This is a genomic window from Rossellomorea sp. RS05 (assembly GCF_039822645.1).
GTDB classification, from domain to species: domain Bacteria; phylum Bacillota; class Bacilli; order Bacillales; family Bacillaceae_B; genus Rossellomorea; species Rossellomorea marisflavi_B.
This window is the reverse complement of sequence record NZ_JBDKWY010000002.1, coordinates 113498-224691: the sequence shown is the minus strand read 5'-3', so window position 1 is coordinate 224691 and position 111194 is coordinate 113498. Positions and strand designations below refer to the sequence as shown.

At 49.5% G+C, this 111194-nt stretch carries 127 protein-coding genes and 3 pseudogenes (2 of these 130 running past the window's edge); 50 read left to right on the top strand and 80 right to left on the bottom strand.

Annotated elements, in window-relative coordinates; translation table 11 throughout:
- Together ABJ225_RS08865 and ABJ225_RS08860 are read left to right on the top strand one after the other, a co-directional pair.
- Positions 1–544, top strand: the 3' portion of a protein-coding gene (locus ABJ225_RS08865) for a cation diffusion facilitator family transporter (RefSeq protein WP_056534333.1). Its footprint begins 344 nt before the window's first position; the window shows 544 of its 888 coding nt (coding positions 345–888); the start codon falls outside the window, past its left edge; it ends in the stop codon at positions 542–544.
- A gap of 278 nt (positions 545–822) precedes the next feature.
- Complete coding sequence (locus ABJ225_RS08860; RefSeq protein ID WP_347319670.1) at positions 823–1527, top strand: hypothetical protein; 705 nt, start codon at positions 823–825, stop codon at positions 1525–1527.
- A gap of 73 nt (positions 1528–1600) precedes the next feature.
- Here the strand turns inward: ABJ225_RS08860 and ABJ225_RS08855 are convergent, their stop codons facing one another.
- Positions 1601–1846, bottom strand: coding sequence for a hypothetical protein (locus ABJ225_RS08855; RefSeq protein WP_347319668.1), 246 nt, complete (start codon positions 1844–1846; stop codon positions 1601–1603).
- Between the two features lie 696 nt (positions 1847–2542).
- On the opposite strand from ABJ225_RS08855, the gene ABJ225_RS08850 reads away from it, so the two are divergent.
- Positions 2543–3469 carry a sigma-70 family RNA polymerase sigma factor gene (locus ABJ225_RS08850; RefSeq protein ID WP_347319666.1) on the top strand — a complete coding sequence of 309 codons (927 nt, stop codon included), beginning with the start codon at positions 2543–2545 and terminating at the stop codon, positions 3467–3469.
- Between the two features lie 106 nt (positions 3470–3575).
- Here ABJ225_RS08850 and ABJ225_RS08845 read toward each other — a convergent pair whose 3' ends face one another.
- A complete protein-coding gene (locus ABJ225_RS08845; protein WP_347319664.1) occupies positions 3576–3758 on the bottom strand; it encodes a DUF4083 domain-containing protein in 183 nt (60 codons plus the stop codon).
- A gap of 63 nt (positions 3759–3821) precedes the next feature.
- A complete protein-coding gene (locus ABJ225_RS08840; RefSeq protein ID WP_347319662.1) occupies positions 3822–4271 on the bottom strand; it encodes a GNAT family N-acetyltransferase in 450 nt (149 codons plus the stop codon).
- 203 nt (positions 4272–4474) lie between these two features.
- Between ABJ225_RS08840 and ABJ225_RS08835 the strand changes: the two genes are divergently transcribed.
- On the top strand, positions 4475–4633 hold the full coding sequence (locus ABJ225_RS08835) for a hypothetical protein (protein ID WP_347319660.1): 159 nt from the start codon (positions 4475–4477) through the stop codon (positions 4631–4633).
- Here the strand turns inward: ABJ225_RS08835 and ABJ225_RS08830 are convergent.
- From ABJ225_RS08830 to ABJ225_RS08820, 3 genes are read right to left on the bottom strand one after another with little or no spacing between them, the layout of a single operon-like run.
- The gene (locus tag ABJ225_RS08830) at positions 4602–5057 is read right to left on the bottom strand and encodes an NUDIX hydrolase (RefSeq protein WP_347319658.1); all 456 of its coding nucleotides are present in this window, start codon (positions 5055–5057) and stop codon (positions 4602–4604) included. The genes ABJ225_RS08835 and ABJ225_RS08830 overlap by 32 nt on opposite strands.
- Before the next feature lie 2 nt (positions 5058–5059).
- Positions 5060–5395 (bottom strand): N-acetyltransferase family protein, encoded by a 336-nt coding sequence (locus ABJ225_RS08825; RefSeq protein WP_481900614.1) that lies wholly within the window; start codon positions 5393–5395, stop codon positions 5060–5062.
- Positions 5396–5416: 21 nt separating this feature from the next.
- Complete coding sequence (locus tag ABJ225_RS08820; RefSeq protein WP_347319655.1) at positions 5417–5557, bottom strand: hypothetical protein; 141 nt, start codon at positions 5555–5557, stop codon at positions 5417–5419.
- Positions 5558–5612: 55 nt separating this feature from the next.
- Between ABJ225_RS08820 and ABJ225_RS08815 the strand changes: the two genes are divergently transcribed.
- Positions 5613–5912: a TIGR04104 family putative zinc finger protein gene (locus tag ABJ225_RS08815; RefSeq protein WP_218247019.1), complete on the top strand. Its 300-nt coding sequence runs from the start codon at positions 5613–5615 to the stop codon at positions 5910–5912.
- Positions 5913–5951: 39 nt separating this feature from the next.
- Here the strand turns inward: ABJ225_RS08815 and ABJ225_RS08810 are convergent, their stop codons facing one another.
- From ABJ225_RS08810 to ABJ225_RS08745, 14 genes are all read right to left on the bottom strand, one after another.
- Positions 5952–8021, bottom strand: coding sequence for a DUF4179 domain-containing protein (locus tag ABJ225_RS08810; protein WP_347319653.1), 2070 nt, complete (start codon positions 8019–8021; stop codon positions 5952–5954).
- 63 nt (positions 8022–8084) lie between these two features.
- The gene (locus tag ABJ225_RS08805) at positions 8085–8795 is read right to left on the bottom strand and encodes an alpha/beta fold hydrolase (RefSeq protein ID WP_347319651.1); all 711 of its coding nucleotides are present in this window, start codon (positions 8793–8795) and stop codon (positions 8085–8087) included.
- 186 nt (positions 8796–8981) lie between these two features.
- Positions 8982–10661: a M3 family metallopeptidase gene (locus tag ABJ225_RS08800; protein WP_347319649.1), complete on the bottom strand. Its 1680-nt coding sequence runs from the start codon at positions 10659–10661 to the stop codon at positions 8982–8984.
- Entirely contained in the window at positions 10661–11230 is a 570-nt protein-coding gene (locus ABJ225_RS08795) for a 2'-5' RNA ligase family protein (RefSeq protein WP_347319647.1), read from the bottom strand. Before ABJ225_RS08795 ends, ABJ225_RS08800 begins: the two co-directional genes overlap by 1 nt.
- Positions 11231–11353: 123 nt before the next feature.
- Positions 11354–12562 (bottom strand): ABC transporter permease, encoded by a 1209-nt coding sequence (locus ABJ225_RS08790; RefSeq protein WP_347319645.1) that lies wholly within the window; start codon positions 12560–12562, stop codon positions 11354–11356.
- Positions 12555–13484 carry an ABC transporter ATP-binding protein gene (locus tag ABJ225_RS08785; protein WP_079515235.1) on the bottom strand — a complete coding sequence of 310 codons (930 nt, stop codon included), beginning with the start codon at positions 13482–13484 and terminating at the stop codon, positions 12555–12557. Before ABJ225_RS08785 ends, ABJ225_RS08790 begins: the two co-directional genes overlap by 8 nt.
- The gene (locus ABJ225_RS08780) at positions 13484–14353 is read right to left on the bottom strand and encodes an ATP-binding cassette domain-containing protein (protein WP_347319643.1); all 870 of its coding nucleotides are present in this window, start codon (positions 14351–14353) and stop codon (positions 13484–13486) included. Before ABJ225_RS08780 ends, ABJ225_RS08785 begins: the two co-directional genes overlap by 1 nt.
- Complete coding sequence (locus tag ABJ225_RS08775) at positions 14350–14736, bottom strand: GntR family transcriptional regulator (protein ID WP_347319641.1); 387 nt, start codon at positions 14734–14736, stop codon at positions 14350–14352. Before ABJ225_RS08775 ends, ABJ225_RS08780 begins: the two co-directional genes overlap by 4 nt.
- Positions 14737–14751: 15 nt before the next feature.
- On the bottom strand, positions 14752–15474 hold the full coding sequence (locus ABJ225_RS08770; RefSeq protein ID WP_347319639.1) for an ABC-2 transporter permease: 723 nt from the start codon (positions 15472–15474) through the stop codon (positions 14752–14754).
- Between the two features lie 137 nt (positions 15475–15611).
- Positions 15612–16145, bottom strand: coding sequence for a cysteine hydrolase family protein (locus ABJ225_RS08765; RefSeq protein ID WP_079515231.1), 534 nt, complete (start codon positions 16143–16145; stop codon positions 15612–15614).
- On the bottom strand, positions 16142–16612 hold the full coding sequence (locus ABJ225_RS08760) for a DinB family protein (protein WP_347319637.1): 471 nt from the start codon (positions 16610–16612) through the stop codon (positions 16142–16144). The genes ABJ225_RS08765 and ABJ225_RS08760 overlap by 4 nt, the downstream gene beginning before the upstream one ends.
- Positions 16599–17009, bottom strand: coding sequence for a nucleoside 2-deoxyribosyltransferase (locus tag ABJ225_RS08755; RefSeq protein ID WP_347319635.1), 411 nt, complete (start codon positions 17007–17009; stop codon positions 16599–16601). The genes ABJ225_RS08760 and ABJ225_RS08755 overlap by 14 nt, the downstream gene beginning before the upstream one ends.
- Before the next feature lie 5 nt (positions 17010–17014).
- Complete coding sequence (locus tag ABJ225_RS08750; RefSeq protein ID WP_309300034.1) at positions 17015–17560, bottom strand: GNAT family N-acetyltransferase; 546 nt, start codon at positions 17558–17560, stop codon at positions 17015–17017.
- A 30-nt stretch (positions 17561–17590) separates the two neighbouring features.
- Positions 17591–18199, bottom strand: coding sequence for a VOC family protein (locus ABJ225_RS08745; protein ID WP_347319633.1), 609 nt, complete (start codon positions 18197–18199; stop codon positions 17591–17593).
- A 179-nt stretch (positions 18200–18378) separates the two neighbouring features.
- On the opposite strand from ABJ225_RS08745, the gene ABJ225_RS08740 reads away from it, so the two are divergent.
- Complete coding sequence (locus tag ABJ225_RS08740) at positions 18379–19101, top strand: 3-ketoacyl-ACP reductase (RefSeq protein ID WP_079515229.1); 723 nt, start codon at positions 18379–18381, stop codon at positions 19099–19101.
- Positions 19102–19163: 62 nt separating this feature from the next.
- Positions 19164–19598 carry a GNAT family N-acetyltransferase gene (locus tag ABJ225_RS08735; protein WP_347319631.1) on the top strand — a complete coding sequence of 145 codons (435 nt, stop codon included), beginning with the start codon at positions 19164–19166 and terminating at the stop codon, positions 19596–19598.
- A gap of 29 nt (positions 19599–19627) precedes the next feature.
- Here the strand turns inward: ABJ225_RS08735 and ABJ225_RS08730 are convergent, their stop codons facing one another.
- The 5 genes from ABJ225_RS08730 to ABJ225_RS08710 are packed head-to-tail and all read right to left on the bottom strand — an operon-like array spanning position 19628 to position 22798.
- Positions 19628–20617: a S66 family peptidase gene (locus ABJ225_RS08730; RefSeq protein ID WP_347319629.1), complete on the bottom strand. Its 990-nt coding sequence runs from the start codon at positions 20615–20617 to the stop codon at positions 19628–19630.
- Positions 20614–21141 (bottom strand): DinB family protein, encoded by a 528-nt coding sequence (locus ABJ225_RS08725; protein ID WP_347319627.1) that lies wholly within the window; start codon positions 21139–21141, stop codon positions 20614–20616. The genes ABJ225_RS08730 and ABJ225_RS08725 overlap by 4 nt, the downstream gene beginning before the upstream one ends.
- Positions 21142–21143: 2 nt before the next feature.
- Positions 21144–21764 (bottom strand): class I SAM-dependent methyltransferase, encoded by a 621-nt coding sequence (locus ABJ225_RS08720; RefSeq protein WP_079515225.1) that lies wholly within the window; start codon positions 21762–21764, stop codon positions 21144–21146.
- Positions 21765–21824: 60 nt separating this feature from the next.
- Positions 21825–22376 (bottom strand): ATP-binding protein, encoded by a 552-nt coding sequence (locus ABJ225_RS08715; RefSeq protein WP_347319625.1) that lies wholly within the window; start codon positions 22374–22376, stop codon positions 21825–21827.
- Complete coding sequence (locus ABJ225_RS08710; protein ID WP_347319623.1) at positions 22373–22798, bottom strand: NUDIX hydrolase; 426 nt, start codon at positions 22796–22798, stop codon at positions 22373–22375. The genes ABJ225_RS08715 and ABJ225_RS08710 overlap by 4 nt, the downstream gene beginning before the upstream one ends.
- Before the next feature lie 155 nt (positions 22799–22953).
- Between ABJ225_RS08710 and ABJ225_RS08705 the strand changes: the two genes are divergently transcribed.
- Entirely contained in the window at positions 22954–23370 is a 417-nt protein-coding gene (locus ABJ225_RS08705; protein ID WP_347319621.1) for a VOC family protein, read from the top strand.
- Between the two features lie 103 nt (positions 23371–23473).
- Here the strand turns inward: ABJ225_RS08705 and ABJ225_RS08700 are convergent, their stop codons facing one another.
- Together ABJ225_RS08700 and ABJ225_RS08695 are read right to left on the bottom strand one after the other, a co-directional pair.
- Positions 23474–24085, bottom strand: a complete 612-nt coding sequence (locus ABJ225_RS08700; RefSeq protein WP_347319619.1) for a response regulator — start codon at positions 24083–24085, stop codon at positions 23474–23476.
- Positions 24082–25667: pseudogene (locus ABJ225_RS08695) on the bottom strand (ATP-binding protein). Before ABJ225_RS08695 ends, ABJ225_RS08700 begins: the two are co-directional and overlap by 4 nt.
- A gap of 404 nt (positions 25668–26071) precedes the next feature.
- Here ABJ225_RS08695 and ABJ225_RS08690 point away from each other — a divergent pair.
- From ABJ225_RS08690 to ABJ225_RS08660, 7 genes are all read left to right on the top strand, one after another.
- Positions 26072–27019 (top strand): DUF1672 family protein, encoded by a 948-nt coding sequence (locus ABJ225_RS08690; RefSeq protein WP_347319617.1) that lies wholly within the window; start codon positions 26072–26074, stop codon positions 27017–27019.
- A 12-nt stretch (positions 27020–27031) separates the two neighbouring features.
- Positions 27032–29122 (top strand): SA1320 family protein, encoded by a 2091-nt coding sequence (locus tag ABJ225_RS08685; RefSeq protein WP_148985199.1) that lies wholly within the window; start codon positions 27032–27034, stop codon positions 29120–29122.
- Positions 29123–29483: 361 nt separating this feature from the next.
- The gene (locus ABJ225_RS08680) at positions 29484–30410 is read left to right on the top strand and encodes a DUF1672 family protein (RefSeq protein WP_347319615.1); all 927 of its coding nucleotides are present in this window, start codon (positions 29484–29486) and stop codon (positions 30408–30410) included.
- Between the two features lie 45 nt (positions 30411–30455).
- Positions 30456–31391 (top strand): DUF1672 family protein, encoded by a 936-nt coding sequence (locus tag ABJ225_RS08675; RefSeq protein WP_347319613.1) that lies wholly within the window; start codon positions 30456–30458, stop codon positions 31389–31391.
- A gap of 463 nt (positions 31392–31854) precedes the next feature.
- Positions 31855–32781 carry a transglutaminase domain-containing protein gene (locus ABJ225_RS08670; protein ID WP_347319611.1) on the top strand — a complete coding sequence of 309 codons (927 nt, stop codon included), beginning with the start codon at positions 31855–31857 and terminating at the stop codon, positions 32779–32781.
- A complete protein-coding gene (locus ABJ225_RS08665) occupies positions 32768–32914 on the top strand; it encodes a hypothetical protein (RefSeq protein ID WP_290031222.1) in 147 nt (48 codons plus the stop codon). Before ABJ225_RS08670 ends, ABJ225_RS08665 begins: the two co-directional genes overlap by 14 nt.
- A 5-nt stretch (positions 32915–32919) precedes the next feature.
- Positions 32920–34653 (top strand): S9 family peptidase, encoded by a 1734-nt coding sequence (locus tag ABJ225_RS08660; RefSeq protein WP_347319609.1) that lies wholly within the window; start codon positions 32920–32922, stop codon positions 34651–34653.
- Between the two features lie 5 nt (positions 34654–34658).
- On the opposite strand, the gene ABJ225_RS08655 is transcribed toward ABJ225_RS08660, so the two are convergent.
- From ABJ225_RS08655 to ABJ225_RS08640, 4 genes are all read right to left on the bottom strand, one after another.
- Positions 34659–34955: a hypothetical protein gene (locus ABJ225_RS08655; protein ID WP_048005172.1), complete on the bottom strand. Its 297-nt coding sequence runs from the start codon at positions 34953–34955 to the stop codon at positions 34659–34661.
- 251 nt (positions 34956–35206) lie between these two features.
- Positions 35207–36328 carry an MFS transporter gene (locus ABJ225_RS08650; protein ID WP_347319902.1) on the bottom strand — a complete coding sequence of 374 codons (1122 nt, stop codon included), beginning with the start codon at positions 36326–36328 and terminating at the stop codon, positions 35207–35209.
- A 34-nt stretch (positions 36329–36362) separates the two neighbouring features.
- The gene (locus tag ABJ225_RS08645) at positions 36363–36842 is read right to left on the bottom strand and encodes a MarR family transcriptional regulator (protein ID WP_347319607.1); all 480 of its coding nucleotides are present in this window, start codon (positions 36840–36842) and stop codon (positions 36363–36365) included.
- A 219-nt stretch (positions 36843–37061) separates the two neighbouring features.
- Positions 37062–37550: a DedA family protein gene (locus tag ABJ225_RS08640; RefSeq protein ID WP_347319900.1), complete on the bottom strand. Its 489-nt coding sequence runs from the start codon at positions 37548–37550 to the stop codon at positions 37062–37064.
- A 205-nt stretch (positions 37551–37755) separates the two neighbouring features.
- Between ABJ225_RS08640 and ABJ225_RS08635 the strand changes: the two genes are divergently transcribed.
- Positions 37756–38217, top strand: coding sequence for a hypothetical protein (locus ABJ225_RS08635; protein ID WP_347319605.1), 462 nt, complete (start codon positions 37756–37758; stop codon positions 38215–38217).
- 42 nt (positions 38218–38259) lie between these two features.
- Here the strand turns inward: ABJ225_RS08635 and ABJ225_RS08630 are convergent, their stop codons facing one another.
- Positions 38260–39105, bottom strand: coding sequence for a sulfite exporter TauE/SafE family protein (locus ABJ225_RS08630; RefSeq protein WP_347319603.1), 846 nt, complete (start codon positions 39103–39105; stop codon positions 38260–38262).
- A gap of 101 nt (positions 39106–39206) precedes the next feature.
- Here ABJ225_RS08630 and ABJ225_RS08625 point away from each other — a divergent pair, with 101 nt between their 5' ends.
- Complete coding sequence (locus ABJ225_RS08625; RefSeq protein ID WP_347319601.1) at positions 39207–40046, top strand: LysR family transcriptional regulator; 840 nt, start codon at positions 39207–39209, stop codon at positions 40044–40046.
- Between the two features lie 68 nt (positions 40047–40114).
- Positions 40115–40699, top strand: a complete 585-nt coding sequence (yyaC, locus tag ABJ225_RS08620; RefSeq protein WP_347319599.1) for a spore protease YyaC — start codon at positions 40115–40117, stop codon at positions 40697–40699.
- 17 nt (positions 40700–40716) lie between these two features.
- Here yyaC and ABJ225_RS08615 read toward each other — a convergent pair whose 3' ends face one another.
- Together ABJ225_RS08615 and ABJ225_RS08610 are read right to left on the bottom strand one after the other, a co-directional pair.
- Entirely contained in the window at positions 40717–42027 is a 1311-nt protein-coding gene (locus ABJ225_RS08615; protein ID WP_347319597.1) for a CitMHS family transporter, read from the bottom strand.
- 131 nt (positions 42028–42158) lie between these two features.
- Positions 42159–43034: a LysR family transcriptional regulator gene (locus ABJ225_RS08610; RefSeq protein WP_218247042.1), complete on the bottom strand. Its 876-nt coding sequence runs from the start codon at positions 43032–43034 to the stop codon at positions 42159–42161.
- Between the two features lie 125 nt (positions 43035–43159).
- On the opposite strand from ABJ225_RS08610, the gene ABJ225_RS08605 reads away from it, so the two are divergent.
- Positions 43160–44290 (top strand): 2-methylaconitate cis-trans isomerase PrpF family protein, encoded by a 1131-nt coding sequence (locus tag ABJ225_RS08605; RefSeq protein WP_347319595.1) that lies wholly within the window; start codon positions 43160–43162, stop codon positions 44288–44290.
- A 331-nt stretch (positions 44291–44621) separates the two neighbouring features.
- Here ABJ225_RS08605 and ABJ225_RS08600 read toward each other — a convergent pair whose 3' ends face one another.
- The 12 genes and pseudogenes from ABJ225_RS08600 to ABJ225_RS08545 form a co-directional block, all read right to left on the bottom strand.
- Positions 44622–45092, bottom strand: coding sequence for a GNAT family N-acetyltransferase (locus tag ABJ225_RS08600; RefSeq protein WP_347319899.1), 471 nt, complete (start codon positions 45090–45092; stop codon positions 44622–44624).
- Positions 45072–45428: pseudogene (locus ABJ225_RS08595) on the bottom strand (DinB family protein); the annotation flags it as partial. The pseudogene ABJ225_RS08595 and the gene ABJ225_RS08600, both read right to left, overlap by 21 nt.
- A gap of 57 nt (positions 45429–45485) precedes the next feature.
- Entirely contained in the window at positions 45486–45890 is a 405-nt protein-coding gene (locus tag ABJ225_RS08590) for a hypothetical protein (protein WP_347319593.1), read from the bottom strand.
- Positions 45891–45983: 93 nt separating this feature from the next.
- On the bottom strand, positions 45984–46742 hold the full coding sequence (locus ABJ225_RS08585) for a class I SAM-dependent methyltransferase (protein WP_347319591.1): 759 nt from the start codon (positions 46740–46742) through the stop codon (positions 45984–45986).
- Positions 46743–46852: 110 nt separating this feature from the next.
- Positions 46853–48616, bottom strand: coding sequence for an acid phosphatase (locus tag ABJ225_RS08580; RefSeq protein ID WP_347319589.1), 1764 nt, complete (start codon positions 48614–48616; stop codon positions 46853–46855).
- A gap of 272 nt (positions 48617–48888) precedes the next feature.
- Positions 48889–49344 (bottom strand): GNAT family N-acetyltransferase, encoded by a 456-nt coding sequence (locus ABJ225_RS08575; RefSeq protein WP_347319587.1) that lies wholly within the window; start codon positions 49342–49344, stop codon positions 48889–48891.
- Between the two features lie 98 nt (positions 49345–49442).
- The gene (locus ABJ225_RS08570) at positions 49443–50645 is read right to left on the bottom strand and encodes a Bcr/CflA family efflux MFS transporter (protein WP_347319585.1); all 1203 of its coding nucleotides are present in this window, start codon (positions 50643–50645) and stop codon (positions 49443–49445) included.
- Between the two features lie 169 nt (positions 50646–50814).
- On the bottom strand, positions 50815–51732 hold the full coding sequence (locus tag ABJ225_RS08565) for a cupin domain-containing protein (RefSeq protein ID WP_159129432.1): 918 nt from the start codon (positions 51730–51732) through the stop codon (positions 50815–50817).
- 75 nt (positions 51733–51807) lie between these two features.
- Complete coding sequence (locus ABJ225_RS08560; protein ID WP_347319583.1) at positions 51808–53010, bottom strand: ATP-binding protein; 1203 nt, start codon at positions 53008–53010, stop codon at positions 51808–51810.
- A 212-nt stretch (positions 53011–53222) separates the two neighbouring features.
- Positions 53223–55007, bottom strand: coding sequence for an ABC transporter ATP-binding protein (locus ABJ225_RS08555; protein WP_347319581.1), 1785 nt, complete (start codon positions 55005–55007; stop codon positions 53223–53225).
- Positions 55004–56743: an ABC transporter ATP-binding protein gene (locus ABJ225_RS08550; RefSeq protein WP_218247054.1), complete on the bottom strand. Its 1740-nt coding sequence runs from the start codon at positions 56741–56743 to the stop codon at positions 55004–55006. The genes ABJ225_RS08555 and ABJ225_RS08550 overlap by 4 nt, the downstream gene beginning before the upstream one ends.
- Before the next feature lie 142 nt (positions 56744–56885).
- On the bottom strand, positions 56886–57545 hold the full coding sequence (locus tag ABJ225_RS08545; RefSeq protein ID WP_347319579.1) for a hypothetical protein: 660 nt from the start codon (positions 57543–57545) through the stop codon (positions 56886–56888).
- Between the two features lie 187 nt (positions 57546–57732).
- Here ABJ225_RS08545 and ABJ225_RS08540 point away from each other — a divergent pair, with 187 nt between their 5' ends.
- On the top strand, positions 57733–58149 hold the full coding sequence (locus ABJ225_RS08540) for a hypothetical protein (protein ID WP_347319577.1): 417 nt from the start codon (positions 57733–57735) through the stop codon (positions 58147–58149).
- A 4-nt stretch (positions 58150–58153) separates the two neighbouring features.
- On the opposite strand, the gene ABJ225_RS08535 is transcribed toward ABJ225_RS08540, so the two are convergent.
- The gene (locus ABJ225_RS08535; RefSeq protein WP_347319575.1) at positions 58154–58585 is read right to left on the bottom strand and encodes a GNAT family N-acetyltransferase; all 432 of its coding nucleotides are present in this window, start codon (positions 58583–58585) and stop codon (positions 58154–58156) included.
- Between the two features lie 100 nt (positions 58586–58685).
- On the opposite strand from ABJ225_RS08535, the gene ABJ225_RS08530 reads away from it, so the two are divergent.
- Complete coding sequence (locus ABJ225_RS08530; protein WP_347319573.1) at positions 58686–59684, top strand: GTPase; 999 nt, start codon at positions 58686–58688, stop codon at positions 59682–59684.
- A gap of 144 nt (positions 59685–59828) precedes the next feature.
- On the opposite strand, the gene ABJ225_RS08525 is transcribed toward ABJ225_RS08530, so the two are convergent.
- The 4 genes from ABJ225_RS08525 to ABJ225_RS08510 all read right to left on the bottom strand — a co-directional run bounded on the left by ABJ225_RS08525 (position 59829) and on the right by ABJ225_RS08510 (position 63345).
- Positions 59829–60923: an NADH:flavin oxidoreductase gene (locus ABJ225_RS08525; RefSeq protein ID WP_347319571.1), complete on the bottom strand. Its 1095-nt coding sequence runs from the start codon at positions 60921–60923 to the stop codon at positions 59829–59831.
- A gap of 148 nt (positions 60924–61071) precedes the next feature.
- The gene (locus ABJ225_RS08520) at positions 61072–61302 is read right to left on the bottom strand and encodes a hypothetical protein (RefSeq protein WP_347319569.1); all 231 of its coding nucleotides are present in this window, start codon (positions 61300–61302) and stop codon (positions 61072–61074) included.
- Between the two features lie 85 nt (positions 61303–61387).
- On the bottom strand, positions 61388–62695 hold the full coding sequence (locus ABJ225_RS08515; protein WP_347319567.1) for a hemolysin family protein: 1308 nt from the start codon (positions 62693–62695) through the stop codon (positions 61388–61390).
- Positions 62696–62991: 296 nt separating this feature from the next.
- Positions 62992–63345 (bottom strand): winged helix-turn-helix transcriptional regulator, encoded by a 354-nt coding sequence (locus ABJ225_RS08510; protein WP_048015088.1) that lies wholly within the window; start codon positions 63343–63345, stop codon positions 62992–62994.
- Between the two features lie 156 nt (positions 63346–63501).
- Between ABJ225_RS08510 and hxlA the strand changes: the two genes are divergently transcribed.
- The 4 genes from hxlA (at position 63502) to ABJ225_RS08490 (ending at position 65952) form a co-directional block, all read left to right on the top strand.
- On the top strand, positions 63502–64134 hold the full coding sequence (hxlA, locus tag ABJ225_RS08505) for a 3-hexulose-6-phosphate synthase (protein ID WP_048013614.1): 633 nt from the start codon (positions 63502–63504) through the stop codon (positions 64132–64134).
- A 4-nt stretch (positions 64135–64138) separates the two neighbouring features.
- Positions 64139–64696 carry a 6-phospho-3-hexuloisomerase gene (hxlB, locus tag ABJ225_RS08500; protein WP_218247063.1) on the top strand — a complete coding sequence of 186 codons (558 nt, stop codon included), beginning with the start codon at positions 64139–64141 and terminating at the stop codon, positions 64694–64696.
- A 96-nt stretch (positions 64697–64792) separates the two neighbouring features.
- Positions 64793–65653: an alpha/beta fold hydrolase gene (locus ABJ225_RS08495; protein ID WP_347319564.1), complete on the top strand. Its 861-nt coding sequence runs from the start codon at positions 64793–64795 to the stop codon at positions 65651–65653.
- Complete coding sequence (locus ABJ225_RS08490) at positions 65653–65952, top strand: hypothetical protein (protein WP_347319562.1); 300 nt, start codon at positions 65653–65655, stop codon at positions 65950–65952. The genes ABJ225_RS08495 and ABJ225_RS08490 overlap by 1 nt, the downstream gene beginning before the upstream one ends.
- A 41-nt stretch (positions 65953–65993) precedes the next feature.
- Here ABJ225_RS08490 and ltaS read toward each other — a convergent pair whose 3' ends face one another.
- A complete protein-coding gene (ltaS, locus tag ABJ225_RS08485) occupies positions 65994–67940 on the bottom strand; it encodes a lipoteichoic acid synthase (protein ID WP_347319560.1) in 1947 nt (648 codons plus the stop codon).
- 199 nt (positions 67941–68139) lie between these two features.
- Positions 68140–69168, bottom strand: a complete 1029-nt coding sequence (locus ABJ225_RS08480) for an NUDIX hydrolase (RefSeq protein WP_347319558.1) — start codon at positions 69166–69168, stop codon at positions 68140–68142.
- A gap of 91 nt (positions 69169–69259) precedes the next feature.
- Here ABJ225_RS08480 and ABJ225_RS08475 point away from each other — a divergent pair, with 91 nt between their 5' ends.
- The 4 genes from ABJ225_RS08475 (at position 69260) to ABJ225_RS08460 (ending at position 73055) form a co-directional block, all read left to right on the top strand.
- Positions 69260–69874 (top strand): LysE family translocator, encoded by a 615-nt coding sequence (locus ABJ225_RS08475; protein ID WP_347319556.1) that lies wholly within the window; start codon positions 69260–69262, stop codon positions 69872–69874.
- Between the two features lie 125 nt (positions 69875–69999).
- Entirely contained in the window at positions 70000–70311 is a 312-nt protein-coding gene (locus tag ABJ225_RS08470; RefSeq protein ID WP_056534198.1) for a metal-sensitive transcriptional regulator, read from the top strand.
- 38 nt (positions 70312–70349) lie between these two features.
- Positions 70350–70556, top strand: a complete 207-nt coding sequence (gene copZ, locus ABJ225_RS08465; RefSeq protein ID WP_056534196.1) for a copper chaperone CopZ — start codon at positions 70350–70352, stop codon at positions 70554–70556.
- An 84-nt stretch (positions 70557–70640) separates the two neighbouring features.
- On the top strand, positions 70641–73055 hold the full coding sequence (locus ABJ225_RS08460; RefSeq protein ID WP_347319553.1) for a heavy metal translocating P-type ATPase: 2415 nt from the start codon (positions 70641–70643) through the stop codon (positions 73053–73055).
- Positions 73056–73338: 283 nt separating this feature from the next.
- Here ABJ225_RS08460 and ABJ225_RS08455 read toward each other — a convergent pair whose 3' ends face one another.
- Positions 73339–74133: a class I SAM-dependent methyltransferase gene (locus ABJ225_RS08455; RefSeq protein ID WP_347319551.1), complete on the bottom strand. Its 795-nt coding sequence runs from the start codon at positions 74131–74133 to the stop codon at positions 73339–73341.
- Between the two features lie 180 nt (positions 74134–74313).
- Entirely contained in the window at positions 74314–74490 is a 177-nt protein-coding gene (locus ABJ225_RS08450) for a hypothetical protein (RefSeq protein WP_347319549.1), read from the bottom strand.
- A 202-nt stretch (positions 74491–74692) separates the two neighbouring features.
- Here ABJ225_RS08450 and ABJ225_RS08445 point away from each other — a divergent pair.
- Positions 74693–75097, top strand: a pseudogene (locus tag ABJ225_RS08445) (putative glycolipid-binding domain-containing protein); the annotation flags it as partial.
- Between the two features lie 92 nt (positions 75098–75189).
- On the opposite strand, the gene ABJ225_RS08440 reads toward ABJ225_RS08445, so the two are convergent.
- From ABJ225_RS08440 to ABJ225_RS08405, 8 genes are all read right to left on the bottom strand, one after another.
- Positions 75190–75468 (bottom strand): hypothetical protein, encoded by a 279-nt coding sequence (locus ABJ225_RS08440; protein WP_286188364.1) that lies wholly within the window; start codon positions 75466–75468, stop codon positions 75190–75192.
- A 75-nt stretch (positions 75469–75543) separates the two neighbouring features.
- Positions 75544–78765 carry an FtsX-like permease family protein gene (locus tag ABJ225_RS08435; RefSeq protein ID WP_347319547.1) on the bottom strand — a complete coding sequence of 1074 codons (3222 nt, stop codon included), beginning with the start codon at positions 78763–78765 and terminating at the stop codon, positions 75544–75546.
- Positions 78762–79454, bottom strand: a complete 693-nt coding sequence (locus tag ABJ225_RS08430; protein WP_048013627.1) for an ABC transporter ATP-binding protein — start codon at positions 79452–79454, stop codon at positions 78762–78764. The genes ABJ225_RS08435 and ABJ225_RS08430 overlap by 4 nt, the downstream gene beginning before the upstream one ends.
- A 176-nt stretch (positions 79455–79630) precedes the next feature.
- The gene (locus tag ABJ225_RS08425; protein WP_347319545.1) at positions 79631–80152 is read right to left on the bottom strand and encodes a GNAT family N-acetyltransferase; all 522 of its coding nucleotides are present in this window, start codon (positions 80150–80152) and stop codon (positions 79631–79633) included.
- Between the two features lie 32 nt (positions 80153–80184).
- The gene (locus ABJ225_RS08420) at positions 80185–80553 is read right to left on the bottom strand and encodes a hypothetical protein (RefSeq protein WP_347319543.1); all 369 of its coding nucleotides are present in this window, start codon (positions 80551–80553) and stop codon (positions 80185–80187) included.
- Positions 80554–80943: 390 nt separating this feature from the next.
- Positions 80944–83034, bottom strand: a complete 2091-nt coding sequence (locus ABJ225_RS08415; RefSeq protein ID WP_347319541.1) for a heavy metal translocating P-type ATPase — start codon at positions 83032–83034, stop codon at positions 80944–80946.
- Between the two features lie 18 nt (positions 83035–83052).
- On the bottom strand, positions 83053–83316 hold the full coding sequence (locus ABJ225_RS08410; RefSeq protein ID WP_231578972.1) for an ArsR/SmtB family transcription factor: 264 nt from the start codon (positions 83314–83316) through the stop codon (positions 83053–83055).
- 205 nt (positions 83317–83521) lie between these two features.
- Positions 83522–83698, bottom strand: a complete 177-nt coding sequence (locus tag ABJ225_RS08405; protein ID WP_347319539.1) for a hypothetical protein — start codon at positions 83696–83698, stop codon at positions 83522–83524.
- Positions 83699–83873: 175 nt separating this feature from the next.
- Here ABJ225_RS08405 and ABJ225_RS08400 point away from each other — a divergent pair, with 175 nt between their 5' ends.
- Positions 83874–84338 carry a VOC family protein gene (locus ABJ225_RS08400; protein ID WP_218247078.1) on the top strand — a complete coding sequence of 155 codons (465 nt, stop codon included), beginning with the start codon at positions 83874–83876 and terminating at the stop codon, positions 84336–84338.
- A 194-nt stretch (positions 84339–84532) separates the two neighbouring features.
- Here ABJ225_RS08400 and ABJ225_RS08395 read toward each other — a convergent pair whose 3' ends face one another.
- The 3 genes from ABJ225_RS08395 to ABJ225_RS08385 form a co-directional block, all read right to left on the bottom strand.
- Positions 84533–85672 (bottom strand): mannitol-1-phosphate 5-dehydrogenase, encoded by a 1140-nt coding sequence (locus ABJ225_RS08395; protein ID WP_347319537.1) that lies wholly within the window; start codon positions 85670–85672, stop codon positions 84533–84535.
- A 5-nt stretch (positions 85673–85677) separates the two neighbouring features.
- Entirely contained in the window at positions 85678–87750 is a 2073-nt protein-coding gene (locus ABJ225_RS08390) for a BglG family transcription antiterminator (protein ID WP_347319535.1), read from the bottom strand.
- A gap of 85 nt (positions 87751–87835) precedes the next feature.
- The gene (locus ABJ225_RS08385) at positions 87836–89749 is read right to left on the bottom strand and encodes a PTS mannitol transporter subunit IICBA (protein ID WP_347319533.1); all 1914 of its coding nucleotides are present in this window, start codon (positions 89747–89749) and stop codon (positions 87836–87838) included.
- A gap of 200 nt (positions 89750–89949) precedes the next feature.
- On the opposite strand from ABJ225_RS08385, the gene ABJ225_RS08380 reads away from it, so the two are divergent.
- Complete coding sequence (locus ABJ225_RS08380) at positions 89950–90495, top strand: class I SAM-dependent methyltransferase (protein WP_347319531.1); 546 nt, start codon at positions 89950–89952, stop codon at positions 90493–90495.
- Here the strand turns inward: ABJ225_RS08380 and ABJ225_RS08375 are convergent.
- On the bottom strand, positions 90492–91163 hold the full coding sequence (locus tag ABJ225_RS08375; RefSeq protein WP_347319897.1) for a serine hydrolase: 672 nt from the start codon (positions 91161–91163) through the stop codon (positions 90492–90494). The genes ABJ225_RS08380 and ABJ225_RS08375 overlap by 4 nt on opposite strands.
- A 60-nt stretch (positions 91164–91223) precedes the next feature.
- Positions 91224–92174, bottom strand: coding sequence for an alcohol dehydrogenase catalytic domain-containing protein (locus tag ABJ225_RS08370; protein ID WP_347319529.1), 951 nt, complete (start codon positions 92172–92174; stop codon positions 91224–91226).
- A 116-nt stretch (positions 92175–92290) separates the two neighbouring features.
- Between ABJ225_RS08370 and ABJ225_RS08365 the strand changes: the two genes are divergently transcribed.
- Complete coding sequence (locus ABJ225_RS08365; RefSeq protein WP_347319527.1) at positions 92291–92431, top strand: hypothetical protein; 141 nt, start codon at positions 92291–92293, stop codon at positions 92429–92431.
- A gap of 35 nt (positions 92432–92466) precedes the next feature.
- Here the strand turns inward: ABJ225_RS08365 and ABJ225_RS08360 are convergent, their stop codons facing one another.
- A complete protein-coding gene (locus ABJ225_RS08360) occupies positions 92467–93066 on the bottom strand; it encodes a histidine phosphatase family protein (protein WP_048005221.1) in 600 nt (199 codons plus the stop codon).
- Positions 93067–93163: 97 nt separating this feature from the next.
- Here ABJ225_RS08360 and ABJ225_RS08355 point away from each other — a divergent pair, with 97 nt between their 5' ends.
- The 7 genes from ABJ225_RS08355 (at position 93164) to ABJ225_RS08325 (ending at position 97900) form a co-directional block, all read left to right on the top strand.
- Complete coding sequence (locus ABJ225_RS08355; protein ID WP_347319525.1) at positions 93164–93868, top strand: MBL fold metallo-hydrolase; 705 nt, start codon at positions 93164–93166, stop codon at positions 93866–93868.
- A 6-nt stretch (positions 93869–93874) separates the two neighbouring features.
- A complete protein-coding gene (locus ABJ225_RS08350) occupies positions 93875–94456 on the top strand; it encodes a TetR/AcrR family transcriptional regulator (protein WP_347319523.1) in 582 nt (193 codons plus the stop codon).
- On the top strand, positions 94449–94802 hold the full coding sequence (locus tag ABJ225_RS08345) for a YrdB family protein (protein WP_347319521.1): 354 nt from the start codon (positions 94449–94451) through the stop codon (positions 94800–94802). The genes ABJ225_RS08350 and ABJ225_RS08345 overlap by 8 nt, the downstream gene beginning before the upstream one ends.
- Positions 94803–94819: 17 nt before the next feature.
- The gene (locus ABJ225_RS08340) at positions 94820–95101 is read left to right on the top strand and encodes an RNA polymerase alpha subunit C-terminal domain-containing protein (RefSeq protein ID WP_148985163.1); all 282 of its coding nucleotides are present in this window, start codon (positions 94820–94822) and stop codon (positions 95099–95101) included.
- A 60-nt stretch (positions 95102–95161) separates the two neighbouring features.
- The gene (locus ABJ225_RS08335) at positions 95162–95344 is read left to right on the top strand and encodes a hypothetical protein (RefSeq protein ID WP_347319519.1); all 183 of its coding nucleotides are present in this window, start codon (positions 95162–95164) and stop codon (positions 95342–95344) included.
- 89 nt (positions 95345–95433) lie between these two features.
- Positions 95434–96180 (top strand): class I SAM-dependent methyltransferase, encoded by a 747-nt coding sequence (locus tag ABJ225_RS08330; RefSeq protein WP_218245611.1) that lies wholly within the window; start codon positions 95434–95436, stop codon positions 96178–96180.
- A 412-nt stretch (positions 96181–96592) separates the two neighbouring features.
- Entirely contained in the window at positions 96593–97900 is a 1308-nt protein-coding gene (locus ABJ225_RS08325; RefSeq protein ID WP_286188144.1) for an aldehyde dehydrogenase, read from the top strand.
- A 42-nt stretch (positions 97901–97942) separates the two neighbouring features.
- On the opposite strand, the gene ABJ225_RS08320 is transcribed toward ABJ225_RS08325, so the two are convergent.
- The 4 genes from ABJ225_RS08320 to ABJ225_RS08305 form a co-directional block, all read right to left on the bottom strand.
- Positions 97943–98668 carry an aspartate/glutamate racemase family protein gene (locus ABJ225_RS08320; protein ID WP_347319516.1) on the bottom strand — a complete coding sequence of 242 codons (726 nt, stop codon included), beginning with the start codon at positions 98666–98668 and terminating at the stop codon, positions 97943–97945.
- On the bottom strand, positions 98665–99276 hold the full coding sequence (locus ABJ225_RS08315) for a phosphotransferase family protein (RefSeq protein ID WP_347319895.1): 612 nt from the start codon (positions 99274–99276) through the stop codon (positions 98665–98667). The genes ABJ225_RS08320 and ABJ225_RS08315 overlap by 4 nt, the downstream gene beginning before the upstream one ends.
- 130 nt (positions 99277–99406) lie before the next feature.
- Positions 99407–100036: an HAD family hydrolase gene (locus ABJ225_RS08310; RefSeq protein ID WP_056534109.1), complete on the bottom strand. Its 630-nt coding sequence runs from the start codon at positions 100034–100036 to the stop codon at positions 99407–99409.
- Between the two features lie 60 nt (positions 100037–100096).
- Positions 100097–100477, bottom strand: a complete 381-nt coding sequence (locus ABJ225_RS08305) for a VOC family protein (RefSeq protein ID WP_347319514.1) — start codon at positions 100475–100477, stop codon at positions 100097–100099.
- 158 nt (positions 100478–100635) lie between these two features.
- On the opposite strand from ABJ225_RS08305, the gene ABJ225_RS08300 reads away from it, so the two are divergent.
- The gene (locus tag ABJ225_RS08300; protein WP_347319512.1) at positions 100636–101487 is read left to right on the top strand and encodes a PhzF family phenazine biosynthesis protein; all 852 of its coding nucleotides are present in this window, start codon (positions 100636–100638) and stop codon (positions 101485–101487) included.
- 32 nt (positions 101488–101519) lie between these two features.
- Here the strand turns inward: ABJ225_RS08300 and ABJ225_RS08295 are convergent, their stop codons facing one another.
- On the bottom strand, positions 101520–102143 hold the full coding sequence (locus ABJ225_RS08295; protein ID WP_347319510.1) for a class I SAM-dependent methyltransferase: 624 nt from the start codon (positions 102141–102143) through the stop codon (positions 101520–101522).
- Positions 102144–102322: 179 nt separating this feature from the next.
- On the opposite strand from ABJ225_RS08295, the gene ABJ225_RS08290 reads away from it, so the two are divergent.
- The gene (locus ABJ225_RS08290; protein ID WP_218245604.1) at positions 102323–102766 is read left to right on the top strand and encodes a DUF4362 domain-containing protein; all 444 of its coding nucleotides are present in this window, start codon (positions 102323–102325) and stop codon (positions 102764–102766) included.
- Between the two features lie 65 nt (positions 102767–102831).
- On the opposite strand, the gene ABJ225_RS08285 is transcribed toward ABJ225_RS08290, so the two are convergent.
- On the bottom strand, positions 102832–103668 hold the full coding sequence (locus tag ABJ225_RS08285) for an aldo/keto reductase (RefSeq protein ID WP_218245603.1): 837 nt from the start codon (positions 103666–103668) through the stop codon (positions 102832–102834).
- 183 nt (positions 103669–103851) lie between these two features.
- On the opposite strand from ABJ225_RS08285, the gene ABJ225_RS08280 reads away from it, so the two are divergent.
- Together ABJ225_RS08280 and ABJ225_RS08275 are read left to right on the top strand one after the other, a co-directional pair.
- Complete coding sequence (locus ABJ225_RS08280; protein ID WP_347319508.1) at positions 103852–104505, top strand: DUF3885 domain-containing protein; 654 nt, start codon at positions 103852–103854, stop codon at positions 104503–104505.
- On the top strand, positions 104502–105059 hold the full coding sequence (locus ABJ225_RS08275) for a GNAT family N-acetyltransferase (RefSeq protein ID WP_347319506.1): 558 nt from the start codon (positions 104502–104504) through the stop codon (positions 105057–105059). Before ABJ225_RS08280 ends, ABJ225_RS08275 begins: the two co-directional genes overlap by 4 nt.
- 17 nt (positions 105060–105076) lie before the next feature.
- On the opposite strand, the gene ABJ225_RS08270 is transcribed toward ABJ225_RS08275, so the two are convergent.
- A complete protein-coding gene (locus ABJ225_RS08270) occupies positions 105077–105736 on the bottom strand; it encodes an O-methyltransferase (protein ID WP_347319504.1) in 660 nt (219 codons plus the stop codon).
- A 123-nt stretch (positions 105737–105859) separates the two neighbouring features.
- Between ABJ225_RS08270 and ABJ225_RS08265 the strand changes: the two genes are divergently transcribed.
- Positions 105860–106393, top strand: a complete 534-nt coding sequence (locus tag ABJ225_RS08265) for a P-loop NTPase family protein (protein WP_347319502.1) — start codon at positions 105860–105862, stop codon at positions 106391–106393.
- A complete protein-coding gene (locus ABJ225_RS08260; protein WP_347319500.1) occupies positions 106386–106895 on the top strand; it encodes an NUDIX hydrolase in 510 nt (169 codons plus the stop codon). The genes ABJ225_RS08265 and ABJ225_RS08260 overlap by 8 nt, the downstream gene beginning before the upstream one ends.
- Positions 106896–106931: 36 nt before the next feature.
- Here ABJ225_RS08260 and ABJ225_RS08255 read toward each other — a convergent pair whose 3' ends face one another.
- Positions 106932–107840 carry an alpha/beta fold hydrolase gene (locus ABJ225_RS08255; RefSeq protein ID WP_347319498.1) on the bottom strand — a complete coding sequence of 303 codons (909 nt, stop codon included), beginning with the start codon at positions 107838–107840 and terminating at the stop codon, positions 106932–106934.
- A 135-nt stretch (positions 107841–107975) separates the two neighbouring features.
- Between ABJ225_RS08255 and ABJ225_RS08250 the strand changes: the two genes are divergently transcribed.
- The 4 genes from ABJ225_RS08250 to ABJ225_RS08235 all read left to right on the top strand — a co-directional run bounded on the left by ABJ225_RS08250 (position 107976) and on the right by ABJ225_RS08235 (position 109366).
- Entirely contained in the window at positions 107976–108377 is a 402-nt protein-coding gene (locus ABJ225_RS08250; protein ID WP_347319496.1) for a YybH family protein, read from the top strand.
- A gap of 86 nt (positions 108378–108463) precedes the next feature.
- Positions 108464–108628, top strand: a complete 165-nt coding sequence (locus ABJ225_RS08245; protein ID WP_347319494.1) for a hypothetical protein — start codon at positions 108464–108466, stop codon at positions 108626–108628.
- Positions 108629–108727: 99 nt separating this feature from the next.
- Positions 108728–109069, top strand: coding sequence for a hypothetical protein (locus tag ABJ225_RS08240; protein WP_347319492.1), 342 nt, complete (start codon positions 108728–108730; stop codon positions 109067–109069).
- A gap of 39 nt (positions 109070–109108) precedes the next feature.
- The gene (locus ABJ225_RS08235; protein WP_347319490.1) at positions 109109–109366 is read left to right on the top strand and encodes a hypothetical protein; all 258 of its coding nucleotides are present in this window, start codon (positions 109109–109111) and stop codon (positions 109364–109366) included.
- Between the two features lie 60 nt (positions 109367–109426).
- Here the strand turns inward: ABJ225_RS08235 and ABJ225_RS08230 are convergent, their stop codons facing one another.
- The 3 genes from ABJ225_RS08230 to ABJ225_RS08220 all read right to left on the bottom strand — a co-directional run.
- Positions 109427–109837 carry a YjdF family protein gene (locus ABJ225_RS08230; protein WP_218245595.1) on the bottom strand — a complete coding sequence of 137 codons (411 nt, stop codon included), beginning with the start codon at positions 109835–109837 and terminating at the stop codon, positions 109427–109429.
- A 514-nt stretch (positions 109838–110351) separates the two neighbouring features.
- Positions 110352–111155, bottom strand: coding sequence for a metallophosphoesterase (locus ABJ225_RS08225; protein ID WP_347319488.1), 804 nt, complete (start codon positions 111153–111155; stop codon positions 110352–110354).
- On the bottom strand, positions 111152–111194 hold the end of the coding sequence (locus ABJ225_RS08220; RefSeq protein WP_347319487.1) for a YunG family protein. It continues 296 nt past the right edge of the window; the window shows 43 of its 339 coding nt (coding positions 297–339); its start codon lies beyond the right edge, outside the window — the gene reads right to left on this strand; it ends in the stop codon at positions 111152–111154. The genes ABJ225_RS08225 and ABJ225_RS08220 overlap by 4 nt, the downstream gene beginning before the upstream one ends.

Here is a 111194-nt window from a genome sequence, read left to right as displayed (position 1 = left end):
CATGGTCCTCGGCGCTCTCATCAACTTCATCGTCTCCAGGATTGTGAACCGTGAAGCCAAGAGGGTGAATTCCGTTGCCATGAAATCGAATGCACTCCACCTGCTTACAGATGTATTCACTTCCCTCGGAGTCGCAGCGAGCCTACTCCTCGTCACCGTCACGGGATGGACGTTCCTGGATCCCTTGATTGGGATCGGGCTTGCCATTTATATCATGATTGAAGCAACGAAACTCATGAAAGAAGCCTTCCCACCCCTCATCGATGCCCGTCTATCCGATGAAGAGGAGCAGGTGATCCTGGATGTGATCGATTCATTTCAGGATGAATACATCCAGGTCCACGACTTCCGTACGCGGCGTGCAGGGGCCATCGAATACATCGACTTCCACATGGTCGTGCCGTCCAAAGAAAGCATTGAAAACGTCCATAAGCTATGCGATCGCATTGAAGACCGGATCAGGCAGGAATTCAAGAAAGCCGTCATCTTTATTCACCCTGAACCCGAGACTCATGTCGAGAATGCCAGTGGACTTGAGAGATAAACGAACGCAGGATGCACTCCTGCGTTTTTTTGTTCTGCAATGTTTCTGACTTGGCTACACACCGTGATGTTTTCGTTGCCCTCCTCTTCCTTCACCATGTTTCCAAACAGGAACAGCTACGTCATTCCCATGATTCGAATAGAACCCTCTATTTTCATAGGTAGAATGAATAGCTGGAAAGCATGATACACTTATTAGCAACGTAAATTTCAAACGGTGGTGTGTTCATGAAAAAGTGAAAAATCGGCCTGTCCCTTATACTCCTGCTTGCCGGAACGATGGTTTTCCTACTCAACTATCAGACGGATGAAAAGAAGGTTGCCCTTTATGTCAAAGAAAAATATGGAGAGGATAGTAGAATCATTGAGAGCAGATGTGATGATTGCAAAAAACAGAAACACAATCGCATCTACACCGTACAACTAACCGATCAACCCTTTGAAGTGTTCGAAGTATGGACAGATAAAAAAATGATCCGATTGGAAGTTGAAGGTGACAATTTTGCCATGGGGGAGCCGCTCAAATCGTTCAATTCGGATCTTTCTCATTCCAAGGAAGCGGATGAGCTCAAGCTATATGGGTTTAATAAGACCCACGTTACAAGGTTTTATGATGCCGACGATTCCGGAGTGCTTGAAGAACCTTTTGTCCATGATGGGAATGTGGCATTGTTTATGTATGATGAAAATCAAGGAGATCCAGGAGAAAAGCTTCTGGCATCCGTTCCCCTCATCAACGCGGTCAATCAAGAGCTATCACCCACGGGAGATACGCTGGCATGTTTGTACGTCATCGGGCAATCTGATTATCAGACAGTCCATCACAATGATATGGATGGCTATAAGGATGCCATGAAGCATGCAAAACGTGTGGATATCAAAAACTTATTGAAAGCTGAGGATGAAGAAGATATCAGGGAAAGCATCGTAGATGGAATAGGAATTAGATCGTCCGATGAAGGGTCGCTGATGAGGAAAGACTGATGCTTCATTAACCCCTGCCTGCAACATCAGGATTTCATGCTCAGCGGCCCCTCAGCCCAACAGAGGCGCATGGCTACCGCTTCTTCTCATACCTTCTCTTCGTGAACTTCCAGGACAAATATCCGTACACCACCCCAAAGGAAAGGGCAGATAGGAACGTCTGAAACAGATCAATATCCGAACCACGGACATAAGCCAATAAAACGGACAAGCCGAAGAACGCTCCTCCACCCGCCAGGATGCCCATTAAGAGTAAATAATTCACCTTTCCCATCTTCTCTGCTCTTTTCCATGCTTTTTCTTCTGAGTAATTCCCCATGAAAATCCCCTTCCTTCCGTGTGCCTTTATATCCCAAGCTTACCACAAAAAACAGAAAAAAAGAGCAGGACCCCCGTAGGGCCCCACTCTTATGATACCTGACTATTCGTTTCTTCTCCATCACCGCTAGACTATGGGGATGCGAACTGTTAGGAGAACTCGCGTTCCCTCTCTTCAACGCAAGGAGCGCCGCGATTTTCCAACAGGCAGCATCGAGGGAACGACTGGCACAGCTCAGTGCCGTCCGGCTCCTCATGCTAACCGATGGAGCCGCAGCGTGAAAAGGCACGGAGGGATCCCCTCCGTGCCTTTTGTTAGAAGCTGGCGACCGCCAGGATGGAAATGGCATTCAAGAGGCCAACTCTCAGTCCCCACCTGACCAAGAGGAAGCGATTTACGAAACCTGGATAGAAGTCTCTTCATAAGCTCCCTAAACCTCTGACTCCCCATTTGTTTATCTCTTTTAATCTTGGTCCCTTTATCCCACTCGTTATCTTATGAAAACTTCATATATATTTCAGGAAAATATTCAATCCTAGGACCACTGCCTGCTATGATAGTGACTATACAAAGGTACTCGTCGTTGAACTAAGCAGGGAAACGTTCAACATTTTTCATATACCCCGTATAATCTCCGAGCGTTGATACGTTATATTGATGAGTAGATGAAGAGGAAGAGGAAGAGGAGGAGAAACTATGAAGCAGGATATCGCGCAGAATATGATAGAAGAAACAAGGATGGCACGGGATGCTTTTTCCACCATGGTAGGGACGTTTTCAAGCGACCTGTGGTCATATTGCACCTATATCGCGGGATCCCCATGGGACGGTGAAGATCTGTATCAGGAAACATTACTTAAAGCATTCGGGATGCTTCCAGAACGCTGGAGTGATGTGACGGATCAGAAATCGTATATATTCCGGATAGCCACGAATGCGTGGTTTGATCAGTGCAGGAAGCGGAAACATGGAGTGGGAATCCTTCTTGAAGATGATATCAGCGATGTGCCTCCAATGGACCGTCTAGAATTGGAAGAAGCCCTTATGAGGGTCCACACATCCCTCACCCCGAAGCAGGCGGCGGCCTTTCTTCTTGTGGATGTGTTCCGATTCAGCGCAGACGAAGCGGCTGGTATCGTCCATACGACAAGAGGCGGTATCTATGCCGCCCTCCAGCGTGCCAGGCAAAACCTCAAGGAAAATCGATCAGGGGAAGTGAAACCCGTGATGACTATGGACAACGAAACGAAACAGACCGTGGACATTTATCTTGAAGCCTTCAATACCGGGAATCTCGATAAGCTCCTCAGCCTCTTCAGTTCAACCGCCCACAATGAAGCATTCCTCGGTTTCCAGGAATACTCCAAAGCAGAGATGAAGAAAGGATCCATGCGGTTCGGGCTGCCGGGACACACTGCAAAACGGATGACGCTTTGGGGAAGGCACGTCATCGTGGTCATCACCGACGAAGGAGAGCTACACGATATCCAGGTGCAGGAAGTGGAAAACCATCAGATTGTGGCGCATGAAAGTTATTTCTTCAGGAAGGAGTTCATGTTTGCTGCAGGGGAAGAGCTTGGGGTAGTCGTTCAGTTGAACAAGCCGCCTGTTGATTGGCGATGATACGGGGGAAAGCTTCCGAGATATTTCTGACTCGATGATTGATTTGCCATTTCATTTGATCTTCTCTATATAAAACCAAAAGCGGGTCAGCAGCACTGACCCGCTTTTACTTATTCGGCTTTTCCAGATGATCCAGGATCCGATCAAGCTTCGCCTCCACCTCATCGATCCGCTCATTCCTCGCCATCGACCGATACACCATACGCCGGATGAACAGCGTGAAGGAGACGAAAAAAAGGACAATCAAACCGAATAATAAAACAAGAAACAACCAATGTATGAATTCCATTATCATTCCTCCCTTCTTCATAAAACAGAAAACGCCAGGATCAAGACCCTGACGTTTTCTGTTTTATGAAGTCACCTGGTAGATGACAGCCATTTCCTTCCCGAACCGATTCCCTTCATCTATAAAGCCAAGGCTTTCATAAAGACGATGGGCACCCCTATTATCCGGATGGTAACCGACGACGATGCGCTCGCACCCTGGAAGCTCCGACATGATGGCGAGCATTTCTTCCGTTGCCCGCTTCCCGAAGCCCTTTCCTTGATGCCTGTGATCGACCATGATCCGGTATACCCAGTAGCCGTCGAGTTCTTCCCGTTCCGTGTTGAACATAAGGAAGCCGACTATCTGTTCCTTTTCATAGATGGCAAATGGTTTAAGACTGGGCTCAAATTTGGACTGTGCAATGGAGACGGCATTGGACTCCATATAGGAGGATTGTTCCTCCGTAAGCTCCAGTTGACAGCACTCATACCAATTTTCTTCATTCACTTCGACCAATTTGACTGATTTCAATGCAAGTTCCCCTTTCAGATGAGGGAAAGCGCACGGGGCGTTTTCCCATGAGTGTAAATCGATTTCATCATGAACGCCTCCTTTATCATTAGGGCTATGCTTTTGCATGCAAGAAAATTATACCATACAACCCACAATCATTTACATAATAGTTAAAATAATCAGGGGTGGGTACATGGGACCTCCACCAACAGGGAATACTCATGGACGGGAAAGCAACGGAGAACCTCATCCCACCACACAGTGAACAATTGCAATCTATTTGCAGGGACAGGGGGATTTCCTTGATTGACATCAACTATGCCGTTGTCACAAGCAGCGGGAACATCTTTATCGATGAGCATCGTGATGGACTCCGCTGAAGCGAGAGCGATATACCGCCTCACACTGTTGGATATTATGAATGAGAAAATCGGGGATTCCTGGATGCGCCAGGATTTCTTCCGTTGTCATCCATTTCACCTCATCGACTTCGTCGGGACTCTTGGGATAGGCTTCTCCTTCTTGAAGCGTGCATATGTAGACGACATCAATCACATCAATGCCAGATGCCGTTTGGAAAATCGAACTGTTTACATAGTGGAGGTCGGTAACGTTGACACCCACTTCTTCATAGATTTCCCGTTGTAGCGTTCGCTCAAGAATATCAGCGGATGCTTCTTCCCGTTCACATTTTCCTCCCACGAAGGAGAGCGCGCCCGGAGCATGCTCTTCTTTATCGCTCCTTTTTATCATAAGCCAGCGATCACCACGGCGGATTGCTCCTTCCACATTGACTACAAACATATTCAAGCCTCCAATAGCTGTGCCATATAATATTCATCATGATACTGCCCGTCGATGTATAATGACTGACGTTTTGTCCCCTCGATCTCGAACCCCATCTTCCGGTAAAGGGCGATGGCCGGTTCATTATCGGTGACGACCGTCAATTCAAGCCTGGTGAGGGATCGTTCCTTTGCCCACTCTATCCCTTCCCTTATCAGTGATTTCCCCAGCCCTTTGCCGCGCCAGTCTTTCCGGATACCGATCACCATATATGCCCGGTGGGACGTTTTCCTCGTTGACTCGGCCATGATCATGATGTAGCCGACAAACTCACCGGATGCTTCCGCAGACAGTATGGTGGAAGAGTTACCGATCCGCTACAGAAATGTCTTGAACTGCTCGGGCGTCGTCTTCCTCTCTCCTCCCTCCATCATCATATACGGAGAAGTCTTCTCTACTTCCTTCATCAGTCTAACGATCTTCTCTGCATCGTCAGGATAGACTTTCCGAAAATCCACACAACCGCCTCCATATTATGGTAAAATAAAACTATCTTTCGAAAGGAGTGATCTCATGCCCGTCTGTCAACACTGCAACACGGAATGGACATGGCAACAAACCTTCAAGAAGATCTTCACCTTCAAGCATTCCATCACTTGTCCGGAATGTGGAGCAACTCAGTATCTGTCGCGGCGCTCGCGCAACCACATGAGCGTCCTTGCCATGATCCCGCTGGTGATCGGCTTGCCGCTTGTCGGATTATCCCTGCCTGCGTCGATCATCGTATCGATCCAGCTCGTTACGTTTGCTGCGGTCCTCACGTGGATGCCAACATTCTACACCCTTACAAGTGAAGAAGAAGCCATGTGGTGAAAAAAGAGGGCCCCGGGAGGCCTTCTTTTTCAATAGCGTTCACTTTTTTTTCAGCTCCAGGGGAATTGAGTTATCCAGGAAAACGTCTTTATCATATCCGTCGATTTCAAATTCAGTAGGCCTGAGCTCAGTATCCGGCTCCCCTTGTTTCGTCAATTTGAACGTTTGCTTCACTGAAAGTGAACGTGGGTAATTCCCTTCCCTAATCTCCTTAAAGTCCCACTCTCCTTCTTCAACCTCTTTTCCATCCCTATCAACGTAGATGGTCTTTATTTCGCCATCATTCCATATATCCCCGCCACCTTCGGATTCTTCTCTAGACTGGATGTAGATTGAATCAAAGTCCCTCTTATCCGTCACTGGCATGTTCATAGATACTTCCCATGGACGATCTTTTGGCGGTTCTTCCACTACGATGGTTCCACCTCCATATTCATGGACTTGAGGGAACGATTTGGCGGGATCAACCTTGAACTCAAATCTTTCAGGCACATGCACCTGAAGACTTGAGAGCACAAGTTCAGGCTCTTCCAACTCATCAAAATAAAGCGAAGTGAAATTCTGCTGGTAAGAGCCCCAAGAATCATTGTCATTCTCGAGGTACACCGGCCAGCTATACCAGTTCACCAAAGCGGCCCCTTCTCTCGTCTTGATAGAATTAAAGAGCAGCTGGAAAGTGGGCAACGCGGGTTCTTCCTCTTCTCCTTCAGGGATACTATACTTAAGAGCAGTCGTTGTAGGCGCGATGATCAGCTCATCAAGCCTGACAGGCAGCCCCTCAACCTCAATTCCCTGCTTGAGCTTCATGACCTTGGATTCATGCTTTTCAACAGGAATGTCAAATGACCAATCTCCACTGGTCATCTCAAGTCCTTCACTATTGAGTTCATATATATCAAAAGGAGTGCTCATATCCGGAGGTACGGATATAAGCTGGTTGAGGTTGAGTTTTATGAAGGCATCCTTTGTGTCATCCACGATCGGAGGAAGTGAGAAGGTCCCTTCGTAGACATTCGTTTTTCCACCATTTCCTTCCTCATTTTTCCCCTCTTCCATAAAGATGCCCCTTCCTTCGCCATTCAGGAAGTCAATTTGATTTTCAATAGTAAACCCATTTTCCGTATCCACCATCAACCGCCTGTCGTTCTCCATATCCTCAATTTCATAATAAATCAGCGTCTGGATTTCATCGGCGATGGCGGTCTTGATTGTGATTTTCACACCATTATCTTCTGCTATAAGGTTCAGGCGTTCACCGATTCCAGATTGATAGAACTCCCGAAGCAGAGGATCTTCGTCATTCTTCCAGTCTGCATATGTATAGTAGATCGAGGCGAATCCATCTGTCACAAAACCAGTAAATAGTAATAGAAAAGCCGCGACCAAGGCAATGATGCCCGTGCGCTTACGCTTTTTGTTCTTTTTCTTTCGTTTCTCCAGCTCCGTGTCGATCAGCCCATCAAGCTTCAGCCGGAACCCTTCCGGAACATGGCTCTGCTCAAAGAATTCCCGTAATTCCAGGAGCGTCTCCTGAAACGTGGCAAGGTCTTCCTGACACCCAGGGCACTGGTGAATATGCATTTCAAATGCGACCTTCTCCGTGCGCTCGATGCTGCGTTCAAGATAGTCCACGTACAGGCGATGGTACTCAGGACATCCTTCCACATCGGGGTGTTTACGAATGAAGCGGATCCCCCTGAGGAGGTCTTCCTTCACTTCATCCTCCGGCTTCTTCATGACCGAAGAAATATCTCCTATTGAAAGACCTATGCCATATACAAGTAAAACCGCTTCACGTTCACTCTCATTCATCCTGCTGATTACCGAAGGGAACTCATCCCCCTCCACTGGCCTGACAATCCCCCTGCATTCTTTCATGAACAGAGCAATGAGCGCAGTTCGGTCCTTTTCCCCGCCATGCTTCTTCTTTTGATCGTGAAGCGTAAAGATGCAGTTAAAAAGGATACGTGCAATCTCCTCGTCCCCACAACCATAGGAACGGCCGATGGTATAAAGGAGAGGCTCCATCTGCTGGAAGATCATGAGGGTCTTAGTCAATTCCTGAACCTCCATCCCCATCTCATGCCGGGACGCAGTGGGCATTTCCATAGTCAGCACTCCCTGTCTAAAAAATCAGTCTATTTATCCTATTCTACCATATGCTTCCTGTCCTTACAGCCCGTCTGCGCGAGAAAGGAATTGTTCTAGGGTCAGGGAATACAGGTGCGGCTGCTCACTGTGGACAAGATGGGAGGCAAACGGAATGACCGCGATCCTCACTTGTTCTTCAGCATAATAGAGTGCTCCTTTTCTTTCTGCCGGCTGTCCTTCTCCTACCATATACAGGATGGGTGCACCGATGCCTTTGAAACTCTTTGTTTCATGGAAGGGATACCAGTCCTCATCCCAACCGAGTTGAATCAGCTTCCTCCAATCTGATCGGTGAAGCCTATCGAAATATTGGCACGCCTCCTGATTTTCCAACAGCCCTTTTTGCATGTCCATATCTTGACGATGAAGATCCGACCAATTGGTTGGTTTCTCAGGCGTGATCCCTGATAAGGTGACACTTTTGATCAAATGGGGATAGTGCTTTGCGAAGAACAGCGCCACTAGCCCCCCAAGGGAGCAACCGACAAGATGTACGGGGCCCACCTCCAGATGCTCAATCGTCTCGGCAAGATCCGTCGCCGAGTCTTCAAAGAAATTCTCATACTCATCAGATACGGATGAACCGTGCCCTCTCAGATCGGGGCGGATGATCTGGTACGCCCCCTTGAAGAAGTCAGCCTGTTGTTCAAAATCGGTCAATCCCGTTTGTAAGCCTGTGTGAAGGAATACAAGGGGTGCTCCTTGTCCTGTCACATCTGTATGTAAAATCATTTTTCTCCCTCTCCTTCTCAGCGGATGAATAACCTTGCGAAAACCTCGGGCTACATCATATCAACGATGACCGTGCAGCTCTTCTCCGGCTTTCTTTCTCCGGAAAAGATGTCGCGCTCGCTCCTCACCTTCCTTCCCATACAACCACTTCCTTTATTTAGCAGTATAGGAGTAAGTACGTTTGAATCATTGATTTGGTTTCAGCTGGCGGGAAGAAAGTGCGATGAATGTCTCTATATTTTCCTCAATTTGATCCAGGGCGGATTCCCATACGCATCCGCTGATCAGATGTTTCTGCATAAACTCCTCGACCGTCAGTGATGCAGTGTCCTTCAACATCGCCATTAAGCGTTGCTCCTTATCTTCTGCCTCTTTTAACTGATGATAGATCCCCGTACTGAGCAGGTGGGCCACCGTATATGGGAAGTGGCCGAACGGTTTCCGTGTGATATAAAAATGGCGAAGTGATGCCCAGAAGGTCGGATCAAGAGTCTTCATATCCGGTCCAAAAACGTGGTTTTGTACATCGGCCATCCACGTGTTCATCCTGCGTGCATCGACTTCACCCATTCGGCGGTTTTCGTACAGCTTTTCCTCGAAACGATGGCGGACATAGCTATTGAGGATGGTGCCTATGTCCCGGCTGATCTGCTGATCAAGAAGATGCATTTTTCCCATGGGAGAAGCAGATTTAATGGCTTCCTCAATAAGAATCGATTCGAACAAAGTCGAGGCAATTTCCGTGAATGCTTGTGGACAATCCTGCAGAAACATGGGATGGTCCTCTAGAAGATGATAATGGTAGGCGTGGCCAAGCTCATGGGCTAACACACTCACACTCTGAAGGTCGCCTTCATAGCTCATCATGACCCTCGTCTGCCGCGCATTGGGAAAGTGTGCGCAAAAAGCACTGACTACCTTGTGACGGGACGGCGCTGCATCGACCCACTTGTGGTTGAACCCATGCTGGACAAACCGACCGGCATCCTCCGAAAAAGCTCCTATCAGATTTCCGATCAAGATCTTAGCTTCCTCATAAGGGATGGTCCCAAATTCCGTCTGCAAAGGGAGAGGGGCGAATTGATCCGTCCAGTGCAAATCTTTCTCACCTTGAAGAACCAATTTATGCTGGAGGAAGTCGTTGAACATCCCCTTCCGCTCGAGGACAGAGGCCCACATGTCATTGACGGACTGTTGCGTGATCCGGTTTGTTTCATAGGCCGACTGAACAGGATCCTCGCCCCTGCTGATCCGGAATCCTGAGATGTGATTCAATGCCTTGGCACACCAATGACTGACTTTCTCCCACTCCTTTGTCCATTCCTTAAAGAACTCGATCCTCGATGGACGATCGTTCGAATAATAGACAAGCCTAACTGCTTCACCGAGGGGAACCTCTTTGCCTTTCCATCTGGGTTTCACTTGGTCCGAAGCCATTCCGTATAGCTCAGCCCATGCATGGAGACCGTCCGCTTCGAGCTCATGGCTCCCAGGAGAGGCCAAACGCCAGGTGGACAGTACGGGCCTGAGGGAAACCAATTCCTCGGAATCGGCCAGTCGATTCCACTCGTCATCCGTTAACTGACGACATTCCCGCTTCACCTCTGACTCGATCTGTTTATAGCGCCCCATCAGCTCTTCTGCCTTACCGGCCAACTGTTTACCCATCGGATCTTTCTTATCTTTCCAGGTGATGCACACTGCAAGTTCAAGATATTCATAGCACCTCGAATAGATTTCTTGAAGGGTCAAAATTTTTTCTGACAAAACTCCATTCATCGTAACGCTCTCTAACTCAGATGTTATCCGTGCAATATCCAAGTCAACATCATCGGGTATCAGTGGGTGGAGGGTCCATTCATCCATCATCCGTTCATCACCCCACTCTTGGATAACCTCTTTGTATAAATCACAGGAGCCACGAGCTTCCCATTTTCTTCACCGACTTTCTCAATTATGGCAATGCGATCAATGGTTCCGGAGATCGGCTCTACATGCTTCTGGCAATAACCGAACACGTCGGACAGGTTTCCTGTAACAGGCTGGTTGGCCAATGTGCAATGGGGAATCCACTGTTCAGGCTCGTATAGCTCGTTGGAAGCCTCTTTGTAGTCGGCAAACACATGGTGATAGGCCCCATGCAGCTTCAATAGATCGGTGGTGATGACCGGAGAGAGGAAGACCGTGTCGTGATTCAGGAACGAGCCCACGGTATTAAAGGTGAGGGCTACCTCTTCCTTCCCTTCACAGTAGGCTTCAAGCTCTGTCATGAACGTCTCCTTGTCCAATTGCTCATAACTTGCTAGAGTCAGATGGGGCTTCCCATCCTTGACTTTATTCACATAATACGAGATGGATTGATCACAGAGCTCCTGCCAGATATCCATCACCTTTTGTTCTGTCTCTTCATCAAATAACGCCACAACCCAATACATGCAAGTACCCCTTCCTCTTTTCCATACATCCCCATTATTTCAAATAATCTGACGTTTGACAATGCAGCATGGGGACGGTTCCTGTGCGTCATTTTTTTGACGCATCGGAACCGTCCCCATGTATCATGATTTAACCCATTTGATGATTTCTCCGATGCTGGCGTTCTTCCCATAGAGGAGGATGCCGACTTCGAAGATTTTGCCGGCAATCTTGATCATCACCCAGATGCTCAGGATGAGGACGGCGATGGCACCGATGATTTCGAGCCACGGCCATTGATCGAGTAAGGAAAGCCTCAGGATCAGGATAGCCGGTGAGGTGAACGGCACATAGCTGGCAATCGTCGCGATCAATCCATTTGGATCAGAAAGAACCGGTGAAATCAGGATGAACGGGAAGAATGGCAGCATGAGGATCATGCCTTGGAAGTTGCTTGTCGAGCTCATATCCTCCATCGTCGCACCGAGTCCGACAAAGAGAGCTGCGAATAATAGATAGCCAAGGAGCGCAATGAAGACGAGGAGCAACAGCTCAGGAACGAGCAGATAGTCCATGACCGGAAACTCATCGAAGCGAATCGCAATCGCAGGAAGAGCGACAGCAATCCAAAAACCGACCTGCAGGATCCCAAGGAAGAAATATCCGATGATCTTCCCTTGCATCAGCTCACTTGGGGTAAGGGACGACAGGATGATCTCCGACACCTTCTCCTTTTTTTCCTGAGAAGCGCTTTGCACGATCATCATCCCCGTCATGATGATGGAAAACAGGACGAGCCCTGCCGCTGCTCCAGGCACTGCTTTCCGCAGGAAGTCACCTGAACCGTCTTCACCAGCAAGTTCCTGCGCTGTGAACGAGATATCGGTGGAGACCGCCTGAAGCTGCTCATCTGTGAGTCCTGCCTCCGTCAGCCTAAGCTGCTGGAGGGGCTGCGCCAGGATCTGCACGTCCGATGCAAACGAATCAGGGATCTCTTCTGTAGTCAGATAGGTGATCTGACCCTTTTCCACAGCCTCTTTGGTCAAGGGGATATACGCCATATCCTCCTCATCGCGGAAATCCTTCTCCATTTCCTTTTGATCTTTATCCGTCAGTGTCACGCTCCATTCCAGATCCGCCTGCTTCAAAAGCGGTGCCACTTCATCCTTCCAGATCCCCGTATCATCCTTTACATACACATGGACGGGCGTGTCCCCTCCCCCTGCGAATAGGGACGGCAGGACGGCAAAGATAATCGCAATCAACGGTGTGAGGACCAGTGAAATCAGGAAGGATTTGTTCTTGACGTTCCTCTTAAACTCCCATTTGGCTACTTTTAAACTATTACGCACTTTTTTCACGTTCCTTTCCTTGCTTATCGGTGGCGATATCGATGAAGATCTCATGCAGTGTGATGCGGTCGATCTTCAGTTCATTGATTGAAATCCCTTCAGGAAGCGTGCGAATCCAGGATGGAATGTGCACCTCTGAGTCGAGGTAGAGCGTCGATACCTGCTCAGACTGTTCCACCCGTGTGACCTGTGGAATCGCCTCCAGCATTTCTACGCGATTGGAGCCTTGTATCGTGCATTTGAAGTTCGCGTATTTCTCCTTCACTTCATCCATCGTGCCGCTGATCACTTCCCTGCCCTTGTGGATCATGATGAGGCGGTCGGCCATTTCTTCCACAAGGTTCATCTGGTGAGCGGACAGGAGGACAGCCGTACCACTGCGCGCCAATTCACGGATTTCGTCTTTGAACACTTCCTGACTGACAGGATCGAGTCCGGAGAACGGTTCATCGAGTATAAGCAGCTTCGGTTCATGGATGATGGAAGCGATGAACTGCACCTTCTGCCCCATCCCCTTGGATAGCTCTTCGATCGATACCTTGTCTTTCCCTTCAAGTCCGAATTTCTTCAAGTAATGAAGGGCACGCTCCTTGGCTTTTTTGATCGGGTAATCCTTCAGTTCCGCGAAATACAAGAGGATATCCATGATCTTCACATTTTTATAGAGTCCGCGTTCTTCAGGAAGATAACCGATGGCATGCTTCGGGATGACTCCCTGTTCTTCGCCGCTGAATTGGATGAGCCCTTCATCCGGGAACAGGATCCCCATGATACTCCGGATTGTGGTGGACTTACCAGCCCCGTTAGGTCCAAGTAGAGCCGTGATTTCCCCTTCCTTCACGTCAAAGGACACGCCGTGCAGTACCTGCTGTTTTTTGAACGTCTTCTGGACGTTGCTGACCTTAAGAATGGTTTTTGGCATCATGCTTCTCTCCTTTTATTTAATAATTCAGTAACGACCGTTTCCAAATCCGGCACCTGCTCTTCCACGATGGAGATGGCGTGATGACGGAGGGCATCTCTGGTTTGATCTGGATCGTTTGTCAGAATGACCTTCCCGTAGGTCCGTTTCAGCTCACCAGGCAATGGTTCGTCGAAAGGGACAGATTGATCTAGCCATAAAAGTCGGTGAGAGGCGACCAACTCATCCTTCTCAACCGGCTCCCCTACTTCATCTCCATCAAAGAAAATCAAGTAGTCTGCGAGCTTCTTCAGATCATCCACATGATGCGTGGCCAATAGGATTGTCTTCTCCCCCGTCTCCATGATCTCGGCAAGCAGATCGATCACGAGCTTACGGGACGGAATGTCCATGGAAGCCGTCGGTTCATCCAGCAGCATCACTGGCGCATTGCACCCCAAGGTGAGGGCGATGCTGAGCTTCGCCTGCATTCCCGGGCTGAGTTTCTTTCCTTTTTTATTCAGCGGGATATCCAAGGTGGAAACGACCCGCTGAAATGACGATTCGTCCCAGTCCGGATAGTAGCGGGACATCAGCTGTCGGAGATCTTCACCTGTAAGGAAATCCACCCCATCCATCTGCTGAGACTGATAGGATAGGTGGGATTTCCAGTCCTCATCGTCACCATTTACAGGCTTGCCGAAGATTGAGATAGTCCCTTTGTTCGGCTTTACCAGATTCATGATCATCTTGAAGAGCGTGCTCTTCCCCGCTCCGTTCGTTCCTACGAGAGCGCAAATCGTCCCAACCGGGATGTTCAGGTCGGGAATAGAGAACGTAATCCCCCCGATGGTTTTCTCTACATTGCGTATGGTAATCGGGTCGTTCATTCCTCTTCCTCCTTTAAAATGGATTCCATCAGTTCACTGATTTCGCTATTGCTTAATTCATGCTGCCTCGCGATTGTGACGGCTTTTTTCAACGCATCATGGACGGCTTGCGATGCAACCGACTCCCTCTTGCCGGCGTCGATTTCCGCAACGAAGGTCCCCTTCCCCTGCGAGGTGCGGATAAAGCCTTCGTATTCCAGGTTCTGATAGGCCCGCCGGATCGTAATCGAGCTGATTTCGAGATCCTTCGCCAGCACCCGGATCGACGGCAGGGGAGATCCGGCCGCAAGCTGACCGCTTGCAATGAGGGCTTTCAGCTGATGCTCGATCTGATGATAGATCGGTTCCCGCGAATCCTTTGATAATCGGATCGGTATATTCATTGTTTTTCCCCCTGCTTACATATAATCCATTTTGTTCATTTGTTTCAGCGCATGGCGGTATGCCCACCACGTGCTTAGTGTCGGTATGACGATGGCCAAGATCAGCATAATAAAGGGGTGATCGGAGGTGAAAAAAACAGACCATTTTAATATGCCAGTTTTGAATACATCTTTCATAAGTAGAAAAAGAGCACCACCAATTAATATTAACCAAATAAAGCTTGTGACCATCCTCAACTTGGTAATACGCTCACCGGTCTCCATTGTGGCATACGCGCTGCAAGATGCGAGTGCGATCCCGGTCCAAAATATTGTCAGGACGACAATTCCTCCTGTTGACAATGCATCTTTAAAAGCATCTGACCAGATGTATGTCAATACCAAAGCGACCACAGTTCCAACAACGACCGGAATGTAGAGACTGATGAAACGACTGAAGATGATTACCTTCCTTTTTATTGGCAACTGGTTAAATAGCAAGAAGGTCGGTGCAGCGTACAGGTCACCATCAATTTTCTGAATTTGGCTTTCTTTCGACCTTGTCCATGAGGGCATGAAGAAGATATACATGAGGAAGAACAAGTCGAAAACAGGTTGAATTTTTCCCAGGTAGCCCTCCATCAAATCTGAGAAAAAGTATGCATACAGAACCGCCATCATCAAGAGGGCTAGAATATGCCTTACAACATGCCTAAAATCAAAACGTGCCAGCCAAATGCTTTCTTTCATTGTATTCATATCCGAGTACCTCCATGTTCGAGTGTTATACTGTGTATATGTATATGCACAGTATAAAAGAAGATACCTTACAAAACAAGATGTTTTTGGAAAATAAAACAATTAAAATCCAATTGAATAAAAAAAAGAAGCCCCATTCAGCTTCTTTCACTCTCCCATTTTTCGATTATATCCTTTGATCGTGTTACGTCGGCAAACCATCGGAGGACTCCATTGTGATGACGGATGATGTCTTCTGCTTTCAGGACTCCTGAATCCCAGGTACTATGGGCATCGGAGACGAGCGTCACCTTATACCCCATGCTGAAGGCACGCCTGCACGTCGTATCTACGCACACTTCTGATTGGATACCGGTAAGAAAAAGTTCCTCCACTCCCCGTGTCTGAAGCTGCTCGTGAAGATCCGTCTGATGAAAGGAATCAGGGGTCATTTTATGGATGACCGTTCCTCCTATCACCCGTGGATGGATCTCCCATCCTGTTGTCCCGCGTTCCAATGGCTTTCCTTCAAGCGCCTCATGCTGGATCAGAAAAACTGGGATGTTCATTGACTCTGCTTTTGCTTTCAGGGTAGTGATTGCCTGCAATAATGCATTCGCATTGTGCACTTGTTCCCCTTCATTGAACATGGCTTGTTGTACGTCTATGATAAGGAGCGCCCGCTTACTCAATCCCAGATTCTCACACGATTGACCCCCGCCGTGCGCAGATAATCGAGAAGTTGACCAGTATGTACAGCCTCATGGTAAGGAATACGGAGAAGCATATCACCCAAGTCCCGAACATACCCTGATTCACTTCGATCGATGCTGATTTCCTTGAGATCCTTTTCCGTATAAGAACGGATGGTCTCCAGGAATGCCTCGTGGTACCCGGCAGCAAAGGCAAGCTCATCCTCTACATTGGTGTACGGCCGGCTTTCAAACGGCGAATCGAACGCGTCAAGACTTCCTTTGTTCTTAATGGCCAGGTGGTAGTAATGTTCACTTTCCAGTACATGCCTGATCATTTCAAGCATGCTCATCGCTTCTGCATCCGGTCTCCAATGTAGCTTATCCTCTGGAATGCTCCTCCACACGTTGGTGCTCCTTCTTCTTACTTCCTCGATGTTAAAGATGATCCACTCAATGCTGCTCATATGATGCCTCCTGATATCTGTAATGGTTGTTTATCAATAGTAGAAACTCGTCCAATTCTCCTGTGATGTGCCGGATTTCCGGCAGATGATAGAACGTGGTGCTCTCATTCAAAGACAATGGCACTTCCGAATAAAGGTATATGCTTTTTTCCCACGCAAGTGCGAGGCCAAGCTCTACATGAGTGCCTTTTCCTCCAGGAAGCAAGACGATCACCACATCCGCCTCCAAGATCGCCCTTTTCTCCTCTTGACCTATGCGTTCAAGGTCTTTCGCCGTGCTCGCCCGCTCATTTTGCGTCCAATCATACGTCAGTCGGTGTCCCGCTGCACGGAGAGACTCGGTCACGTCCCTCACCATGGGAATGTTTTTAAAGCTCGACGCCACATAAAATTTCATGGCATTCAATGTCTTTCTTCAAACGTTTTGCGGAAACCGTAGAATGGGCGATAGGATTGTTGCTCGTAAAAGGTCTTTGACGTGGAACTGGCCAGCATCTCCACCCGGGTGCTCGGGTAGAGGGTGTGAACATAGTCCAGGAGTCTCGCTCCAATTCCACATCCCCTGAAATTCTGGTCAATCAATAGTTCACAGATGAAAAGGGTGATATGTTGATCCGTCAGCCCGCGGATATACCCGATGATCTCACCCTCCGATTCAGCCACATAGGCGATCCCGGAATCGAGCCAGGCCTCCTTGGTCAGCTCCCTCTTACTCACAAGATTATTCCACTCTTCCTTTTCATTGAGGCTGTGGATTGCCGGAAAATCTTCTTCCTTGAACTTTCTGAATGTGACTTCACGATTATTTTTCAGTGTTAGTTGCATGGTTTTATTCACTCTTCCTGATTTTATTGTTGGAGCCGCTTGAAGACTTGCTTTCTTTTTATCGAAATGCATCAATACCTTTTTGACTGCACCGTCATGCCGGTCCTCAATTCCTGCAATCACCTTTCCAGCTCAATATGCTCCCTTAATAGCCTACCCTGTCAGCAGGACCTCACCTCCGCCCCTTTCCACCAAGGAGGTGAGGTGAAACTGTTTCTCTCCTCGATCAATCTGACGCAATACGTCATCCAGACCGTAATCATGCCCATAGGGTTCAATGCTTTCAAGACCCGCCTTCGCCCAGTATCCTGTAAATGATTTGGAGAAAAATGCCCGGATTCCTTCACTTCTTTTCGAAGCATATCCTTTTGACCACTCCAAAAAATAGTCCTCTACAACTTGAATGACCGGGTGCTGATCCTGATGATCCTCAAACAGGCCGATCTTGTTTCCTTCAGGATCTTCAAATGTACACCAAGATGCCGGCACCCCGTCTCTTCGCTGTATCGGTTCAATCTCCAGATCAAGTTCAGTCATTAGCCTCCCGCGCTCCTTCTCAATAGACCTCACCCCCAGTCGCATCGGACCTCCTCCAGGCTCTCCTTCTGCCAGCTGGAACCAGGAACCCGGGACCAATTCCCATTCGGCAAATCCTTCATGAGGAACGAAGTCCGGTTTACGATTGAACAGTATTTCATACCATGCAAGGCCATCCGAAAAATCCTTTATCCTCATTTGAATGGTCACACTCGAATACGCCATTCAACCACTCCTCCTTTTTAATCTTCAACATGCTGCGTATCGAAACAGAAAACGTCATACCTTGGCATGGAGATTCGCTGAGTCTGTCACCAACGCTTCCATTTCAATGGTGATTCCTTGCAACCCCCTCCCGGACCCCGTACACTGTCCATAAGAACCTATTGAAAGGGGAATCACTCATGGCACAATCAATCGAAGGAAAGATCGCGTATATTACCGGGGCCGGCCGCGGCATCGGGAAGGCAACCGCACTTGAACTTGCCAAAGCCGGTGTCCATCTCGGCCTGATGGCACGAACGGAGTCCGCCCTGGAGGAAACGGCCGAAGAAGCCAGAACCTATGGGGTGAAGGCCGTTACGGCACCTGTTGATATTGCAGACCTCTCAAGCGTCGAAGCAGCTGTTTCTTCGCTTCAATCCGCACTCGGTGATGCGGACATCCTGATCAACAATGCTGGAATCGGTGTATACGGAGAGTTCCTTGAACTCGAACCTGCAGAGTGGAAGCGTGCCTTCGAGGTCAATGTTTTCGGCACCTACCACGTGACCCGCACCGTCCTTCCTCAGCTTATCGAGAAAAACGGCGGGGACATCATCATGATCTCATCCAGCAGCGGACTGAAAGGAACAGCGAAAAGCTCTGCTTACTGCGGTTCTAAGTTCGCCCTTCAGGGATTCTCTGAATCTCTCATGCAGGAAGTGCGACCGCATAATATCCGCGTCATGACCTTGAACCCGAGTTTAGTAGCCACAGACCTTACGTTTGGTGATAAGCTCGAAGAAACCGACACGAGTAAGTACATGCAGCCCGAAGATCTGGCCGAGCACATGGTATCGCTTCTAAAGCTGGACCGCCGCATCTTCATCAAGCAATCCCTTCAGTGGGCGACGAATCCTTTCTGAGTATACAAGCCTTCGCTATTCCGCTATACTCTTAATCATTAGCTCTGAAAGGACTGAAGCCAGTGAACATCAAGAGAATCGTAACAGAAGACGAATTGAAAGAAGCCTTCGCCATCCGCAAAGAAGTCTTCATCGACGAACAGGGTACCCCTGATGATGAAGAATACGATGCTTTCGACAACCTCGAAGCCGATTGCACCCACATCCTTATCTATCAGGACGGGAAGGCGGTTGGTACGGGTCGCATCCGCACAGTGGAAGGAACCGGGAAACTCGAGCGCATCTGCATCCGTGAACCATTCAGGAAAGGCGGTGTCGGGCGCCATATCATCCAGGAGCTTGAGGACATCGCATCGGAGCAGGGCCTGAGCCGCGTAAAGCTGCATGGTCAAACCCATGCCGAAGGGTTCTATCATAAGCTTGGATATGTATCCGAGCATGAGATCTTCTATGAAGCAGACATCCCCCATAAACTGATGAAAAAAGAATTAAAGTGATAAAGGCGCCCACTGGGTGCCTTTTCTTCTTATATCCACTCCTCTACGCACGTCACCGTCTTTTCTCCCGCGTCAAGCTTTACCCGTTTTCCGATTGCCAGTGGATGCATCGGGTGCGTATGACACGTATCCAACTCCGCAAGGACCGGCAGTTCTCTTCCATCGAGCTGCTCCAAGAGGAAATCAAGTGGCTTCTTTCCCGTTCCCCCATCATCGAACTGTTCATGCTTCCCAAGAATGATTCCCGCCGCCCGATCGAACAGTCCATGAACCTTCAGCATGGCAAAATTCTTCTCCACGACAGAGGCATGCTTGCCGCAGTCCTCAATCAGGAGAATGTCCCCTTTTTTCACTTCGGGGAAATACTCTGAGCCGATAAAGCCATACATGGTGCTGACATTGCCGCCCATAAGTCTTCCTTCTGCGCTACCAGGATTTCCTGTCACCCATTCATTCCGGTAGAGCTTCTTATCCGTCGTCTTCTCCGCCCAGTTCACGGGTTCATCCGACCAGAAAGGCGGCATCGGGACTTCATACGGTACGACCGTGTTGTTCATGAAATAGTCTTCAAAAAAGCGATAGGTATCATCGACCAAGGGAGGAAACTCTCCAAACGATGGCACTAGGGATGGTCCGTAATAGGTGGTGATCCCTGTTTTCGCATAAATGCCCAACAGGATTGCCGTCGCATCCGAGTAGCCCACCAGAAGCTTCGGATTCTCCTTGAAAGCCTCATAATCGATATACGGGAGCATACTGTTGGAATTCGTCCCTCCGATCACCGACATAATCATGGCAAGGTCAGTTCGTCGGAACAACTCATTCAGTTCATCTGCCCGCTCCTTCGGGGTCCCTGATCGATAATGATCCTGCTTACCCGTCAAGGCACCTCCCACTATGGTAAAGCCCTTCTCTTCCAAAAAGGCCTTTGCCCGCTCAAACCTCATCTTTGAATGCGCCGAAGCAGGCGAGGATGGAGAAAAAATACCGATCTTATCTCCTTGTTTCAATCTGTTCATGCTTCTCTCTTCCTTTCTAGTTGCAGGGCTTTCCGCATGAGCCGGATCTGCCCTCTATGGTTGATTTCATCCTCCATTACATGGAACCAGATGAAGTAGTGATTCGAGGGGTGACCGTCCCAACGGCACTCCTCATAGAGCCACTCATCCGGTTTATCGGCAAAGACTGTGAGGGTCTTCTGCCGGACACGATGCAATCTTTCGATATAAAAGGAAAGGGGGTGTCCAAGAATTTCCTTGCAGCGACGGGCTCCCAGCCCGTAGGCAGCTCCCCATTCCTCCATTTCTACTTCATTCGGCTTCCGTCCATCGAAGAATTCAATCTGGAATCCTTTCTCTACGGCGGCCATATGAAGGAGCAATGCCCCGATGGTGTTACCATCTGACGAAAGAAGGCCATCCAGTTCTTCCTGTGTGCACCCTTCGATAGAATCAAGCGTCGTCTTCCGTGCATAGTCCATCTGGGATACCAAATGCCCGATCTGCGGGGCGTACCCTTTTTGTTCCTTTATGTAGATGCCCATGATTACCGTGATCTCCGAAGGATGATTCCTTGAAAATCGAGATCCCTGCCCAGCTCTTCTTTTGCCAGGCACCGAAACGATTCGATCTTAAAATGCCGTTCAAGGATATCTCTCAATCGTTCATTCGTGTAGAGGGCAAAGAATCGTTTAGGCTCATAGAAATCCCCTTCCCATATCCCCTCTGAATCCTTGCCTCCATAGACACCCATGAAAAAGACCCCGCCTGGCTTCAGTACCCTTTTGATCCCTTCAAGTACGCCGGGCAGATCATCCTTCGGGCAGTGTAGCAGGCAGTTCATCGCCCATACGGCATCGAACGCTCCATCGGGGAACGTTAACGAATCAAAGCTCATGACCTCTGCCTTAAGCCCTTTCTCTTTGCACAGCCGGATTGCTTCCGGTGACAGATCGGTGCTGAACGTGTTCAGACCTGCTTCTTTGAAGAATACGCTATCCTGCCCTGACCCGGCTCCAATCTCAAGGAGTCTGGTCTTGTTTTCCTTGATCAGGAGTGACAGGAAGTGGCTGCGCACTTCCGCCTTCCAATCCTCCTTGAGCTCGCGATCCCTGGAGATGGCAGCAGCATTATATGAATCGGTTAATTGATCTTTGATTATCTGCATGTGTACCTCCTTGCTTTAGAACATATGTTCTTAATTCTACAGAGATACTTCCGATTCCTTCTATTCTTCTATACTTTTTATCTTTTTTATCGCATCGATTACGCGGATCACCTCCTCTTCACTCCTGATGGTAAGGAGATGATCAGCTTCTCCTTCAGAGGGGCCGTTTCCGTGATAGCCGTTCTGTCTCTGCAACACTTCTTCATATGAAGTGGTGGACGTCCTAAAGATCGTCGTGCTGCGGCCCGATTCACCGATCCGCTTGAAAAGGACGGAATCGGGGATTTGAAAGTCGACCAGGATCGTCTTGAAGCCTTTCTGTTCAATGCTTGAGAGCAGGTCACGCCTCCCATCCCGGTCCAGATTGGAGTTGCTCAGGATGATATGATGTCCGGTATGCTCGACCGCATGGTTTAAAATGGTCTGTGAAAGGGCCATTTTGAAGGTATTTGGGCCCTTCTCAGGGACAAGCTTCCGGTAGTGGGTGTTGATGAACTCTGCCTGAAGATCCTGATCGAGGACGATAGAATCAGGCAGCTCCCTTTCCAGCGTCCGGGCAAAGGTGGTTTTGCCGCTGTGGGTCTTCCCTACGGTAAGGACGGCCAGCCTCACTGATTAAACTCCACGTGGATGGGATGACGGGTGTGCTCCAGCGAATCTTCAATCCGTTGGCGGAAGTTGGAGTGGGTCACCATGCTCAGAGCCACATCCACCGGAAAGAACCCCACTTCCATGCTCTCCGCGGATGTCGTCGGCTCACCGCCGATGACCTTACCGAGGAAGAGGGTCTTGCAGATTGAGCGCTTCACATTCTGATAGATTCCACAAAATTTCACGATTTCGATATCAATCCCCGACTCTTCCTTCGTCTCCCGGATGGCAGCGTCCGTCAGTGATTCGCCTTCCTCCATCTGCCCACCCGGCATCTCCCATCCCCTTTGCGGCCCCTTGATCAAAAGGATTTCCCCTTTTTCATTCAGCACGGTCACGGCCGCAGAAACAATATGCTTGGGTGGTGTGTATGTCATTGTCATGATCGATCCCCTTTTCATAAATTATCCAATTCTATTATTTCAGAAAAATATAGCATACTCAATGCTTTTCAGCCTGAAACCTTTGTTGAAGGGATTTCCGGACTCATAGCGAATAGATGATAGAAAGATCTTTTCCAATTAAAGGAGGTGTCAGGATGTTTCGAGTAGGATCCATCTTTATTCCTGTGACGGATATGGAGCGTTCAAGCGTGTGGTATGTGGAGCATCTCGGGGTGAAGAAAATCGACGAGTGGGAAGACGGTGTCGGGTATTTCCTACCTGACGGGCTCACCCAGCTTGCCCTGGTGAAGGTGGAGTCACGTCAGGAAACCGAGTTCACAATTAGAAGCGACAGAAAGAATGTGTATTTCAATTTCCTCACGGATAATATTGAAGCCGTTCATGAAGGATTCAGAAGGCACGGTGTCACGGTCACAGCGATTGAAGATTTCGGGGGTATGAAAGCCTTCGATTTCAACGATCCCGACGGGAACCCTTTCTCCATCGTGGATGAAGTAACCGGATCACCTTTTCACAGCGATGAAGTACGGAAACTTCAAGGGAAAAGCTAGAACAATAAGAAGGAAGCTCTTCCCGTGGAGAGCTTCCTTCTTATTTGGCCATGAAATACTTCCGCTCCGGCCTGCCTACGATTCCGTATTCAAGCTCCGCCGTTCATTCCCCCGTTGAGACCATGTACTCCAGATACCGCCTCGCCGTTGCACGGGATGCACCCATCTTGGAGCCCATTTCCTCAGCTGAGATTCCTTTGCCCGTATCCTCCACGATCGCCTTCACCTTGCTCAAGGTGAGTGAATCGATCCCCTTCGGCATGCCGCTTCCATTCAGCGGCGTTTGATGCAGACCGAGCAACCGGTCGATGGTGGCCTGGCTGATCTCTTCCTTCTCCTTCAGCATCTCCCTTCTCTTCTGGTACTGCTGCAGGGTGGAGATGAACCGCTTCAAGGATACGGGCTTGATGATGTAATCAAGAACCCCGTTCCTGAGGGCCGTCGCCACAAGCTCCCGGTCGTTCGCCGCAGTGATCATGATCACATCGACATGGGGGAACCGGGTGCGAATCGCCGGCAGGAGATCCGTCCCGAGCTGATCCTGCATGTAGATGTCGAGAAGCAATAGATCCGCTTCCTCTTCTCCCAGCAGGCGGAGGGTTTCCTCCCCGTTCAGGGCCTTCTCGGCAACGCTGACCCCTTCGATCTTCTGGAGGAATCGCTCATGGATGGACGCCACCCTGAAATCATCCTCCGCTATGATCACTTTGATCATCCTTCTTCTCCCCTTTTCTCTTCTTTTGGAATGAACACGGTAAAGACCGTCCCTCCGCTTTTCGGTACATGAAGCTCAATCGTTCCGCCAAGCCTTGTGACCGTCTCCTTCACCAGCGTCAATCCCACTCCCCGGTTCCTCCCCTGTTTCGAAGAGATCCCACGCTGGAATACATCCACATCGTCAGGGATCCCGGCTCCGGTATCGGCGACTTCGAACACAATATCCCTCCCGATATCGGTGGTAAAGAAAGTGACTTCCCTCGTCTCCTTGTGAGCAACGGCGTCAAAGGCATTATCCATGATGTTTCCCAGTATGGTGATGAGGTCACTCATGGCAACTCTTTTTGGTAACGGTTTCAAAAAGCTGGTTGGATCGATGCTGAACGTCACTTTATATTCAGATGCCTTCCCGATCTTCCCTAACAGGATGGCCTGAACTTTGCGATCATGGATCTGTTCAAATACGATCCGGTTCTGGCTTCCATGCACGTCGGCCTCTGAGTGGATGAGATCGATGGCCTCCTCATATTCCTCCAGCTGCAAAAGGCCCGAGATGGCATACAGCTTATTGGTGAACTCATGGGTCTAGGCACGAAGATCTTCAGAATACTGCCGGACCTCTGAAAGGGTATTGATCATTTCCGTCACTTCCGTCTTCTCCCGGAAGCTTGCCACCGCCCCGACAATCCCGTTCTTATCCATGATCGGTGTCCGGTTGACGATCACGACTTTCCCGTTCAGGAGCATTTCCAGAGCGTTTTCATAAATGTCGTTCCGCTGGATATCATACATTTCCATATTCGGGATCACTTCCTGTACCGGCACCTGGGTCTTCCGCCCACTCACACCTAGAAGCTTCCGCGCAGAGTTATTCATCATCGTGATCAACCCCTTCTCATCCACAGCGATGATCCCTTCTTTTATGGAAAGGAGGATGGCATTACGCTCCCGGTAGAGTGACGCAATTTCCTTCGGCTCGAGTCCGAGGGTATCACGGCGGATATTCTTCGCAAGGAGGATGGCCCCCAAGGCTCCTCCAATAAATACGAGAATCGAAACGATGCCATAGTTCCGCAACTTGTTAATAAAACGGCTGTGAATATCTTTCTCTAGGAAACCGACGGACACCAGTCCGATGATTTTCCCGTTATCATCAAAAATCGGTGCCTTTCCACGAAGGGATGGACCCATGGAGCTTACTGCCTTTGACGTATAATACTCACCTTTCATGAGGGCTCGGTCGTTATCCCCTCCCACCATCCGCTTCCCGATCTTCTCTTCCTGCGTGTGGGAATACCGAATGCTGTCCGTATTCCCCACTACGATGAACTCCGCCCCCACCTGCTCCTTCATCTGGATCGTCATGGGCTGGATGATCTTCGCCGGATCCTCAGTCTGAAAGGCTTCACGGATACCTGGGATGAGAGAAACCGTCGTCGCCACCTGCAGAGCCAGCTGACCTACACCCTTTCAGTATCTTCGGACTCGATATACGCGAGCGTCTCACTCAACAAAAGGATGACCGATAACAACAACGTCAAGATCAGGACCAAGAGCTTGGTCTGCAGCGATACATTCATCCCTCTGACCTCCCCGGTCTCATTTCTTTCATTTTAGAAGTACGTCCGCCGTTTGGTATGAATCTAAATGGAATACCTTTCTTCTCATCAAAATACGGCCCCCCTCTATATCCCTGTTATTAAGGATCGTACATGAATGAATCAACAAACAAATAAATCTTTCCAACATGAGGGTTAAATCCATAAACTGGAGGGTAATGGTATTTCAGGTGACAAAAGACTCAAACACCTCGGGATCGTCACAAATCCGAATGACAAAAGATTCATGGAAAGACAATCCTTCCAGGTGACGAATTTCCTGTTTTTGAATTAATGGGTACATTCACCTGTTAATACTTTACAGTTTCTTTTACAATAAAGAAGTTCTTTTACGTACATCATCCCATTAGGAGGATTGTTAACACATGAAACATAAATGGAAACTGTTCGTATGTGGTATAAGCATCTCATTATTATTAGGAGGTTGTTTTGGAGTGGAAAATGGCGGAAAATCGGATGTTAAAAAAAGTCTTACAAAGCAAGATGAGAATGCTCGGTCTGAAGATGTATACGAGAGTGTTTTGACATATACAGGAGAAGGCTATGACCTGCCAGGGGGAGAAGAAACGGAGAAAATTGCAAAAGATCAAAAGGATGAAGTTGTAAAAGCAACTAAAGACTATTTGAAGAAAGAATACAACACTGATATAGAAGTTCATAATATGGTGGGAAACGAAGATGGGGTCACTGTTTTTTATGAATCTACCGGAAACTTACATTTCTACGGTACAGCAATTGTTCCGATTGATGTAAAAAACAAGACAGTCTTATCCGATCAAGTATGGACTTTAGAAGGGGTTGTGGAACGTGGAATTAGAGGTGCCTTATACGCTTTTATTTTTGAAGATAAATTTAAAAAACTAGATAGCGTGCTAGCTGATTTAGAGAAAAATGAAAATATAGTTGGACGAAAAGTAGAAGCAATTGAAAATGTGGGCGGAATTGGTTATATGACTCCTTATTACTTCTTAGCTAACGATAATGATGATCAAGCAATCGAACCTGTATATGACTATTACATGAAAAACCCTAATGCAAGTAAGGAAGAACTTTTAAATGAATATAAACAAGATTTGTTTATCCCGGAAGATTTCTTGTTCTCCATTCAATTTTATATGAAAGACCAAAAGAAATCTCCAGAGGAAGAAATCTTAAAAACAATTGTAAAGACAATAGAAGATAATGATGGTATTCCTTCTGGAGCATATGCAATTAATTTACATGATAATTATGTAATAAGGGAAGCTGCAGAAGGCGCAAAGAAAAATTCCATAAGCAAAAAGTTTCCAAACGGAGAAATAATAAAAAAATAGGGTGATCTAATAATGACAATTACAACACAAATTGAAACAACTGATGCAGACTTAGTAGAACTTTCTGGATATCATGTTTATCAGAATCCTCCTGAGGACTCTAAGTTAGATGTCAATGGGAAAAAATTTAGAGTTGTGAACACTAATTATGATCATCCTACTGGTTTAGATGCTATGACCGTCCTAAACCAAAAGACTGGAGAAATATCTATAATTTATCAGGGAACTCAGGCAGATGCGAAATATGGTAAACTTGACCTCTTAACGGATGCCCAATTGTTAAGCGACCTTGATGTAAGACAGGTAGAGGCAGCTGACGAATACTATTTAGAAATGAAAAAATTATTCGAAAATGAAGGTGGAGTTTCATCGGTTGCAGGTAACTCACTCGGAGGCCCATTAGCCTCAGGAGTAGTCGTAGAACATCCTGATGATAATATACGTTGTGTCACGCTGGACCCAGCATTATTACCTAAAGGTAAAATGGATCCTAATAGGGATTACGACAATATAGTAAACTATTTTGGGGATAACGATGTATTAACAAAAGGCCTTATCGCTTTAGGTTTAGAAGACCGAATCCCTGGTGAAAGAAGAGATATTTCTTTTGGCGTTCCATATGCTGGAGCAGATCTAGAACATATTGGTTCATCTCATACAGGCTTCAAAAAGGACATGGCACCACACGTAGTCGCTGGTGAAAATATTAATGTGTCAGCAGATGATCATATAATCACCAGTATCTGGACGGGAGAACCGTTGTACAGCGGAAATACTGAACGCATCGATATTACCCCTGAGGCTCTTGACAAACTCTCAAAGGCTTTAATTGGGGATGATTTGTCAGTTCACGGTAAGTATACAAGTATAGATAGTTATATGAATAAGTCACAATCACTAGTAGAACAAGAAGGAGAAAGGTTCACTGCACGATTGAATGAACTTCAAGATAAAATTGAAGAAATTACTGAGTCACATTTCAGTCATCCCTTGTTCAAAGGCATGAGTACCTTAGCTGCTCCTATCCTATTGGAGTTGGACATTTGGATTGCCCTATTGGGTAAAGCAGAATCCTTTGTCAGGTCCATAAATAAGGTACTGGACTCTCCCCCGCTTGAGCTAGTAGAGCATATTGTCAACATTGACCTAAATGTAGCTAATATATTTGAACCCCCACGTGAGTTGCTCTCTCAATTTAAAGAGAATATAGTAGATCTACTACAAGGTTTCAAGCAATTGAGCGAGCACTTAATACCCACACTTTTAAGCGGTGGGAAACAGGTTGTAGAAGATGTGTTTGTAAATGATTTAAACGCACATTACAAAATCGTCAACCTAAATATTGAGAAAGTGTCAAAGCATATTGAACTGTTTAACTTTAAAACAAATTTCGTAAGGGCAGAGATGGTCATGCGTGATAAAAATTTGGCTGACTCAATCACAAATAAGGGCTCATTACTTGCAGTCGCTCCTTCGATGCTGAATAGTTCCGGGGAACCGTTAACGGAATCAGACCATATGCTAGTTGGTATGAAATTAGGTGATCTGATTCTCGATGAAAGCATCGCAATTCTCACTGCTTTTGGAAATAACGTTATCCAAGCAGTAGTAGGAACCCTAATAGGAATTGTTTCAGCACTAGAAGGGTCCCTTGAAGCAACAATCCTGCAAATTAAGTCAAAAGCTAAAATAGACTCAGTCGCCATTCCTATGGATTTCTTGGGGCTATACTCGAATCTTGCAAATAAAGTGAATGCTATAGCTGAGTCAGCAATCGCCCCGCTTGAGGAGATTACTGGAACACTGGGTGGAGTTAGAGATGGACTAACTAGAGTATTCTTTGGTTTCCCTAACATTGTGAATGAATTTAAACCCTTCCTTCAAAATGCAATTTTGGATCAATTTAAACTAGCTGAGATCAACATTTTAAACGGCGTATCTTCTTCCCTACATGGAGAATTAGAATTGCTCTTCGAAGATATAATCTATCAACTTAGTGAACATAAGGGCAATTCCATCACTGCACTTCACGATACTTCCCAAAAGGTAAAAGCCGATCTAGAAACCGTTCGCGAACAAATTGAACGGATTACATTCAGTTAGTTCGAATATGGTTTCTTACGACTATTTAATGTAATTAAATTGCATAAATGTATTTATAATGAAACGGAAGAAGGGATATCTATTCTAATGATATCCTTTCTTTTTTAACTGATTTGATAAAATTACACTTTCCCCTGAAGAGCTTCCTTTTTAACTTTCATATTAGTGGATATTTTTTGTTATGAAATGAATATCTAAAGTGTTCAACTATACTACTAGAAAAGATAAGAGGATCTAAACACTAATGTAAGTGACACTATCCCATCAAGCAAATGCCACTTATTATTTTTCCAAAAAACGCTAATTTCGAGTAGTTTTCAGTAATGAAAGATAAACACCTTAACAAATGGAGGGTTATCCGTTGAAGACATACAAAAAACATGCATTGCTAATTGTTTTAATCCCTCTCCTTCTAAATGGTTGTATTCCAATCTCGACTACAACACCCAAGGAAATCGAAGATCATAAAAAGAAAATAGAGAAAGAAAGAAAAGAACGAAACGAGGACGTATTAACGTACACTGCGGAAGATTACAAAGCGTATGATGCACAGGAAACGGAAGACATCACAGAAGAATTACGAGATGAAATCATTCAAGCAACAAAGGATTATATGAAGAAAAATTTCCACTTAGACATCCAAGTACACAATATTCTTACTAACATTGACGGGGTGACCGTTTACTTTGAAACAAAGGATCATATCCATTTCTTCTCAGAAGTCAGGATACCGATCGATCTGATTAACAAGAGAGTTCTGGGAGATAAAGTGAAATATTATGATGATCTTCTGGATAACGCTATGAAGGCATCACTATACGCTTATATGCATGAAGAACAATTCAGTGAGTTGGATGGACTTTTGGGTGAGGTAGCTGAAGAAAATGATGTGGTGGGAATCAGGAAGGAATTGATCCAAAACATAGGTAGACAGGGATACATGACTCCTTATTACTACACGAATTATTTAAATTCAGATGAAGCACTTATCCCCGTTTATCAAAAATATTTAGATGCTCCTTCCTCCACTAAAGCAGAACTGTTAGAGGTATTTAAATCAGAGGACTTCGATCCTGAGTATATCGAGATTCACATTCAGTTGTTCATGAAAGAACCAGATACTGAACCTGACGAAAAGACTTTCCGTCTAATAATGGATAAGATTAAAACCGGAAATCAACTGCCGAAAGGACATTACATCATCACCCTTAATGATAATCAAAAAGAAAAGGGAACAATCGATAACAGAAGCCTTGGCTCCAAGCAGGAAGAGATTATCATAGAATGATATGCACTCCTAATAATCCTAAATTAATTGGAGGAATTCAACACAATGATACGTAAATGGATCATGCTGTTATGCCTTGCCCCCACCCTATTTTTAGGTGGATGCCTCAATCTTCTATCAAATAATTCACCACAGGCTGAAAATGAAGATGGTGTAAAGGGCCGGCCCAGCGATATTTATGAAAGTGTCCTAACATACACGGGAGACGGATATTTTCTTCCAAATGGAGGAAAATCTGAAAAAGCCGAAGAACAATACAAGGATGAAGTAGTAAATGCAACCAAAGAATATATAAAAAAAGAATATAATACGGACATAGAGGTTCACAATTTGGTAGGTAACCAAGACGGATATACAGTATTCTTCGAAACAACAGGCCGACTACATTTTTATTCCACAGCAATCGTCCCTATCGATTTTAGTGAAGAAAAAGTCCTGACAGAAAATATTGGGACCTTGGACGATGAAGTAGAAAAGGGCTTAAGAACAGCATTGTATGCCTATATTAAGGAAGATGAATTCAAAATACTGGATGACCAGATTCAGGACATCATAGACCAAAGTGGTGAAATAGTCGGAACTACTGTCGAATCAATTCAAAATGCAGGAGGAAATGCCTACGAGACTCCCTATTATTTTGTCCAGTCAGTATCTGATGACGAAGCCATTAAGCCAATCTATGATCTATATATGAAAAATCCCGACGCTTCAAAAGAAGAATTGACTGACGCCTATCAAGAAGAGCTGTTTGACCCTGATGATTTATGGTTTTCCATCAACTTATATATGAAGGATCCCAAGAAAGAGCCGGTACAAGAGGTATACAATCCTATCATGATTGCTTTTGAAGAAAACGATGATCTACCGAAAGGCCACTATTTCATTAACTTGCACGATCATTATGTGATCAAGAAGGCAGGTTCCGGCAACAAAGAAAATTCACTAAGTCAGGATGGAATACACGGGATTTACAAAGAATAAAGCATGCAAGAGTTAGCACATACACCTTAGCTTATGTAAAAACCTCCTATTTCTGAATGTCAGTAAGTTACATGATAGATACATGTTCTGAATAAAATCAAAGCACAGGAACGGTCCCTCTTCCTCCATGAAGAGTAGGAACGACCCCTGTGCTTTTTACTTGTATCCTCCGGGAAGACCACGAAAATCAATCTATAGATTTTTAATGATCTTCACCGATTTGCTGTAGTACGTTCCTGTTTTATACTGCTCGGTCTCATCCTTTAAGCTACAGCGACGAGGCATCACACCAATCAACCTCACTCTAAATTCCATAAAACCCATTTATATACACCCCCATTCATGGTACCCTTTTCTATAAAGCAACCAGCTTGCGTGGAATGAATCCCCGTTATGGGAGGATTCTAGCTCCTCCCTCTTCTTTTACAAGGGTGATGCATCCAATAGGAAAGTGGCCACTATAATGAAGAAAATCAAAATCATCGAATCAACCAATCTACATCTCAACGAAATGACCCATCATCATCTTGATCTCTTAGATCCTGAAGAACGAAAAAAATTACGTGAGTATGTGATGGGGAGCAAAGACTTCCACATTAGTCATGAACTGACCTTTTTCTATGAGGCGATGGACTGGGTTCACAGGCAGTGGGATCACCATGGAATCAATCAGGCGCCTGCTGGCAGCTCCTCTCTTGATATCCTGAAGCGTGCTGCATCCGGGGAGCGCTTTCGGTGCGTGGAATATGCATCGGTTACCAGGGACGTGTTAATTGCTTTCGGCCATCCTGCTAGAAGTGTGAATATCCTTAGTGCCGATGCAGACTACGGCGGGGCCGGAAAGGGGCATATGGGAACAGAGGTGTGGTCAGATCACTTGGGTAAGTGGGTGTTCCTGGATCCACAGTTTAATTGCTATGCGATGAAGGACGGCATCCCCCTCCATTTCACAGAACTTGTCGAGCACTATGATCACGTCCAGTTTCACTCTCCTTCAAAGGAAACCTTGAGCGTGTATCCTTCCTTTGTTTCCGATTACTTTGGATACATACGCACCAATCGGAAGGAACATGGGCACACCATATGGATGACCCTTCCTTTGCAAGGATGTGAGCAGCAACTTGCATTCGAAGCCATGGAACTTGATCATGCCAGTTACACCATCAATAAAGATGACTTCTACCCTGCTCTGAATCATACAATGATCCTTATTGAATACAAGGAAAAGAAAGACCTATCAAAACTGATTCAGGACTATAACATCCAAACAGAAGAGGAATACGAAGCCTTCCTTCCCCTCCTTTCTGCCAAGCCTGACTACCGGCTCACCTTCATCCATACGGCGGAAGCCTTCAGCCATTATGAAGTTTCCATCGATGGATGGAGGTGACGCCATTGTTCTTTATGACAATGAGTTGGACTGGAGCCTAGTGGAAGGAAAGAACAGGATCACCGTTTGTACCGTGAATGACTGCGGGGTGAAGGGTGTCCCCGTTACCATGACGATCAATTATGGAGAGTGATGACATTGATAGCCATTCAAGACCTGTATCAAACGACCGCCATCGCCTGTTTCACGGTTGATGACGAAAGAAGGCGCATCCTGTTCAGTACGAACCACGGAGGTTCCTATGATGTGTGGGAACTCTGCCTCGACTCCCTTGAGACCAACCGTTTCACGTTTTCTAATCAGCACAGTTCCAGTCTCTTCACCTATGATGGGAGTGTGTTTGCAACATTCGATCGCGATGGAGATGAGCACTACCAGTGGCATCGAGTGATGGATGATGGGCAAATCATTCCTTTATCCGAGGAGGAAAACGGGGCGACGGCCTACTTTGCCAGCTTCACTTCACAAGGGCATATTTACTATTCCACCAATCATTTGAATCCGCTCATTAACGTTATGCGTTATGATGCTGTCCTTGGAACAAAGACCCTTGTGCAAAAAGGGGAGGCGGCTCCCATCGTGTGTGCAGCCGTTGCGCCGGATGAATCGTCTTATGTGTACACGGAATCCTATTCCAATACCCATGTGCCGGCCTACTGCATGGTGGGTGGAGTCAGTCAGCCCATGATTCCGGATGCTGTAGGTCCATACAGCACCCAGGATGTCCTATACGACGGCGGCGACCGGATCTACTTCCTGACAGACTATGGTGAGGATTTTCACTACCTTGCTTCGTATAAACCTTCTACCGGTTTGTTTACAAAGGAACTCTCGATTGAGGGCGAGAACATGAAGGGGCTCTGCAAGGCGGAGGATGAGTTGTTTCTGTCAACTGAGAAAGGGGTACGGGATCATTTGCACCGTTACTTCCCTGAGGAAGGAAACTGCACGAGAATCGACACTCCCTGCGATACCTTCAATCAACTGAAGGCAGCATCGGACGGCACCCTTCTCCTTCTGGGAAGCTCTGCCCATGCCTCCGACGCCATCTATCGATTGAGTCTGGACGGACGCTGGGAGTGCCTGACTCCCTATAGGGTGAAAAACAAGCGGGTCAAACCGGTGGCTGTCGAGTACCCCTCCTTCGACGGACTGACGATTGAAGGAATCCTGTACCGCCCGGATGAGCCAAACGGGGTGACGATTCTATGGCCGCACGGTGGACCGCAGAAATCGGAGCGGTTGAAGGATCGCCCCCTCCTGCAGTACTTGGCGCTGAATGGGTACACGATCTTCGCCCCCAATTTCCGCGGGAGCATCGGGTATGGGGCTTCGTTCATGAAACGGGTGGAAGGTGATTGGGGCGTCGGGCCGAGGCTTGACTGCGTAGCGGGGATGGATTGGCTGATTGCCGAGGGGCTTGCGGAGAAAGGCAGGATCGCAGTCATGGGCGGGAGCTATGGTGGTTACATGAGTCTTCTTCTGTCTGGCAGACACCCGGAGTATTTCTGTGGGACCGTTGATATCTTCGGGATATCGGATTTGATTTCCTACGTGGAGGCAGCTCCGGAGACACTAAAGCCCCTGATCGTCAATCTGGTGGGTGATCCCGTCGGGCAGCGCGAAAAGCTTGTTGCTGAGTCCCCGATCACGTATGTAGAGGATATGGCGGGTCCTATGCTCATCATACATGGCAAGAATGATGCGAGAGTGCGCCCTGAGGAATCGGAGCGGATCGTCGGACGACTACGGGAGCGCGGCATCCCCGTCCAGTATATCCTGTTGGAAGACGAGGGCCACAGCTTCTCGAAGCATGACAATGAAGTGATGGTGTACCAGGAGATCAAGCACTTCCTGGATACCCTTTTATAAAGCGATCACGGCTCGGATATCCCGTTGGCAATGAGCAGCAGATAGATCATGAAGCTGGTCACGATGATGAAAACGCCATTTGCCAGAATGCTGAACAGCTTCACGAAGCGTTGTGGTGACCTCATCCCCATGAAGAGAGCCAAGATGAAGCCCGCATCGATCAAGGCAAACAGGGTGATGGGCAGCCACAGATCGGCTTTCACAAGCTTCCCGATCGGGAACACGAGAATGGAGGCAACCAGCAGGACGGCTGTGAGGGAGACTGCCTGCAGCGAACGTTTATCGAGTTTTTCATTTTCCATTTTAAGTACCTCCCAAAAATAATTGATTGGAGTGCTTATGTATCATTAGCTTAGTCATTCTTACCTTGATCCTTGGTTTCGGATTCATGATTTCAGCAATCAGGGACCATTCAAAACGTGTCCAGGAAAAACAGGACCGGCAGATTGAATTACTTCAGGAAATCACTCAATTACTTGACGACAACGAAAAAGATCGCTAACCCGCTTTTCCATAATCCCAGAAGTAAAGGGGCATGGCAGGCACCTCCCCTTTAGATGGGGTATTTCTTCTTACTAGAGGAGATGACTGAATAAAAGGAAAAGCTCAAGGCAAGCAAAAGTGCCGATAGGATCAGGAATGTTCCTTTCTCCCCCATCTCCCTGTAGAAAAGGCTGAATACGACCGGCCCTGCCCCCATGCCGATATAGCGAGTTACATTATACAGCGCCATGATGCTGCCTTTTCCTTCCTTGTAACGGGATGTCAGTAATGTGGCAAAGAGAGGGGTTGCTGCTCCCAGGCCCATTCCAAACAATATAAGAAGGAAAAGGGTGAGAGGCAGCAACCATTGATCCATTAGCGCGAAAAGGATCAAGCTCACAGAGACAGCGCCCATAACATGGGAAAAGTTCAATTTCACCTTTTTAAAAAGGTAGCTTCCTGCTACTATGCTTCCCGTTACCGGCACATAAAGAAACCCAATCCACTTCAATCCGATATGAAAACGGTCGGCGAGGAGCTCCGGGAGAAATACAAGGATCGCCATATAAACTAGGAAAACCACTAGACTGAGCGAAAGGATCACAAATACGACCGGATCCCGCATTAAATCCAAATACCTTAGGGATTGGTGGAATTTTTCTTTTTTCACGGTCGTATTCCTTCGTCGTACGTTCAGGAATAAAAATAAGAGGCTTAGCCCTGCCAGGAACCAGAACACACCGTGGAACTCATATCTGGCACCGATGATTCCTCCGAGAACCGGTGCAGCCGCCGGTGCTATGGAGAGGAACATTTGATAAGTCCCCATCGCCTCCCCCTGTTTTCCTTCAGGAGTTTCACCCATGATGGTAATCACCGCGATCAACGGCAAAGATGCGGCACCAATGGCTTGTAGGCACCGAAAAAAAAGAAAAGCATAAAAACCTTGGGACAAGGCGCAGCCGAGACTCGCCAAGGCGACGAGCACGAGACTTCCTACAAGTATATGTCCTGTCTTTGTACGGTCCAAATACGGTGCCATGATCAGTTGTATAATGGCTGTAAGAATGATGAAGAGCGATACTGTGCTATTTACAGCCAGACCGTTAATGTGAAAATATTCCTTTATCGAGGGAATCAATGGGGTGTAAATATTTTGGTTAAGCGAAGCAAAGAAAGCTACTAGGGACATGAGATACAAAATTGATTGATTGCGTGAACGAGTCTTAGAGTTGGTCATGTTCATGTCTTATGCTCTCGGTCATTTTTTCCAGAAACGATGCAATGGTCCGTTGTTCCTCCACTGAAAATGCTTCGATCATATTCATGAACGCCCTTTTTTTCTCGTTGTGAACCTTCATGTGCATGTCGTGGACTTTCCTGCCTTCGGGTGTCAGCTTATAGTAGACTTCTTTTTTGTTATCATTCAGTTTCACCGTCCTAATCAGCCGATCTTCTTGCAGTTTGCGGGTAACCTTTGTGATGTTAGCCTTGGAAATCATCATCGTTCGGGAAATCCCCTTATGATTGATGGGTTCATGGTCACCGATGCACTGAATGACGTGGATGCTCGTCATGTTACCAGGTAAAAGATCAAGTGGTTCATCTTTGTTAAGGTAGATGCCGAATAAAGATTGAATTGAATCGGCTTTCTGCTCATTCAGGTGAAGTAATTCTAGATACGATTCATAAATGATTTGTTTCATGCAACAAACTCCTTTATGTTTACTAGCGAACAAAAACAGAATAACACGGTCACAATCCATTTGCAAATGTTAGTTTACCTGTGAACTATTATACTAATCTCCATCATCTCACTAATCCTTAAGCTCACACTGTTGGCCCTTACTTCATAAAAACCATAACATCATCAAAAAATTGAACGAGAAAAGCCAACGAGACCAGTCCCGTTGGCTTTTACAATTTTATAGTGTAATGACACCCGCCATCCTCCCGATGGTGATGAAGACCGACGTCCAAAGAAGGGATCCGATGGCGACGAACAGGAAGTACTGTTTAAGATCCATGCGGGCAATCCCTGAGAAATAGCAGGTGATATGCCGTACTCCAGGAATGAAATAGCCGATGATCAAGGAATACGATCCGTACTTCTCCATCCATTGTTCGACCTTTCGCATGCGCTTTTCTTTGAGTCCGACCCATTTCCCGTATTTATCAAGGAACGGTCGACCTGCTTTGTAACCGATGAAGTAACTGATGGTCATCCCGACAAGGGCGCCTCCAAAACTGAACAATACGGCCAGTTCATAGTTGAGGGTCCCGACATTTGTTAAATACCCGACCAGCATCATCAGGACCTCATCCGGTACAGGCAGACCGACAATCCCAAGTGTCAGTAATAAAAAGACGGCTATATAGCCATAATTGGTGATGATTTGTTCAACTGATTCCAAGCTCATACAGCATTAAACTCCCTACGTGAATTCCAAGCAATGATGTTCCATATTCTTATACGGTTCAACACCGGCCAGAGTTTCAGTTCATGGATATTCTTTCAAAACACTCCTTCTATCATACCATAGGGAGCAGGTTTTCTGTAGATTTTTCCAGAAAACCCATGTATTATTATACAAGAATAATTAATACGGAGTGATATGTATGATCCTTGTTTTATCCCTGCTTTTAGGTGCGCTGTCTTATTATAGTGTCATATCATTTTTAGAAGTAAAAGAAGACATTGTCCGCAAACCCGCTTTGGTGCAGCTGAATATTCTCATGGTTATCCCGATTGTGGCGATAGCGATCTTATCATTTGTCGTATACCATCTTCACACCCATCTCGAGGATCGCATTTCTCATGCACTACTCGTCCTCAGCTTATGGCTGCTGTGCACCACTGCCCTGTTTATTATCCGGAATGCCGGTAATCGCAGACTTTCTGTGATCATCCTAGCCTTAATCAGTATGGTCGCAGCCATTGCTATGACCCCGATCGACTTTTATAATACCGTGTTTGAGGGACCCCATTATGGGCTTCCCTTAGGGATCAGTATCTTTTTCATCATCCTGGTTTATATAAACTGGTTTCGCATGGCCCGTTCCATCACCGCTACAACATAAAAACGAAGCCCGCGTCAGATGACGCGGGCTTCTTCTCTGTACCTAAGCTGATGCACTCGGCTCATTTCTTTGCTTGTTGATCAAGACGGCGAAAAAAGCTACCATGGCTGCACCGATCAGAATCAGGGACAGGCTCGGGATCTTAAGCAGCTTGAGGATGACGCTTGCTGCTACGATGATATACAGGAAAGCGAGCATGCGTTTCACCTTATCCGTCGCAAAGTTCTTCAGCTGGGTTGAACCGATCGGGGTTCCGATCAGGGCGCCTGCAATCAGGAGGACGCCGTGGCGATAGTCCAGGGTTTCACCCGCTGCCATATAGGAACCGATTCCGGACAGGACGATGATCGAAGCCGCCGTGATGCTCGTTCCGATCGCTTTCTTCAGGTCCAGCCTGATCCATTTTGACAGGAGCGGCGTCATGACGAATCCGCCGCTGACACCCATCAGGGATGAAATGACCCCAGTGATGAACCCGATCACCGGAACGGCACCCTTGCCTTTTGGTTTCGCATCGGACTTCCCATCCTTGAAGAATTGGTATGAGAACCAGCCAAGGATTGCGATATAGGCGATGGAGATGACGAGGGATGCACCATTTGATGCTTCAAGCCATTTCACGAACGGAGCCGTGACCGTTGAACCGATCACACCTGCAATCCCGAGGATGATGGCAAGGCGTCCGTTCACATTACTCAACCGTATATGAGAAATCGTGCCGGTCACCGTGGATCCGAGGGTCAGCATCAAGGAGAGGATGATGGCCTGACTCGGGTCATAGCCGAGGACCAGGAGCGTCGGAGTCAAAACGATTCCTCCACCTATCCCGAAAAACCCTGACAGGATCCCGATGAACGCACCACCAATGATAAAATAAATCCATTCCATTTCTGTTCACTTCCTTCCCTTTCATTATACAGCGGGGAAGTTTATAATAGAAATGAATAATGCGAATAGTATTTATTACGTTTCGTAATGGAGGTACCCTTATGCAAATCGATTGGATCCGGACGTTCGTCACCCTTGCGCAGCTTCAGCATTTCACGAAGACGAGTGAATTCCTGAATCTGTCCCAGCCGACAGTGAGCGTCCATATTAAGAAGCTCGAGCAGGCACTCGGCGTTCCCCTCATCAGCCGCTCATCCAATTCACCGGCTTTCCGATTGACGCCTGCTGGACAAAGAGTATATGAACAAGGAAAGAAGATGCTTGAGATCGCCCGCTCCATGGAACATATCCAGGAAGAAAAGGAAGAATTCCACCTGCGGATCGGGTCCACCCATACGGTAAGCGATGTCCTGCTCCCTGACTTTGTGAAACAGCTGAAGCTGATGTACCCCCATGCCCATCTACAGCTCAGAATCAACAATCATGAAACGATCGTGGAGGAACTGAATCACGGCGAAATCGATTTTGCCCTTGTGGAAGGGACGAAGGGACTCGAGCCCTTCCATGTAGAAGTAATCGCCCGGGATGAAATCCGCTTTTTCGCAAGCAATCGCATGAGCCTCGACTCCTCCCCTATCATTCTGAGGGAGCTGGGTTCCGGAACGCGTGAATATGCGGATGATCTTTTGCGGTCAGAGAGGATTCAACCTGTGGAAATCCTCGAGGCGAGTAGCCACTCCCTCATCAAGCAGCTCGCCATCCGGGGTCTCGGCATTGCCTTTCTTTCCACTTCCATGGTGAAAGAGGAGCTCAGACAGGGGAAACTTGTCCCCATCGATCCTTTTGTTGTCTACCGTCCCTTTTATTTCGTACACGCTGGAAAGTCCGGAGAGGGAAGCGTCGTGGACAACCTGATCCAACTTGTTAAAGGTTTGTCATGATGTGGAAATCCTTTTACACCGGCTGCATGTATAATGGAAGTACGACCACATGGAAAGGAGCTTGAGAGATGTGTTCATTCGATAGAAGCCAGCCCGATCTGCCAGTGTGGATCTCGGCACAGTCCAGGGAATACGAAAAGGAGACCCTCCTCCAACTGCTTCAATCGATGCTGACCGATATGGAGGAAAGTGGACGCACCCCCGTCATTCTTTGTATTGGATCTGATCGGTATGTAGGAGATTCATTGGGACCACTCGTCGGAACGATGCTCACCCGGTTTTCGATTCCTTCACCTATCTATGGAACCCTTGAAACGCCCATTCACGCTTTTAATCTTAAACCAACGTTGAAAGCCATCCAGAAAACGCACCGTGACCCATTCATCGTGACGGTGGACGCGGCACTCGGGAAACAAGATGCGGTCGGTTCCATCCTGTTCAACACCGGCCCCCTCACCCCGGGGAAGGCACTCGAGAAGATGCTTCCTGAAGTCGGGGACTGTCACTTCCAGGGGATTGTGAATTCCGCCGATCTCCTTCCCTCTTCCCAGTTCCTGAATGACACCCGCCTGTACACCGTGATGACGATCGCTGAGCGAATATCCGCCATCATCCAAGAAGCCCATATACTTAAAGAAGCAGGGACCCTTTGAGGTCCCTGCTTCTTTTATTAGAGAATGGCTCCTGTGATGAAACCAACGATGATAATGATGACGGAACAGAATAGCGCCCATTTGATGGCATATTTCTGAAGATCACCAATATCGGTTTTCACCATCCCTACCAGCAACAGCGTGGATGCCACAAGCGGACTCAGGAAATGGACCGGTTGCCCGAGGACAGACGCCCGTGCGATTTCAAGCGGATTCACCCCATATGCCGCTCCTGCTTCTGCAAGGATTGGAAGCACCCCGAAGTAATATGCATCGTTTGATAACACAAAAGTGAACGGCATGCTCGTGATGGCCACGACGAGAGGGAAGAATTTCCCCACGGACTCCGGGATGATCGAGACGAGGGAATTCGAAATGGCATTGACCATTTCCGTACCCGAGAAGATTCCGGAGAAGATCCCTGCTGCGAATACAAGAAGAACGACGGTCATGGCATTCCCCGCATGGGAGAGGATCCGCTCCTTCTGTTCTTCAAGATTCGGATAGTTGATGACGGTGGCCAAGACGAAGCCGAGAAGGAAAAGCACCGGGATCGGCATGAGGCCCATGACCAGGATGGTCATGACCGTCACGACGAGTATCAGGTTGATCCAGCGGAGTTTTGGGCGCTTGCAGCTCTCTTCCAGGGCAAATGATGCTGCGGCCTCGTTTTGGCTCAATTCCTCTGTACTATGTTCATCAAGGGAGATGACGCCGATCCGCTCCCGTTCTTTCTTCCCAAGGAAGTATGACATCAGGAGGATCGCACCCATCCCTGACAACATCGTCGGGATCATCGGGATAAAGAATTCATTCGCATCGAGTCCCAAAGCGGCAATGGCCCGGGTCGCCGGTCCTCCCCAGGGCGTCATGCCGCTCATGATGCTGACAGACATGAGCGAAATCGTGGCGAGGATCAGCGGGTTCATCCCGATGCGCAGGTACAGAGCAAGCATCGCGGAGATCGTGATCATGTGGGTAGTCGTCCCGTCCCCATCAAGGGCGACCGTCATGGCAATCACGGCCGTCCCGATGGCGATCTTGAGTGGGTCACCTTTGACGATCTTCATCATCTTCTGGATGAGGGGATCAAACAGCCCCGCATCGATCATGATCCCAAAGAACAGGATGGCGAATAATAAGAGGGCCGCTGAAGGCGCAACGGTCTTCAATCCTTCGAGCATCATATCCCCCAGTTGCAGTCCGAACCCTCCTATGATGCCGAATATGACAGGCACGAGTACAAGGGAAGCCACCGGCGAAAGTTTTTTCGACATAATCAAATACGTGAAGACAACCACCATGGAAATACCTAAAAATGTAAGCATCATTTCATCCTCCTTATAGAAAACGCTTTCAATTACCGATCTGTTTTTTTCAGAAAATTGATACTATAAGAATATGGGACGCTTACAAATAAGTAAAATATAGAATTTTTACTTATACTTATAAGTATTTTTTATAATCCAACAGAGATATCGACGTGCTGATTCAAAAAGTCCACAAAGTGCTTCACCGTCGCAAGCTGAAGGGAAGATTCATTATACATGAGCCATGTATCCCTTTGGACAGGCGTCCCGTCTTCGTAGGTCAATCCATACGTATACAGGTTGTCGGAAGGTCGCAGACAGATCTCAGGCAGGATGGCGACACCGAGGTCATGCTTGACCATTTCCTTGCACGTTCCCTGGCGATCCGTATCCATCGTCGTTGAGGGCGGTTCATTGAAGCGGTCATTCCACCAGCCCGTCATCAGGTTTTTCAAAGAGGAGTCGGTGTTGTATTGAATGAACGGGAGCTCCGGCAGACGTTCGATATCGACTTCGTTCTTCGATATGAGAAAAAGCCTTTCTTTATGAAGGAGCTTCTTCTTCCCGTTCCATTGATAATCGCCCCGCATGATGCCAAGCTGGACGCTTGATGAATCGAGCAGCCCCTTGATGACCGTACTCCACCCCGTCTTCACGCTGAACTGGACGTTCGGATAGAGAGTGGAGAATTCTTTCAGGATCTTCGGAAGCTTGTACTGGGCAAAGTTGCTTGATACACCGAGTCGCAATGTGCCACGCACATCATCTTGCATGTTGAGCATATAGTCCTTCGTCTTTTGAAGCTTCTCCTGCATTTCTTCAGCGTACTGGGCCAGATACAATCCTTCACTCGTCCACTCGATCCCCCCTTTGATCTTATAGAACAGATTGATCCCAAACTCCTTCTCCAGGTTTTTGAGGCGGTATGTCAATGCCGGCTGGGAGATGTAAAGCCGCTCTGAAGCCCTGCTGATGTTCTTCTCTTCCAGCAGGACGCTGAGAGCGGTCCAATCCTTTTCATCCATGCAAATCACTCCTGATTATAAGTATTTTTTTGATGTTTACGACTAAATTATCTATTTTACTTATAGCTATTCTTATCATACTATAGGGAGCAACAACAGTGGATTCCTGAAAGGTGGTTTTTTCTATGAAAGTTCCAGTTGTGATCATGCGCGGAGGTACGAGTAAAGGAGTGTTCCTGAATAAAAAGGATATGCCCGGGGACCGTTCCCTTTGGGAGGAATTTCTCCTGGATATCATGGGGAGCCCCGATCAGCGTCAGATCGATGGTCTCGGAGGGGCGAATTCCCTGACCAGCAAGGCTGCCATCATCCAGGCTTCCTCTATTGAGGGGATCGATATCGAGTATACCTTCGCCCAGGTGAGCATCGGAAATCAGATGGTGGACTTCAGCGGAAACTGCGGTAACATCTCGTCAGCAGTGGGACCGTATGCCATTGAGCAGGGGCTGGTAAAGGTGAAGGAGCCACTCACTGCCGTCAGGATCCTTAATACGAATACAAATAAGGTCATCACGGCAGAGGTGGAAGTCGAAGACGGCAGGGTGAAAACCGAAGGGACTACGACCATTCCTGGTGTACCCGGATCCGGTTCGCCAATCTACCTTTCGTTCTCAAATGCTGAAGGGGCCGTGACGGGACGGGTCTACCCTACTGGAAATCCTGTTGATTCGATGAATACGGGAAGCGGGAGCACCATCCCTGTATCCATCGTCGATGCCGCCAACCCCCTTGTGTTCGTGCATGCAAGGGACGTCGGACTGGAGGGAACCGAGCTTCCCGAGGATTTCTCTGCTGAAAAGCTTGCGGAACTGGAAGATATCCGTTCCCAGGCAGCTGAACTATGCGGTTTTGCATCCAAAGAAGACGCGACCCGTCTGTCACCGGCCATCCCGAAGATGACCATCATCGCACCTCCGAAAGACTATGTGGATGTGGTCGGGACCACCCACCACGCTTCCGACATCGACTGCCTGATCCGCATGATGAGCATGCAGAAGCCCCATCAGGCACTCGCCATCACCGGAGCCATCTGTACGACGACCGCTGCCTTCCTGAATGATACGATTTTATCGGATATCCTTGAAGTGAAAGGGGATATTGTCAGACTTGGACATCCCGGGGGTATCATGCAGACCAAGGTGGACCTCGTTGCCGGACATATCAGTGCCATCAAAGTCGTGAGGACCGCCCGGACGATCCTTGAGGGATCCGTCCATACGAAGAAAGAGTACACCTCTGCCGTCCAGTCGGCATGACGAGCAAAGAACCGGATCGCCTACTCTGGCCATCCGGTTCACTCTTTTCCCCACTTTTCTGCAAATCGGCGATCCTACTCGGTCCACTCCGATTGGGTAAAATTCCACGTAGCGCCCCTCCTTCACCCCTACATCAACATAGAAATAGCTTTCCAGTTTCCCAATAGGATGCAGATCATAGGCGAGTCCGGTGAAGAGATGTTCTTTACCGTCGTGATCGATATAGATGATCCCCTGCCCATAAGGCCCTCCATAATTCGAGCTGGGTCTCAAATTCCACCCCATGCCTCAAACATATTCCTTGGTGAGCAGTTCTTTCATGTTGTCCTCCTTATAGATCCTTTTTCATATAAAAATGGGAATGGTCCCTGCCGACGTTTTCAAGGGTGCCGAACACGTCATAGCCATGCTTCTCGTAGAATCCCCTCGCCTGAAAGCTGAGGGTGTCTAGTTTGATGAAGTCGCAGCCCCGTAAAGTTGCAATCCGTTCAGCTTCTTGGAGGAGACTGCTCCCATGGCCTCCTCCCCTCAGACTTTCATCCACCATGAGGATCTTGACCTCCAGCCAATTCCAACAGATTTCTCCCACAAGGCCTCCCCTGATTTCACCCGTTGCGTCACTGAGTGTCAGTGTGATTTCCTCATATCGCCCCTTCAGATCTTCGGGGAAGTGCCTGAGGTTGAAGGAATAGAGCTTTTCTGAAATGCTTTTAGCCGCTTCGTCACCCTCCGTCCGCTGAATGGTGAAACCATCTGAAAGGAATGCGTCGATTTGCGCTTTATGATGAAGATCATGCTCCATCAGTCCAAGGAAATAACGACCGATGGTGATGTCTTTTTCACCAATGGTCATGGTGTAATCAGCGTTCAATTCCTTGATTTCTTCAATAATCCTCATCTTTGTTTCGGTAAATTGCCGGATCAGCTCCGTTTTTGATGCCTTCTCCATCCGTGTGACTGCCTCATGATTGAATGCATCCACTTCCGGGGCAGGGGACATGCTCTCTCCTGATCCGATTTCCCTCAGCCGATGATCCAGGAGGAATTCATCCCACGCGATGAGGTGGGCAAGGATTTCTCCTGTGTTCCATTTCCCTGGTTTGAGTGGGGTTTGCCACAGGGTATCGTCAATCTCCATTAGGGATGCTCCCCATTCGACCATTGTATGTTGATGTTGGATGATGGTTTTCATTTCTCAACTCTCCTCCAGCCAGGTGTGGACTTTTTTCTTCATGTCTTGATCAAGACCCGCGGCCGATCCTTCATCTTTCATGGCTTTCTTCGCCAACTTCTTAGGGAACATACTTTCAAGGGAAGATTGATGAGTGCTTCCGTCATCGGGTTCTTCGTACTTCACTACGGTGTATTGATTTCCTTCTTCCTTTAATTGAATATGAGCAGGGAGAGAGGTACCTGCTTGTATGTCGTCACCGGTTGCCAAGTCATACCCTTCGTATAGGGTGTAAAGATATACATCGATGGTACCGTCCCCTTCCCCTTCTTTCGTACCATAAATCTTATGTACCTCAAATTGTTTGTCCGTCTTTTCGAACTTAGGTTCATTATGTTCGATGATGGCGGTAGAGATCACGTTAGCCATTTCCGGTGTGACCTCCTTGTCCCCTTTCAACGCCTTGATTGCAGGCAGCAAGCAATGGGATCATGACCAGTGCCGGTAACCAGTTCCTTTTTCTCATCTACCATGACTCCCTTCGAATGATCCGATGGTCACTTCTGTTTCATATGGAATGGTCAGGCTTCCCTCTTGGCAATGCTCCCGGAAAAGCGTTCCCAGCGCATTAACAAATGGCTGATAATCGGGATGATCGGCCGAAGGCGTGTAGGACAGCGACAGACCATGATGAATCAATTCCTCTTCATCAAGGGTATGGGCATTCTCCATCTGTACGAGTTTGATGTCTGATCCGAAAAATTCCCGTTTCGCTTTAAGGTGATCACCGCTTGCATTCCCTGCCGTCTGCTTGATGGTGAAGTCCTGCAGCACATTGGAATACGCCTCAACGAACGGATCATCCCCCTTCATCAAATTCCAGATGAGGAGCACCCTCCCACCCGGTTTCAGGATGCGCTGGAACTCCGTGCGGCACCGGTCTTTATCCAACCAGTGGAATGCCTGGGCAACAGTGATGAAATCAACGCTCCCCCTCTCCAGACGGGTTTCTTCTGCCGGTGCTTCCATATAGGTAACGCGTGGGAGCTCATGGCAGGTGTGACGGCATTCCTCCAGCATGTCAGCACTTGGTTCAACGGCCGTAACAAAAGCATCGAGCTCTCCCAGCATGCGTGTCAGTCGCCCAGTTCCTGCTCCGATGTCTGCAATCCGTGATTGGTCATCAGCTCCGAGGCTTCGCATAAGTTCAAGGATGCCTTTTGGGTAAGGCGGTCTTCCTTTTGTATAAGAAGAAGCCCTTCCAGTAAATTCTGTTTTCATCTCTATCCCCCCTTCCACATTTGGTATTACCATCCATTTTACGCTTTTTAAAGATGTTTACAATAAAAAAATCAAGCCGCTTCCTGTGTAGGAGCGGCTTGATCCCTTTATTATTTCATCAGCTTCAGTTCCAGACTGTGGGCCTTGTAGACCGTCTTTACTTTGGTCCCTTTTGGAAGCCCGGTCGTTTCGATATGATTGAACACTTTATGGCGGTCCAGTTTCCCGTAGGTCATGACGGTGACGGATTTGCCGGGGCGATGATCGCTTGGGAAGTGTACCTTGAGTGTGCCGCCGAGCTCCGCTTCCCCTTTGATGACGAGCACATCTTCGCGGCTGTCTACATCCACCTCAAGAACGGATTTCTTCGATTGGCTGTAATCGCCATTGATGACGAGTTTCCCTTCATGTTCTTTTTGAAGGGTTCCTCCATCCACGTCCACATCCCCTTGTCCGAGAGCCGTTTCCGATGCAGCAACAAGGATGCCTTTCTCCACTATCGTGTCGCCGCCATATGAGTTATCCCCCGACAGTGTCAGTTCGCCTGTTCCTTTCTTCGTCAGGGATCCTTTCCCTGAAATATCATTTGCCCATGTATCTTCTGCATGGAATCCACCTTTGGAGGCGTCCATCTTCACCTTGACATCTGTTTCAAATGAACCGAATCCATCTGCAGCCGCATATAGATTCAATCGTCCCCATCCTTCCAGATCATCAAGAAGCGGGTAGCCGGATGAGAGTCCCGTTGTGGAAAGTACACGGCGGCGATCCTCGTCGCTCAGGTATGGAAGACGGGTTTCGAGGAGCACCTCAGCTCCCTTCGGCACGACCATGGGCTTCTTGGTGGAACCGGTCGGTTTGAAGCCATAGGTGAGCCTCTCCAGGTAGGCCTGTTTATTGGCCTCCTTATCGGCAAATCGGTCCGGTGCATTCCCAGACTGCGTCAGTAGCTTGGTGTGAGCTTCCTCATAGGCGCCTTCCTTCAACGCTTCATTATCGGGAGCTGCGAGGATGGAAGCAGCAAGCGCCGTGGCCATCGTGCGGCCGCCCATCACATCGAGAGGTGAATGAACCCCGGCAACGAGGCGGTTATCCCCGAGCTCCGACGCGCGCGTCAGCATTTCCTGATACCGTTCGGGAACCGCATAGGCAATGGCGAGTGCCGTCAGATAGGCGGCGTTCGTATGGCCGCTCGGGAACCCTCCGTCATTGGTCGGGTCCTCCTTCAGCGTCGGACGCAGTTCCGGGACGACGATGGATGGATCGGTCCATCGGAAAGGACGCTTGTACGAGTAATAATCTTTGGCCGAGCTGGTTGACGAGTACTCGCCCCTGAGGGTTTCCACAAGTCCGACCATCTGTCCGAGCTCAGAGTCAGTGGTGCCCGCGCCTGTTCCTTCATCGGTGTATTTCTTCGTCAGTGCATCCTGTGGGATCCCCGTGATGGTGGTGGTGGCGTTGGCATCCCTCCGGTAGATATCCGTGAGGGACCCGAGGCCATCAAGGGCACTGTAACTCTGGCTCACGCGGTCATCCAGATAGGCGGCATCCGCTTGAGCCTTTGAGCGGGAGGACGTCTTGTCCAACACGGTTTGAATATTATGTTCATGGACCGATTGATCCAGTACCACACCTGAATCCCAGGTTTCCCCCGGTTCCCAGATTCTTTTGTACTGTGAGAGGACGCTGATGGTCGGATTGCTCTCTGTCTTATTGCCCGACACATTATTTTTATATGTATCGATGAAGTAGCCTGACGGCGGTTCCGGTACCGGATCCACCCCTTGTTTCGCCCCTACCTGGACCCCTCCAAGAGCGCTTTGTGAAATCACAAGTGATAGTAGGACGGCCGAAATCGGCTTTATTGCCTTCATTTTCTCCCATCCCTTCTGTCCGCATTGAGCCGTGGGTGACACCACTCTTTGCGCTGATCTCCGATTAGGGTAAGCGCTTTCTCTTTTACCTAAAAAAAATCGACTTCCCTCTCGGATTCAAACTGATTATAAAGTAAGTAGACTGAAAATTCAATCTTACTAATATAAAACAGGTCCTACTTCCCATGATGGGGGTTGGGACCTGTTTATATCAGCGTTTATGGAAAAGGAGATGAAAGTCCATATCTTTAAATCATCCTCATGGCTCATTGCTATCGCCTTCTCTCCTTTTCAAAGAATACCAGAGTCAGAATATCATTGATTGTGAGGGTTCGGACCTTCTCATACCCTGATTTTTCATAAAACCTGATGGCGGGCAGATTCTTCTCTGCTGTCGCCACTTTGTAGAGAGAATGGGGATGAGACCGTTCCAATTCCTGCAGAAGCCTCCCGGCAATGCCTTTGCGGAAGTGCGCTGGATCTACGATGAGACGGTGGATGTCCACCTCGTTTTCTTCTTTTTTATAGGCAATCGCCCCGCATAGTTCACCGTCTTCAAACCAGCCAAGAAATGTTTCTCCGCATTGTTGCAAGTCTTCGGTGGTTTCCTTCAATGGCGGAATATCGTCCGTTCCAATCAGCCCTGCTTCTACCTTGTATGATCGGAGCTGCATGGATAAGACGGTTTGTGCCTGGAACCGATCGTTTATATCGATCGTTGCAATCATGATGAACCCTCCTTCTCCTTGCATCATATCACTGACCATCCCATCTTGAGAATATTTTTCCATTTTCTGATATCAAAAAAGAAGCATAAGGGAGACCCTTATGCTTCTTGTACCTCTTTGGTAAACGTGAAGAATGCGATGGCCCCGAGGAGGGCGGTGGTGAACAGGATGGCGCCCATGGGAACCGGTGAAGCTTCGTTGATCCCGACGAGGGGAGAAACGATGGCGCCGACGACGAGGGGCAGCATCCCGAGGAGGGCACTTGCACTTCCTGCCCTGTGGCCCTGTTTTTCCATGGCCAGGGTAAAGGTACTCGTCAAGATCATTCCGATCGAGATCATATACAGGAAGATCGGGATGACGATGGTGGCCAGCGGTCCTTGGATAAAGGTCGCGACCAGTAGGATGGCAGTCGCGCTTACAGAGACGAACACGGCCGTCTTTAATAGGTTGCGTTCTCCTACATACTCACTGAAGCGCCCGATGATGAAGCTTCCCGAGATGATGGCCAGCCCGTTGATGCCGAAGAGGATGCTGAATGCCTGCTCTGACACGCCATAGATCCCCTGGTAGACAAATGGGGTCCCGGATACATAAGCAAAGCTTCCTCCGTGGATGAGTCCGATCGTCAGGACATACCCGATGAAGGAGCGGTCCACCATGAGGCTTCCCATCGTGCGCACGGATGAGCCGAGCGTACTCGGGATCCGCCTCTCGGGCGGAAGGGTTTCCTTGAGCTTCAGGAAGATCATGAGGACAATGATAAATCCGATCAGGCACAGGGCATAGAAGATCGTATGCCAGCTGGCGAACGGCAACAAGAGGATCGCCCCACCTGTGATGGGCGCGATCATCGGTGCCGTGGCGTTGATGACCATGAGGAGCGCGAAGAATTTGGTCAGCTCACGCCCTGTGAAGACATCCCGCACGACGGCACGGGACAGGACGATTCCAGCAGAAGCCGTGAAGCCCTGAAGGAATCTCGCTCCGATGAGGACGGTAATATTCGGTGCAAGGGCACAGAACAGGGAGGCGATGGCAAAGAGGAAGATCGAGATGAGAAGCGGTTTCCTCCTCCCCTGTGCATCACTGATGGGGCCTACGATGACCTGTCCGATGGCTAGACCGATGAGGCAGGCCGTCAGACTGAGCTGGACCATCGAGGCACTTGCTCCGAGGTCTTTGGCGATCCCTGGAAAACTGGGTAGATACATATCGATATTAAGAGGTCCCAGTATACCGAGCATACTGAGAAGGAACGCAAGGGCGATCCGCTCTTTTCCTTGTGGTTGTTGATTCATGGACTGAACACCTTTCTACTACGTTGAAATTCTTGTTGATTTTAGCAGAGCCCCCTCCCATTTACAATACATTTGTTTCAATTTCCGGAAGAGAACGTTTTCAATACTTGTGACTGAATCTATATCTACAAATACAAGAAAAAACAGCCCCCATTGGGAGCTGCCCTTCTTACCACCAGACCCCGTTGGAATATGGAAGTCTCGGCTGGTTTTCCGCCGCCTCGGCATCGGCTTTGGTTTTGTGCACCGTTCCCCTCGCATGGTGCGGAGGGGCATAGATGGAGTAGAGCTTGATCGGGGTGTTCCCCGTGTTGATCACGTTATGCCACGTTCCTGCAGGCACCATGATCGCAGATGCATCCTTGACGGGCTGCTGGTAATAGAGATTCTCCGGACGGTCCCCCATCTGTACGATCCCCTGCCCTCCTTCAAGACGCAGGAATTGATCGGTGTCTGGATGGATCTCAAGGCCGATATCCTCTCCCGGCTTAATGCTCATGAGGGTGACCTGCAGATGATTCCCCGTCCACAGGGCCGTGCGGAACGTATTGTTCTCGAGTGTCGCTTCCTCGATATTGACGGAGAATGGACTCGGACCATAATCCTTGAGGACGACACGCTGACTCCGGCCTGCCCCGATGGCGCAAAGGCGCTTCGCGTGCTCCCATCCGCCCTGATTGGCATTCAGCAGCACTCCATATACTTGGGAATGTTGACCTGAACCTCCCACTCTCGAAAATTCTTCGTATCTGTTCAGTTCCCGATCATAAGCGATCTGAAGTCCTTCATCGTACGAACTGAAAGGAATGGATTCGACATGGTACACCGGTGCCGTCCCCGTCATGGACATATACCAGTTCGTCAGCTGCCAGCACATCCGCTGTTCATTCTCCATCAGTTCAAGGAGGGTATCCTGGGCATCCCGGTCATGGGTTTCATTCACCAATCGACTGTAAAGATCCACGGAAGAAGCCTTATGGCTGATTCCCGCTGCTAAATCCGCTATTTCATCGTACTGCACGGTTTCCCTCATCACTCCGGTCTCGACGCCCGGCTCCACATAGCAGTATGACTGATTAAAAGGCATGCATCTCAACATCACTCAATCCCTTCACATGAATATCCACGATATCATATGCTTCCAGGGCGGATGTGTGTATGCCTATCGTTGCATCAGCGGGAACCGTACAGTGACCGTCGTACCTTGACCTGGTTCGCTTTCAAAATGAATATGACCCTTGTAGCGCTCGACGATGTTGTAGCAGATCATGAGACCAAGACCGGTCCCTTTGCTCTTCAGTGAGTAAAACGGCGTCCCGAGATGATCCACCTGCTCCTTCGTCATCCCCCTGCCGCGGTCGGTCATCGTGATGAACACATCCCGACCGATCCTTGCCGCCTTCACCGACACCGATTCCCCGGAATCAGACGCTTCGATGGCATTTTTCAACAGGTTGACGAAAAGCTGCTTCACTTCCATGGGGTTGGCCGCGATCAGGCACTGTTCATCCACCTCAAGCTCGATGCTGTTGTCATGAAGGATCCCGTACATGGACAGAAGCTCTGTCACATCCCTCAGGATCTGTTCCATGTCGACACGGTCGACCTCTTCTGTCTGTTCCGGTTTCGAGATGGACAGGAACTGCGAAATCACGTGCTCCGCCGTGTCCAGTTCATTCAACATGAGGCTGAAGTTTTGCTTATAATCCTTCGGCAGATTCTCATCCTGTGAATAATACTGCAGAAACCCCTTCACCACAGTCAGTGGGTTCCGGATCTCATGAGCGACGGCTGCTGCAAGCTGGCCCGTTGTTTTCATCCGTTCTGCCTGCTGAACCTCTTCGTAATACAGCCGCTGCTTCTTAATGCGTCCGTTCGTCAGATAAAAGATAAAGTAAAGCATAATCTGGCTGGCTACGAAGTTGACCAGATTGCCGGGAATATCCGAATAAAAGAAGGAATAGGTCTTACCTTTATCCACCCAGCCGATGTACATTGCCATGCATGCCACAAAGAATATGTTCAACGAAAGTGATGAGTAGAAAAGCTTTTTATCGAAAAACAGGATCGAAAGCGCCGGAACGAAACAAAGAAGGACAAACGCTGACCACGTGCCCGGGTACATATAAAACAACGCATAGAAATAAACTGCTACTGTCAGTACCGTGATGGACCGGAGCCATCTCCTTTCATGCCTCGGGTATAAGAGGAGACAAATAGAAATGATCACTACCATAACCCCGTGGACCGCTACACCAGGCCCAGCAGGATTATCCACGATCACTCCGATGATCATTAGGATAATGGAGATAACTGCTACAGTGTAATAATTTCTTTTATCAAATCGTTCGCGAAATTCTCTCATAACGTACTCCTCAATGAAAAATAAGAAAAGATACCTGTAGACGAGGTATCTTCTTCCGATTTTAACATTGTACCATTATATGGATTGGTTTTGTTCGATTTTTTCTCTGGAAGTTTTTCCACAGCTGGGAGCTCTTGCTTCCCGGCTCGCACCTGAGGATCAGGATCTTGGCTATATTAAAACCGGTCCGGATATTCCGGACCGGTACTCTGTTACATACCTCCGACGGTCGCACCGCCGATTTCCGCTTCTCGACCGAACAGTCTGGCGTACACGCCATCCCGATGGAGAAGAAGGTCTCCGTGCGTCCCTTCTTCCACGATCCGCCCGTTCTCGAGGACGACGATCTTATCGGCAGCAAGCACGGTGGAAAGCCGGTGGGAGACGATGATGATGGTCTGATTTTTCCCGGCGCGGAGCACGGCTTCATTGATCTTTGTTTCCGTGATTGGATCAAGAGCCGAGCTCGCTTCATCGAGTACCATGATCGGCGCATCCTTTAAGATGGCGCGGGCTAGGGATAGGCGCTGCTTCTGACCGCCCGACAGGAGACTTCCCCTTTCCCCGACGAGGGTGTCGAGGCCGTCGGGAAGCGTGGTGATCAGATCCCCGAGACCGCTCGCTTCAAGGGCTTGCATGAGCTCTTCATCTGTGGCATCCCGCTTACCGATCCGCAAGTTTTCAGCAAGGGACCCACTCCGCATCATCACGTCCTGGGTGACGATGGCCATCTGGGACCTGAGCCAGTCCGTGTCCCATTCCGTCACGTCTCGACCGTCCACCTTGATGCTGCCTTTCCCTGCATCATAAAACTTGAAGAGAAGGTCGACGATGGTAGATTTCCCCGATCCACTCGGACCGACAAGGGCACATGTCTCGCCCGGTCTGATCGTGAAGGAGACGCCTTTGAGCACATCTTCTTCCTTACCAGGATAGGTGAATGTCACATCTTCTAGCTGGATATCCCCCATAGCACGCTTACCACGTATCCCTTTGCTGGATTCTGCATGGGATGCTTCTTCAGCAAGGAGGATCTCCGAACGGTCAAGGGCCGGACCCGTCCGTCTGACTGACAACCAGTTCCGCAGGAGGCGCTGCATTTCATTCGCCGCGATGGTGACAAGGCCGCCCGCTGTCAGCATCTGACCGCTCGTCAATCCCTTATCCCAGATCAACAATGTGGAAATTAGGTAAACCAGGGCCAGAGCGAATCCATTGTAGCTTGATACGACAACGACGGACTGCATGCGGGCCTTCAGCTCTTTGATGGAGTGCTTGACGAATGTATCCCTGATGGCGACGACGCTCTCCACTTCACTGTCGGATACGCCCGAGACCCGTGAAAGGTGGATCCCCGTCACCGACTCGCGCAGCCGTTCAAGGTAGCGCGACGCTTCTTTCCGTGCATCGGCTGATGCCGCACGGGTCCTTGCCCCGACCATATTGGACGTCCAGTAGAAGAGGACGCCGAATACAACGCTCGCAATCATGAGGTACGGATGGATAAAGAACAGGACAATGCTGTAGATGAATACACCTTGTGCACTTGCCATGAACGTGGAGCCTTCCCACGCGAGGAAGTTATGTAGTGTGTCCGGATCATCCGACACCCTCGCAAGCATTTCTCCGGTGGAATTATGATGATAGAACGAATACGGCAGGACCTGTAGATGCCTGAACAGCCGCAGCTTCTGCCAGTTCGTCACGGTCTTCGCGGTCTGATGGCAGAAGTATTCATCGATGACCATCATGACAAGGTCGAGGACTGCCGAAAGGATCAATAGCCACATCAAGCCCCAGAGCAACTTGGAGTTCTCCCCTGGAAGGATCGTATCCACGAGCCAGCTCAAGGCCAATGTCGGAATCAGGGCGGAGAACACCTGAGAGATGGCGATGACCACGGAATCCGCGATCACCCATTTTTTATAGGGACGGAGGAAGGACAGGACCCTCCTGCCGTCACGGCTTTTCTTTGGTGAAACCGTACCGGCGCTCATCCGATCAGCTCCCTTTCCAGTTCGCTGTACTGAGCTTTGTACAGTTCATAGTATTTACCCCTCTGCATGAGGAGTTCTTCATGTGTTCCTTTTTCCGCGATGACCCCTTGATCGAGGAGGATGATGACATCCGCCTTCCGTACCGTGACGAGGCGGTGGGCGATCGTAATGGTCGTCCGTCCAGGGATCAGTTCTTCAAGGGAAGCCTGGACCCGTTCTTCGGTCTCGCCGTCCAATGAAGACGTGGCTTCATCAAAGATCAGGACGGGTGGCTGCCTCAGGATGGCACGGGCCATGGCGACGCGCTGGCGCTGCCCGCCTGAGAGCTTCAATCCACGCTCCCCGACGATGGTGTCGTACTGCTCATCGAGGGACTCGATCAATTCCTTGAGCCCTGCGGCATCCACGGCCTGCTCGAGTTCTTCCTGTGTGGCATCGGGCTTTCCATAAAGCAGGTTTTGACGCAGGGTGCTGTTCAAGAGGAATGTTTCCTGTGATACGACCCCGACCTGCTGGCGGAAGCTGTTCCGATTGTACTCATATAAATTCTTGCCGTCGATTTCGACAGAGCCCTGATCCGGCTCATACAGACCGAGGAGGAGCTGGACAAGGGTACTCTTCCCTCCCCCGCTCGTGCCGACGATCCCGATATGGCTTCCGGGATTCAAGGAGACCGATACGCCCTTCAACACCTGCTTATCACTGCCAGGATACGAGAACCATAGATTCGTAAGATCGATTTTCCCAACGACGTCCCCGAAGGAAGGAAGGTTCTCATCATGTTCTTCCGGCAGATCGAAATATTCATAGATCCGCTGAAGGGCCGGGATTGCCTGCTGGATCGTCAGGGCATGCTCCGCCATGGAACGCACGGGCTGGAACATGATGGGGATGAACGTCAGGCAGGCGACAAGGGTCCCGACCGTGATGCTTCCCTTCCAGATGGCAAGTCCGCCGACCAGCATGACGACACCCGGTGCCGCGATATTGAACAGATTTCCGAGACGCCAGTTCACCTTTCCGATCAGGGCTGCACGGATGGAGAACGTCTTCCAATCGGAGAGCTTCTTCTCCTGCGCCCCCGTTTCCTGATCCTGCGTCTGATACGTCCGGACGAGCCGGACGCTTTCGATGCTTTCCTGCAGGTGATTATACATGTCAGCGCTCATATCGCGCTGAATGGCACTCATCTTCCTCATCTTCGTCCCAAGAGTGAAGGACGGGATGATGTAGATGGCGAAGACACAGAACATGACGATCGCCGCCGGCCAGAAGAGCACGAAGACGGCCGAGAATGCCGCCACCGCTCCGACCACCTGCTGGAGGATCCGCGGAACAACCGTGTTATTCAGGTTCTGGATCGACTCGACATCATGGGTGAGCCTGAAGAGCATATCGCCCCTCGGGGTTCTCGAGAAGAATGACATCGGTGCGCGGTGAAGCTTCCGGAAGGCCCGAATCTGCATATCGGTGATCACGTCGAGGCCGATCTTCACCTGGACGAACTCCTGCATCGTCTCGAATAGGGACTTCCCCAGGTAGGCACCGAGGACCCCGCCCGCCACCCACAGAAGAAGGGTAAGATCGCCGCCCACGATCACGTCGTCCACGAGCTTCTTCACAAGGACGGGCGGTGCGATGGTAAAAAGACCACCGATAATAGAAAAGATAAGAGCAACTAAAAGCATGCGCCAATAAGGCTTAAAATGATTCACTGTCGTGCGTACTAGATTCATGGTGCTTCCTCCTCACAAAATACTATTTTATTACAATCGATGGGAATATTCACTATAAACTGAATCTTTTTATGATTAAAAATCATCTGAAGCGTTTTCATGAGGAGAGGAGTAACAGAACCATCAAACACTTTGTTACGCTTTAAACTGAAGCGGTGTCTTCTTCTCGCCACCCCGAGACGACCTTTACACTGACGGGATCGATGGATGTTGATGCAAAACCGATGATGTCGACCTGCTTCATTTTCGTTGATTCGCCATTTATGAACTGCAGGTCAAAGGTAGGATGTCGAAGGGTATCTCCCTTTACTGTCATATTTGCTCCCAGTACCTCTGCCAAATCGGACAGGTTTGTAAAATCATTTATCTCGATCGTCATCTTGTGGACAGACGGTAATGTATCTTGTTCAACAGCGTCCGATCTTCTCTGCAATTCCACCCGGAATCTCCATGGAGTAGCTAAGAAAGTCCTTCGTTCACCTTTCCGGATTTCCCACCCCACTCTTACAGCCTGGCCGATCACTCTATCATACTCTTCGTCACTCACCAGAAAGCCGATGTGATCAAATTGGTCCCTCTTTCCCTGACCAAAGGTTACATTCACCTGCCCTTTTACCATCTCAATGATCCGGAAACGGATTCCTTCATTCCTAAACTCTTCCCACGTCAGCGGGGGATTGAATTCCTCCATCTCGCCTCGATGTCTCCCTATCCTAAGCTTGGTTTGAAAACCCGCATGTGTATACCATTGTTCCATTTCTTCAATTTTGTCAGTCCACCAGTGATAATGAAAAAGTTTCATGGATGTACACTCCTTTACTCTCTTCAGCATACGCCTCACAGTCTTCAGAAACTTCAGAAACGTGAATGAACTGCGTATACGACTTTTGATGGAAAAACAAAACAGCCACAAAGCTGACTATGGCTGTTTTTTCTTCATGTGAGGTTAGCTTGGTGTAAACTAGATTCATAGACTGGAGGCGAACATGATGGAACAAGGTATACTAATCAGCATCCACCCTCCATACTGCGAATTGATTGCAGACGGTGCAAAGGTGCATGAATTCCGGAGCGTGAAACCGAAACGGCCGACGGATTTCCTGTGGATCTATGAATCGGCCCCATCATCTGCCCTCACCTACATAGCCAGGACCGCTACACCCGTTGAATTCCCGGATCAAGTGGAGGTTCAAGGGGATGGCGATGCGCGGTTCAACGAAGGCGGTACCAAGTACCGGTTCGCCTTCCCCATCTTGGAGCTCTGGCGTCTGGAAAAACCGATCCCTTTCACCTACCTGAAGGAGCACTTCGGATTCCACGCTCCCCAAAGCTATGCCTATCTCGATCGCTACCCAGCCCTCGTCGATCTGGTACGCAGGGAATCAACCCTCGTGAAAATACGGTGAGGCATCAGCGTCGCCATTCGTATAGAAGATCAGGCAGCTGCTCTTCATTCTCATGTCCCCGGCCGATGATGCGGAAGCCGTGCTTTTCGTAAAATCGCCTGGCCCCCTCATTCACTTCGAAGGTATAAAGGGTCAGGATGCCGGATGACGCTTCCTTGGCACGTGTCAAAAGTGCCGTCCCGACGCCATTCCCGTGATGGTCCTTATGGATATAAAGCTGACTGATCTCAGTTCTGTTGTAAGCAATGATCCCGATCACCGATTCGTTTAGAAGGGCGATTTCTACATCATGGGTTGCGGGCAGGATTTCATTCAAGAAATAGAGATGGTCCTCGAAGGAATGGATGTCCTTTTGGCCGATGGCTGCTTCCTTGCTTGTCCTCCACATCCTGACGGTTTCCGGACCGAATCCAGATTGATAAGGTATGATCTTCATGACTGTTCCCCTTCTTCCTTTTTTCCATCATTATACTACGTGGATAGAGGTCCGCGCTTCCGGCTTTCACCACATTCTGCTACTATTAGGATAAGGAGTGATGAACGTGTTTTCTTTTCATGATAAGGAATTCGAACAGGCCTACGACCAAGAAGTAAATGAAATCAACGCTCAGCTTGATAAGGAGATCGTCTTCGCCATGATCGGGGATGTGAACGCCGGTAAATCGTCAACGATCAATATGCTCATGGGCGATGAAGTGGCAAAGGTCGGTGCACAGCCCGGCGAGACCTCCCTGATCGAGAAGTACGCCTATACCGATAAGATCATTTTTGCCGATACACCCGGACTTGATGACATCAATCAGAAAAATTCCGCCGAAACGATGAAGTTCTATAAGGAAGCCGATGTGATCCTCTTCTTCCTCAATGCGGCCGGAACCGTGTTCTCTGAAGGAGAGCGGAAGACATTCGAAGAGGTCCGCAAGATCAACCGGAACATCATCTTCGTGTTGAACAAGATCGATGCGGCAGAAGATATTCCAGGATTGGTGAAGTACATCCAAGATCATACCAATTACCGCTACAAAGTGACCCCGATCTCTTCCAAGACAGGCGAGAATATGGAGATGCTCCGCGGTGCGATCCTCGATATCCTCCAAGAGAAAAAAAAAGATATCCTTTTCGCTAAACACCTGAAGGAAAAATCATCGACGGCGAATAAATGGATCATCGCAGCAGCAGGATCCTCCACGGCCATCGGTGCTTCTCCGATCCCGGGCTCCGACATGGTGCCCCTCACAGCCATACAGGTCGGCATGATGGTCAAGCTCGCCACCCTTTACGGTAAGCCCCTGACAAAGGACCGGGCAAAGGAGCTCACCATTGCCACCCTCACCGGCAACGTCGGAAAGACCCTGTTCCGCCAGGTCGTCAAACTCGTCCCGGGAGCAGGAATGGCCGCAGGAGCCAGCATCGCAGGCGGCATGACCCTCGCCCTCGGGTACGCCATCAAATACGCGTACGAGAACGATATCGACCTGGACCCCAAAAGTTTAGGCAAGTTGTATGAGATGTTTTCTAAGAAGAAAGAAGTGTAACGCAAAAGTTTAGGCAAGTTGTATGAGATGTTTTCTAAGAAGAAAGAAGTGTAACGCAAAAGCAGCACGGGCCATGGCCCGTGCTGCTTTTGCGTTTGTGTTATGTGTACGCATGAGAACCGTCCCCATGCGTCATTTTGGCACTCAATATAATGTTTGCAGCGATTCTTTGCTGAATGCGCGGATTTCGTCGGTGCGTCCTTCTTTGATTTTCTTGACCCATTCGGGGTCCTGGAGGACGGCGCGCCCGATGGCGATAAGGTCGAATTCGTCGTCTCCGAGGCGTTCGGTCAGCTCATGGATGTCGGTGGCTTCGGCTTCCGAGAAGCTGGTGAATTCACCGTTCAGGCCGACGGATCCGACGGAGATGACGGGTTTTCCGGTGAGCTTCTTCGTCCAGCCCGCGAGATTCAGGGGTGATCCCTCAAATTCAGGTTCCCAGAAACGGCGCGTCGAGCAGTGGAAAATATCCACCCCTGCTTTCACGAGTGGGTGCAGGAATTGCTCAAGCTCCTCCGGTGTTTTAGCGAGCTTCGCACCATAGTCGGTCATCTTCCACTGTGAAAAACGGAAGATGATCGGGAAGTCCGGTCCGACTTCGCGCCTGCATGCCTCGATGACTTCGACGGCAAATTGCGTGCGTCCTACAAGATCGCCGCCAAAGCGGTCGGTCCGCTTATTCGTTTTCTCCCAAAAGAATTGATCGATGAGGTATCCGTGGGCACCGTGAAGCTCGATGCCGTCGAATCCGATTCGTTTTGCATCAGCAGCGGCCTGGGCATAGGCTGCGACGAGCTGCTCCACTTCTTCCGTTGTCGGCGGCTCAGTCACCTGTTCCCCGGTAAGGGTCAAGCCTGACGGTCCGACGGGCAATGCTTCGGCATTCGGAAGCTCGCCTTTCTTGCGGGTCATCCCCACATGCCAGAGCTGGGGAACGATCTTCCCTCCTGCTTCGTGGACGGCCTCGACCACTTCTGCCCAGCCTTCAAGGGCCTTTTCCCCGTGGAATAGGGGAATGCTGTCACCTGATACGGATGCCGGATGATTGATGCCGGTGCCCTCCGTGACAATCAGTCCCACTTCATTTTCTGCGCGTCGGCGATAATAGTCGACGACGGGCTGACCCGGTACGCCCCCGGGCGAAAACCCGCGCGTCATCGGTGCCATCACCATGCGGTTCGGCAGGGATAGGGTTCCATATTGAAAAGGTTGAAATAACGGATTCACAGATTGACTCATGAAACAATTCCTCCTTATGATGATCTATATATCATTATTCCAAATTGGAATGGAGAAAGAAAGCAATCTGTTTCCCATTACACCATCCACATGAGTAAGACAAAACCCGACCATACTGAAACGGCTCCTCCGATGCTGATTGAAACCGTCATCCAGATCGAAAACCTTTTTTCTTCCACACTTCCTTTCCACCCACGATCAATCTGATCACGGAGAACACAAAGAGCCCGATGCTGAGGATCGTCAGAATCATCAAATAGTGAATAGTGTCCAACAATCCGGAAGCAGTGTGAAGCCCATAGGCAAGGTCTTGGGCTGTGATTCCGATATACATCGCCGTCACCAGCAGAATGAAACTCCACCAATTCCCCTTTTTCATTTGTTGCACCCCCACTCTTTTTCTATATATCACCATAAAAAGGCCACCGGGGAGAATTCTCTCCGGTGGCCTTGCAAGGTTCCCATCATGAAACGAGGGACTCTGGCTTTTTCACTTCCAGGTACTGAATGTGATACCCATCCTTTTTGTGCACTTTGAAGACATACCCGTGAGACTCGAGCTCTGCTTCGCTTTCGATGGTGTTCGAGAGGAACCAGCCTCCGATCGTATCAACGTCTTCATTTTCCATTTCGATTCCGAGCACTTCATTGGCTTCTTCAATTAAAAGCTTCGCATCGATGATGAAATGGTGGTCTTTGAGCTTCCTGACCGGCGCCACTTCATCCTGGTCGAACTCATCGCGGATCTCTCCGACGATTTCCTCGAGGATATCTTCGAAGCTCACGATGCCCGAGGTGCCGCCATACTCATCGACCAGGATGGCGATGTGGGTGCGGAGCTTCTGCATCTTGAGGAGCACATCATGGATAGGTGCTGTTTCAACGACACGGATAATGGGGGTGATATGGGATTTGAGGGAGAAATCGTCCCCCGTCCTCTTCCCTTGTCTCAATCGTTCAGTGAGGAGCTCCTTGACGTTGATGAATCCGACGACGTGGTCTTTATCCCCATCGATCACCGGGTAGCGGGTGAATCTCTCGGATTTGATCAGATCCATGATTTCATCGAATCCCTGGTCGACGGAAACGGTCACCATCTCTGTTCTCGGGACCATGATTTCCTTCGCCAGTCGTTCGTCGAAGGTAAAGATATTATTCATGTAGGTCAGTTCGTTCTGATTGATCTCCCCGCTCTCATAGCTTTCAGACATAAGGATCCTGAGCTCTTCCTCGGAGTGGGCCGCATCGTGCTCGGAGGCGGGCTTCATGCCGAATGCCCTGACGAGGAGACGTGCGGATCCGTTGAGGAACCAGATGAACGGGAAAAGGATCCGGTAGAACAGGATGATGGGTCCGGCTGTCAGGAGCGTGATCGTCTCAGCCTTCTGGATCGCCAGCGTTTTCGGAGCAAGCTCCCCGATGACGACGTGCATGAAGGTCGCGATCATGAAGGCGATGGCAATGATAAGGACGCTTGAAAGGGACTCACCAATATTCAGGAAATCGAAAATCGGCTCGAGGATGACGGCGAAGGTGGACTCCCCCACCCATCCGATTCCGAGGGCGGTCACCGTGATGCCCAGCTGACAAGCTGACAGATACTCATCCAGATGACTGACGACCTTTTTGGCCGAAGCCGCTCCCCTTTTCCCTTCGAATACGAGTTGATCAATCTTGGTGGACCGCACCTTCACCATCGCAAATTCCGTTGCGACAAAAAAGGCTGTGAGGGCGATCAAAATGGCAAAAATCGTTAAGTTTATGGCTGTCAATACATCGTCTTACCCGAAGGAAGACTTCCACCTCCAAAAGAATAGTTCAAGCTACATGGTCCTCCAAAGACCAAACGATAACGTGATGGTTACTAGAATTATACAGGAGAACCATCCTTCCTCCGTAAAACAATATGACAATTGTGTGGAGAATGGGCTGCTTCACCGGTAGTTCCTGGTTGGCCTTAAATGATTTCCCAAGTGAATGATAGCGGATTCAACTCACCATCTCCATAAAAAGACTGAATCCGTTTTAGCCTAGTCCTTATGAGGATTCAGTTTTTTCGAATTGTGATTTATGCTTCTATTTTGCTTGGTTCCTTCAACGTTGTCATATACGTTTTACCCCATTCGTACATGGATTCGAGTATGGGCATGAGTGTTTGACCTTGTGATGTGAGGGAATACTCTACTTTGGGAGGGACGACGGGATAGACCTCACGGTGGACGATCTGGTCTTCTTCAAGCTCCCTGAGCTGGTTGACGAGCATGCGCTGGGTGATTCCAGGCATGAGGGCTTTGAGCTCTCCGAATCGTTTGGTCCCTTCTTTTCCAAGATGCCAAAGGATGAGCATCTTCCATTTACCGCCGATGACGGAGAGGGTCAGTTCTTTTTCACATTGGAATGTTTTATCTTCTAAGCGTGACATAAGGCCACCTCCTGATTGGATTCTATCCTTTAGTATACTTTTTGACACTATGTAAGTAAAATGTGCGTACTTACATGGATTCACCTCATGCGTTATAGTGAAATGGCTGAAGGGGTGACCCGCGCAGCACAAATTTTCTCAAGGAGTGAAGGATCTATGAAATTACAACTTGCACTGGACTTAGTCAACATTCCCGAAGCGAAGGAAGTCGTCAAGGAAGTAGAAGAATACATCGACATCGTGGAAATCGGAACTCCTGTCGTGATCAATGAAGGACTGAAGGCTGTCAAGGAAATCAAGGAAGCATTCCCTTCCCTATCTGTTCTTGCCGACCTTAAAATCATGGATGCTGCAGGCTATGAAGTGATGAAAGCTTCAGAAGCAGGCGCTGATATCGTGACGATCCTCGGTGTGGCGGAAGATGCTTCCATCCAAGGTGCCGTCGAAGAAGCGAAGAAACAAGGCAAAGAACTCCTCGTCGATATGATCGGAGTGAAAGATATAGAAAAACGCGCGAAGGAATTGGATCAGTTCGGAGCAGATTACATCTGTGTCCACACTGGATATGACCTTCAGGCTGAAGGCAAAAACTCGTTTGAAGACCTTCATACCATCAAGAGCGTCGTGAAAAATGCCAAAACGGCCATCGCAGGCGGAATCAAGCTTGAAACCCTACCAGAAGTGATCAAGGAAAATCCTGATCTCATCATCGTAGGCGGCGGCATCACGTCCCAAGATGATAAAGCAGCGACTGCAGCGAAAATCCGCGAACTTATCAACCAAGGGTAATCCCATGCAGACGACAGGCTATATGAACGAAATCCTGAAGGAGCTTTCAAAGGCACCCGACTTGATCGGGGACCGGTCAGCGGAACAGCTGACCAATCGCATCATGGAAGCCGGTAAGATCTTCACGGCAGGTGCCGGGCGCTCCGGGCTCATGGCAAAGGCTTTCACGATGCGCATGATGCATATGGGACTCGATGCATACGTGGTCGGGGAAACGGTCACGCCGAACCTTGAAGAAGGGGACCTCCTCATCATCAGCACCGGTTCAGGCGAGACGAAGAGCCTCATACCCATGGCAGAAAAAGCGAAGGAGCTCGGAGCGACCGTGGCGGCCGTTACGATCAAACCCGACTCCACCATCGGGAAATTGGCCGATATCGTCGTGGAGCTTCCCGGTTCACCGAAGCATGAATCAGGAGAAGAGCGTGCCACCATCCAACCGATGGGCTCCCTCTTCGAACAGACGCTCCTCCTGTTCTACGATGCGGTCATCCTCCGCTATATGGATAAAAAAGGACTCACATCCGACACCATGTTCGGCAGGCATGCCAATCTGGAATAGGAACACATAAACGCCCGCGAATCTTTCGCGGGCGTTTTGTTATGCAGGAAATCCCCTCCTCACTGCCGTATATAAAAGGGAAAGGACGTGAAACGGATGACTTGGAAACAGGAACTACTCGATACGAAGCGGGGATGCTTTGAAGTCTTTCGTAAAGGAAGCGGTGATCCTTTATGCGTGACCCATCACTACTCGGCATTCAATGCTTCAGGAGACCATTATGCTGATGCCTTCACCGAAACACATGAGGTGTTCCTTGTGAATATGCGGGAAGCAGGGCACTCGGAACGTGCACATGAACCGTACCAGCTCGGATTTCTCGAAACGGTATTTGATCTCGAGGCGGTGCGTGAGTCCCTTGGGATCAAGAAATGGACGTTCGCCGGTCATTCAACCGGCGGGATGATCGGGACCGTGTACGGCATTTACTTTTCCCAAAGCCTGAATTCCCTTGTGCTCGTCGGTTCGGCAGCAAGGGAATTCATGTCGGAATCATCTCAGTGCATCTACCATGAAGATCACCCTGACTACGTGCGGATGCAGGAGCTGAACATCACCTTGAAAGGATCCAGCCTTCCGGAAGGCGAGAGAAAAGCATTGACCCATGAGCGGATTTCGTTTTCTTTATACAAGCCGGAGCGGTTTCCATCACTCTTCCCTCCCCATGTCACGAAGCGGATCAGCGCCACGCGCATGGACTTCTTCAACCGGGAGATCCAGCTTTTCGACGTGACCCGGAAGCTGCACCTCATTGATACGCCGACCTTGATTGTCTGCGGCCGCCATGATGTCCAGTGTCCTCTTCTTTACTCGGAGGAAATGTGGGACGGCATTCCGGGCGCAGAGCTCGTGGTATTCGATGAGAGCAATCATTATCCGTTCCTCGAGGAGAAGGAGCGCTTTCGGACGGTGATGAAATGCTTTTTTAGAAAAGCTCAAAAAGTGAGTGAATCATAATGCTTAGTACCAGTACCTTTATATTTATAGCAGTGATCAGCTCCTGTCTTTCGAGCGCGGTCTCGCTCCCTTTTTATGTAAGGACCGGACGAAAGTGGTTTACACTCTTCATCGCTTTTGCCCTGCATGCAATCGTAATGGCAAGTGTGATCCTTACACTCCATTCCGACTCCTCCAAACAGATTGAATCGTTCCTTGACACAGCCTTTCTTCTCGCCTCCTTCCCCTTTGCCCTCACCTACGTCAATTACGTGTTGATTGAAATAGCAGGCAAGAGGTCATTCAATCTTCCTAACTAGCAAACAGCCCCCGCCAATTCAAGGCGAGGGCTGTTTTGTGTTTACTGATTATTCACATCTGCTTCTTTGTCATAAATGTAGTTGTAGTCATCACGATCGATCGGCTTGTATCCTTCAGGTTTGTAGAAACGGAGCAGGTCTTTGTTGACGATGCTATCGGAGATGGAAAGCTCAGTCTTCGCCTGCTTGTTGAGCTCGGCAAAGCCGTCACCCTTGATCTCTTGTCCGTCTTCATTGCTGTAGTATTTGCCGTTCACCGATGTGATGGTCGGTGTGATGAAATCTCCGTTACGGAACGGGATGACTTCACGATGATTCTTGCTCAGGAGGTCAGATCCGATCTGTAGGTAGTCCTTCGTATCGACACCGAGGAGATGGAGCACGGTCGGCATGACGTCGACGGCTCCGCCGTACGTATCTTTGGCACCGCCTTTGACACCAGGTGCATGAATGAATAATGGTACCCGTTGGAGCTGGGCGTATTCATAATCATCGATGTCTTTCCCCATGATTTCTTTCATGGCTTGGTTATGGTTCTCGGAGATTCCGTAGTGATCTCCGTACATAACGACGATCGTGTTGTCATAGAGACCCGATTCCTTCAGCTGGTCGAAGAACTGTTTCAGTGCTTCATCCATATAGTGTGCTGACTGGAAGTATTGATTGACAACTTTATCATCCGTATCGGCAGCAGGGAAGTCGGTATCTCCCTCATCCATCTTGAACGGGAAATGGTTGGACAGAAGGATGTACTTGCTGTAGAACGGCTGCTCGAGGCTTTCAAGGAGCGGCTGGGATTCTTCCACGAATGGTTTATCCTTCATGCCGTAGTTCTTGATGTTATCCTCTGACATATCGTAGTATTCGGCATCGAAGAATTTATCATAGCCGAGTGACTTGTACATTACATTCCGATTCCAGAATGTTTTGTAGTTACCGTGGAATACCGCGGAAACATAGTCATCCTTCTTCAGGATGGCCGGAGCCGAGTGGAATGTGTTCTGCGCCTTGCTCACATAGACCGATCCTTGTGCCATCGGGTACAGGGAGTTGTCCATCATGAACTCTGCATCGGACGTTTTCCCTTGCCCGGTCTGATGGAAATAATTCTTGAAGTAGAAAGTTTCATTATCATGAGCCAGTGAATTCAGGAACGGTGTCACTTCCTGCCCATCGATCTCATAGTCGATGATGAAGGACTGCAGTGATTCCAGGGAAAGGTACACCACATTCATGCCTTTCGCCTTGCCGAAATAGGCAAGGTTCGGCTCTGCATAATTGGCTTTGATATAGTTTTCTACACTGGTGATGTCACTGCTGTCCGCCATGGCGCGCTGTCTCGCGGTCTGGACGTTCTGGACGATATCATAGATCATGAAGTTGTATGATCCCAGGTATTTCACCAAGTAGTTGCGGTCGAACGTACGGGTCAAAAGCTCTGGACGATCCTTTTCCGCAAGATGGAGATTGACGGAAAATACGATGGCTGCCATGGCAATGACAAGACCGGCTGATTTCCATTTCCGCTTGGCTGCAGGTTTTGAGACCTTGAAGGCCAATAGGACGATCAAAAGGATCGTATCGGCGAAATAGAAGATATCCCATGGAGTCATCAGGGAGAAGGCACTGTCACCTAGCTGCCCTGCATTGGTCTTTGTCTGCATCAAGACCGGGACTGTGATGAAATCGTTGAAGAAACGATAGTAGACGACATTGGCATAGAGCAGGAATGATAGAACGAACTGGATGACAATCAACAGGGTCGATTGCAGCTTCCCTTTAAAGAACAGGGCAATTCCCAAGAATAATAGACTTGAGCTTAACGGGTTTAAGAATAGTAGAAATTTCTGCATGCTGTTATCGATCCCAAGATTGAATTCAATCTGATAGGCAGCATACGTTTTCATCCATAGGAGCACGACGGCTAACACAAAAATGGCTATGGGTCCTCTGAAAACATTCTTAGTTGATGTTGAAACTTCTTGCATGGTACGCACCTCATAATTGTAATGGCTTAGTGAACATGGATCTGATGCAGGCCTCCGGGAGCACGGTCGGGGGTATCTCCCAGCAATCTTCAGGCATGCTTCACATGTCCAATAAACGATTTATTACCCCGAACGAAAAGTAATGTTAAAACTTTACCATTCTACCTGAATTTCAGCAAGATTACAACTGGAGATCGGCCTATCTTCGGAACTCCACCTGCAAGCCTGGAGCAGGCTCCGAATATTGCTTCATGACTTCACGCGTATCAGAACGGATCCAATACCATTGGGTCGTGGTACCGAACTCGACCCTTACTTTGAAGGAGCCGCTGGCTTGTTCATCCGCATGGATCTCGATGAGCTGCTCCTCTTCTTTAAGGACATTGAACGCATGGAAGGACCGGACATAGCCCCCTTCGAGAGGCAGCGTGCGGAGGAGGAGCTCAACCGAAAACGTATCCACAGGAACATGATGAAGAGAAATACGCCTCTCTCCGCCTTCCCTCTCGATGATCACATGGTCTCCGGCATACACGGCCCTCATGCCACCACCTGAATCCTCAACGGAAAGGGGACGATTCGTGGAGGCCATCAATCGGGTCACGGTCCTTCGATCCCCGATTTCTTCGGATGTGAGGGTCTGTTCCCTCACCAGGACTGCGCCGTCCTCTTCGAATGAAATCCGTTCACGCGTCTCTCCAATGATCCTCTCCATACCTTCTTCTATCATATACACCTGTTTGAAGTCTTCGGATGCCTCTAGACACCTCAGGCCATCTTCCGGTCTCTCTTCCAGCACATCAGCCAAATAGTCCCCATGCCCCCTCGCCAACGGAATATCCCCCGGTGAGGAAATCCAGAACAGGGTGAACTGCAGTCCCTCTTCTTCTCCACCGCCAGAGGGCTCATGCTGCCATTGATCAGGAGCATCCCCCTGATCCAGGCGATAAAAATGCCGATGATGAATGCTTCCATCGTCCGCTCGCCACCTGTCGTCGGCAAGGAATACAGGTTTCCCCCATTCTGTCAGGCCGGTCTCCTCGATCATTTCACGGACGACGGCCGCTTCAGGATCTTCTCCGTCCTGCACCGTCCCTTTGGGGATCTGGACACCCGCTTCAAGGATCGGATGCTGGAACACCAATACCTGTGGTCTTCCATTGTGGTTTCTTGTTATGTATCCGTACGCTTTTTTGATCGGTTCCACTCTTCCCTTCTCCCTTCCCATAAAAGACTCATTTCTTCCATTTAAATCCTTCTTTCATTCTACCGGATTTTTCTCTATACTAAAATGAAACTTCTGAGGAGATTATGAACATATGGACATCATTTTTCTATTAAAAGGCCTGCTCATCGGCTTCACTGTGGCAGCACCCGTCGGCCCGATCGGGATCCTCTGCATCAACCGCACCCTTTCAAAAGGACGTTTGACGGGATTCGTATCAGGACTGGGGGCCGCATCAGCCGATGCCATCTACGGATGCATCGCCGCATTCGGCCTGACATTCATCACGAGCTTTTTGATCAGCCAAAAGCTGTGGCTTCAGCTGATCGGCGGACTCTTCCTTTGTTATCTCGGCATCCAGACGTACCGCTCCAGACCTGCGGATCATTCCGCTTCTGCACGGGGTGGCGGACTGCTGAAATCCTATACCTCCGTCTTCTTCTTGACGGTGACAAACCCCATGACCATCCTGTTCTTCATCGGGATCTTCTCCGGGATCGGTCTCGGAAAGTCCAGCTTCGACCTCATGTCGGCCCTTCTCATGGTAACGGGTGTGTTCGTTGGATCAGCCGCGTGGTGGCTTTCCCTGAGCTTCGGCGTGAGCCTCTTCAGGAAAAAGTTCTCCAATGACAGCCTCTCCTGGATCAACCGTCTTTCGGGGATCATCGTCTTCGGTTTTGGAGTGTTCGCCCTGCTCCGATTGCTTTGATGCACCTTTTATGGAAGGTGCTTTTTTTATGTGTAAGCACTCCTCTTGACATACCCCCTACAGGTACACTAAACTGGACTCAAATGAGAAAAACAGGAAGCACTTTGCTTCCGGGAGGTGATCGGATGGAAGATGGATTGAAGGACGGCATCTCCTGCCGCAAGAGTCATCACCCTGAAGAGGTGAAACGGAATCTCACCAGCCGGCTGAATCGCGTCGAAGGGCAGATTCGCGGCATCAAAGGCATGATTGAAAAGGACGTGTACTGTGACGATGTGATCACACAACTTTCAGCCACCCAGTCTGCCCTTAACAGCGTTGCAAAGATCCTCCTCGAGGGTCATTTGAAGGGCTGCGTGGTGGACCGTCTCAATGAAGGCGACGATTCGGTCCTCGATGAATTTGTCGTCACGATTCAAAAGCTGATGAAAAAATAACTCATACCGGAAATACCCAACCAAAAGGAGCGATTATCATGGAACATATTACATTGAATGTACAAGGAATGTCTTGCAACCATTGCGTCAATGCCATCGAGAAGAATGTAGGCGGACTAGACGGTGTTAAAAAGGTCAACGTAAGCCTCGCGGATGCCAAGGTCGAAGTGGACTACGACAATGCCGTCGTCAGCCTAGATGAAATCAAGGAAACCATCGACGATCAAGGTTATGACGTTGTGTAAGGAATCAAACGGGAGTGCAGATCATGCACTCTTTCTTTTTCACATCAACATACCCTTACCAGGTATAAAGGAGGCTAGCCGCTCATGAGTGCAAACAAGAAGGAAACCACCCTGCACATCTCAGGCATGACGTGTGCCGCCTGTGCGAACCGGATTGAAAAGGGACTGAATAAATTGGACGGTGTCGAAAAGGCCACCGTGAACCTCCCCCTTGAGAAAGCTTCCATCTCCTATGACCCTGCCAAACTAGGTGAAAAGGACTTCGAAGAGAAGATCGACGCTCTCGGGTATGGGGTCGTCCATGAAAAAGCCGAGCTTGAGATCACCGGGATGACATGTGCCGCCTGCTCGGCTCGTATTGAAAAGGGATTGAAAAAACTCGATGGCGTCACATCTGCAAGCGTCAATCTTGCCCTTGAGAAGGCGGTCATCTCCTATCACCCTTCTCAGACCTCTGTCAGCGACATGATTGCAAAGGTCGAAAAGCTCGGGTACGGTGCCCACCAGCCATCAACTAAAGATGCGAACGATCACCGGGAGGAAGCCATCAAGGTCCAGAAGCGGAATTTCATCCTTTCGGCCATTCTCTCCCTTCCGCTCCTTTGGACGATGGTTGGCCATTTTTCGTTTACTTCCTTTCTGTACGTACCCGATTTCCTTTCGAACCCGTGGGTCCAGCTGATCCTGGCCACGCCTGTGCAGTTCATCATCGGGGCACAGTTCTACATCGGAGCTTACAAGGCACTGCGGAATGGCAGTGCGAATATGGATGTCTTGGTCGCCATGGGGACAACCGCCGCTTACTTCTATAGTCTGTACCAGGCATTCGTTACGGCCGGCAGCCATCACGGGCCCCATCTGTATTTTGAAACAAGCGCGGTCCTGATCACCTTGATCCTCCTCGGCAAGCTGTTCGAAGCTCGAGCAAAGGGACGTTCTTCCGAGGCGATCAAGACGCTCATGAGTTTGCAGGCGAAAACGGCCCGAGTCTACAGGAACGGGAAGGAAATCGACACCCCTGTCGAAGAGGTGATGATCGGAGACATCGTCATCGTCAAGCCTGGCGAAAAGATCCCCGTCGATGGAGAAGTGACGGAAGGTTCTACATCCATCGATGAATCCATGCTGACGGGTGAAAGTCTACCCGTCGACAAGGAAAAGGGGGATCCGGTATTCGGTTCAACGGTGAATCAGAACGGTTCCATCCGGATGAAAGCCCAGAAGGTCGGACGCGATACGGCACTCGCCCGGATCATCAAGGTCGTCGAGGATGCCCAGGGCTCAAAGGCACCGATCCAGCGGCTGGCGGACAGGATATCAGGCATCTTCGTTCCCATCGTGGTGGGGATTGCCCTCCTTACGTTCCTCCTATGGATCATCTGGATTGAGCCGGGTGACTTCACCCAGGCCCTTGAAGTGTTCATCGCCGTTCTTGTCATCGCATGTCCCTGCGCCCTCGGCCTTGCCACACCGACTTCGATCATGGCCGGTTCCGGACGGGCGGCGGAATTCGGAATCTTGTTCAAAGGTGGGGAGCATCTGGAACAGACCCAGCTCATCGACACCGTGGTGCTGGATAAAACCGGGACCGTCACAAATGGAGCACCCGTCCTGACCGATCACCTCATGGCTGATTGGGTGGAAAAGGCAGATTTTCTGCGCCTCGTCGCTTCCACAGAACAGCAATCCGAACATCCCCTGGCACAGGCCATCGTCCAAGGTCTCAAGGATAAAGGGGCCCACCCTTCTCCCACCTCATCATTCGAGGCCATTCCCGGCAAAGGCGTCCGAGCCACAGTCGATGGACGGCATGTGCAGATCGGCACCAGGGCGTTCATGGATGAGAACGGGGTGGAAACCGCCTTTATCGCCGAAGATAAAGCAGAGCTTGAATCGCATGGAAAAACGGCCATGCTGGTCGCCATCGATGGACGATACGCCGGACTCCTGGCTGTTGCGGATACGGTAAAAGAAACCTCAAAGGCTGCCATCGAACGGCTCCAGAACATGGATATCACCGTCATCATGATGACGGGTGACAACACGCGCACAGCGAAAGCGATCGCCTCTCAGGTGGGTATTCAAGAGGTGATCGCAGAGGTCCTCCCCGAAGGAAAGGCCTCTGCAATCAAACATCTGCAGGAATCCGGTAGAAATGTGGCCATGGTCGGTGACGGCATCAACGATGCCCCTGCCCTCGCTACGGCCAATGTGGGGATGGCCATCGGCACCGGGACCGATGTAGCCATGGAGGCCGCTGATATCACCCTGATCCGTGGCGATCTTCACAGCATTGCCGATGCGATCCTGATGAGCGGCAAGACCATGCGCAACATCAAACAGAACCTCTTCTGGGCATTTGCCTATAATACAATCGGCATCCCCATAGCCGCAGCCGGGCTCCTTGCCCCGTGGGTGGCAGGGGCCGCCATGGCCTTCAGTTCGGTGTCGGTCGTATTGAATGCATTGAGACTGCAACGCGTGAAAAAATGGAGTTGAGCGAAAAGCCCGCCGGGATACGGCGGGCTTTCTTCTTTTAAAGTAGTTACTTCAGCTTGAATGAAACCGTCTTCAAACAGTTCCTTCGCTTCGGCATTTTGAAGATGGGCCATCTCCATTTCAAACGATTTATCCTTCCAGATCTTTTCGTATTTCGCCTTATCCAATACAAAGATCTGCAGAAGTTCGTCGGATTCACCAGGTTCAATCACATCATCATACGCGTAACCTGTGAGCATCGGTTGGTTGAAGGTATAACGCAAGTTCTTTGCGAGAATACAGTTTACAGCCCAGGACACCAGCTTATGCCCCTTTTCCCCTTCCTCAGCTTGAATACGAGGAAATTCGGGTGGATCAGGTCTTCCCTGTACTCAGAATCCTCCCTCACGAGTTCATCCGACGGCCTCGGTTCGACCATTTCATCCATCTCGAAACCTACTTCCCTGATGGCAGTCATGTACGTGGTCAGGCTCCTATGGTAAAAAACCACTTTGTTCTCGGCCTCTTCGGGAAACGCCTGTTCATAGACCCCTTCAAGGAAGTATCCGGATACTCGCCACGATTCCTTTTTACCCTGTCCATCCCGGATCCATCCACTTCCGGGTGTAATGAAGCACGGGTGGAGGATCGAAAAGACGAGGGTCCCGCCATCTCTCAGAAGACGGAAGCATTCCCTCAGAGCCGCAGTGTGATCTTCAAGATCTTGAATGACCATATTGGACACGATCGTATCAAACATCCGATCATCCAGGAAATTCAGATTCTCGCAGTTTCCGTGGTGGTAGCGGATCCCGGATGATTCCGGTGCCTTCGCTTTGGCAAGCTTGAGCATTTCCATCGAATAATCCACGGCCGTCACATGAGCCCCCTTCCGTTCGAGGAGCCGGCTCAAATACCCTTCTCCGCAGCCTGCATCGAGGATCTCCGTCCCTCCCACATTCCCGAGAAGGGAGAAGATCGCGGGATTCAAGAGGATTCGCCTGCTCCGGTCCCCTTCCTCCGTGTAGCCTGCCGTGAATGCCTCCGCGTGCTCATTCCATCGCTCGATCGCTTCGTCTGTTGATAGATTCTTTTTCAATGTACGCCCTCTTTTCGTCAGAAAGTCGTAACGTTACGCTCCTTGTGCACTTCTTTATTTTCACATTGAATCAAAAAAATAAATAGACTTATATTCCGTTTTTTTGTATCATGTAGATAGAGTCATACCTATAAAAACAAGCCGGAGATTTCCATACGAAATCTCCGGCTTTTCTTGTATCTACTTCCTCTTCCCGAGGTGAAGGATGATCAGGATGATGGCGAGGATTCCCATCGCAATGAACAGGAATGATTCCACGCCCCAGCCCGACTTCAGGATCACCCAGGAATCATAGAGGGCAAAGAAGCTGACGATGGCCAGGGTGAAGTAGATGAAGAGCAGAAGTTGCTGTTTCATAGTCGTTTTCCTCCCGGCCTTATTTTGGCATAGAACGGATGCGCCGGCAAGGACCGACTCGCATTTCATAAAGGAGGACAAGAAAATGATCCGCTGGAAAAATCAACGTGAAGAAACAGAAGAACTCTCCCTCGCTGAAAAGGACGGGTGCATCACGATCCAGAGCACGGTGCATCATTCATAAGAGGAAGTCCACTACACCCTTGAACTGGATCAATCCTGGACGTTCAGGAAAGGTTCTCTCTGCATCGGTGACCGGTCCTTGACCCTTCATGCCGACGGATCTGGAAGCTGGTCCGTCGGGGAACACGGGCCCATCGAGGAGCTGACCGGAGCCATCGATATCGACATCTCCTGCACGCCTTTCACCAACTCCCTCCCCATCAATCGAATGGAGTGGGTGCAGGGCCGAACCGTGAGCATGGACGTCGTCTATCTTTCAGTGCCAGATCTCACATTCCGGAAGGTCAACCAGCACTACACCCTTCTCCGGGATTCAAACGGTATCAGGGAATTCCGTTATCAAAGCCCCACCTATGAATCCAGTATCTTTGTAGACAGGAAAGGGCTGGTGGTGGACTATCCCGGTTTGTTCCTGAGAATCTAGTTTTCTGTGTAATGAGAGAGCGGAGCCGGATCAAACAGAAAAAACGCCCGGCAGCATCTGGGTCCCTTGCTGCCGGGTGTTTTGTGAAACCATCACTTCACTTCCATGATTTCCTGAAAAAAGAGAGGCTTGTATAGGGCGGCGTGGGCAAGGATATGCCCCAGGCTCCCTTCTCCCGCATCGTGCATCTGATCGGTGAAGTCGACATCCAGTGGAGACCAATAGAGTTCATTCTCTTCTCCGTGCACCTCGACATCATGCGTGCATCTTCCCGCATAGACTTCCAGGTCGAATCCCGAGAGATGATAGGTAAAGTCCATGAGGTGGAACAGGGAGACATCTTCCCCGGTCAGTCCCGATTCCTCCTGCACAGAAGGACCCTATCCATTTTCTCAATAAAGATGACAATCAGATTATATCGTTTCATGGCCGGATCCTTTCTGTTGTCAGAGTCCCTTGTCTATGTGCTTGATCACGACATCTCCCGGCTGGGAGGAACGAGACATGATGAAATTGAAGTTTTCCTTGTTTTTCGGTACTTCGAACGCCAAGGAGACAATCGCTTCCCCTCCCGGCTTCATCCGGATCCCGTTCCAGTTCTTGCGGGAAATGACCTCGGTGACGACAGGCTGGTATTCTTTCCCGTCCTGATCCTTTAAGAACTGTCCTGTGATCTTATAGTCATCCCACTCATCTTCCGTCGTCAGGTTCTGGATCCGTGCTTTGATGACGATGGATTTCGTGTTTGCCTTGGCTTTCTTAGGTTCATCCAGCCTGAACGTATACTGAAGGGGATCGGCATTCCACGGCTTTTCGAATTCGATTACTTTCCAGAATTCGCGGTCCAGCGCCACCTCTTCGCCTTCCGGTTTAGCTTCAGGTTTAGCATCCGGTTTTGTTTCGTTTTTTGAAGGAGCGGTGGATGTTTGGATCGCTCCATCCGTCCCCTTCACATCTTTGGTATCAGCGGTGGTGACAGCCGGGTTGGCGTCAGGAATCGCTTGAGATAAGATGGTGACAAGGCCGATGAAGAGGATCGCTGTCGCCACTCCCAGGGTGACCTTCACCCGCTTCTCCGTTTTCCCGGAATGCTCCGCTGTGCCGCCAAGCGCTTGATAAGGCTGGACTTTCACTGCTTTGTGTGCCGGGAAAAGTGCTCCCGCCATCCCCGTCAGGATCGGGATGACAATGGCCAGGGCAAAGAATGGCGCATGCTCCAGAGGCGGTTCCCCGTAGATTTTCCAAACAAATACAAAGGCGATGAGGATGCCGATGACACCGGCGAACAGTCCGCTGAATGCCCCTTCAAAGAGGACCAGGGAACGGATGGAACGATTCTTCCACCCGATGGATTTCAGCAGGGCGATCTCGGGCTGACGCTCCGAAATGTTTTGCCACATGATCTCCGTTGTGGTGAGGATGGCGATCAATAAGGCGACGCCCATGGCAATGTAATGCATCGAGCTTACTTCCATGGCCACGTACTCCCCGAGCCAAGTTGCGAACATGACCCCCTTCAACCGGTAGGTGATGAAGAGGAACACCACGAACAGGCTGGTCGGAAGGGCAATGGAGACCACCGACAGGCAGCTCCGCTTCCATCTCGACAGGAAGGAGTTTAGGCTCATGGACCAGATCGCAGCGGATGGGATCAGCCTCCTCCCGATATGGGAGATCTCTCCTGCCTTCATGGATTCATACGGTTTGATCTTCCCGACGAGATACGCAGGGATCATCGTTCCGAGCAGATAGATCAGGATGCCGAACAGCCCCATGAGAAGGAATCTGAACGGCGACGTCTCCACCGTGGAGGTGACGGTGAAGTATCCGAGGATGATCCAGCTCACAACCGACACGAAGGTCCCGAGGATCAGGGCTTCCGTGAAGAGCATACGCGATAGCTGGACCGGTCTCCAACCGATGGATAATAAGACGGCGAACTCCTTCTTCCTCGTGTACATCATGATGAGGTTCGATGAGAACACGTAGATGATGGCCACCAGGATGACGCTTGCAATCACCCCGCTCAAGCCCACTTTTGCTTCCTTGAAGATTGTCATGGATGAACCGATCTTGATCCACGGCTGTTCCACCCAGCCGATGGACTCTTCCCCCTTGATACCCGGGATATGGGTCAAGGCCGGCTGAGGCGATGACCCGAGGGTGATATCGGTGATGAGTCCGGTTTCGTCCTCGATTCGCTTGGCCACTTCCTGAAGCGTCTTTTCACTTTCATCGGTCATGGCTTCCACGCCTGTGACCTTGATCCGGATCGACGAAATCGGCTTCTCTCCCATCAATTCCGCTGCCGCATCAAGGGTCGTCAGCATCATCGGCGGCTTTGTCAGGAACCCGTACGGATTGTTCAGGGGCCTCATTTCCTGAGGGGGGTTCACAGGCTCACCGTTTTGATTGAGCACGAGATTCGACTTCGAAGGAAAGTAGGTTTCCATAGGAAGCTCTGTCAACGGATCCTTTGAGATGTTGAGCTTCGCAGGGTCAAAGATCCCCTTTACATCGATCTTCACCCGCTTCCAATCTTGGAAACTCCCATCCCCGAACATCTTGACGGGACGATAGGCGTCGGTTTCAGCGAGAGGTACCCCTTCAGGGATCTCGTAAGGCTCCACCTCATAGGCAAACGGCCATCGCTCGGAAAACGGACTGCTTACCGGGCGGTAGTTGACCGGGGTTGCTTGAAAGGCGATGAAATTCTCCTTGGCGGTGCTCAACTCAGGATCAGGATGCATCGCCTGATCGAGGATCTTTTTATGGGCCTCCTCGGTCATATACGTGTAGGACTTTACCTCTTCACCCGACTGTTTCTCCAGGTAGTCTTGCCCTCCGTTATCCTTTACCTTCTCCATCGTTTTCGCCTGTTCATCAGTGGAAAACGGAAGATCCAGTTTCTCGAGCGTATAGGTGACCTTGCTCTCTACGTACTCCCGGTTGCTGAGGAGGACGGGAATCCTGGTCTGGGTGAAGTTTTCTTCTTCATACTCCACCACTTCCGCCTGGTCGTCCGGTTTAAAATATCGGCTCCCCCCTTCATCGAGGACAGACTGATCAAGTCCGACAAGGGCGCTTTCCGCTTCCGGGTCCACCCCGGCGATCATGACTTCAGAACCCATCTCGAGGGACTGTTCACCCATGAAGGGCGAAGCCCCGTACTCCTTCCCGAGACCCTCCGGTTGCCAGTTCCCTACAGTGAAGTACGTATTGCCCCCATCTTTCCGGGTGCCAGCACCTGTGTCCGTTTCATCGGTGATCTTCAGGCGGTACACCCCGGGCTGGGATACGGTCAATGAATTCATTTCTATGGAGTTGTTCATGAAGCCAATCATGGCGATGGGTGCTGCTACATCAATGTCTTCCATCGTTTTGATTTTTTCATATTGTTCCATCGTGATGCCGCCGGACAGCCCGCTTTGATAATTGGGCTCGAGGAGCTTCAGCTCTTCTGTGACACTTCTCGTATCAGGCGGACGCACGACGATATGGTACGAAGATTCCCACCTGTTCTGCAGCTCTTCGACGATCGTCCCGTTGTTTGACTGGGTGACCCCGACCAGGTAGCTGAGGCCCGTACTGACGATGAGTGCCCCAACGAGGAGCAGGATAAAGCGCCCTTTATTGCGCCACCAGTTATTCCATATGAATCGGATCATACCCGGGCCAGCTCCTTATCCGAGAGGATCTTCCCGTCTTTCATCTCGATCATCCGGTCTGCCTTGGCAGCGAGGGCCGGATCATGGGTCACGAAAATCACCCCGCAGCCCTTCTCGCGATTCAGTTCGGTCAGAAGGGAAAAGATGATATCCCCAGTCTCCGTATCAAGGTTCCCTGTCGGCTCATCGGCAAGGAGCCAGTGGGGCTCATGCACAATGGCCCTGGCGATCGCCACCCTCTGCTGCTGCCCGCCTGAAAGCTGGGACGGCAGGGAGTTCATTTTATCCTTCAGCCCCACCCGCTCGAGGACGGCTTCTGCCCGTTCTTTTTTGTTATATGATACATTCCTTGAGAAAAGGGGCGCCATGACGTTTTCCAGTGATGTAAGGGTCGGAAGCAGATGAAACTGCTGGAAGATGAAGCCGATATGATTGAACCTGAAATCGGCTAGCCCGTTTTTGTTATAGGTTTTAATGTCTTCGTTGTTATAGAGGATGCTCCCGGAAGTGGGACTGTCCAATGTGCCGAGTATACTCAGGAGGGTAGATTTCCCCGATCCCGATGTCCCGACGATGGACACGAACTCACCCTTCTTGAATGTGGCATTCACTTCGTCCAGGGCGCGCGTCTTGATGCCGTCCCCCTGGAATTCCTTCCTCAACCCTTTACATACGATGGAAAAGTCCATGTGTAGATCCCCCTATTTTTATCTGATTATTTCAAATATAGCAAAATCAGGATTGTTTTCCTATAACTTTTACAAATATATCTAATGGGTGGTACGGGAGAGGGGGTTTCGGTTACGCGTGGCCTTGAACCGGTTGTGCTATTTGCGAGGATTGCAGGGGATGGTGAACAGGCCTTTCATTGCGGAGTTTGAATCCTTCCCATGATCAGGGTGTCATGGTAGGTTCCATCGCTCAACCGTTTGTCATCCACCAAGATGCCTTCGGTTTTAAAGCCATACTGTTCGTAGAGCTTGATGGCTTTATGGTTGTCGGCGAGGACGGTGAGGGTGACCTTTCTGATTTGCTGGGCGTCTGCCCACTGCAGCGACCGTTCAAGGAGCTTGCGGCCGACCCCGTTTCCCCAGTGGGCCTTCAGGAGGCAGACGCCGAATTCAACCCTATGGGCGGAACGTTTCAGTGAACTTCCTTCGCACCGGGAGAATCCTACAATCTCACCGTCCGTTTCCGCTACGAGGAAAAGATGATTGGGCGTTTCTTCATCCGTTTGGATGATCGTGCGGAATCCTTCAGGCGTGATGAAGGCCTCCCCCTTTTCCCGATCCATGAATTCGGTCTCGCCATCGATGATGGGACGGATGGCGGATAGTCGGGGTGCATCTTGTAGCTGTGCATGGCGTATCGTATAGTGGTTGGTCATTGAATCAGTCACGTCCATTTCGTTTGAGGTCTTTAGTCGAATGTGATGGGGATGGTTTGTTTCCTGTCTCCCTTTGTAAAGATGACGGTCGCATGTTCATCATCTTCCCAGTGGATCTTGATCTCATCAGGTATCTTCGTTTTCGTTATAACCTGATCACCGTATCGGATGTCGACGACAGGATCAGGGAATTCATCGACTTTCACGACTTCGATGGTGTGAACGTCATGGGGGGAAGAACTGATTTCAAGGGTGGTTTCACCGGTCCTGAAAAAGAGCCATCCGATGATGAATGGGAGAAGGAGGATGGGGAGGACAACCGCAAGGAGGCACCCTATCCGGGTCAGGTTCTTCGTTTGTTCTATTTCTATTTCATCTTCGCGGTCTGTTCGTGGATTCATGCTTGGACCTCCCTTCTATTTTCAGACTATCATATGGGAGGGGATTAGGTGGTGAATTTTTTATGGGGGCTTTCAAGAATCAGCGTGCTGCATGACATCCTATTCCCATGATTTCTTTAACAATGGGCCTTTTGGGGCGACACGGATGCTGTGGTATTACCGACTATTTGATTTTTTTTACCGACAATCGGATTTTTTCTACCGACATTGAGAAATTTGTTATCAACTCTCTGATTCTCTACAAAGCCTATTACCAACTTCATAGTCTTCTTTCCAACTTGATTACGGTATGACCAGGTTCTTCCGTTTATTCCTTACCTCCCCCTATATGACCAACTCCCCTCTCATGCCTCAGCAAAAAAGAAGCAGGCGCGGTTGGCCTGCTTCCTCCTATAATGAACTCTGTTTCTTTTCTCCAAGCATGACCGTCAGACTGATGAGCGTGACGAGGATCGTGGCACCCATGTCGGACAGGATGGCGATCCAGAGCGTCAGCAGTCCCGGGATCGTAAGGAGCAGGGCGATGAGCTTGAGCCCCAGGGCCAGGGTGATGTTAATTTTGATGATGCGGTTCACCCGTTTGGCGATCTTGATGGCCGTTGGGAGCTTGCCGAGATGGTCCTGCATGAGGACGAGGTCGGCGGTTTCGATGGCGCTGTCGGTCCCTTTCCCCATGGCAATCCCGAGGTCGGCCGTGGCGAGGGCTGGAGCGTCATTGATGCCGTCGCCCACCATGGCTACGCGGCCGCTCTTCGTGAGTTCCTTGACCTTGGCGACCTTTTCGTCCGGCAAAAGGCTCGCATAATAGTCGGTCAGACCGACTTTTCTTGCGACTTTCTCGGCAGTGCGGTCGTGGTCGCCCGTGAGCATGACCGTCCGCTTGATCCCTGCTGCGTGGAGGCGTTCGATGATGTCATGGCTCTCTTCCCGGATCTCATCGGTGATACCGAAGAGGCCGAGGACCTGCTCTTCATCAGAGACGATGACCAGGGTATAGCCTTCCCGTTTGAGCTGTTGGATTTCACCGTTCATTTCTTCAGGCAGTCGGAAAGAGATACTGTTCTCATTCCCTACCTTATACGTCCGGCCGTTCAGAATGGCCGCGACCCCTTGCCCGGTGATCGTGTTGATCTCGTCGGGTTCGATGAATGTGAGGTCCTCTCCTGCCAGCCGCTCCATGACGGCTTTGGCGATGGGATGGGAGGACGATTTCTCGATGGATCCGGCGATGGAGAAGAACCGCTCGTCGTAGATCTTCACCTGCTCCACATGGGGTTCCCCTTTTGTGAGCGTGCCGGTCTTATCAAAGGCAATGGTGTCGATTTTGCCGAGCTGCTCTAGGAATACCCCGCCTTTGACGAGGATCCCGTTCTTCGCGTTACGGGCGATCCCTGAGACGATGGCGATGGGAGACGACAGGATCAAGGCGCATGGGCAGCCGACGATGAGGACGGCAAGCCCTTGGTAGAACCATGCTCCCCACTCCCCGTTCAGGAACAGGGGCGGGATGACGATGACAAGGACCGCAATGATCATGATGAGCGGCGTGTAATACTTAGCAAATTTATTGATGAACTGCTCGGTCGGGGTCTTCGTCTCCTGTGCCTCCTCCACCAGATGGAGGATCTTGGCGAGGGATGAATCATGGTATTCCTTCTGGATGGATACCTTCAGGACCCCTTCGTTGTTGATGCTTCCTCCGAATACGGCTTCTCCTGGCTGTTTTTCAACCGGCATCGCTTCCCCGGTGATGGCGGCTTCGTTCACGGAGCTTTTACCTGATTCCACGATTCCGTCGGACGGGATCTTCTGCCCTGACTTCACGAGGACGATGTCGCCCACCTTAAGACTCGCGATCGGCACGACTCTCTCTTCCCCACCTTTCAATAAGATGGCTTCCTTCGGTGCGACTTTCAACAGCTCTTCCATGGAGCGACGAGCTTTCTCCATGCCCATGCCTTCCAGGAGCTCATTGACGCCGAACAAGATGGCCACAAGCGTGCCTTCCTTCCATTCACCGATGGAGAAGGCACCGATGAAGGCGATGGTCATGAGCGTATCAATGTTGAACTTCAGGCGGAACAGGTTCTTTGCTCCCTTGATGAACGTCGGATATCCACTGATGGCGGCGGCGGAAAGATACAGGGCAATCGATGCAGGATGATTGATAACCGAGTCAACAAAAATCGCCAGGAGGAAAATGACCGCTGATACACCAAGGAGCATCTTCATCCGGCTGCTGCTTGTGTGGGAATGGTCATGGCCGTGAGCCCCGTGGTCATGATCATCCTTCTGGATTGCTGCTCCATCCGCGTGCAAAATCTTCTCCACACGTCCCAAGTCGACCCCGTCGGCGAGCACCATCTTGCTGCTGTTGTAAAGTATCCTGGATCCTTCCCCGTTATCAAGCTTATTGATCTCCTCTTCCATTTCCCGCGCGCAGTTGCTACAGGATAGACCCTGGAGTTTGTATTCTTTCATTATGTGTTCCCCCAGTCGTTAATGGTGCCGTGCGTGGTGGATCGTTTGCTGCAAAAGATTCATCACATGGTCGTCATCTGCTGAATAAAATAGGGTCGTTCCCTGTCGGCGATACTTGACGAGACGGAGATTCTTCAGGAATCTAAGCTGATGTGAAACCGTCGTCTGCAGGAGTGAAAGCTTCTCGGCAATTTCATTGACTGAATGCTCTTTTTGCGCCAACAAGTGCAGGATCCTCACCCGGGTCGGCTCGGATAAGGCCTTGAATGTCTGTGTGACCATGAAGAGGGTTTCTTCATCAATGGCATCACATGTGCAGAGATGGCTTTCTTCTTCTATTTTTTCTGGCTCGATTGCTTCATTCTTGTTCTTTCCCATTTTCAAACTCCTATTCTATTTGAGTATATGACAATGTGTTCATATATGATATGTTCATCATAAGAAAAAGGTGCACCCAAGTCAAGGCGTGCACCAAAATTCGTATCCTTTATTCAGATTTTTCTTTCCTTACTTTATCCACGGTCACCCATATGTAGTAAAGGATCCAAAAGAAGATGATGATCAGACTCCCAAACAAGAGCTGATGATACGGGATGAAAAGGAAGACAAGGATGACCAATAACAGGAAGGACGGCAATAGTAAAAAGTATTTTTTCCAGTCCACGTCGGCACCTCCTCCTTCCACCTTTCTTCCAACACCATACCACGTTTTCGCCTTATGGAAACATTAGGAATCTCTGCGACCTATGGCGTATGAAACAATCATCCTTTTACACGGTGGCACCTCCCCCCGATGCCGGTACACTAACTTTAACAATTTTTTTAAGGGAGGAAACATCATGATCAAAGGATTATACGAAGCCCATTTACCCGTCAGCGACCTTGAGCGCTCGGTTGCATTTTATGAAGGGCTGGGACTGAAGCTCGCGAAGAAATACAAGAAGACCGCCTTCATCTGGATCGTGGAGAATGAAAGCTGGATCGGGCTGTGGGAAGGCGAGCAGGCAAACATCCCCTATCACGCGTCGATCAGGCACATCGCCTTCCGGGTTGAACTGGAAGACCTGCGCACGGCGAAGGAGTGGCTGAAGGAGCGCGGCATTGCCATGAGGGAAGAATTCGGATTCCAACCTGTGGAGCCCATCGTCATGCCCGATCAGGCGCACGCCATGGTCTATTTCCATGACCCGGATGGGAATTCCCTTGAGTTCATCTGCAGGCTGGAAAATGAACCGGAAGAAAAACCGGATATGTATCTGAGTGAGTGGGAGGCGTATTTAAAGAATAAAGACCTAATGGCATAATAAAACATATACCATCCGCAGAGTGCCTCGCAGCGGAGGAGGACCGACTCCTGCGGTAAAGGCGGGCAGGTGAGACCCTGGAGGCGCAGCCGAAGCGGCTCACCGCACGCCCCGCGGAAAGCGGTCCTCCGGAGCGGAGAGGCACGGACCCTATACAAAAAAGGAAGCACGGGACCCCCATGCTTCCTTTTCCTCTATGCTTTCAACGCGTCGTATTGGGCGATGATTTCTTTGGTGATGGCACTGTCTGGATCGAGTGAGCTGATCTCCTTCAGTGCACCTGCTACGCCGTGTTCTTTGATGATGGACTGGACTTCGACGGCTTCCGGATCTTGCGGGTTGTCGAAGAGCAGGGCAGCGGCGATGGCTTTTGCGAGATTCGTGTAGCCGAGGCCAGCTTTGGCTGCTTGCGTGGTCGGGCGGATCAAGCGATCTTCCGGTCCGAGCTTACGAATCGGCGCGCGGCCAACCCTGGTGACGCCGTCGTTCAGGTAAGCGTTTTGGAATCGGGAGATGATCTTCTCGATGTAAGCGAGGTGATCCTCTTCATTCAAGCCGTATTCCTTCACGAGGTAGGCTCCTGTTTCTTTCAGCGTCTCGCGCACTTGAGTGGCAATGGCTTCATCGGCTAGGGTCTGATCGATGGTTTCCTTCCCTTGCAGGTAGCCGAGGTAGGCGATGACGGCATGGCCAGTGTTGACGGTGAAGAGTTTGCGCTCGATGAACGGGGCAAGCTCGTCCACGATCGTCATTCCGTTGACTGGTGGGATGGTTTCAGTTGTTTCCACTACCCACTCATAGTATGGCTCAACAAGAACGTCTAGTGAATCCTGATCTTGGATCGGCACGATGCGGTCGACGGCGGAGTTGAAGAAGTGGACGTTCCCTTCCATCTTGCTGACGGTTGCCTCTGACAGGTGCTCAAGGATGTATCCTTTCAACAGGTCGGTTGCACTGATCTGGTTTTCACATGCGATCACATAGAGCGGCTCAGATGTTTTCTCCAGGCGCGCTTCGATTCCCTTGGCGATGAGGGGGGCGATGCGCGGCAGGATATTCGGTCCGATGGCCGTTGTAAGGTAGGTCGCTTCTGCGATGCCTGCGACGACTTCTTCTTCCTGGTGGAGGTTATTCAACCCTGAGACGTTGGTGATGGTTTCAGACTCGTTTGATTCCGTTGCCAGCTTCACCTGATAGGTGCCTTCTTCGTTCAGCTTGTTGATGATGGTGTCGGCAATATCAACGAAGGTGACGTGATAGCCTGATTGGGCGAATAGGGCTCCGATAAAGCCCCTGCCGATGTTTCCTGCTCCAAAGTGGATCGTTTTATTCATCATAATCATTCCTTTATAAGGTTTTGTTGAACATAGTCTAAGAAGAGTTCTTCAAGTTTTCGATAGATCATGGCCTCGTTGGTGGAGGAATAGATCATCATGGACGCTTGGTTTTCGATGAGGCTCGTGGAGATGAGGCTGAGGATTTCATTCTCCCTCTCACTCAACCCTTCCGGAGCGAGCATGAGGAGAAGGCTCTTCATCTCCATGGGCTTCCCGTTCATCCCTTTTATGAGGAACGGCTGGTCGAGATGCGCCACCTGGAACACGAGCTGGGTGACGTGGGGGTCGAGGCAGTGGAATAGCCCCATATTCGTTCCTGGGATCCCAAGTCCGCCCCGCTGCTCCCTTTCCATCAGCTTGTCCATGACCTTTCCTTCATCTGTCACGAGACCATCGAGCTTCGCCTGTTGGACCATTTCGTTAATGACGGTAAAATGATCCGTCACCGATTGCTTCCGGTACACGCGGAAGTGATCCAAGATCGATTCGATGCTTGTGTGGACGTCTTTGATTTCCTGGAGAAGTCCGCGGATCTCCGTCGGCTTCTTCTCTATCTTTACCGGTTTCACCGGCTTCAGGTACTTCCTGCTTGTGATCCGTTCGATGTTGTTCTGGACGTACGTCTGAATAATCGCGATATCCTCTTCGCTCAAAAGCGGACTGACAAGGATATAATCCAGATTGGTGAACGGAAGGCGCACGGTGGATATGACGATATCATAGTCGTCGGGATCGGCGTCCCTGAAGTCATTGAGGGATAAGATGCCGACGGGATTGATGATCTTCAGTTCCTTCTTGATCCTGCTTGCGAGCATCTTGGATGCCCCGATGCCTGTGGGACAAACGATGACGGCATCGACCTTCACCTTCTCTTCGTTCATGAGAAGGGCCGATCCGAAATGGAGGACGATATAAGCAACCTCAGCATCGGGGAACCGCATATCGGGAAACTCCAGCTCCAGACTGTCCTTCACGGCGAGGAACAGGACCGGGTACTTCTTCTTGATCTCATCCGTCAGGGGGTTGAAGAGCTCCATCTTCTGTTGAAGGCGGAAGATCGACGGTCCCATATGCGCCATGAGCCCCTGATACAGGGAGAAATCATCCGTCAGATCGACGGTGAGCTTGGCCGAAACATCGCTCACGAGTTTCTTCACGAGATGACCGAGGAACACACTATCATAGTAGGTGGCTCCCGGTTCCTGCAGCTTCGATCCCCGGAGTATGACCGACCAAAAAGCGACATCGGCCTCTGTGATCGTCACGGAGAGCCTTTCCCTGAGTATGTCTTCGACAGACTTCATGAGGCTGTATTCCCTTGATTCGTCGGGGGTTCCTGCGCTCTGAAGGACATGACCCCTCCGCACCCGCTGGATGGAGAGGCAGATGTGGACGACAAGGCCGACGAAATCACTGTCGACCAGGTTCACACCTTCCTGATCCAATACGATTCCGAGCGTTTCATAGGTCGCAAGGAGAAGCTCAGGTTCATAAAACCCGAGAACAGGCAGGACGCTATCCTGCCCTTTTTGCAGGGAATAGAGGCTGTCGATGATTTCCTCATAGAAGTACACGATGGAGAAGCTTGCCAAGGCATGGCGGCGGCTTCCTTCATCGGCTGCTACTTCCACCCCCACTCCCCGCTTCCGGGTGAGCGTCACGTTGAACTTGGCTAGCCAGTCCGCGACTTCATCAAGGATGGTCGTCAGGCTTGAGATGCTGATGCCCAGCTCATTGGCCAGAACGCTCATCTTGAAAGAGGAGCCTCCCTCGAGAAGGGTGACGAGGAGCCGCAGCTTCCTCTCTTCAGGTGTTTCATCTGTCGGTTCGGATTCAGCCAGCTGTTGGATGAGCCTGTAGATGTTTTCATTTTTCCCGCTGATGAAAAGACCATCGGCAGGTGTCCGCATGAGCTCGAGCTGATGCTGCTTCAGCACGCCCTCAATGGACTTCAGATTTCGCTGGATCGTCCGTCCGCTTACGTTCAAATACGCAGAAAGGGAGTGGACGGTATGTTTACCCGAGGTTTTCACAATCAATTCGATGATCGCTTTTTCCCTGGATGTGATGAACATACGTCTCCCCCCTTTCTTTATCTACACTAGTATAAGAACATCCAAATCGGAAAAGCAAGTGTGCGCCTCTCCGATTTGGATTCCATTAGTTGCTATTGATGATGTCTTTGATTTCTTTTGCAGAAGAGGCGAGGACCATTTTGTCGACGTTCTCCTGCTCGGAGCAGATGACGGCGATGCTTGAGAGGATCTCAAGATGCGTGCCGTCCTTACCGGCGATACCGAAGATCAGCTTCGCTTTCTCTCCGTTGAAGTCGACACCGTCTGGAACCTGGATGATGGTGAATCCGGATTTCAGGACTGCCCGCTTCGCTTCTTCCGTACCATGCGGGATGGCTACGTTATTACCCATGTAAGTCGTCGTGATGCCTTCACGGTCGATCATGGCGTCTACATAGCTGTCTTCCACGTATCCGGCTTTGGCCAATGCTTCACCGGCAAAGCGGATGGCTTCTTCCTTCGTTGCGAACGATTGATTCAAGAAGATGTTCTCTTCTAGTAGAAGATCGTCATCTCCTGAGTCAGGAGCGTCAACAGGTGCTTCCGCTTCTTCCACGAGCTCTTCTTGAGCTGGTGTCACGTCAGCCTGAAGGCTTCCGATCAGCTTGTCATACTCGGGACTGGATAGGAAGTTATCCACTGAGATGTGGTACGCACTTGGAAGCTTGCTTTTAGCACGCGGCGTCAGCTCTTCCTGTGTGATGACCACTTGGGCATCCGCCGGCAGATTGCTGATGGCCGTGTTGGTGACGGTCACGCCTTCAATGCCTGCTTCCTTCACTTTCTTACGAAGGAGTGAAGCACCCATGGCACTGGACCCCATTCCGGCATCGCAGGCGAAGATGATTTTGTTTACATTCTCAGGAAGCTGTCCGTTTGATTGCTGGTTGAAGTGACCGGCAACGGAGCTTTTCTTCCCTTTCATATCTTCCATTTTCTTTGTTGCGTCTTCAATGTTTCCATCGTCTTTTTTGCTTGATTTCAAGATGATGGCAGACACGAGGAAGGATACGACTGCGGCCACGATGATCGCCGCGAAGTTCGCGATGTATGCTCCAACGTCTCCAGTCGGTGTCACCAATCCGATGGCGATGACACTACCTGGTGAAGCAGGTGATGCAAGACCTCCGCCAAGAAGGACAAGGGTCAGCACTCCACTCATACCACCAAGGATGACTGAAAGGAGCAGTGCCGGTTTCATCAGCACATACGGGAAGTAGATCTCGTGGATCCCCCCGAAGAAATGGATGATGGCGGCACCCGGTGCGGATTGCTTCGCTGTTCCTCTTGAGAAGAACATATACGCAAGCAGGACACCAAGACCCGGTCCAGGGTTTGCTTCCAATAGGAAGAGGACCGATTTTCCTGTTTGTTGAACCTGCTCGAGACCGATCGGGGAAAGGATCCCGTGATTGATCGCGTTATTCAGGAACAAGATTTTGGCCGGTTCGATCAAGATGCTTGTCAGCGGCAAAAGATGCGCTGCGATGAGCCAGTCGACACCGTGGACAAGGACTTGGGTGAATGCGTTCACCGCAGGACCGATTCCGAGGAACGCAAGGATGGCGAGGATTCCTCCCAGGATCCCTGCTGAGAAGTTGTTGACGAGCATTTCAAATCCTGAACGGATCTTCCCGTCAACCAATTGGTCAAATTTCTTGATGACATACGCACCAAGGGGACCCATGATCATGGCGCCGAGGAACATCGGCGTACCAGGCGCACCGACGATGACACCCATCGTCGCGATGGCACCGACGACTCCTCCCCGCTGATCGTGAATCAATTTACCACCTGTATACCCGATCAAGAGTGGTAACAGATACGTCACCATCGGGCTCACTAATTTGTTAAGGCTTTCATTTGGGATGAGGCCGTCTGGAATGAAAAGCGCAGTAATTAATCCCCACGCGATAAAAGCACCGATATTCGGCAGTACCATGGAACTCAGGAAGTTACCGAACTTCTGAATCTTTACTTTAACAGTAGACTGTGCCATGTAATTTCTCCCCTTCTATAGTAGGATTTATGACATAACATCACATCTATATAATATGTCACCTTAGAAACGTCATACAACCTTCTTGAAAACTGACTTTGTCGCGACACCCGTGACAAATGTAATGTATCTGTCTTGACAGTTCAAAATAAAGGAAAATCATCGGATCTGGTCGAATGCATAAGTTGAGGTGAACGATCATGGAAGAATTGAAAGTGGTGATAGGCGCGGGACCCTACCATAATAACCCCGGCTGGATCCATACCGATGAGCTGGAGCTCGACCTTCTTATAGAAGAAACATGGAAAAGGACATATAAAGAAAGCAGCATTTCGGCCATTCTCGCCGAGCACGTGTGGGAGCATCTCACTGCAGAAGAAGGGCTTGAAGCCGCCAAACGCTGTTACCGCTATTTGAGAAAAGAAGGCTACGTCCGCTGCGCCGTACCCGATGGGTTTTTCCCGGATGAGGAGTATCAGCACATCGTTCAGGTAGGCGGACCTGGACCGGCGGATCATGCTGCAGCCAGCCATAAAATCGTCCATACATACAAAAGCCTGACTGAGATGTTTTCACAGGCAGGCTTTGAAGTCAAATTGTTGGAGTATTGCGATGAAAACGGACAGTTTCACGCTTCCGAGTGGGATGAAGCAAAAGGCGTGATTTTCCGTTCCAAGAAGGTGGATCCCCGGAATCGGGAGGTCTTGACGTTCCCTTCTTTGATGGTGGATGCGGTGAAGATTTAACCCAGTGAACGGTGTAGGAGACGCAGGGACTCTGCCAGGCAGGCATCGGTCCCTTGCGATTCTCTCCGGTCAGGAACACCTGCCGCCCCTATGACAAACAAACATCGTTCTTTCCCAAACTCCCCGATCACACCCATGTCGATCGCCATATCCGGCAGTCCTCCCGTCATGTGGTTGAGTTCATGAGGCGGTATGCCTTCCACGACTTCCTGCTGGCGGACAAGTCCATTCATGATCGGCATCCACACATCGGGACGACAGTCATATCCTTCCACCACTTCAATCAGCATCTGCATCAACTCCTGAAGCATCCCTTTATTTTCAGGTGAGCGGGGATCAGAAGTGACGCACATATGATCAAAACGCCTTTGAATCATTCTATTCACATGGTCCCATCCCCCTGCCAAAGTCATCACCTGTTCAGCAACGACACTGTCATGGCATGCAATCATGACTTCCACGGCCTCCCCAAGCATGAGTGACTGCCTGTTTTGAAAATGTGGATACAATTCACGACTATCTTCATCAGGGTTAAAGCATATAGGTTGGATGACCTCATCCCATTTCATTTCTCCACTCTCCACCATACCTGCGACTGCAAATCCAATCGCTACTTTTCCTGCCGAAGCAAGCGGCATAACCAACTCCTCATTATAGGATGCTGTGATCCTCCGTCCTTAGAGGAATAGGATAAAAACCCAGTGCTCCCATGCACCCCTTTCAATAAATCAATCACTTCTTTCATCGTTTACCCCTCTCTCTTTTTTATAATCAACAAACACCTTCAGGGGCCGGATGGATTCCATCTCTTCAAAGCAAGCGATGACTTGATGCCGTATGATCTCCCGTTCAAACAAATCCGTGAGATACGGCGTCTCTTCATATGTACTGAAAAACCACTCACCATGTTTGCGGTAGTCATAGCCATCACTTGAAGCGAGAATTCTCAATTCCTTTTCGAAAAATGCGGAAGGAAGCGTAAATTCATCACGATTCCCATCTGATAAAACGCAGATGGTCCCCTCCCTCTTCATGACGTTCATTAGCGTGAGGAAAGCAGCACTGTGGGCTGAGCACTCCAATCCAGCATCATAAGGATCTTCTATTTCGGCTTCACTGCGGTAGATCCTGGCGGCACCAAGTCGTAGCGGCAACGGATGCCTCGCTTCATCAGGTTCCACCACATCCACATGCCTCACCCCAAGATGATGTTTCAAAAAATGAACCGCCAAGACGCCCATCGTCCCTGCTCCTGTTACAAGGACACGGTTTTCTTTCGAAAGATTTAGCCTCAGGACGCCCTTGGCTGCATCACAGGAAAGCGTATTAAGAAGCGCATACTTCCACTCTACATCCGCAGGAATTCTGACCGCCTTCTTGGACGGGGTTACCCCGAATGTCTGCTGACCGTAAAATGCGATAACGCGATCCCCCACTTTGAAATCGGTCACGGACCTCCCAATCTCTATGACCCTCCCTGCGCTTTCGTACCCGACCTTTCGCGGATAGACGGGCTCCATATCGGTCGGGTCTGATCCAAGATATTGAGGCATTTCAGCCCCGATGCTTATTCCGCACGCATGGGTTTCAACCCGGATCTCGTCCTCTGATAGTACAGAGTCCCCTTCACTGATCCATTCCAACTTCCTTGGGGCATTCAGGACAAGACGTTTATTCATATCGATCACTCCTTTCTCTAAACTCTTTTGACAAGGGATGGTAAGTCGTCCTACACTTGCACTTAGCTATATTTTACCAAAGGAAGGGACGTTCGGATTTGTTTATATTGTTTTTAATGGCTGTAAGTACCCTGATTGGATTTGTTCTCTTAGGAATGGATCAGCTTCGCATGGTGATTGGATTCGGGATGATCCAGGGGTGTTTGATCAGGGGGGTTTATTTATTGGAAGAGATTATAGCCAGATTGGAAGAATGATCGGAGTCCCCACACGAAACGTGTTGGGGCTTTTTTCAACTCTTTATTTCGGCAAGATGCCCCGTATCATTCAAAAAGTGAACCAACCTCTCCTCCCCGTCTTTCTCCAACAGATGCATTCCTGTGTCACCGGTGATGAACCAGACATTCTGATCAACAGGATTCCCCATAAAGATATTCAGAAGCATGGATAAAACACCGCCATGAGCGACGATGATGATCCTGTCTGCATGCGTTGTATGAATGATCCGGGAGAAGACGTGCTCCATCCTCATCCTGAACTCAATGAATGTTTCTCCTCCCTCTACAGCTTCGTGAAGATACTGAGGGAGGGGGATCTTCTCAGCTTCCACAAGTGGCATGCCGGCTAAGATTCCATTATGTTGTTCCATCAGCTCGTCTACATAGCGGACGTCCTTGCACTCCACTTTTTTTGTCAGGATATCCGTGGTTTCGGCTGCTCTTTTTAACGTACTGGACCAGATGATGTCTGGTTTGAAAAAGCTTTCTACTTTTGCCCCCATGGCTTTTCCTTGCGTACGACCAAGCTCTGTCAACGGATAGTCGGCCCTTCCTTCATGTACGTTCAGGACATCTGCCTCGGACTGTCCGTGGCGAATCAATAATAGTTTCAAAGAATTTCCTCCTCATCACTAGACAAAACTAATACCATTAGTTATATTGTTATTATCATTAGTTTTAAAATTCATTTTCTTAAAGGAGAACGCCATCATGCGTCTAACCCGTATAAATCAGATTCATCAGTTATCTTTTCTGCCTCGGTTGTTTCCTGTGAATTGCTATCTTGTTGAAGAACAGGATGACCTGACCCTTATCGATGCCGCACTCCCTTATAGTGCAGAAGCAATCCTGGCATCTGCCGAGAAAATCGGCAAACCCATCACCCGGATCGTCTTGACCCATGCCCATGACGATCATATCGGTGCGTTGGATAAACTGAAGGAATCACTGCCTCATGCTGAAGTCTTTATTTCAAAACGGGATGAACGACTTCTTCGCGGGGATGTTTCCCTGGATGATCACGAGCCCCAGACGCCCATCCGCGGGGGCGTGCCAAAGAACATCCAGACCCGTGCGAATGTCCTTCTTGAAGAAAATGATGTGGTCGGTTCCCTACGAGCCATTTCAGCACCGGGGCACACACCGGGGGCAATGGCTTTCTTCGACCAGAGGGGCGGCAGCCTGATTGTTGGAGATGCTTTTCAAACGCGCGGAGGGACGGCCGTTTCCGGGCAGCTCAATCCGCTCTTCCCGTTCCCGGCCCTTGCGACTTGGAATAAAGAGGTGGCCGTGAAAAGCGCTCAAAAGCTGGTTGATCTGAAGCCCACTCTCCTCGCAGCAGGTCACGGAGTGATGATCCCGTCACCTGAATCGATCATGAACGAAGCCATCTTAAAGGCAAAAAAGAAAGGTTGAATCAGTATGTCACCACGAATCGGAATGGATCTTGATATCATCGTGAAAGCAGCAATCGAGCTTGCTGACCGTGAAGGGATGAGCGAGGTCACCCTTGCCACTTTGGCAAAATCATTAGATGTCCGCCCCCCTTCCCTCTATAATCATGTAAAAGGCGGACTCACTGCCCTGAAGATTGAAATGGCCAAACGCGGCTATTCCCAGTTGAACCAACGATTGATGGACGCTTCAGTCGGCCGATCAATGGATGCCGCTGTCCTCGCCTTCGGTATGGCCTATGTACAATTCGTCCGGGACCATCCGGGACTGTATGAAGCTATGCTCATGGTGGCGATCGGAGCCGATGACGAGCTGCAGGAGATCCAAGATCAGAGCATCAGGATCATCACCCAAGTCATGGAGGGCTATGGTTTGGGCGAACACGGTACCCTTCATGCCGTTCGGGGACTGCGGAGCATTCTCCATGGCTTTGCTTCATTGGAGCAGCACGGAGAATTCGGGCTTCCCCTTGAAAAGGATGAGAGCCTGACCAAAAGCATCAACGCTTTTCTTGCAGGTATCCCCTGGTTAAAGGACTCCAATGATTAGATTGCTTAGACAGTTGAATGTTGCTCTTCGCTTCACGCTGGAGATGATGGGTTTGACAGCCATCGGGTATTGGGGGTTACATATGGGAAATGGTTGGATGGGGTGGCTGAGCGCGATCACCCTCCCCGTTGTATTCGCAACTGTCTGGGGAATGTTCGGTTCTCCCCGTGCCCCATTCCCACTCCACAAAAAAGGTAGGCTTATGCTGGAAGCCTTGATATTTGGCCTTCCAGGCGCTCTTCTATTGGGGTTGATGCCTGTGACGGCCATTATTTATCTAGTAGGTGTGGTCCTCAACCGTGTGCTCATTGTATATTGGAAACAAGAAAACCTGATTCACACTTGAAAGGAGATGCTTCTACCATGACATCCAAACGAGTCTGCGAACAAGGACATGTTTATTACAAGAGCAGTGATTGCCCCACATGCCCAACCTGTGAGAAAGGAAAAAAGCCTTCTGAAGGCTTTCAGACCAAGCTTTCGGCTCCTGCACGCAGGGCTTTGGCCAGTGAGGGAATTGTAAGTGCAGAAGATTTGTGCAAGTACACGGAAAATGAAATTCTCTCTTTGCACGGGATCGGTCCTTCCTCGCTTCCTGTGTTGAGGGACGAACTGGAACGGAATGGGCTTGCTTTCAGGGGGTAAATTGCCCTTCTTATTTATTTCAAGTGCTCAGTGTACGATACCCCCAAAGGATGAATAAACATGCCAGATAAAGAACCCTTCAACGATGTAACCAATCACATGAGTAAAATCGAAGGATCACCTATAAGTACAGACCCAGGGAATGGAAGCCTCCCGAAACCGATACGATGGATTGGTATCTTCATCATCGGGGCGTTTGTCCTCGGGGCTTTATTCATTTTGATCGGCAGCCTCATGAATTGACGACTGAATGTCCTAAAGGAGATTCAGTTTTTTTGTTACAGGAAATGCCGACCAATTTATAGAAGTAGTACGGGGAAGGATGTGTTGAGATGAAACCTGTAGATATTTTGACGATGAATAAGACAAGCTGGGAGCAATCGGCCGAGCGCTTTTTCGGACGTACGGCCTTGCCGGAGTTCGGGCCGAATGCCCCGAGTGAAGATGATCTTCACCTGTTTGGAGATGTAAACGAAAAAACCGTGCTCGATATCGGATGCGGGAGCGGTCATTCCCTTGCCTACATGGGAAACCAGGGGGCTGGTGAACTGTGGGGACTCGACTTGACCACGAAGCAGATCGAAGCAGCGACAGGTGTGCTTGCGGAACAGAATGCCACAGTGAAGTTGTTCGAATCCCCTATGGAGGAGAATCCCGGGCTTCCTATGAACCATTTCGACGTGGTGTACTCCATATACGCCCTGGGGTGGACGTATGATCTGAAGAAAACATTGAGCCATGTCCACTCGTACCTAAAACCGGGCGGGACGTTCATCTTCAGCTGGGAAAATCCCATGCACGACCGTCTCCAGTACCGGGACGGCGAGTTCGTCATGACCAAATCGTATGTAAAGGAAGGTCCTGAGTACAATGAGGGGTGGAATAAAAGCGTCGTGATCCACCACCGAAAGCTGACCACCTACATCAATGCGCTCATACAGTGTGGATTTACGATTGAACATGTCATAGATGACGTGGTGATTGCCGACATTCCGTCTGACAATCCGGAACGTTGGTACGCCAGTCAAAAGGCGGAATGGGTGCCTTCGACGTTTATTGTGAAGGCGAGGAAAAGGTGAAAACATTCCATATGAAGCTAATCCGGATAAGGCCGAGCCAATTATTCATCAGCTTTATGGATCAAACGGTGTGAGGAGTGTTCAAGAAGCTCATCACATTGACTATCGAACCTTTGGCAGGCTTACAGCGAAATCTGTAAGTCTGTTTTGTTTCTACGGTCCCCCCAAGTCTCGTGCTGAACGCTTTTCAATTATCTTCCCCCTTGCACGGCCACACCTCTTTGCACACCACTTTTTTCAGATGAAGCACATCCCTTGCATTCAAAAAAAGGCTGTATTATAGTAGTCCTAGTCATCAATTGACACCTCAACTAATTGCGCACAATCAATTGGAAACTCGAGAAATAGTTCCCATGATTATTTTTGTCCCAAACGGGAAAAGCAATAGAGTAGCCAAATCAAAGGAGTGTTCATGTTGGAAAACTACCAAGATCTTTTATCAAAACAACGTACGTATTTCCGTACGGGAGAAACCAAAAGTGTTGCTTTCCGTATTAACACATTAAATACATTGAAATCACTTGTTCAGAAGCACGAGCAGGATATCCTCGATGCTGTGAAGCAGGATCTGAATAAATCCGAGCTTGAAGCAAAACGTGCCGAGGTCGGCCTCGTGATCGGTGAGATCGACTTCATGGTGGAGAATCTTGAAGAGTGGGCAGCGACAAAAGAAGTGCCGACACCTGCTTCCCACGAAGGAGCAAAAAGCTTTATCCAGCCTGAGCCGTATGGTTCCGCACTCGTCATCGCGCCTTGGAACTATCCATTCCAGCTTGCTGTGACACCGCTTGTTGGCGCCATTGCCGGTGGGAATACGGCCGTATTGAAGCCTTCCGAGCTTACACCGAAAACATCTGCCCTTCTCTCTACATTGATCAACGACAACTTCCCTGAAGAGTATCTTCATGTAGTGGAAGGCGAAGTTGAAACCAGCACGGCCCTATTGAAAGAAGACTTTGATTACATCTTCTTCACTGGTAGCACAGGCGTCGGTAAAATCGTGGCCGAAGCGGCAGCGAAGCACTTGACTCCGACAACGCTTGAACTTGGCGGTAAAAGTCCGACAATCGTTCACGAAGATGCCAACCTTGATGAGGCAGCTCAACGCATCGCACGCGGTAAATTCGCCAATGCCGGCCAAACTTGTGTGGCACCGGATTATCTTCTTGTCCACAGCAGCGTAAAAGATGAACTCATGAGCAAATTCAAAGAAGTGATCACAGCTTCTTACGGTGAAAACATCGTCGAGAACCCGAACTTCGGGCATGTGGTGAGCGAGCGCCACTTCGACCGCCTTGTCGGCTTCCTCGATAACGGAAGCATCGTGACCGGCGGAAAACATGACCGCGACAACCTGATCATCGAGCCGACCATCCTTGATAACATTTCATGGGATGACTCCGTGATGCAGGATGAGATCTTTGGACCGATCCTGCCTGTCATGACGTATGACAGCCTGGACGAGATCATCGAACCGATCGTGAAACGTCCGAAACCACTGGCTCTTTACCTGTTCTCTGATGACGAAGCCGTACAGGATCAGATCCTGAGCACGATTTCATTCGGTGGCGGATCCATCAATGATACGATCAACCACATGACGTCCCACTACCTTCCATTCGGAGGCGTAGGCGATAGCGGAATGGGCGCCTATCACGGGAAAGCAAGCTTCGATACGTTCACTCACTTCAAGAGCGTGTTGAAACGTTCAACGAAATAAATGATGAGAGCCCCCTGCTATTGCAGGGGGCTTTTATGTGTGTCACCCGCAGGGCCTCCCTATCTCCGCTTCGTCTTCTTCCAACGCATAAGCTACGGCTGCTTCAGCGTGTATGGCCGTCGTATCGAATAATGGTACAGCCACATCCTCCTGTTTAATCAACAGGGAAATTTCCGTACAGCCAAGGATCACACCCTGGCATCCCTTATCGATCAACTTCTCGATGATCTGCTGATAGACCCTTTTGGATGCCGTTACTATTTTCCCGAGGCAAAGTTCCCGATAAATAATATCGTGTACAAGCTGGCGACCTTCTTGGTCTGGAACAACGACTTCAAGACCATGGCGGGATGAAAGGCGACCTTTGTAGAATTCTTCTTCCATTGTAAACGCCGTTCCGAGAAGGCCGATTTTCGTCAACCCTGCCTCCTTGATGGTTTTGGCAGTGGCATCGGCGATATGTATGAGCGGAATGTCTATGGCTTTCTGTACGTCATCCGCCATTTTGTGCATCGTATTCGTGCAGATCAGGAGGAAATCAGCGCCACCGCGTTCAACCTGCTGGGCCCACTTGATCATCAGCTCTGTAGCCTTGTCCCACTCCCCTATATGTTGATAGTGCTTGACCTCTTCAAAATCCACCGAAACCATGATGCTTTTCGCCGAGTGGTGGCCACCTAGCTTTCGATTGACGCCCTGGTTGATGAGGCGGTAATATTCACTGGAGGACTCCCAGCTCATACCTCCAAGCAAGCCGATTGTTTTCATTTGTCTGCCCTCCCTTTCACTCCTTGCCTTACAATCTCCAGAAGCCGTTCCGCATCCTCACCCGGTACATTCTCCGACAACCTCGCTCCTGCGATCACCGGTCCCCACTGAAGAACCTCCTCCCGCTCCAGCCCGCTCTTCTCGCAGTATAGAGAAAGGTACTGAGCGGCAATTTCTTGATCGAAACCCGCATAGAAGAGATAGGTCCGAACCACATCGGCGCGGAAATCCCCTGAACTGGCGTCGACCCATTCAATGACACGGATCCCATCCTCGGTTTTTACCAGATTGAAAAGATGAAAGTCACCGTGACAGAGTTTGTCTCCCGACACTTGACTCACCTGTTTTAACAGACCCTCTTTCACTTTTGAAGATATTGATTGGACGTCATGCAGTTGCCTGGCCAGTTTATCTCCCATCATTTCAAGTCCCGGCGCTACTTTCTCATGGATCATCATCTGGATCTCGATTGATGCGGTCAAGTAGCCCTGAAGAAGGGTTCGGTCCTTCATGGCGAGATCCCCGAGGGTGTCCCCCTCTATGTATTCCATGACCAGGGCCTGTCTTCCATTGAAAGTCGTGAGTTCAAGGACTTCCGGCACAGGGATGCCAAGGGAATGGATGTAACACTGCTTTTCCGCCTCCTTTAGGGCTTCCTCTGCTGGAAGTACACCTTGACCGCATATCCCGCATCATTCAGATAGATCTCCGCCGTGTTACCCGTGGCGATGGGGCCATTCATATCAACCCTTCTTCCTTCAAGAGCTCCCATAGATCCTGCTTCTTCCGCTGAAGATGCAGAGCCTTCATGCCAATCCGCTCGGCCCCCTGGATGTTCTCGATAAGATCGTCGACGAAGACGGCCTCTTCCGGGCGGACGTTCATCTCTTCTAGTGCGTAGCGATAGATCGCTTCACTCGGCTTCACCTTATTGACGGTGGAAGAGAGGATGATCCGCTCGAAGTATTTCCGCAATCCGAGCTGGTCGAATACCCAGTCCATGCTCGGTACCGCGTTGGAGATGACTGCGAGTCGATAATGCTTCGCTTTCAGCTTCTCGAGCACTGCCTTCACTTCCATGAACATCTCACAGTGGCGGGCATAGTGGCAGAAGTAAAAGAGTTCCGGCGCGAGCTCCCCCGCTCCCATTTCGTGTGCAATGATCTCGTAATAGCGTTTGAAATAGCGCTCCTCTTCTTCCCAGTTGGTTATGAACGGAAGCTCCAGCATCTTCGCCTTCCCGATCGCCGCCTGGACATCCTGACGCTCAAATCCCCGTTCTGCTAGAATATGATGGACCCGGTCCTCCCCTTTTTTGACTGTATCGAATAAAACGCCACCTGCATCCAGGAATATGACGCGCTCCATACTTGTTCCTCCTTCATAAAAACAGGCCCTCAGCACATGTCTGAAAACCTGTCGTCTTCTCTATTGTTTATGATCCATGACGGCAAAATAATTGTCTTCATCATCAGCGAAATTGAACACACGCTTCGGACCCATCTGGACGATTTCCCCGACGGTCACGCCCTCTGAGGAAAGCTTCTCATACAATTCATCAAACCTGTCGCTTAAAAACATGATCGACGGCGTTCCGAGGTTGAGCTCCGGCGACATCTTGGCAATGAGTTCCTTATTGTGCAGAATCATTGTCGTCTCCGCCTCGGCTGTCGGAGCAATCTCCACCCACCGCATATGACCGTTATCTTCTTCCGACTTGATGTGGAAGCCTGCTTTCTCACTCCAAAATGCCTTTGCCTGATCCTGATTGTTCACATACAGCATGATTTGACCGATTTGTTTGATCATGTGTGATCCTCCTGGTAAATGGAGTATGTTTCTTCATTCGCCATGGATACCTGTTTTCCTGCCATGATCTTCATGTTTCCACCTATATTTACGCTGAATGGACAAGAAGGTTTCAAAAAGTTTGATACAATAAGGAAAATTGTCTGAGGAGGAAAATGATGAAGTTTTTTATTGTGGATGCCTTTACGGATGTTCCGTTTGGCGGGAATCCTGCCGGGGTCGTCCTGGTGGACGCCATGGACGATTCTTCCATGCAGCTATTTGCCCGTGAACTCGGATATTCGGAGACCGCTTTTGTAGAAAGGAAGAGTGATTCTTCATTCCACGTGCGGTTCTTCACGCCTAATACTGAAGTGGACCTATGCGGGCACGCCACCATCGCTGTGTTTACCGTCCTTTTGGACAAGGAATTGGTGGCTGACGGTCGCTCGTACATCATGAAAACCGGAGCAGGCGACATCCCCGTCCATTTATCGAATGGTCGCATCATGATGGAACAGGCACCACCAAGTCTCGGGGATCTCTGTGAAGATGTGGTGGAACTGGCTGGGCTCCTTGGAATCGAAGCGTCCTACATAGGAGGATCCCTGCCGCCTCGTGCCGTGAGCACCGGCCTGATGGATCTCATGGTCCCTGTCATGAGCAAGCTTGCACTCGACGCCATCAATCCGGATATGAAGGCCTTGGCAGCCTATCAGGAAAAGCACGGGCTGGACGGGATTCACGCGTTCACCCTTGATACGACCGATGCCCTTGCCTGCAGTCGGAATTTCAGCCCCCTTTACGGGATTGACGAAGAATCCGCCACCGGGACGGCGAGCGGCGCGATGACGTACTACCTGTATCATTATGGAATGTTGACGGAGTTTGACAAGGTGTTCCGGTGTTTACAGGGTGAAAGCCTCCAACGTCCATCGGTCATTACGACGGTGCTGACTGATCCTGCGAAGCCCCGGGTGCTTGTTGGAGGAACTGGGATTGTCATTTCGGAGGGAAGCATACGAATTTAAAAAGAGGACGCCATCCAGTGTCCTCTTTTCCCTTATTTACCCAACATCATATAGACGCCGCCACAGTGTGAAATCTGATGATACTCATACATCACTTGGAGCGAGTCCATCAGTTCATCCCTCACAAAATAAAACTCGTCCTCATCCCAACGCCCCCGATTGTCCTTCCGACACGCCTCAAGGTCTTCCCTCGTTTGAAACGAAATGTCTCCAATCAGTAGTTTGCCACCAGACTTCAACAGACCCAGCAACTCCTTGATCAGCGCTACTTTCTTTTTATCCGTAAGGTGGTGGAGCGTGTAGGTGCTGATGATGACGTCATAGGATGACTTCTTGATGATAAAAGGAAGCCCTTCCTGCAAGTCCGCTTGTATCAATTCCGCAGCCGGCATCTTCTCATGTGCTTTCGCCATCATTTCCCTGGAAAAGTCGATTCCGGTGATCGTGTGACCGTGATTGTAAAGCCTGCTTGTGAGAACCGCCGTCCCAAAGCCGATGTCGAGGATTTCAGCATTTTCCTTCCCCATCGCTTCCCCGTAAATGATGTTCAGGATGTCCCTGTACCCCGCAAACGGGTACTGGTTGCTTTCCTCACTCTTTTTTACCGTTTCATCGTATTGGTCCGCCCATAGATCAAACCCAGTACTATTTAACATATATGCCCTCCGTAAGTGTTGTTTCATCACGGGCATGGTGGTGGTTTTTTACCCGTGACGTGCCTCTATCAGGTTGGTTGCAAGTTTTTGGAATTTCATGTGAATCACGCCTTTCAATTTGATATACTAATTTTAACATATTTTTCTAAAAATAGTGATGGAAGTGGGAGGATGAAGAAATGAAGTGGTCTGGAAATGGTTTGTTGGTGATCTGCATGTTTCTAACCACGGCCTGCTCAAACGGAGCGTACAACTCCGATGAAGCAATCGAACGTGGTGATGTCGTGGTACAGAACGGGGTAGAAAATCCGGGACCCTTCATAGAGTTTGTGAAGAATGTGGAGGATAAGAATGAAGCTACATTGAGGATAACTGGGTATACCAAGGAAGGAGATCCGATTTTTCATGATGTGGAGTATGACGGAAGTAAATTCGGATTTTCCTATGATGACTCCCATGATAAATTTGGCGGTGAAGATATAGGTGTTACAACGGACACCTGTACTGAAATGGAGCAAAGGGAAACACCGAATGATGATATAGGGTTTTATTTGAAGGGGTGCTCGAAGGAAAAGGAGCACCCGCTTCTTGAACTATCAAAGGAACAGTGGAAAGACCGCTAAGAACCTGGTTCCAATCCATGAAAAAACCGGATGCCCTCAAGCATCCGGTTCTTCACCTATTCGGTTTATTTAAAATCAAATTGGTCCGGATCTGGCCCGATGCGTTTGTGCTCATCGAGGGCGTCCAAGGTTTTGACTTGTTCTTCAGTCAGTTCGAAGTCGTAGATGTCGATGTTTTCTTTGATACGTGATTCGGTCATAGATTTCGGGATGGTCACGACGCCGTGTTGAAGATCCCAGCGAAGGATGACCTGTGCCGCTGATTTGCCAAGGGACTCGGCAATTTCGTTCACCGTTTCATGGTTCAATAGCTCGGCGTTCATGAGTGGGGACCATGCTTCCACTTGGATATCATGTTTTTCACAGAACGCGCGCACGTCTTCCTGTACAAGCTTCGGATGGAATTCGATCTGGTTGATGACCGGCTTCACTTCGGCTGTTTCAAGAAGATGCTCAAGATGGGACACTTGGAAGTTACTCACACCGATTGATTTGATGCGGCCTTCTTTATAAAGGGCTTCTAGGGCTTTCCAAGGCTCCATGTATTTGTTTTGGCCAGGCCAGTGGATGAGGTACAGGTCAAGGTACTCAAGACCGAGTCTCTCCAATGTATCGTTGTAAGCTTGGATCGTTTCATCGTATGAAAGACCGTCATTCCACACTTTTGATGTGATGAACAGCTCTTCCCTTGTCACGATACCAGCGTCGATGGCGTTTTGAACGCCTTTCCCTACGCTCTTCTCGTTTTGATAGATCGCTGCCGTATCAATGCTGCGGTATCCGATGCGGATCGCTGTTTCCACCGCTTTCTCCAAGTCTTTTCCTTCTTCAACGCGGAATACTCCGTAGCCGATTTCTGGCATTTGTAAGCCGTTGTTTAGTGTAATGGATTTTGCACCCATGATTGTATTCCTCCTCTAAAAATCACTTCTATCACAGTATGCACCAACTTCTTAAAAGATAGAAGTAGGCACTTTCATGTGCGATAGGCACTAGCAGGTAACCTTTACCCGTCGAAAGTCTACCAAAAACATATCCAAAATGTTCCACTATGGTAGAATAGTTGATACGAAAGGAGCCTTCTCATGACTATACGTGACTATCTACTAGAACACTTTCCCGGGCTCTCCCTCGAGCCACCTCTCTATTATTCATGGCCTACGGGCTTGCGGTTTGAAATTGCCAAACCCGGAAGTGAGCACCTTGACACAGACAACCTTGAGCAGATGGACGAAAGGACGACTAGCTTATTCAACGCGGTTTTTGAGCAGGACGATGAAGTGGTCCTTGTCACAAATGTGTTCGGTCTAAACGATTCTCCACCACCGAAGACCAACGTATTTCTCAAATATATCAAGGATAAAGACGTGCGCATGAAACTGCAATATGAAAGGGTAGATGGCTTGATTGATGATGAGGATGAGACTGTCACCCATCGCTTCTCCCTGCAATGCAAAGCAGGCGACATCCGCTATCGGCCGCTCCTGATGGCGATCTGTCATGAAGATTTCAATCATTCCACACGGATCCTGAAGAACCGCTGGGACATAGGACTCGACATCTACTTCGTGAACATCACCAAACATCTTATCTATCATCTCTATGACGACCGCGGCTGCGATATTATTTCAGCTGAAAAAGATACTCTCCTTCCACTTTATCATTCTGCTTCCCCTTGGATCCTTGAGTATGAACGGGAACAGATCGATGGAGTTTTCATGAAAGGGGGCACAACATGAAGCAGGCATTCCCCACCATTGAAACTAAACGGCTAACCTTAGTAAACACGACCGCTGACGATGCCAGATTTATTCTCGAGCTCTACGAGGATCCCCTCGTCTGCCGGTACCTCTATGATGAAGAGCCCTTCACCTCGATTGATCAGGCAAAGGAATGGATCGACTGGCATGAGTATCCGGAAGAATACGGTCGGAACCGCTGGATCATACGGAAGAAAAAAACCTCCACTCCAATCGGCACGTGCGGCTTCGACCAGTGGGATATCGTGAATCATGTAGCTGAAATCGGCTTTGATCTCTGGCACGGGGAATGGGGAAAAAGATATATGAGCGAAGCCTTGACCGCCGCCATCGACAGCGGCTTCAACAACATGGGGCTTAACCGGATCCAGGCATTCGTCGCCCTTGAAAACACGGCATCTTGCCGATTACTCGAGCGGTTGGGGTTTGAAAGGGAGGGAATCTTCAGGGAGAAGCATTTCTTCCAAGGGGATTACTACGATCACTACATCTACTCCCTTTTAAAGAAGGAATGGAAAAAGGACGGCTTGTGACCGCCCTTCGGGGATGTTCATTTGACTACGCTGATCACGAGGCCGTCATAGCCTTTGGTACCGACAGTCTGGATTGCAGTGGAATCGATGCGGGGATCGCGCTGGGCAAGATCCACGTACTCCCGGATCCCCTTGACGCGACCGTCCGTTGATGCGGCATCCACGACCTCTCCATTCCGTACGACATTATCAGCAATGATCACGGATCCTGATGTGGTGAGGGCAAGGGCCCATTCCAGATAGCGCGGATTGTTCTCTTTATCGGCGTCGATGAAGACAAGATCAAAGACGTGCCCCGCTTCCTTCAGCTTCGGCAGCGTATCAAGGGCACTCCCGACAAGGACTTCCACCTGCTCATGGAATCCTGCACGGCGGATGTTTCCTTCTGCTATTAAGGCATGGGCCTGATCGACTTCAAGGGTTGTCACCCTGCCGTCGACACCGATTCCCTTTGCCAAGCAGATGGTACTATAGCCGCCGAGGGTACCAATCTCAAGCACCCGCTTCGCCCCCTTCATCTGGGCCATCAGGGTGAGGAACTTCCCTTGCAGGGGAGACACATCGATCTCGGGAAGGCCGGCTTCACGATTCGCCCCAAGCACCCGTTCCAATTCATCGTCCAATAACAGCTTTCGTGCAAAATACTGATCCACTTCATTCCACAACTCAGAACCCATCTGCATCGTCTCCTAGTCTAGTATTATGACTCTTTCATTATATGCTAAAATGTTCCATACAGGAAATCGTAGACCCAATGAAGCGTTCCTATGCAACCACTCAACTGAAAGGACGAAGCCCCCATGCCAACCATCCCAAAACGAATCCATATTATCGGCTCCGTCGGCAGTGGGAAAACCACTTTGGCCCGCACCCTCGCTACCGCTACCAGTATCCCCTATCACGAACTCGACAATGTGGTGTGGGAACGGAGGCTGGGCGGAGATCGAAGACGCACCGATGAGGAGCGTGATGCGGTTCTCGCCGACCTTGTGAAAGGGGAGAGCTGGATCATTGAAGGCGCCCACAGCACGACCTGGGTCGAGGAAAGTTTTCGGAGAGCTGACGTGATCCTCTTCCTCGACACCCCCTACTATAAGAGGATGAAGCAGATCACCTTCCGCTTCATCCGTCAGAAAATGGGCCGTGAATCCGCCCACTACTCGCCGGATTTCACGATTTTCAGGAAGATGTTCAGATGGAATGCCCTATTCGAAAGGGAAACGAAACCGTATATCCTCAAGCTATTCAAAGACAGGGGTTACCCGCATATCGTGCTTCACGATAATCAACAGCCCATCGATTGGGCCGAGGGAAAGGAGAAACGCCATGTATAAGTACACGCTATGCTTCATCCAGCGAAACGATGAAATCCTCATGCTCAACCGCGACAAGCCCCCAGTGCTCGGCCTCTGGAACGGAGTAGGCGGCAAAATGAATGGCGGGGAAACCCCGGCGGCATGCATCCTTCGGGAAATAGCTGAAGAAACAGGCCTTCATCTTACTCCGGAACATATTCAAGATAAAGGTACCGTTTCCTGGAATACGGATGATGGCACAACGGGCGGAATGCATCTCTTCACAGCTGTAATTGCAAGTGACGTTCCCTACTCCACCCCAGTCAGGACCCTTGAAGGGCTGCTCGACTGGAAAACGATTGATTGGGTTCTCATGGACCGGAATCACGGTGTCGGCAGCATGATTCCTCATTATTTTTCAAGGATGTTGAAAGAGAAGAGCGGATTCTACCACCGGTTCACCATGGAAAATGGGTCAGTTCGCACCTACTCTTATGAAGAGATTCCTGCTTCAGGAGTCATCCCACTTGTCCAAGCATAGAAAAGACCCTGCAGCAATGGGCGCAAGGTCTTCTCTCTAAGCCGTTTCTTCGTTAATAAAGCGAAGCACTTTCTCCTTGAAGGCATCGGGCTCCTCATAATGAGGCGTATGGCCACTATGCTCAAAGATGGTGACTTCACCGTTCGGGGCGTCGTGTTGGAACGCCTTGATCTGCTTCTCGCAAGTGGTTGCATCATATTTTCCCAGCGCAAGGAGCATGGGATTCGGCACGGTACTCAGCAGGGGCAGGAGGGATCGGAACACTTCCCCTTCTTCGCGGAGAAGATCGAAGTGGAAATCAGAGCGGTCATAGAATTCATCCCATTCTTCCTCAGAATGATAGGATTCATAATCTGTGGGGTTGTCGTGATTATGGCGGTAGATTTCCATGCGGCGCTCCCCGAGGTGATCACTGAGCTCCATATACCCTTCCGTCAGTTCCCTGATGGATACATCAGCTTCAGCAAGCTCCCTCCCCTGTTCGGCGAGATCGCTTTGTCCGTACTTTTCAAGCAGGCAGGACGTTTTCCTGATCAGGCTCCGGGACGTGAGCTCAAAGTCGAACGTCGGTCCCTCGAAGATGATCTTTTCAATGGACCCGGGATAGGCTGACGCATACAGGAGCGCAAGGAACCCCCCGAAGGAATGGCCGATCACCGACCACCGTTCGATGCCGAAGTAATCCCGCAGTGCCTCACAATCCTCCACAAGGTCACGGAGTCCAAACGCTTCCCCTTCTTCGATCCCTTCCGACCGGCACACTCCCCTCTGATCGATGATGATGAGGCGAACATGTTCACCAAGTCGCTTCGCCTGGTGATAATAAAAGTCATGACTACCTTCTCCAGGTCCTCCATGAAGGTACAAGACAGCCGGTAGCTCTTTCTCTCCAAATGTTTCCACATAGATCTTCTTCCCTCTGATTTCAATCAGTTCTCCTATCATAGCATCCTCCCAGAATTTCTTTTCTTTTATTCTAGCACACCACATAATAAATGATGTAAATTAAGGGTTATTATGGTAAATTAGTTGCATTAGAAATTTTGCTTTTCGTACTGAACCCATAAGGAGGAAACGAACATGAAGCAAGCTGCAATGGAGAACGATTACGTACATCCGGCAGAAGAAACTTTAGACCGTTACATCGACGCGACGAACACCCATCGCTTCAGCGAGGTCGAGAACCTTCTCCACCCTAGGGCCGTATATTATTTCTCTGACCGGACCTGCTCTTCTATGGAAGAAATACAGACTTACTTTGAACACGCTTGGTCGGTCGTGAAGGATGAAGTGTACGGGGCGAATGATGTGAACTGGCTACAACTAGGAGAGCAGGAGGCACTTTGCGTCTATCGGTTCACGTATGAAGGATTTGTGGATGGGGCATTTGTGAAAGGTCACGGGAGAGCGACGAATGCGTTTGTCAAAGAAGAGGGGCGTTGGCTTCTTATCCATGAACATTTGAGTGGTGAACCTGAATAGCCAGACCGCTTCTTCAACCTGTTTATGGATATCAAAGAACTCTATGGTAAAATAATAGTAATTTCCAAACATTTAGGAGAATACAGATGTCAAAAGGATTACTAGATCTACTAATAGCCGATGTACTTAGCTGGTACATTGTCGGGGTCTTCACAAAACATTATGATAGTAAACTATTATTCGCGATTATCGCGTGGGGACTCATCGGGTTCCAGACAGGGAATAAGAATCGTCAACAAAGAGCGAATTAACTGGAGGAGATCTGTGTGATACAGGTCTTCTTTTTTATCTTTACAGGAAGGATTTGTGGTAAAGTATATTTATCATATTTTTCCAAAAGGAGTGGTTGAATGAAATTCCTTCTCCTTTTATCCGTTATGCTGGTGGCGGGGGGATGCAGCATGTCCCCTTCAGAGGTACAAACGAAAGTGGAATGGGCCGATATTGTCCGTTGGAACGGACACAAATACACCCTTGATCAAGACTTTGGCAAAGCTGAGGCCGATGAGAAACTTGGTGAAGTCTCATTTTCCTTGGTCGGTAGTGAGGAAGAAGATAACCCAACGTATCAATTAAAGGACGGAGAAGCCACTTTCGCTTCCCCGGGGAGTGCGATTCAATCAGTGGCGGGAATCCCCGTAGAGGAGGCCATTTTGGTTGAGGACAATGTGTATACCACAAGGGAGGAATGACCGGAAACAATGGGAAAAAGACTTATTACCGTTTTATCTTTGACACTTGGCATCCTTCATTTGATGCTGATCTATCTCTTTCTTCATGACTGGCAATCGTTTACGACTGCATTTGGTTTCATCAGTGGGGTGGGTTCGATCCTGTTCGGTATGATCATGTTGCAGTTTCATCGGACATCGAGTACGGTGATGGGAAACTTTCTTTCGATCAGGCTGGTCAGGAGTTCGACCTTGATGGTGACGGCGATCGGTGTGACAGCATACCTGATTGGAGGAATTACCTACTTGATTGCGTAGTTGAGACGCCCATCAAGGAGAAAAAAAGAACCCCACGGATCTATCCAAGGGGTTCCGGCTCTACTTGCCGCGATGACGCGCTTTGGCTTTTTGTTTCTTTTTCTCGTATTTCAGCTGTTGAAGCCTATCCCGTTCGATACGATTCTCAATTCTCGCTTGCACTTTTTTATGTTCAAGCGCTTCTTTCATGGCTTCCTGGGCTTTGGTCGAGATTCCTTTTTTCATTTCTTTGGCGGCGAGGCGCTGCAGGCGTTTCGGGTTGATAGGTCCACGCTTTTTAGCTGCCACTCCAACTCCCGGCTGTGATGATTCGTCCAGTAGCCTGGATAATCTTCCATGAATGAATAACAGGATGTCTTCCTCTTTCGGTTCGGTGCCGAATACATGGCGGAAGGCCTTAAGCTTACCTTTCTCCACTACTTCGACGATGCCGACCCAGTACTGACCATCATGGTAAATCGTTAAGGTCATAACGATTCCCTCCTCTTTGTTTACTGAAATGATGGACATCCCGAGGAGGGGAAGGTCACTGACACACCAAGCGTGCATCCGGACTACCAACCGGATCGTGTTTTTACATTTCATTTCCATTATACTAATTTTGTATAATGGATGTCATCCTGAAAGGAGAGGTTCTTATAGCTATGATTCTAGCATGTCTGTCATTTATCAAGGTTTTGTTGCTCTTCAGAGGGTTTGCATGGGTGGAAGCAAGACCGTGGCATGAGGTTTGGAAGCATCTTGTTCTGCTCTTATTTGGCCTCCCCTGCCTTTTCCTAATCCCGTTTTTCTCCTATGAAGTGTGGCTCGCAACCGGTCTTCCACCTGACTTCGGAGCTGTTTATGTAATGGGTGGGAGTTCTGCTGTCGTAACACTTTTTGGGATCATGTCCTATTTCAGCGGAAGACGATCCTATTTGAGACAGAAAGCAAGATCTTTGAACATCCGTGGGTAACATATCACCGCTCATTCCCTTCCTTTCATTTACTTTGCCAATAGCGTTATCTCAACTACTTCAGGGCGATTGAAGATCCGTAGTGGAATGATGCTGTTGCCTAGTCCGCGATTGACAAACAAATGCGTGTCTCCGTCCTTATAGAGGCCCTCTGTATACTTAGGAAACATCCCTTGATCAGGAGCCACCAGTCCCCCGATGAACGGCAGGCGGACTTGGCCGCCGTGGGCATGGCCGCTCAGTACAAGATCCATGCCCGATTCGGCGTAAACACTAAAGAGCTCCGGTCTATGGGAAAGAAGGATGTTGAACCCTTTTTTCTTTTCAACTGACTGAAGGGCAGCTGGCACGTCTCCACCAGCAGGATCATCCACCCCAAGGAGGCTTATTTCCTCTCCATTTCTCGTGAGTGCGACTCGATCATCTTTCAGAAGAACGGCGCCTGTTTTCACCACCTCTTCCCTCAGTTCCTCCCATCGTCCTGACCACCATTCGTGATTTCCCGAAATGATGTATACCGGTGCAAGGGTGGAGAGTTCCTTTAGGAGGGTGAGGCCGGGATCTGGATCATATCGCTTTGCATCGACAAGATCCCCTGTGAAGACGATCACATCAGGCTTAGATTTCTTCACTCGTTGAATCAACCTGGCCTGATTGGGTCCGAAAGACTTTCCATGAAGATCGGAAAGCTGGACGATCTGGTAACCATTGAATGATTTCGGGATCTTTGAAGACTTTATTTCAAGCTTCGCGGTGACAAGGGCATTATTTTGAAAGTAGCAAAACAAGCCCAAAACAAGGACGATTCCACTCAACACCACCCACTTTCTCATGGCCTGATCACCCGTTGGAACGCCTCCTTGAGACTCTTG

Excerpts from the sequence above, each read along its gene's own strand:
- ABJ225_RS08705 (WP_347319621.1), top strand. The coding sequence starts at position 22,954 with ATGTTTCGAGTAGGATCCATCTTTATTCCTGTGACGGATATGGAGCGT.
- ABJ225_RS08450 (WP_347319549.1), bottom strand. The coding sequence starts at position 74,490 with ATGAAACAGCAACTTCTGCTCTTCATCTACTTCACCCTGGCCATCGTC.
- ABJ225_RS08480 (WP_347319558.1), bottom strand. The coding sequence starts at position 69,168 with ATGGGAAGGGAGAAGGGAAGAGTGGAACCGATCAAAAAAGCGTACGGA.
- ABJ225_RS08230 (WP_218245595.1), bottom strand. The coding sequence starts at position 109,837 with ATGACCTTAACGATTTACCATGATGGTCAGTACTGGGTCGGCATCGTC.
- ABJ225_RS08340 (WP_148985163.1), top strand. The coding sequence starts at position 94,820 with ATGACATCCAAACGAGTCTGCGAACAAGGACATGTTTATTACAAGAGC.
- ABJ225_RS08755 (WP_347319635.1), bottom strand. The coding sequence starts at position 17,009 with ATGAAATTTTATGTGGCGTCGAGCTTTAAAAACATTCCCATGGTGAGG.
- ABJ225_RS08690 (WP_347319617.1), top strand. The coding sequence starts at position 26,072 with ATGAAACATAAATGGAAACTGTTCGTATGTGGTATAAGCATCTCATTA.
- ABJ225_RS08385 (WP_347319533.1), bottom strand. The coding sequence starts at position 89,749 with ATGGCACAGTCTACTGTTAAAGTAAAGATTCAGAAGTTCGGTAACTTC.
- ABJ225_RS08615 (WP_347319597.1), bottom strand. The coding sequence starts at position 42,027 with ATGCTTACATTTTTAGGTATTTCCATGGTGGTTGTCTTCACGTATTTG.
- ABJ225_RS08330 (WP_218245611.1), top strand. The coding sequence starts at position 95,434 with ATGAAACCTGTAGATATTTTGACGATGAATAAGACAAGCTGGGAGCAA.
- ABJ225_RS08580 (WP_347319589.1), bottom strand. The coding sequence starts at position 48,616 with ATGAAGGCAATAAAGCCGATTTCGGCCGTCCTACTATCACTTGTGATT.
- ABJ225_RS08425 (WP_347319545.1), bottom strand. The coding sequence starts at position 80,152 with ATGACCAACCACTATACGATACGCCATGCACAGCTACAAGATGCACCC.
- ABJ225_RS08760 (WP_347319637.1), bottom strand. The coding sequence starts at position 16,612 with ATGAGCAGCATTGAGTGGATCATCTTTAACATCGAGGAAGTAAGAAGA.
- ABJ225_RS08610 (WP_218247042.1), bottom strand. The coding sequence starts at position 43,034 with ATGGATGAAAAGGATTGGACCGCTCTCAGCGTCCTGCTGGAAGAGAAG.
- ABJ225_RS08470 (WP_056534198.1), top strand. The coding sequence starts at position 70,000 with ATGGAAGATGGATTGAAGGACGGCATCTCCTGCCGCAAGAGTCATCAC.
- ABJ225_RS08420 (WP_347319543.1), bottom strand. The coding sequence starts at position 80,553 with ATGAATCCACGAACAGACCGCGAAGATGAAATAGAAATAGAACAAACG.
- ABJ225_RS08460 (WP_347319553.1), top strand. The coding sequence starts at position 70,641 with ATGAGTGCAAACAAGAAGGAAACCACCCTGCACATCTCAGGCATGACG.
- ltaS (WP_347319560.1), bottom strand. The coding sequence starts at position 67,940 with ATGCAAGAAGTTTCAACATCAACTAAGAATGTTTTCAGAGGACCCATA.
- ABJ225_RS08565 (WP_159129432.1), bottom strand. The coding sequence starts at position 51,732 with ATGCCTTTTAATCAGTCATACTGCTATGTGGAGCCGGGCGTCGAGACC.
- yyaC (WP_347319599.1), top strand. The coding sequence starts at position 40,115 with ATGTGTTCATTCGATAGAAGCCAGCCCGATCTGCCAGTGTGGATCTCG.
- ABJ225_RS08745 (WP_347319633.1), bottom strand. The coding sequence starts at position 18,199 with ATGGCGTATTCGAGTGTGACCATTCAAATGAGGATAAAGGATTTTTCG.
- ABJ225_RS08650 (WP_347319902.1), bottom strand. The coding sequence starts at position 36,328 with ATGTCCCTAGTAGCTTTCTTTGCTTCGCTTAACCAAAATATTTACACC.
- ABJ225_RS08395 (WP_347319537.1), bottom strand. The coding sequence starts at position 85,672 with ATGAATAAAACGATCCACTTTGGAGCAGGAAACATCGGCAGGGGCTTT.
- ABJ225_RS08700 (WP_347319619.1), bottom strand. The coding sequence starts at position 24,085 with ATGATCAAAGTGATCATAGCGGAGGATGATTTCAGGGTGGCGTCCATC.
- ABJ225_RS08525 (WP_347319571.1), bottom strand. The coding sequence starts at position 60,923 with ATGAGTCAATCTGTGAATCCGTTATTTCAACCTTTTCAATATGGAACC.
- ABJ225_RS08775 (WP_347319641.1), bottom strand. The coding sequence starts at position 14,736 with ATGAATATACCGATCCGATTATCAAAGGATTCGCGGGAACCGATCTAT.
- ABJ225_RS08545 (WP_347319579.1), bottom strand. The coding sequence starts at position 57,545 with ATGAAACTTTTTCATTATCACTGGTGGACTGACAAAATTGAAGAAATG.
- ABJ225_RS08800 (WP_347319649.1), bottom strand. The coding sequence starts at position 10,661 with ATGGATGAATGGACCCTCCACCCACTGATACCCGATGATGTTGACTTG.
- ABJ225_RS08290 (WP_218245604.1), top strand. The coding sequence starts at position 102,323 with ATGAAGTGGTCTGGAAATGGTTTGTTGGTGATCTGCATGTTTCTAACC.
- ABJ225_RS08600 (WP_347319899.1), bottom strand. The coding sequence starts at position 45,092 with ATGGAGCATGATCTTCATCATAAAGCGCAAATCGACGCATTCCTTTCA.
- ABJ225_RS08415 (WP_347319541.1), bottom strand. The coding sequence starts at position 83,034 with ATGAAAGAATACAAACTCCAGGGTCTATCCTGTAGCAACTGCGCGCGG.
- ABJ225_RS08815 (WP_218247019.1), top strand. The coding sequence starts at position 5,613 with ATGCCCGTCTGTCAACACTGCAACACGGAATGGACATGGCAACAAACC.
- ABJ225_RS08270 (WP_347319504.1), bottom strand. The coding sequence starts at position 105,736 with ATGGGTTCTGAGTTGTGGAATGAAGTGGATCAGTATTTTGCACGAAAG.
- ABJ225_RS08625 (WP_347319601.1), top strand. The coding sequence starts at position 39,207 with ATGCAAATCGATTGGATCCGGACGTTCGTCACCCTTGCGCAGCTTCAG.
- ABJ225_RS08720 (WP_079515225.1), bottom strand. The coding sequence starts at position 21,764 with ATGCAGATAATCAAAGATCAATTAACCGATTCATATAATGCTGCTGCC.
- ABJ225_RS08645 (WP_347319607.1), bottom strand. The coding sequence starts at position 36,842 with ATGAAACAAATCATTTATGAATCGTATCTAGAATTACTTCACCTGAAT.
- ABJ225_RS08570 (WP_347319585.1), bottom strand. The coding sequence starts at position 50,645 with ATGAATCAACAACCACAAGGAAAAGAGCGGATCGCCCTTGCGTTCCTT.
- ABJ225_RS08275 (WP_347319506.1), top strand. The coding sequence starts at position 104,502 with ATGAAGCAGGCATTCCCCACCATTGAAACTAAACGGCTAACCTTAGTA.
- ABJ225_RS08795 (WP_347319647.1), bottom strand. The coding sequence starts at position 11,230 with ATGTATTGGGTTGTGGCGTTATTTGATGAAGAGACAGAACAAAAGGTG.
- ABJ225_RS08780 (WP_347319643.1), bottom strand. The coding sequence starts at position 14,353 with ATGAACGACCCGATTACCATACGCAATGTAGAGAAAACCATCGGGGGG.
- ABJ225_RS08250 (WP_347319496.1), top strand. The coding sequence starts at position 107,976 with ATGAAGCAAGCTGCAATGGAGAACGATTACGTACATCCGGCAGAAGAA.
- ABJ225_RS08335 (WP_347319519.1), top strand. The coding sequence starts at position 95,162 with ATGCCAGATAAAGAACCCTTCAACGATGTAACCAATCACATGAGTAAA.
- ABJ225_RS08590 (WP_347319593.1), bottom strand. The coding sequence starts at position 45,890 with ATGGCTAACGTGATCTCTACCGCCATCATCGAACATAATGAACCTAAG.
- ABJ225_RS08520 (WP_347319569.1), bottom strand. The coding sequence starts at position 61,302 with ATGAAAAAGGGGAATTGGTGGAGTTTCATTCTGCTGGTGACGGCGATG.
- ABJ225_RS08675 (WP_347319613.1), top strand. The coding sequence starts at position 30,456 with ATGATACGTAAATGGATCATGCTGTTATGCCTTGCCCCCACCCTATTT.
- ABJ225_RS08365 (WP_347319527.1), top strand. The coding sequence starts at position 92,291 with ATGGCTGTAAGTACCCTGATTGGATTTGTTCTCTTAGGAATGGATCAG.
- ABJ225_RS08325 (WP_286188144.1), top strand. The coding sequence starts at position 96,593 with ATGTTGGAAAACTACCAAGATCTTTTATCAAAACAACGTACGTATTTC.
- ABJ225_RS08665 (WP_290031222.1), top strand. The coding sequence starts at position 32,768 with ATGGATGGAGGTGACGCCATTGTTCTTTATGACAATGAGTTGGACTGG.
- ABJ225_RS08575 (WP_347319587.1), bottom strand. The coding sequence starts at position 49,344 with ATGATTGCAACGATCGATATAAACGATCGGTTCCAGGCACAAACCGTC.
- ABJ225_RS08805 (WP_347319651.1), bottom strand. The coding sequence starts at position 8,795 with ATGATTTTACATACAGATGTGACAGGACAAGGAGCACCCCTTGTATTC.
- ABJ225_RS08655 (WP_048005172.1), bottom strand. The coding sequence starts at position 34,955 with ATGGAAAATGAAAAACTCGATAAACGTTCGCTGCAGGCAGTCTCCCTC.
- hxlB (WP_218247063.1), top strand. The coding sequence starts at position 64,139 with ATGCAGACGACAGGCTATATGAACGAAATCCTGAAGGAGCTTTCAAAG.
- ABJ225_RS08685 (WP_148985199.1), top strand. The coding sequence starts at position 27,032 with ATGACAATTACAACACAAATTGAAACAACTGATGCAGACTTAGTAGAA.
- ABJ225_RS08475 (WP_347319556.1), top strand. The coding sequence starts at position 69,260 with ATGGACATCATTTTTCTATTAAAAGGCCTGCTCATCGGCTTCACTGTG.
- ABJ225_RS08730 (WP_347319629.1), bottom strand. The coding sequence starts at position 20,617 with ATGAACAGATTGAAACAAGGAGATAAGATCGGTATTTTTTCTCCATCC.
- ABJ225_RS08370 (WP_347319529.1), bottom strand. The coding sequence starts at position 92,174 with ATGAATAAACGTCTTGTCCTGAATGCCCCAAGGAAGTTGGAATGGATC.
- ABJ225_RS08410 (WP_231578972.1), bottom strand. The coding sequence starts at position 83,316 with ATGGTCACACAGACATTCAAGGCCTTATCCGAGCCGACCCGGGTGAGG.
- ABJ225_RS08740 (WP_079515229.1), top strand. The coding sequence starts at position 18,379 with ATGGCACAATCAATCGAAGGAAAGATCGCGTATATTACCGGGGCCGGC.
- ABJ225_RS08635 (WP_347319605.1), top strand. The coding sequence starts at position 37,756 with ATGATCCTTGTTTTATCCCTGCTTTTAGGTGCGCTGTCTTATTATAGT.
- ABJ225_RS08510 (WP_048015088.1), bottom strand. The coding sequence starts at position 63,345 with ATGTCACGCTTAGAAGATAAAACATTCCAATGTGAAAAAGAACTGACC.
- ABJ225_RS08300 (WP_347319512.1), top strand. The coding sequence starts at position 100,636 with ATGAAGTTTTTTATTGTGGATGCCTTTACGGATGTTCCGTTTGGCGGG.
- ABJ225_RS08305 (WP_347319514.1), bottom strand. The coding sequence starts at position 100,477 with ATGATCAAACAAATCGGTCAAATCATGCTGTATGTGAACAATCAGGAT.
- ABJ225_RS08725 (WP_347319627.1), bottom strand. The coding sequence starts at position 21,141 with ATGGGCATCTACATAAAGGAACAAAAAGGGTACGCCCCGCAGATCGGG.
- ABJ225_RS08850 (WP_347319666.1), top strand. The coding sequence starts at position 2,543 with ATGAAGCAGGATATCGCGCAGAATATGATAGAAGAAACAAGGATGGCA.
- ABJ225_RS08530 (WP_347319573.1), top strand. The coding sequence starts at position 58,686 with ATGAACGTGTTTTCTTTTCATGATAAGGAATTCGAACAGGCCTACGAC.
- ABJ225_RS08240 (WP_347319492.1), top strand. The coding sequence starts at position 108,728 with ATGAAATTCCTTCTCCTTTTATCCGTTATGCTGGTGGCGGGGGGATGC.
- ABJ225_RS08785 (WP_079515235.1), bottom strand. The coding sequence starts at position 13,484 with ATGCCAAAAACCATTCTTAAGGTCAGCAACGTCCAGAAGACGTTCAAA.
- ABJ225_RS08535 (WP_347319575.1), bottom strand. The coding sequence starts at position 58,585 with ATGAAGATCATACCTTATCAATCTGGATTCGGTCCGGAAACCGTCAGG.
- ABJ225_RS08605 (WP_347319595.1), top strand. The coding sequence starts at position 43,160 with ATGAAAGTTCCAGTTGTGATCATGCGCGGAGGTACGAGTAAAGGAGTG.
- ABJ225_RS08670 (WP_347319611.1), top strand. The coding sequence starts at position 31,855 with ATGAAGAAAATCAAAATCATCGAATCAACCAATCTACATCTCAACGAA.
- ABJ225_RS08710 (WP_347319623.1), bottom strand. The coding sequence starts at position 22,798 with ATGACAATGACATACACACCACCCAAGCATATTGTTTCTGCGGCCGTG.
- ABJ225_RS08810 (WP_347319653.1), bottom strand. The coding sequence starts at position 8,021 with ATGGAAATGCCCACTGCGTCCCGGCATGAGATGGGGATGGAGGTTCAG.
- ABJ225_RS08225 (WP_347319488.1), bottom strand. The coding sequence starts at position 111,155 with ATGAGAAAGTGGGTGGTGTTGAGTGGAATCGTCCTTGTTTTGGGCTTG.
- ABJ225_RS08280 (WP_347319508.1), top strand. The coding sequence starts at position 103,852 with ATGACTATACGTGACTATCTACTAGAACACTTTCCCGGGCTCTCCCTC.
- ABJ225_RS08555 (WP_347319581.1), bottom strand. The coding sequence starts at position 55,007 with ATGAGCGCCGGTACGGTTTCACCAAAGAAAAGCCGTGACGGCAGGAGG.
- ABJ225_RS08860 (WP_347319670.1), top strand. The coding sequence starts at position 823 with ATGGTTTTCCTACTCAACTATCAGACGGATGAAAAGAAGGTTGCCCTT.
- ABJ225_RS08255 (WP_347319498.1), bottom strand. The coding sequence starts at position 107,840 with ATGATAGGAGAACTGATTGAAATCAGAGGGAAGAAGATCTATGTGGAA.
- ABJ225_RS08490 (WP_347319562.1), top strand. The coding sequence starts at position 65,653 with ATGCTTAGTACCAGTACCTTTATATTTATAGCAGTGATCAGCTCCTGT.
- ABJ225_RS08585 (WP_347319591.1), bottom strand. The coding sequence starts at position 46,742 with ATGAAAACAGAATTTACTGGAAGGGCTTCTTCTTATACAAAAGGAAGA.
- ABJ225_RS08400 (WP_218247078.1), top strand. The coding sequence starts at position 83,874 with ATGATCAAAGGATTATACGAAGCCCATTTACCCGTCAGCGACCTTGAG.
- ABJ225_RS08260 (WP_347319500.1), top strand. The coding sequence starts at position 106,386 with ATGTATAAGTACACGCTATGCTTCATCCAGCGAAACGATGAAATCCTC.
- ABJ225_RS08310 (WP_056534109.1), bottom strand. The coding sequence starts at position 100,036 with ATGGAGCGCGTCATATTCCTGGATGCAGGTGGCGTTTTATTCGATACA.
- ABJ225_RS08550 (WP_218247054.1), bottom strand. The coding sequence starts at position 56,743 with ATGAATCTAGTACGCACGACAGTGAATCATTTTAAGCCTTATTGGCGC.
- ABJ225_RS08435 (WP_347319547.1), bottom strand. The coding sequence starts at position 78,765 with ATGATCCGATTCATATGGAATAACTGGTGGCGCAATAAAGGGCGCTTT.
- hxlA (WP_048013614.1), top strand. The coding sequence starts at position 63,502 with ATGAAATTACAACTTGCACTGGACTTAGTCAACATTCCCGAAGCGAAG.
- ABJ225_RS08285 (WP_218245603.1), bottom strand. The coding sequence starts at position 103,668 with ATGGGTGCAAAATCCATTACACTAAACAACGGCTTACAAATGCCAGAA.
- ABJ225_RS08350 (WP_347319523.1), top strand. The coding sequence starts at position 93,875 with ATGTCACCACGAATCGGAATGGATCTTGATATCATCGTGAAAGCAGCA.
- ABJ225_RS08835 (WP_347319660.1), top strand. The coding sequence starts at position 4,475 with ATGGACGGGAAAGCAACGGAGAACCTCATCCCACCACACAGTGAACAA.
- ABJ225_RS08320 (WP_347319516.1), bottom strand. The coding sequence starts at position 98,668 with ATGAAAACAATCGGCTTGCTTGGAGGTATGAGCTGGGAGTCCTCCAGT.
- ABJ225_RS08770 (WP_347319639.1), bottom strand. The coding sequence starts at position 15,474 with ATGAATACAATGAAAGAAAGCATTTGGCTGGCACGTTTTGATTTTAGG.
- ABJ225_RS08245 (WP_347319494.1), top strand. The coding sequence starts at position 108,464 with ATGTCAAAAGGATTACTAGATCTACTAATAGCCGATGTACTTAGCTGG.
- ABJ225_RS08630 (WP_347319603.1), bottom strand. The coding sequence starts at position 39,105 with ATGGAATGGATTTATTTTATCATTGGTGGTGCGTTCATCGGGATCCTG.
- ABJ225_RS08560 (WP_347319583.1), bottom strand. The coding sequence starts at position 53,010 with ATGAGAGAATTTCGCGAACGATTTGATAAAAGAAATTATTACACTGTA.
- ABJ225_RS08830 (WP_347319658.1), bottom strand. The coding sequence starts at position 5,057 with ATGTTTGTAGTCAATGTGGAAGGAGCAATCCGCCGTGGTGATCGCTGG.
- ABJ225_RS08540 (WP_347319577.1), top strand. The coding sequence starts at position 57,733 with ATGGAACAAGGTATACTAATCAGCATCCACCCTCCATACTGCGAATTG.
- ABJ225_RS08265 (WP_347319502.1), top strand. The coding sequence starts at position 105,860 with ATGCCAACCATCCCAAAACGAATCCATATTATCGGCTCCGTCGGCAGT.
- ABJ225_RS08430 (WP_048013627.1), bottom strand. The coding sequence starts at position 79,454 with ATGGACTTTTCCATCGTATGTAAAGGGTTGAGGAAGGAATTCCAGGGG.
- ABJ225_RS08295 (WP_347319510.1), bottom strand. The coding sequence starts at position 102,143 with ATGTTAAATAGTACTGGGTTTGATCTATGGGCGGACCAATACGATGAA.
- ABJ225_RS08380 (WP_347319531.1), top strand. The coding sequence starts at position 89,950 with ATGGAAGAATTGAAAGTGGTGATAGGCGCGGGACCCTACCATAATAAC.
- ABJ225_RS08390 (WP_347319535.1), bottom strand. The coding sequence starts at position 87,750 with ATGTTCATCACATCCAGGGAAAAAGCGATCATCGAATTGATTGTGAAA.
- ABJ225_RS08345 (WP_347319521.1), top strand. The coding sequence starts at position 94,449 with ATGATTAGATTGCTTAGACAGTTGAATGTTGCTCTTCGCTTCACGCTG.
- ABJ225_RS08495 (WP_347319564.1), top strand. The coding sequence starts at position 64,793 with ATGACTTGGAAACAGGAACTACTCGATACGAAGCGGGGATGCTTTGAA.
- ABJ225_RS08855 (WP_347319668.1), bottom strand. The coding sequence starts at position 1,846 with ATGGGGAATTACTCAGAAGAAAAAGCATGGAAAAGAGCAGAGAAGATG.
- ABJ225_RS08845 (WP_347319664.1), bottom strand. The coding sequence starts at position 3,758 with ATGGAATTCATACATTGGTTGTTTCTTGTTTTATTATTCGGTTTGATT.
- copZ (WP_056534196.1), top strand. The coding sequence starts at position 70,350 with ATGGAACATATTACATTGAATGTACAAGGAATGTCTTGCAACCATTGC.
- ABJ225_RS08355 (WP_347319525.1), top strand. The coding sequence starts at position 93,164 with ATGCGTCTAACCCGTATAAATCAGATTCATCAGTTATCTTTTCTGCCT.